The 114,520-nt window shown below is 70.4% G+C and carries 101 protein-coding genes and 7 tRNA genes (2 of these 108 cut by a window edge); 63 read left to right on the top strand and 45 right to left on the bottom strand.

Translation table 11 applies throughout. The features are described from left to right. A protein-coding gene (locus C8K30_RS19805) for a bifunctional 2-polyprenyl-6-hydroxyphenol methylase/3-demethylubiquinol 3-O-methyltransferase UbiG (protein ID WP_108494618.1) crosses the window boundary here: on the bottom strand, positions 1-219 show its beginning. 552 nt of this gene lie to the left of the window's left edge; 219 of the gene's 771 nt are visible here — the first part of the coding sequence; its start codon is at positions 217-219; its stop codon lies off the left edge, out of view. 251 nt (positions 220-470) lie between these two features. On the opposite strand from C8K30_RS19805, the gene C8K30_RS19800 reads away from it, so the two are divergent. Continuing rightward, the gene (locus C8K30_RS19800) at positions 471-701 is read left to right on the top strand and encodes an excisionase family DNA-binding protein (protein WP_108494617.1); all 231 of its coding nucleotides are present in this window, start codon (positions 471-473) and stop codon (positions 699-701) included. Between the two features lie 123 nt (positions 702-824). Here C8K30_RS19800 and C8K30_RS19795 read toward each other — a convergent pair whose 3' ends face one another. Continuing rightward, positions 825-1,457, bottom strand: a complete 633-nt coding sequence (locus C8K30_RS19795; protein WP_108494616.1) for a metallophosphoesterase — start codon at positions 1,455-1,457, stop codon at positions 825-827. Positions 1,458-1,514: 57 nt separating this feature from the next. Here C8K30_RS19795 and C8K30_RS19790 point away from each other — a divergent pair, with 57 nt between their 5' ends. Beyond that, positions 1,515-2,945, top strand: coding sequence for a PLP-dependent aminotransferase family protein (locus C8K30_RS19790; protein ID WP_233257291.1), 1,431 nt, complete (start codon positions 1,515-1,517; stop codon positions 2,943-2,945). Here the strand turns inward: C8K30_RS19790 and C8K30_RS19785 are convergent. From C8K30_RS19785 to C8K30_RS19755, 7 genes are all read right to left on the bottom strand, one after another. Beyond that, entirely contained in the window at positions 2,890-4,200 is a 1,311-nt protein-coding gene (locus C8K30_RS19785) for an APC family permease (protein WP_108494614.1), read from the bottom strand. The two genes, C8K30_RS19790 and C8K30_RS19785, sit on opposite strands and share 56 nt — an antisense overlap. 120 nt (positions 4,201-4,320) lie before the next feature. Beyond that, positions 4,321-6,057, bottom strand: a complete 1,737-nt coding sequence (locus C8K30_RS19780; protein ID WP_158281066.1) for a TrkA family potassium uptake protein — start codon at positions 6,055-6,057, stop codon at positions 4,321-4,323. A gap of 124 nt (positions 6,058-6,181) precedes the next feature. Beyond that, on the bottom strand, positions 6,182-8,314 hold the full coding sequence (locus C8K30_RS19775) for a 3-hydroxyacyl-CoA dehydrogenase NAD-binding domain-containing protein (RefSeq protein WP_108494612.1): 2,133 nt from the start codon (positions 8,312-8,314) through the stop codon (positions 6,182-6,184). 3 nt (positions 8,315-8,317) lie between these two features. Beyond that, a complete protein-coding gene (locus tag C8K30_RS19770) occupies positions 8,318-9,568 on the bottom strand; it encodes a thiolase family protein (RefSeq protein WP_108494611.1) in 1,251 nt (416 codons plus the stop codon). Positions 9,569-9,877: 309 nt separating this feature from the next. Then, positions 9,878-10,930 (bottom strand): peptidoglycan bridge formation glycyltransferase FemA/FemB family protein, encoded by a 1,053-nt coding sequence (locus tag C8K30_RS19765; RefSeq protein ID WP_108494610.1) that lies wholly within the window; start codon positions 10,928-10,930, stop codon positions 9,878-9,880. A 33-nt stretch (positions 10,931-10,963) separates the two neighbouring features. After that, positions 10,964-12,229: a ribonuclease D gene (locus tag C8K30_RS19760; protein WP_199230584.1), complete on the bottom strand. Its 1,266-nt coding sequence runs from the start codon at positions 12,227-12,229 to the stop codon at positions 10,964-10,966. Beyond that, a complete protein-coding gene (locus tag C8K30_RS19755) occupies positions 12,226-12,885 on the bottom strand; it encodes a DUF3000 domain-containing protein (protein ID WP_108494699.1) in 660 nt (219 codons plus the stop codon). Before C8K30_RS19755 ends, C8K30_RS19760 begins: the two co-directional genes overlap by 4 nt. Before the next feature lie 162 nt (positions 12,886-13,047). Here C8K30_RS19755 and gndA point away from each other — a divergent pair, with 162 nt between their 5' ends. The 6 genes from gndA (at position 13,048) to zapE (ending at position 18,771) form a co-directional block, all read left to right on the top strand. Next, positions 13,048-14,484 carry an NADP-dependent phosphogluconate dehydrogenase gene (gene gndA, locus C8K30_RS19750; protein WP_108494608.1) on the top strand — a complete coding sequence of 479 codons (1,437 nt, stop codon included), beginning with the start codon at positions 13,048-13,050 and terminating at the stop codon, positions 14,482-14,484. Beyond that, the gene (locus tag C8K30_RS19745) at positions 14,481-15,785 is read left to right on the top strand and encodes a carboxylate--amine ligase (RefSeq protein ID WP_233257290.1); all 1,305 of its coding nucleotides are present in this window, start codon (positions 14,481-14,483) and stop codon (positions 15,783-15,785) included. Before gndA ends, C8K30_RS19745 begins: the two co-directional genes overlap by 4 nt. Positions 15,786-15,910: 125 nt before the next feature. Further along, positions 15,911-16,345: a DUF805 domain-containing protein gene (locus C8K30_RS19740; protein ID WP_108494607.1), complete on the top strand. Its 435-nt coding sequence runs from the start codon at positions 15,911-15,913 to the stop codon at positions 16,343-16,345. 196 nt (positions 16,346-16,541) lie between these two features. Beyond that, entirely contained in the window at positions 16,542-17,003 is a 462-nt protein-coding gene (locus C8K30_RS19735; protein ID WP_108494606.1) for a DUF805 domain-containing protein, read from the top strand. A gap of 14 nt (positions 17,004-17,017) precedes the next feature. Beyond that, positions 17,018-17,671 (top strand): SDR family oxidoreductase, encoded by a 654-nt coding sequence (locus tag C8K30_RS19730; RefSeq protein WP_108494605.1) that lies wholly within the window; start codon positions 17,018-17,020, stop codon positions 17,669-17,671. A gap of 53 nt (positions 17,672-17,724) precedes the next feature. Further along, positions 17,725-18,771, top strand: coding sequence for a cell division protein ZapE (zapE, locus tag C8K30_RS19725; RefSeq protein ID WP_108494604.1), 1,047 nt, complete (start codon positions 17,725-17,727; stop codon positions 18,769-18,771). Positions 18,772-18,814: 43 nt separating this feature from the next. Here zapE and C8K30_RS19720 read toward each other — a convergent pair whose 3' ends face one another. From C8K30_RS19720 to glgX, 3 genes are all read right to left on the bottom strand, one after another. Then, positions 18,815-19,675 (bottom strand): PPK2 family polyphosphate kinase, encoded by an 861-nt coding sequence (locus tag C8K30_RS19720; RefSeq protein WP_108494603.1) that lies wholly within the window; start codon positions 19,673-19,675, stop codon positions 18,815-18,817. Between the two features lie 59 nt (positions 19,676-19,734). Continuing rightward, complete coding sequence (locus C8K30_RS19715; RefSeq protein WP_132234310.1) at positions 19,735-21,486, bottom strand: hypothetical protein; 1,752 nt, start codon at positions 21,484-21,486, stop codon at positions 19,735-19,737. A gap of 76 nt (positions 21,487-21,562) precedes the next feature. Beyond that, the gene (glgX, locus tag C8K30_RS19710) at positions 21,563-23,713 is read right to left on the bottom strand and encodes a glycogen debranching protein GlgX (RefSeq protein WP_108494601.1); all 2,151 of its coding nucleotides are present in this window, start codon (positions 23,711-23,713) and stop codon (positions 21,563-21,565) included. 45 nt (positions 23,714-23,758) lie between these two features. Here glgX and C8K30_RS19705 point away from each other — a divergent pair, with 45 nt between their 5' ends. Beyond that, positions 23,759-24,124, top strand: a complete 366-nt coding sequence (locus C8K30_RS19705) for a hypothetical protein (protein WP_132234306.1) — start codon at positions 23,759-23,761, stop codon at positions 24,122-24,124. A gap of 45 nt (positions 24,125-24,169) precedes the next feature. Here the strand turns inward: C8K30_RS19705 and C8K30_RS19700 are convergent, their stop codons facing one another. The 5 genes from C8K30_RS19700 to C8K30_RS19680 all read right to left on the bottom strand — a co-directional run bounded on the left by C8K30_RS19700 (position 24,170) and on the right by C8K30_RS19680 (position 29,087). Beyond that, complete coding sequence (locus C8K30_RS19700; RefSeq protein ID WP_369940533.1) at positions 24,170-24,445, bottom strand: hypothetical protein; 276 nt, start codon at positions 24,443-24,445, stop codon at positions 24,170-24,172. A gap of 94 nt (positions 24,446-24,539) precedes the next feature. Further along, positions 24,540-25,715, bottom strand: coding sequence for a cystathionine gamma-synthase (locus C8K30_RS19695; protein ID WP_108494598.1), 1,176 nt, complete (start codon positions 25,713-25,715; stop codon positions 24,540-24,542). Between the two features lie 29 nt (positions 25,716-25,744). Next, positions 25,745-27,112, bottom strand: a complete 1,368-nt coding sequence (locus C8K30_RS19690) for a cystathionine beta-synthase (RefSeq protein WP_108494597.1) — start codon at positions 27,110-27,112, stop codon at positions 25,745-25,747. Between the two features lie 125 nt (positions 27,113-27,237). Continuing rightward, a complete protein-coding gene (locus tag C8K30_RS19685) occupies positions 27,238-27,561 on the bottom strand; it encodes a DUF2277 domain-containing protein (protein ID WP_108494596.1) in 324 nt (107 codons plus the stop codon). Between the two features lie 68 nt (positions 27,562-27,629). Continuing rightward, positions 27,630-29,087: an MFS transporter gene (locus C8K30_RS19680; protein ID WP_108494595.1), complete on the bottom strand. Its 1,458-nt coding sequence runs from the start codon at positions 29,085-29,087 to the stop codon at positions 27,630-27,632. Positions 29,088-29,202: 115 nt separating this feature from the next. Here C8K30_RS19680 and C8K30_RS19675 point away from each other — a divergent pair, with 115 nt between their 5' ends. Next, positions 29,203-29,661 (top strand): MarR family winged helix-turn-helix transcriptional regulator, encoded by a 459-nt coding sequence (locus tag C8K30_RS19675; protein WP_108494594.1) that lies wholly within the window; start codon positions 29,203-29,205, stop codon positions 29,659-29,661. Next, positions 29,658-29,831, top strand: coding sequence for a hypothetical protein (locus C8K30_RS19670; RefSeq protein ID WP_199230583.1), 174 nt, complete (start codon positions 29,658-29,660; stop codon positions 29,829-29,831). Before C8K30_RS19675 ends, C8K30_RS19670 begins: the two co-directional genes overlap by 4 nt. A 3-nt stretch (positions 29,832-29,834) precedes the next feature. Here C8K30_RS19670 and C8K30_RS19665 read toward each other — a convergent pair whose 3' ends face one another. The 3 genes from C8K30_RS19665 to C8K30_RS19655 all read right to left on the bottom strand — a co-directional run bounded on the left by C8K30_RS19665 (position 29,835) and on the right by C8K30_RS19655 (position 31,735). After that, positions 29,835-30,305, bottom strand: a complete 471-nt coding sequence (locus C8K30_RS19665; RefSeq protein WP_108494697.1) for a VOC family protein — start codon at positions 30,303-30,305, stop codon at positions 29,835-29,837. Between the two features lie 80 nt (positions 30,306-30,385). After that, a complete protein-coding gene (locus C8K30_RS19660) occupies positions 30,386-30,817 on the bottom strand; it encodes a helix-turn-helix domain-containing protein (protein WP_108494593.1) in 432 nt (143 codons plus the stop codon). 9 nt (positions 30,818-30,826) lie between these two features. Continuing rightward, positions 30,827-31,735, bottom strand: a complete 909-nt coding sequence (locus tag C8K30_RS19655; protein WP_108494592.1) for a GntR family transcriptional regulator — start codon at positions 31,733-31,735, stop codon at positions 30,827-30,829. Positions 31,736-31,905: 170 nt separating this feature from the next. Between C8K30_RS19655 and C8K30_RS19650 the strand changes: the two genes are divergently transcribed. From C8K30_RS19650 to C8K30_RS19620, 7 genes are all read left to right on the top strand, one after another. Further along, positions 31,906-33,132, top strand: a complete 1,227-nt coding sequence (locus C8K30_RS19650) for an FAD-dependent monooxygenase (protein ID WP_108494591.1) — start codon at positions 31,906-31,908, stop codon at positions 33,130-33,132. Between the two features lie 125 nt (positions 33,133-33,257). Further along, positions 33,258-33,998: a FadR/GntR family transcriptional regulator gene (locus tag C8K30_RS19645; RefSeq protein ID WP_108494590.1), complete on the top strand. Its 741-nt coding sequence runs from the start codon at positions 33,258-33,260 to the stop codon at positions 33,996-33,998. Then, positions 33,995-34,762, top strand: coding sequence for a creatininase family protein (locus C8K30_RS19640; protein WP_199230582.1), 768 nt, complete (start codon positions 33,995-33,997; stop codon positions 34,760-34,762). The genes C8K30_RS19645 and C8K30_RS19640 overlap by 4 nt, the downstream gene beginning before the upstream one ends. 104 nt (positions 34,763-34,866) lie before the next feature. Further along, positions 34,867-35,991 (top strand): poly(3-hydroxybutyrate) depolymerase, encoded by a 1,125-nt coding sequence (locus C8K30_RS19635; protein ID WP_233257289.1) that lies wholly within the window; start codon positions 34,867-34,869, stop codon positions 35,989-35,991. Further along, positions 35,988-37,541 (top strand): AbgT family transporter, encoded by a 1,554-nt coding sequence (locus C8K30_RS19630; protein WP_108494589.1) that lies wholly within the window; start codon positions 35,988-35,990, stop codon positions 37,539-37,541. The genes C8K30_RS19635 and C8K30_RS19630 overlap by 4 nt, the downstream gene beginning before the upstream one ends. A gap of 60 nt (positions 37,542-37,601) precedes the next feature. Further along, the gene (locus C8K30_RS19625; RefSeq protein ID WP_108494588.1) at positions 37,602-38,318 is read left to right on the top strand and encodes a DUF1361 domain-containing protein; all 717 of its coding nucleotides are present in this window, start codon (positions 37,602-37,604) and stop codon (positions 38,316-38,318) included. Positions 38,319-38,385: 67 nt separating this feature from the next. Continuing rightward, the gene (locus C8K30_RS19620) at positions 38,386-38,832 is read left to right on the top strand and encodes a type II toxin-antitoxin system Phd/YefM family antitoxin (protein WP_108494587.1); all 447 of its coding nucleotides are present in this window, start codon (positions 38,386-38,388) and stop codon (positions 38,830-38,832) included. 463 nt (positions 38,833-39,295) lie between these two features. On the opposite strand, the gene C8K30_RS19610 is transcribed toward C8K30_RS19620, so the two are convergent. Beyond that, positions 39,296-40,552 carry a sialidase family protein gene (locus tag C8K30_RS19610; RefSeq protein ID WP_108494585.1) on the bottom strand — a complete coding sequence of 419 codons (1,257 nt, stop codon included), beginning with the start codon at positions 40,550-40,552 and terminating at the stop codon, positions 39,296-39,298. Positions 40,553-40,723: 171 nt separating this feature from the next. Between C8K30_RS19610 and C8K30_RS19605 the strand changes: the two genes are divergently transcribed. The 3 genes from C8K30_RS19605 to C8K30_RS19595 all read left to right on the top strand — a co-directional run bounded on the left by C8K30_RS19605 (position 40,724) and on the right by C8K30_RS19595 (position 43,903). Further along, entirely contained in the window at positions 40,724-41,680 is a 957-nt protein-coding gene (locus tag C8K30_RS19605; RefSeq protein WP_108494584.1) for a GlxA family transcriptional regulator, read from the top strand. A gap of 347 nt (positions 41,681-42,027) precedes the next feature. Then, on the top strand, positions 42,028-43,026 hold the full coding sequence (gap, locus tag C8K30_RS19600; RefSeq protein WP_108494583.1) for a type I glyceraldehyde-3-phosphate dehydrogenase: 999 nt from the start codon (positions 42,028-42,030) through the stop codon (positions 43,024-43,026). Positions 43,027-43,147: 121 nt separating this feature from the next. Next, positions 43,148-43,903, top strand: a complete 756-nt coding sequence (locus C8K30_RS19595) for an alpha/beta fold hydrolase (protein ID WP_158281065.1) — start codon at positions 43,148-43,150, stop codon at positions 43,901-43,903. 49 nt (positions 43,904-43,952) lie between these two features. On the opposite strand, the gene C8K30_RS19590 is transcribed toward C8K30_RS19595, so the two are convergent. Next, a complete protein-coding gene (locus tag C8K30_RS19590) occupies positions 43,953-44,402 on the bottom strand; it encodes a protein-tyrosine phosphatase family protein (protein WP_108494581.1) in 450 nt (149 codons plus the stop codon). 161 nt (positions 44,403-44,563) lie between these two features. Between C8K30_RS19590 and C8K30_RS19585 the strand changes: the two genes are divergently transcribed. Both C8K30_RS19585 and C8K30_RS19580 read left to right on the top strand, forming a co-directional pair. Beyond that, a complete protein-coding gene (locus C8K30_RS19585) occupies positions 44,564-47,923 on the top strand; it encodes a S8 family serine peptidase (RefSeq protein ID WP_158281064.1) in 3,360 nt (1,119 codons plus the stop codon). A gap of 151 nt (positions 47,924-48,074) precedes the next feature. Further along, complete coding sequence (locus tag C8K30_RS19580) at positions 48,075-48,656, top strand: dihydrofolate reductase family protein (RefSeq protein WP_108494579.1); 582 nt, start codon at positions 48,075-48,077, stop codon at positions 48,654-48,656. 25 nt (positions 48,657-48,681) lie between these two features. Here the strand turns inward: C8K30_RS19580 and C8K30_RS19575 are convergent, their stop codons facing one another. From C8K30_RS19575 to C8K30_RS19565, 3 genes are all read right to left on the bottom strand, one after another. Further along, entirely contained in the window at positions 48,682-49,671 is a 990-nt protein-coding gene (locus tag C8K30_RS19575; RefSeq protein WP_108494578.1) for a hypothetical protein, read from the bottom strand. Between the two features lie 121 nt (positions 49,672-49,792). Then, positions 49,793-51,445, bottom strand: a complete 1,653-nt coding sequence (locus tag C8K30_RS19570) for a beta-1,3-glucanase family protein (protein WP_108494577.1) — start codon at positions 51,443-51,445, stop codon at positions 49,793-49,795. Between the two features lie 139 nt (positions 51,446-51,584). Beyond that, the gene (locus tag C8K30_RS19565; protein ID WP_108494576.1) at positions 51,585-52,268 is read right to left on the bottom strand and encodes an alpha/beta fold hydrolase; all 684 of its coding nucleotides are present in this window, start codon (positions 52,266-52,268) and stop codon (positions 51,585-51,587) included. 123 nt (positions 52,269-52,391) lie between these two features. Here C8K30_RS19565 and C8K30_RS19560 point away from each other — a divergent pair, with 123 nt between their 5' ends. Further along, a complete protein-coding gene (locus tag C8K30_RS19560) occupies positions 52,392-53,198 on the top strand; it encodes a helix-turn-helix domain-containing protein (protein ID WP_199230581.1) in 807 nt (268 codons plus the stop codon). A gap of 141 nt (positions 53,199-53,339) precedes the next feature. Here C8K30_RS19560 and C8K30_RS19555 read toward each other — a convergent pair. The 3 genes from C8K30_RS19555 to C8K30_RS19545 all read right to left on the bottom strand — a co-directional run bounded on the left by C8K30_RS19555 (position 53,340) and on the right by C8K30_RS19545 (position 54,957). Then, a tRNA-Val gene (locus tag C8K30_RS19555) sits at positions 53,340-53,411 on the bottom strand. A gap of 93 nt (positions 53,412-53,504) precedes the next feature. After that, positions 53,505-54,353, bottom strand: coding sequence for an aminotransferase class IV (locus C8K30_RS19550; RefSeq protein WP_108494574.1), 849 nt, complete (start codon positions 54,351-54,353; stop codon positions 53,505-53,507). 13 nt (positions 54,354-54,366) lie between these two features. Then, the gene (locus C8K30_RS19545) at positions 54,367-54,957 is read right to left on the bottom strand and encodes a dihydrofolate reductase family protein (protein ID WP_108494573.1); all 591 of its coding nucleotides are present in this window, start codon (positions 54,955-54,957) and stop codon (positions 54,367-54,369) included. A gap of 212 nt (positions 54,958-55,169) precedes the next feature. On the opposite strand from C8K30_RS19545, the gene C8K30_RS19540 reads away from it, so the two are divergent. The 3 genes from C8K30_RS19540 to C8K30_RS19530 are packed head-to-tail and all read left to right on the top strand — an operon-like array spanning position 55,170 to position 58,502. Next, positions 55,170-56,501 (top strand): ABC transporter substrate-binding protein, encoded by a 1,332-nt coding sequence (locus C8K30_RS19540; protein WP_108494572.1) that lies wholly within the window; start codon positions 55,170-55,172, stop codon positions 56,499-56,501. 28 nt (positions 56,502-56,529) lie between these two features. Further along, the gene (locus C8K30_RS19535; protein ID WP_108494571.1) at positions 56,530-57,564 is read left to right on the top strand and encodes a carbohydrate ABC transporter permease; all 1,035 of its coding nucleotides are present in this window, start codon (positions 56,530-56,532) and stop codon (positions 57,562-57,564) included. After that, on the top strand, positions 57,561-58,502 hold the full coding sequence (locus tag C8K30_RS19530) for a carbohydrate ABC transporter permease (RefSeq protein ID WP_108494570.1): 942 nt from the start codon (positions 57,561-57,563) through the stop codon (positions 58,500-58,502). Before C8K30_RS19535 ends, C8K30_RS19530 begins: the two co-directional genes overlap by 4 nt. A gap of 8 nt (positions 58,503-58,510) precedes the next feature. Here the strand turns inward: C8K30_RS19530 and C8K30_RS19525 are convergent, their stop codons facing one another. Next, positions 58,511-59,530, bottom strand: coding sequence for a LacI family DNA-binding transcriptional regulator (locus C8K30_RS19525; protein ID WP_233257288.1), 1,020 nt, complete (start codon positions 59,528-59,530; stop codon positions 58,511-58,513). A gap of 51 nt (positions 59,531-59,581) precedes the next feature. Between C8K30_RS19525 and C8K30_RS19520 the strand changes: the two genes are divergently transcribed. The 4 genes from C8K30_RS19520 (at position 59,582) to C8K30_RS19505 (ending at position 69,266) form a co-directional block, all read left to right on the top strand. Continuing rightward, positions 59,582-60,538 carry a family 43 glycosylhydrolase gene (locus tag C8K30_RS19520; protein ID WP_233257287.1) on the top strand — a complete coding sequence of 319 codons (957 nt, stop codon included), beginning with the start codon at positions 59,582-59,584 and terminating at the stop codon, positions 60,536-60,538. Continuing rightward, entirely contained in the window at positions 60,535-62,712 is a 2,178-nt protein-coding gene (locus tag C8K30_RS19515) for a glycoside hydrolase family 36 protein (protein ID WP_108494568.1), read from the top strand. The genes C8K30_RS19520 and C8K30_RS19515 overlap by 4 nt, the downstream gene beginning before the upstream one ends. Before the next feature lie 9 nt (positions 62,713-62,721). Next, positions 62,722-64,395 (top strand): family 43 glycosylhydrolase, encoded by a 1,674-nt coding sequence (locus C8K30_RS19510; protein ID WP_108494567.1) that lies wholly within the window; start codon positions 62,722-62,724, stop codon positions 64,393-64,395. Positions 64,396-64,697: 302 nt separating this feature from the next. After that, positions 64,698-69,266 carry a discoidin domain-containing protein gene (locus tag C8K30_RS19505; protein ID WP_146197533.1) on the top strand — a complete coding sequence of 1,523 codons (4,569 nt, stop codon included), beginning with the start codon at positions 64,698-64,700 and terminating at the stop codon, positions 69,264-69,266. Positions 69,267-69,363: 97 nt separating this feature from the next. Here the strand turns inward: C8K30_RS19505 and C8K30_RS19500 are convergent, their stop codons facing one another. Continuing rightward, positions 69,364-70,491, bottom strand: a complete 1,128-nt coding sequence (locus tag C8K30_RS19500; protein ID WP_108494565.1) for a chorismate-binding protein — start codon at positions 70,489-70,491, stop codon at positions 69,364-69,366. Positions 70,492-70,684: 193 nt separating this feature from the next. Between C8K30_RS19500 and C8K30_RS19495 the strand changes: the two genes are divergently transcribed. The 4 genes from C8K30_RS19495 to C8K30_RS19480 all read left to right on the top strand — a co-directional run bounded on the left by C8K30_RS19495 (position 70,685) and on the right by C8K30_RS19480 (position 71,809). Next, positions 70,685-70,756, top strand: a tRNA-Gly gene (locus tag C8K30_RS19495). A gap of 49 nt (positions 70,757-70,805) precedes the next feature. Then, positions 70,806-70,876: transfer RNA gene (locus C8K30_RS19490), tRNA-Cys, on the top strand. A gap of 11 nt (positions 70,877-70,887) precedes the next feature. Continuing rightward, positions 70,888-70,962, top strand: a tRNA-Val gene (locus C8K30_RS19485). A gap of 271 nt (positions 70,963-71,233) precedes the next feature. Beyond that, entirely contained in the window at positions 71,234-71,809 is a 576-nt protein-coding gene (locus tag C8K30_RS19480) for a maleylpyruvate isomerase N-terminal domain-containing protein (protein WP_199230580.1), read from the top strand. Between the two features lie 38 nt (positions 71,810-71,847). Here the strand turns inward: C8K30_RS19480 and C8K30_RS19475 are convergent, their stop codons facing one another. Further along, positions 71,848-72,708, bottom strand: a complete 861-nt coding sequence (locus C8K30_RS19475; RefSeq protein ID WP_108494692.1) for an aminoglycoside phosphotransferase family protein — start codon at positions 72,706-72,708, stop codon at positions 71,848-71,850. Positions 72,709-73,322: 614 nt separating this feature from the next. On the opposite strand from C8K30_RS19475, the gene C8K30_RS19470 reads away from it, so the two are divergent. The 3 genes from C8K30_RS19470 to C8K30_RS19460 all read left to right on the top strand — a co-directional run bounded on the left by C8K30_RS19470 (position 73,323) and on the right by C8K30_RS19460 (position 76,546). Further along, positions 73,323-74,129 (top strand): S1 family peptidase, encoded by an 807-nt coding sequence (locus C8K30_RS19470; protein ID WP_233257286.1) that lies wholly within the window; start codon positions 73,323-73,325, stop codon positions 74,127-74,129. Positions 74,130-74,278: 149 nt separating this feature from the next. Next, positions 74,279-74,998, top strand: a complete 720-nt coding sequence (locus tag C8K30_RS19465; RefSeq protein ID WP_108494563.1) for a transcriptional regulator — start codon at positions 74,279-74,281, stop codon at positions 74,996-74,998. Positions 74,999-75,196: 198 nt separating this feature from the next. Next, positions 75,197-76,546: an MFS transporter gene (locus C8K30_RS19460; RefSeq protein ID WP_108494562.1), complete on the top strand. Its 1,350-nt coding sequence runs from the start codon at positions 75,197-75,199 to the stop codon at positions 76,544-76,546. A gap of 2 nt (positions 76,547-76,548) precedes the next feature. Here C8K30_RS19460 and C8K30_RS19455 read toward each other — a convergent pair whose 3' ends face one another. The 3 genes from C8K30_RS19455 to C8K30_RS19445 form a co-directional block, all read right to left on the bottom strand. Further along, the gene (locus C8K30_RS19455) at positions 76,549-77,388 is read right to left on the bottom strand and encodes an MBL fold metallo-hydrolase (RefSeq protein ID WP_108494561.1); all 840 of its coding nucleotides are present in this window, start codon (positions 77,386-77,388) and stop codon (positions 76,549-76,551) included. A gap of 59 nt (positions 77,389-77,447) precedes the next feature. Continuing rightward, complete coding sequence (locus C8K30_RS19450; RefSeq protein WP_108494560.1) at positions 77,448-78,014, bottom strand: dihydrofolate reductase family protein; 567 nt, start codon at positions 78,012-78,014, stop codon at positions 77,448-77,450. 119 nt (positions 78,015-78,133) lie between these two features. Next, positions 78,134-78,532 carry a PPOX class F420-dependent oxidoreductase gene (locus tag C8K30_RS19445; protein ID WP_233257285.1) on the bottom strand — a complete coding sequence of 133 codons (399 nt, stop codon included), beginning with the start codon at positions 78,530-78,532 and terminating at the stop codon, positions 78,134-78,136. Between the two features lie 272 nt (positions 78,533-78,804). Between C8K30_RS19445 and C8K30_RS19440 the strand changes: the two genes are divergently transcribed. From C8K30_RS19440 to C8K30_RS19420, 5 genes are all read left to right on the top strand, one after another. After that, positions 78,805-79,686: a S1 family peptidase gene (locus C8K30_RS19440; protein WP_108494558.1), complete on the top strand. Its 882-nt coding sequence runs from the start codon at positions 78,805-78,807 to the stop codon at positions 79,684-79,686. A gap of 269 nt (positions 79,687-79,955) precedes the next feature. Next, positions 79,956-80,027, top strand: a tRNA-Gly gene (locus tag C8K30_RS19435). A 24-nt stretch (positions 80,028-80,051) separates the two neighbouring features. Then, a tRNA-Cys gene (locus C8K30_RS19430) sits at positions 80,052-80,122 on the top strand. 1 nt (position 80,123) lies between these two features. Then, positions 80,124-80,198, top strand: a tRNA-Val gene (locus tag C8K30_RS19425). A 167-nt stretch (positions 80,199-80,365) separates the two neighbouring features. After that, a complete protein-coding gene (locus C8K30_RS19420; RefSeq protein WP_158281063.1) occupies positions 80,366-81,562 on the top strand; it encodes a site-specific integrase in 1,197 nt (398 codons plus the stop codon). A 74-nt stretch (positions 81,563-81,636) separates the two neighbouring features. On the opposite strand, the gene C8K30_RS19415 is transcribed toward C8K30_RS19420, so the two are convergent. Both C8K30_RS19415 and C8K30_RS19410 read right to left on the bottom strand, forming a co-directional pair. Continuing rightward, positions 81,637-81,945, bottom strand: a complete 309-nt coding sequence (locus C8K30_RS19415) for a hypothetical protein (RefSeq protein WP_108494556.1) — start codon at positions 81,943-81,945, stop codon at positions 81,637-81,639. 44 nt (positions 81,946-81,989) lie between these two features. Then, positions 81,990-82,238, bottom strand: a complete 249-nt coding sequence (locus tag C8K30_RS19410) for a hypothetical protein (protein ID WP_199230578.1) — start codon at positions 82,236-82,238, stop codon at positions 81,990-81,992. A 701-nt stretch (positions 82,239-82,939) separates the two neighbouring features. Here C8K30_RS19410 and C8K30_RS19405 point away from each other — a divergent pair. The 4 genes from C8K30_RS19405 (at position 82,940) to C8K30_RS19390 (ending at position 88,500) form a co-directional block, all read left to right on the top strand. Next, positions 82,940-84,145, top strand: coding sequence for a helix-turn-helix transcriptional regulator (locus C8K30_RS19405; RefSeq protein WP_158281062.1), 1,206 nt, complete (start codon positions 82,940-82,942; stop codon positions 84,143-84,145). Further along, positions 84,142-84,681 carry a flavoprotein gene (locus C8K30_RS19400; RefSeq protein ID WP_108494553.1) on the top strand — a complete coding sequence of 180 codons (540 nt, stop codon included), beginning with the start codon at positions 84,142-84,144 and terminating at the stop codon, positions 84,679-84,681. Before C8K30_RS19405 ends, C8K30_RS19400 begins: the two co-directional genes overlap by 4 nt. A 76-nt stretch (positions 84,682-84,757) precedes the next feature. Continuing rightward, complete coding sequence (locus C8K30_RS19395; protein ID WP_108494552.1) at positions 84,758-85,960, top strand: HAD family hydrolase; 1,203 nt, start codon at positions 84,758-84,760, stop codon at positions 85,958-85,960. A gap of 503 nt (positions 85,961-86,463) precedes the next feature. After that, on the top strand, positions 86,464-88,500 hold the full coding sequence (locus tag C8K30_RS19390) for an SIR2 family protein (protein ID WP_158281061.1): 2,037 nt from the start codon (positions 86,464-86,466) through the stop codon (positions 88,498-88,500). 185 nt (positions 88,501-88,685) lie between these two features. Here C8K30_RS19390 and C8K30_RS19385 read toward each other — a convergent pair whose 3' ends face one another. The 5 genes from C8K30_RS19385 to C8K30_RS19365 form a co-directional block, all read right to left on the bottom strand. Next, complete coding sequence (locus C8K30_RS19385; protein ID WP_146197529.1) at positions 88,686-89,138, bottom strand: hypothetical protein; 453 nt, start codon at positions 89,136-89,138, stop codon at positions 88,686-88,688. A gap of 454 nt (positions 89,139-89,592) precedes the next feature. Next, positions 89,593-90,603 (bottom strand): STAS-like domain-containing protein, encoded by a 1,011-nt coding sequence (locus C8K30_RS19380; protein WP_158281060.1) that lies wholly within the window; start codon positions 90,601-90,603, stop codon positions 89,593-89,595. Between the two features lie 579 nt (positions 90,604-91,182). Continuing rightward, positions 91,183-92,955 (bottom strand): AAA family ATPase, encoded by a 1,773-nt coding sequence (locus tag C8K30_RS19375; protein ID WP_158281059.1) that lies wholly within the window; start codon positions 92,953-92,955, stop codon positions 91,183-91,185. A 955-nt stretch (positions 92,956-93,910) separates the two neighbouring features. Then, positions 93,911-94,609 carry a tyrosine-protein phosphatase gene (locus tag C8K30_RS19370; protein ID WP_108494547.1) on the bottom strand — a complete coding sequence of 233 codons (699 nt, stop codon included), beginning with the start codon at positions 94,607-94,609 and terminating at the stop codon, positions 93,911-93,913. A gap of 9 nt (positions 94,610-94,618) precedes the next feature. Further along, a complete protein-coding gene (locus C8K30_RS19365) occupies positions 94,619-96,394 on the bottom strand; it encodes a sodium:proton antiporter (protein WP_108494546.1) in 1,776 nt (591 codons plus the stop codon). 177 nt (positions 96,395-96,571) lie between these two features. Between C8K30_RS19365 and C8K30_RS19360 the strand changes: the two genes are divergently transcribed. From C8K30_RS19360 to C8K30_RS30400, 12 genes are all read left to right on the top strand, one after another. Then, the gene (locus C8K30_RS19360; RefSeq protein ID WP_108494545.1) at positions 96,572-96,757 is read left to right on the top strand and encodes a hypothetical protein; all 186 of its coding nucleotides are present in this window, start codon (positions 96,572-96,574) and stop codon (positions 96,755-96,757) included. 128 nt (positions 96,758-96,885) lie between these two features. Next, a complete protein-coding gene (thrS, locus tag C8K30_RS19355) occupies positions 96,886-98,925 on the top strand; it encodes a threonine--tRNA ligase (RefSeq protein WP_369940510.1) in 2,040 nt (679 codons plus the stop codon). Further along, the gene (locus C8K30_RS19350) at positions 98,925-99,491 is read left to right on the top strand and encodes an HIT domain-containing protein (RefSeq protein WP_108494544.1); all 567 of its coding nucleotides are present in this window, start codon (positions 98,925-98,927) and stop codon (positions 99,489-99,491) included. Before thrS ends, C8K30_RS19350 begins: the two co-directional genes overlap by 1 nt. Then, positions 99,491-100,147, top strand: a complete 657-nt coding sequence (gene pgsA / locus C8K30_RS19345; RefSeq protein ID WP_199230577.1) for a phosphatidylinositol phosphate synthase — start codon at positions 99,491-99,493, stop codon at positions 100,145-100,147. Before C8K30_RS19350 ends, pgsA begins: the two co-directional genes overlap by 1 nt. Then, entirely contained in the window at positions 100,147-101,100 is a 954-nt protein-coding gene (locus C8K30_RS19340) for a phosphatidylinositol mannoside acyltransferase (protein ID WP_108494543.1), read from the top strand. The genes pgsA and C8K30_RS19340 overlap by 1 nt, the downstream gene beginning before the upstream one ends. Further along, positions 101,097-102,332, top strand: coding sequence for a glycosyltransferase family 4 protein (locus tag C8K30_RS19335; RefSeq protein ID WP_108494542.1), 1,236 nt, complete (start codon positions 101,097-101,099; stop codon positions 102,330-102,332). The genes C8K30_RS19340 and C8K30_RS19335 overlap by 4 nt, the downstream gene beginning before the upstream one ends. After that, the gene (locus C8K30_RS19330) at positions 102,329-102,916 is read left to right on the top strand and encodes a hypothetical protein (RefSeq protein ID WP_108494541.1); all 588 of its coding nucleotides are present in this window, start codon (positions 102,329-102,331) and stop codon (positions 102,914-102,916) included. Before C8K30_RS19335 ends, C8K30_RS19330 begins: the two co-directional genes overlap by 4 nt. A gap of 159 nt (positions 102,917-103,075) precedes the next feature. Next, positions 103,076-103,990: a pyridoxal 5'-phosphate synthase lyase subunit PdxS gene (gene pdxS, locus C8K30_RS19325; protein WP_108494540.1), complete on the top strand. Its 915-nt coding sequence runs from the start codon at positions 103,076-103,078 to the stop codon at positions 103,988-103,990. Between the two features lie 441 nt (positions 103,991-104,431). Continuing rightward, a complete protein-coding gene (locus tag C8K30_RS19320; protein ID WP_108494539.1) occupies positions 104,432-104,680 on the top strand; it encodes a ribbon-helix-helix protein, CopG family in 249 nt (82 codons plus the stop codon). Then, entirely contained in the window at positions 104,677-105,018 is a 342-nt protein-coding gene (locus C8K30_RS19315; RefSeq protein WP_304590811.1) for a type II toxin-antitoxin system PemK/MazF family toxin, read from the top strand. The genes C8K30_RS19320 and C8K30_RS19315 overlap by 4 nt, the downstream gene beginning before the upstream one ends. A 556-nt stretch (positions 105,019-105,574) precedes the next feature. Further along, positions 105,575-106,978 carry a hypothetical protein gene (locus C8K30_RS19310; protein ID WP_108494537.1) on the top strand — a complete coding sequence of 468 codons (1,404 nt, stop codon included), beginning with the start codon at positions 105,575-105,577 and terminating at the stop codon, positions 106,976-106,978. A gap of 3 nt (positions 106,979-106,981) precedes the next feature. Continuing rightward, positions 106,982-107,521, top strand: a complete 540-nt coding sequence (locus C8K30_RS30400) for a hypothetical protein (protein ID WP_132234231.1) — start codon at positions 106,982-106,984, stop codon at positions 107,519-107,521. Between the two features lie 43 nt (positions 107,522-107,564). On the opposite strand, the gene C8K30_RS19305 is transcribed toward C8K30_RS30400, so the two are convergent. Beyond that, positions 107,565-109,064, bottom strand: coding sequence for an SDR family NAD(P)-dependent oxidoreductase (locus tag C8K30_RS19305; protein ID WP_108494689.1), 1,500 nt, complete (start codon positions 109,062-109,064; stop codon positions 107,565-107,567). 238 nt (positions 109,065-109,302) lie between these two features. Here C8K30_RS19305 and C8K30_RS19300 point away from each other — a divergent pair, with 238 nt between their 5' ends. Together C8K30_RS19300 and C8K30_RS19295 are read left to right on the top strand one after the other, a co-directional pair. Continuing rightward, on the top strand, positions 109,303-109,545 hold the full coding sequence (locus C8K30_RS19300) for a type II toxin-antitoxin system VapB family antitoxin (protein ID WP_369940503.1): 243 nt from the start codon (positions 109,303-109,305) through the stop codon (positions 109,543-109,545). Between the two features lie 2 nt (positions 109,546-109,547). Then, entirely contained in the window at positions 109,548-109,964 is a 417-nt protein-coding gene (locus C8K30_RS19295; protein WP_199230576.1) for a PIN domain nuclease, read from the top strand. Between the two features lie 147 nt (positions 109,965-110,111). Here C8K30_RS19295 and C8K30_RS19290 read toward each other — a convergent pair whose 3' ends face one another. Next, a complete protein-coding gene (locus tag C8K30_RS19290; RefSeq protein ID WP_108494535.1) occupies positions 110,112-110,816 on the bottom strand; it encodes a class I SAM-dependent methyltransferase in 705 nt (234 codons plus the stop codon). Between the two features lie 214 nt (positions 110,817-111,030). Between C8K30_RS19290 and C8K30_RS31005 the strand changes: the two genes are divergently transcribed. Then, complete coding sequence (locus tag C8K30_RS31005; RefSeq protein ID WP_199230575.1) at positions 111,031-112,446, top strand: fibronectin type III domain-containing protein; 1,416 nt, start codon at positions 111,031-111,033, stop codon at positions 112,444-112,446. A 4-nt stretch (positions 112,447-112,450) separates the two neighbouring features. On the opposite strand, the gene C8K30_RS19280 is transcribed toward C8K30_RS31005, so the two are convergent. Both C8K30_RS19280 and C8K30_RS19275 read right to left on the bottom strand, forming a co-directional pair. Next, the gene (locus tag C8K30_RS19280; protein ID WP_108494534.1) at positions 112,451-113,149 is read right to left on the bottom strand and encodes a hypothetical protein; all 699 of its coding nucleotides are present in this window, start codon (positions 113,147-113,149) and stop codon (positions 112,451-112,453) included. After that, positions 113,146-114,012: a hypothetical protein gene (locus C8K30_RS19275; RefSeq protein ID WP_108494533.1), complete on the bottom strand. Its 867-nt coding sequence runs from the start codon at positions 114,010-114,012 to the stop codon at positions 113,146-113,148. The genes C8K30_RS19280 and C8K30_RS19275 overlap by 4 nt, the downstream gene beginning before the upstream one ends. A gap of 81 nt (positions 114,013-114,093) precedes the next feature. Here C8K30_RS19275 and hrpB point away from each other — a divergent pair, with 81 nt between their 5' ends. Next, positions 114,094-114,520 carry the 5' portion of an ATP-dependent helicase HrpB gene (gene hrpB, locus C8K30_RS19270; RefSeq protein WP_199230574.1) on the top strand. The gene runs 2,099 nt beyond the window's last position, so only the first 427 of its 2,526 coding nucleotides appear in the window; the start codon lies at positions 114,094-114,096; its stop codon lies beyond the right edge, outside the window.

Raw genomic sequence — 114,520 nt, 5'->3', positions numbered from 1 at the left:
CCCGACGTCCAGTGCCGTCGGATGTCCTGAGGCGGTGATCTCCGGCAGCCGCTGGGTAAGCCATTTCTTGGCATTCTCTTGACGGGCCTCGGCTGTGCCCTTGTATGTTCCCGCGAGCATGTCGTACGCCGCGCGATTGATATCAAGAATGGACTGGAGATCGGGCGAGGTGCTGCCGACGGTCGGAATCAGTGCGGGCACTACGGACGGCGCGGCCATCCATCCCCCTCGCGCGCGATGGATCGTTTCGATCCGCCAGTTGACAGGAAAACCGCCGAATCGCAGTCAGGATCGGCCGAATGGCGCTTATCGTGTCACAACTTCACTGCCACTGCTTTCACTTGTTCGGTGCCCGTGCGAGAGCAATTTCCGCGACCCTCGGTCTCGCGAAGAAAAGAATCAGTGCCAGATGGTGATACTCGCAGCGATTCGACTGGACTCCGGCCGCCCCGGCGCGCAAGACTGGCTGTGTGAACGAAATCACATTGGAAGCAGAAGACATCAGTCCGCACCAGGACCTCACCACGCTCGAAGCCGCGCGGCTGCTGGGAGTCTCGAAGCTGCACGTCATCGACCTTCTCGAGGCCGGAGAGATCGACTACCACATGGTCGGCACGGACCTCATGTTCAGCGCCGCGGAGATCGAGTCCTACAAGTCGGACCGCGAGCACCGCGACGCGGAGGCCCTCGTATCCGCATGACCCCCGCGCGGCGGGAGGCGCTGTGGCGTTTCCGCTGACGCAGTGCGTGCGCATCGCGAACCTGCGACGCCACGCACCCTGACGCCTGAGCGCACGTTCATCACCTGCGAACGTGCGCTCTTGTCATGCCCAGGCCAGTGGCTCCAGATCCTGCGGCCCGTCGGCCATCAGACCGGCGATGGCCTCGGCCGGCACGGGCCGCCCGCCCCACGCGTCGATGCCGACGTTGATCTGCCGGCCGCGCTGCCGCCAGGTGTTGTGGACGTGGCCGTGCACCACCCAGTCGCCTCGGTCCACTGGCCGGTACTCGACGAACCGGTCCTCGCCGTGCGAGTCGCCCGCGTACGGAAAGTGGGACAGCGTGACGCTCCGGCCGCCTACCGCGACCGGCTCGGGCCGGTCGTCGATCTCGGCAAAGCCTGCGTCGAGGTAGCGCTGCCGCTCCTTCGCCCGACGCCGCTCGCGCGCCTCCGGATCGCCCTTGCGAAGAGCGCGGTCGCCCTCCCAGCAGCGGTCATGGTTCCCCGGCACGAGGATCTTGCGCCCAGCGAGCCGTCCGACGCAGGCGAGGGACTCGTCGAGGGAACCGAGGGCGACGTCGCCCAGCACCCACACGGTGTCGTCGTCGGTGACCGTCTCGTTCCAGAGTTCCACGAGGCGGGCGTTCATCGCGGAGACGCCCGAGAACGGGCGGTCGCAGAACCGGATGATGTTCAGGTGTCCGAAGTGCAGGTCGGACGTGTAGTACGTAGTCATCTCGGAACGTATTCAACCGTCCCGGCGTGGCCGAGGGAACCGGAATACGGCGGCGGGATGAGCCATGATCGGCGGGTGGAACTCGCCGTCGATCTCAGCAACCGCACCGGCCGCACCGACGCGATCTACCGCGCCCTGCACGCGGCCCTCACCACGGGCCGGGTGCCGGCCGGGGAGCGGCTCCCCTCGACGCGCGACCTCGCCGGCGATCTCGGCGTCTCACGCGCGAGCGTCGCGACGGCGTACGAACGGCTCGTCGCCGAGGGCTTCCTGGAGACGCGGACCGGCGCGGGGACGTTCGCCACCGCGGCGGCGAGCGACACGCCTCTCGTGCGGCACCGTAGCCCGGGCGCCCTGCGCCCGCGGGCCGGCTGGCGCTGGTCGGTGCGTCCCGCCAGCGGTGACGCGCCGGTCCCGGCGCACGACTTCCGCGTGGGCATCCCCGACGCGAGCCTCTTTCCCTTCGAGACCTGGCGGCGGCTGCTGGCCGCCGAGTCCCGCGCCGGCGGCCCCGCTGCGGGCTCCTACGGCGGCCCCGCGGGCCTGCCCCGGTTCCGCGAGGCAGTGGCCCGCTACGTGGCCGGCTCCCGCGGGGTCCACGCCGGGCCCGACGACGTCATCGCCACCACCGGCGCGCAGCAGGCCCTCGACCTGGTGGCGCGCGTGCTGCTCGAACCGGGGGACACCGTCGCGATGGAGGATCCGGGGTATCCCGAGGCGCGAGAGCTCTTCGCGCTGCACGGGGCCCGAGTGGTGCCGGTGCAGGTCGATGCGGAGGGGCTGGTCGTGGACCAGGTCCCGGCGCGCGCCCGCCTGATCTACACCACCCCGTCGCACCAGTTCCCGCTCGGGATGCCGCTGTCGCTCGCCCGGCGCCGGGCCCTCCTGGCGCACGCCGCGCGGCACGGCGCGGCGGTGATCGAGGACGACTACGACAGCGAGTTCCGCCGTGCCCGCCGCCCGCTGGAGTCCTTGCAGGCCCTCGACCGGGACGGCCGCGTGGTCTACGTCGGGACCTTCTCGAAGTCGCTGCTGCCCGGCCTGCGCGTCGGCTACCTGGTGGCGCCGCCGTCGTTGCGTGACGCGCTGCTCGCCGCGCGCCAGCTCACCGACGGCCACGGAGCCGTGCACGTGCAGGCCGCGCTCGCACGGTTCATCGACGACGGCCTGCTCGCCCGGCACGTCCGGAAGGCATCCGCGCACTACACGGAGCGGTACGAGATCCTGCTGGACGCGCTGGCCGACCTGCCGGTCGAGCCCGTCCCGTCGGCGGCCGGCCTGCACGTGGCGGCCTACCTGCCCGCCGACGCCCCGGTGGGTTCGGCGGCAGTCGTCGCCCGCGCCCGACGCCGGTCGGTCGCCCTGGACTCCCTCGCCGCCTTCGCGGTGGGTCCCCACCGGGACGGGATGGTGCTCGGGATCGGTGGCGCGGTCACGAGCTCGATCCGGCCAGGCATTCGGGTGCTGGGGCGGCTGCTGGCACCGTGACGTCCGCGGTGCCGGCCGCCGCCGCGCGTGCCCGACGTCGCCGCCAGGCCGTCCAGGCGAGCCCACCCAGCGCTGCGACCACCGGGCCGGTCATGTGCGCCCCGGTCATCGCGAGCAGGCCGAGCGCGGCCACGAGCGACACCGCCGCGCACCACCAGGACACGCCCCAGCGGGGCAGGAGGCGCAGCGCCGCGGCCGTGCCCACCACGTAGAGCAGGGAGAACGTGGCGGTGGCCATGAGGAGTATCGCGTCGGTGGACAGGTGCAGGACGGCGAGCGTCGCCGTCGTGCCGAGGGCGACCGTCGTGATGAGGGCCAGGGAGCGGCGAGGCGTGCGGCCCGGCGCGGCCGCCAGCCATCCCGGGAGCGCGCCGTCCCGGGCGAGGGCGGCGCCCATCCGGCTGCCGCCCGCGAAGTAGACGTTGATGGCGCCGACGGTCAGCAGCACGGCCACCACTGTGGTGACCGGCCGGGCGTGCTCACCGAACCCGAGCACGAGCAGGTCCGAGAGGGGCGCCGGTCCCGGCGTCGGGCCGAGCACCGCTACCGTGGCGAACGCGACGCCCAGGTACAGCACGCCGACCACGGTCACGGCGATCGCCGTGGCCCGGGGGATGTCCCAGGCCGGACGGCGGTACTCCGCCGACAGCGAGCCCAGGATCTCCCACCCTGCGAAGGCCCAGACCAGCAGAGCCGCGGCCGAACCCACCGCGCCCCAGCCGTGCGGGGCGAACGGCGTGAGGTTACCGGGCTGCGCGTGCGGGAGCGCCACCACCACGGCGACGGCCAGCAGGAGCGCCACCGCCCCGGCGATGACGAGCTGCGCGGTGCCGGAGACGCGCAGGTCGAACCAGTTCATGACGGCGCACACCGTGATGATGGTGACGGTGGTGATCAGGGCCGTGCCGGTTCCGCCCCCGGTCGCGTCGGCGACGTAGGCGCCCGCGAAGCCCGCCGCGGCGGGGGCGCCCACCCCGATGGTCGCGTAGAACGCCCAGCCCACCATGGTGGACGCCCGCTCGCCGAAGGCGAGGCGCGCGTAGGTGGCGACGCCGCCGCCGTCGGGGTGGCGGGCGCCGAGGGCGGCGAACGTCGTGGCGAGCGGCACGGACAGGAGCACGAGGCCCGCCCATGCCACGAGCGAGGCGGGACCCGCCACGCCCGCCGCGAGGGCCGGGAGCGAGATGACGCCGGTGCCGAGCATGGCGCCGAGGGTGAGCGCTGCGCCCTGGGGGACGCTGAGTCCGTTCTGCATGGCTCTGACACTAGGCGCCGGGTGGACCGGCGAACGGGCCGATCCTGGCCCGTTCGTTCAGGCCAGTCCGCCCACCGCTGGTTGTCGCGCGGCTTCCGCGACCGCGTCGTCGGTAGCGGGTCAGCGCCCGGGGAGCGCCAGCGTGCGCCCCCGCTCGCGCAGGCGGCTCAGCCCGGCTGTGGTCGCGATGACCACGATCGTGTCGTGCGGATGCAGGTCCCGGCCGACCGCCGGCTCGATGGTGACCCCGCCGCCGCCGCTCGCCTGGGTGGCGGTACGGATCGCCAGCAGGCGGCACTCCCCGGGTACCCCGAGCGATTCGGGGTACTGGCCGACGAGCCCGCTGCCCGCGACGACCTCGATCTCGGCGAGGACGAGCACGCGGTTGAGGTAGGGGATGGTCGCCTTGACCTCCTGGCCGATCATCGCGGCGGCGAACCATGGCGCCGCGAGGAACGAGGAGCTGAGCCCGACCGAGTCGGGGATCTCGCGCCGGATGCGGCGCGACAGGTCCCTGTCGTACGCCCGCAGGACCGTGCGCAGCCGCGCCGACGTGTCCTTCGGCCGCGGGATCGAGCGCGCCGCGAAGCCGATGCCGATGGTCGTCGCCCCGCCGCTCGTGACCACCACTATCGCCTGGGCGGTGTCCACGTACGCCGCGCGCAGGGTCACCGCCCGGCGGGCGTCGCCGATCACGACGGGGACGTCCCGTGCGCGCGCCACCGCGATGCCGCGCGCGGACTCGTCGATGTCGACGGCGACCACCGGCACGCCGCGCCGGTCCAGGGACCGGACGATGCGGGTGCCGAGGTCACCGAGCCCGACGACGACCACGTGGTCGGCCATCGGGTGCAGCGGGGAGCCCGTGTCGAGCAGGCGCTGGGTCCGCACCACGCCGTCGACCACCACACCCGTGACCCATGGGATGACGGCGACGCTCACGACGGTCAGGGCCACCTGGGTGACCTTGACCACCGGGTTCGCGTCGTGGTCGGGGTCGCTGCCCGCCAGCGAGGGCAGCACCGCCTCGTACAGCGCCCCGAGGAAGGACGAGCCCGTGGCGAGCTGCATCGTCACCGCACCGACGAGGACGACCACGAGGAGGACCCCGGCGGCGAGCAGCAGGTTCCACCCGGAGGTGATCGCCAGGGTGCGCAGGTACTCGCCGACCCGGCGGCGCCGGTGCGGGTCCACCTCGTCCTCGTCGGGCTCGAGGTCGGCCTTGATCTCGGGCAGGACGTCGTTCTCCTCGGCGTCCGCCAGGAGCACCTTGGGTACGAGGCCGTCCATCTGGTCGTCGCTCGGGAGCACCTTGACGGTGCCGTCCGCAGCGGTCGCGAACAGGACCATGCGCGTCGGCAGGGACGTCGCCTCGTCCGACACGGCGACGAGGCGCCGGTGCTGCACCGGGAGGCGGATGAGGCGCCGCAGCGCGGCGCCGACGATCTCGGGTGCCGCGAACGCAGACGACGACAGCACCGTGCAGCGGTCGCGCTCCAGGTGCCGGCCGAGCGACTCGTCGAAGATCCGGACCACGACGTGCAGGTCCGGCCAGGCCTCGCGGAGCAGGAGCGCGAGGGCGACGTTGCCGCCGTCGTCCTGGTCCACGAGGGCGGCAGCGGCGGCGCGGCCCGCGCCGGCCGCGGTCAGGGCTCTCTCGTCTACCCGGTCCGTCTCGACGAGGTCGACCCTGTCGAGGGCGTCCATCTCGAGGGCGTACCGGGAGGTGCGGTCGGGTACGACCACGGTCACGGTGCCGCCGAAGCGGGTGCTGAGCGCCCGGGTCAGGCGAAAGGCGAGCGGACCGTCACCGACGACGACGTAGTGCGCGTTCGTGCCTGGTCCGACATCTGTCATGGTCGCTGAGCGTAGCGGGACCCTCCGACAACGAGCGCACGACATGTGCGCCCGTCGTCGGAGGGTCCGGGGGTCAGGCTCAGGCGCTACTCGGACCGCCTGCGCCTGCGGTTCCGCTTCGGGCTCAGGCGGGGACGTTCGCCACGCCGTCGGGCAGGAACCGCCTGCCCAGGACCTTCTCGCTGTAGCCAGTGCGGTCCAGGTACGGCGTGATGCCGCCCGTGTGGAAGCCCCAGCCGGCGCCGAGGATCATGGCCAGGTCGATCTGCTGCGGGCCGGGCACGACGCCCTCGTCCAGCATGATGCCGATCTCGGTGGTCAGCGTCGTGAGTACCGAGTCGAGCACGCCGTCGGCGTCGAGCACACCCGGCTCGCCCGGACGGGCGGGGCCGAAGTACTCCTGGATGGCCGGGTTGACCGGCTTGGGCAGGCCCTTGGCCGGGGCGTCCAGCACCACGCGGGTGCCGTCCTCGACGATCTTGGCCAGGCCGGCCGACGCCGGGATGCGATCGCCCAGGTTCTCGCGCAGCGAGGTGAGCACGTGCTGCGCGACGGCGGGGCCCACCAGGTCGGTGAGCTCGAACGTCGGCATCGGGAGGCCGAGGGGCGCGAGCGCCCGGTCCGCCACCTCGACCGGGGTCCCGCCTTCGATCGCGTCCACCACCTGGCCCATCACGAGCAGCAGCAGGCGGTTCACGATGAAGCCGGGGCGGTCGGCCGACATGATCGCCGTCTTGCGGAGCTTCTTCGTGACGGCGAACGCGGTGGCCAGAGCCTCGTCGGAGGTGTGCTCGGCGTTGATCACCTCGACCAGCGGCATCTGGGCCACCGGGTTGAAGAAGTGGATGCCGACCACGCGCTCCGGGTGGGCCAGGTCGGCCGCCATCTCGGTGACGGACAGCGCCGAGGTGTTGGTCGCCAGGATCGTCTCGGGGGAGATGACGCCCTCCAGCTCGGCGAACACCTTCTTCTTGAGCCCCATGACCTCGGTGACGGCCTCGATGACGAAGTCGCACGTGGCGAACTCTTCGATGTCCGTGGTGCCGGACACCGACGCCACGATGCGGGCTGCGGCGTCGGGCGTCAGGCGCCCGCGGGAAGCCAGCTTCTCGGCCGTCTCGCGGACGAAGGCCAGGCCCTTGTCCACGCGGTCCTGGTCCAGGTCGCGCATGACGACGGGTACGCCGAGGCGCTGCGCGAAGAGGAACGCCATCTGGGCGGCCATCAGGCCCGCGCCCACGACGCCGACCCGGGTGATCGGCCTGGCGAGCTTGGGGTCGGGGGCACCGATCGGCTTCTTGCCGCCGCCCACGAGGTTGAAGGCGTAGATGCTGGCGCGCATCTCGTCGGTCATGACCAGGTCGGCCAGCGCCTGGTCCTCCGCGGCGAACGCGTCCGCCTTGGTGGCGTTGCGGGCGGCGGCGATCAGCTCCAGCGCGCGGCCCGGGGCCGGGCGCGAGGCGCCGACCACGGCGTCGAGCTGGGCCTTGGCGGCGCCGACGACGGCGTCCCACACGGGCTGCGGGTCGAGCTCGCGGCGGGGCACCTCGATCTCGCCGGTGACGACCTTGGCGGCCCAGATGATGGACTGCTCCAGGAAGTCTGCGGCGTCGAACTGAGCGTCGACCAGGCCGATCTGCAGCGCCTCGGCCGGCTTGTACGGCTTGTTCGCCGCGGGGCGGGTGAGGATGACCTCGACGGCCTTCTCGACGCCGACCAGGCGCGGCACGAGGTAGGCGCCGCCCCAGCCGGGGATCAGGCCGATGCCGGTCTCGGGCAGGCCGAGCGCCGCGGCGTCGGAGGCCACGGTGCGGTAGTCGCAGTTGAGGGCGACCTCGAGGCCGCCGCCCAGGGCCAGGCCGTTGACGAACGCGAAGGTCGGCACGCCGGTGGCCGCGCGCAGGTCGCCGAGGATCGTGTACGCGGCGTGGCCCATGCGGCCCAGCTCGACGGCCTGGGCGTGGCTGCCCACCGAGGTGATGCCCTTGAGGTCGGCGCCCGCGGCGACGAAGTACGGCTTGCCGGTCACGCCGACGGCGGCGATCTCGCCGGCCTCGGCGCGGGCGCGGACCGCCTCAAGCGCAGCCTTCAGCTCGGCCATCCCGGCCGGCCCGAGCGTGTTCGGCTTGGTGTGGTCCAGGCCGTTGTCGAGCGTGACCAGCGCGAGGACGCCGGCGCCGCCGGGCAGCCGCACGTCACGGACGAGGGAGTGGGTGACGCGCTCGGTCGGAGCGGCGGGGGTGGTGGTCTCAGGCACGGGTCAGTTCTCCTCGTCCGTGTGGCCGGAGTAGTCGGCGTGGTGGGGGTTCTCCCAGATGACGCTGCCGCCCTGGCCCAGGCCCACGCACATGGCGGTGAGCCCGTAGCGGACCTCGGGGTGCTGCTCGAACTGGCGGGCGAGCTGCGTCATCAGGCGCACGCCGGAGCTCGCGAGGGGGTGGCCCATGGCGATCGCGCCGCCGTACTGGTTGACGCGCGGGTCGTCGTCGGCGATGCCGTAGTGGTCCAGGAAGGACAGCACCTGTACGGCGAACGCCTCGTTCAGCTCGAACAGGCCGATGTCGTCGATCGTCAGGCCCGCGGTCTTCAGCGCCTTCTCGGTGGAGGGCACCGGGCCGTAGCCCATGATCTCCGGCGGGACGCCGGCGAAGCCGTAGGAGACCATGCGCATCCTGGCGGGCAGGCCCAGCTCGGCGACGACGTCGCCGGCCGCGAGGATGGCGCCGGTGGCGCCGTCGGTCAGCGGGGACGACGTCGCGGGGGTGACGCGGCCGCCCGGGCGGAACGGCGTCTTGAGGCCCTGGATGGACTCGAAGGTGGTCTCCGGGCGGGGCAGCTCGTCGGTGGTGGCCAGGCCCCAGCCCAGCTCGGCGGAGCGGACGGCGACCGGGACGAGGTCCGGGTCGATGTTGCCGTTGGCCAGCGCCTTGGCGTACTTGGCCTGCGACTCGACGGCGAACCGGTCGGCGCGCTCCTTGGTGAGCTGCGGGAACTTGTCGTGCAGGTTCTCCGCGGTGACGCCCATGTTCAGGGCCTGCGGGTCCACGAGCTTCTCGGCGACGAAGCGAGGGTTGACGTCGGCGGCGAAGCCCATCGGGTGGCGGCCCATGTGCTCGACGCCGCCCGCGATGGCGACGTCGAGGGCGCCCATGGCGATCCCCGCGGCCGTGGTCGTGGCGGCGGTCAGGGCACCGGCGCACATCCGGTCGATGGCGTAGCCCGGCACGGACTGGGGGAGACCGGCGAGCATGCCGACGGTGCGGCCGAGCGTGAGCCCCTGGTCGCCCTGCTGGGTGGTGGCGGCGATGGCCACCTCGTCGATCCGCTCCGGGGGGAGCTCGGGGTGCCGCCGCAGCAGCTCGCGCACCACCTTCACGATCAGGTCGTCGGCACGCGTCTCGGCGTAGAGGCCGTCGGGCTTGGCCTTGCCGAAGGGCGTGCGGGCGCCGTCGACAAAGACGACGTCGCGCACCGCACGGCGGGCACGCGGTGTTTCCGGGGCTGCGGTCATCAGCAGAACTCCTGGTTTTCGGGACGGCGGCGTCCGTTGAGCGGCGCCGCTGGATACCGATACACGCTACCGCGAGTACCGGTAAAAAGCACGCACGAGATGAGACCCAGTTCGTGACGAATGGCACCGAGTCTCGAAGGTTCGCCTGGGCGTACGACGGCGCCCGGCCCCAGGTTCGGTCCGTTGCACTGGTCTTGAAGATGACTTCGGTCGGTTGCCTTGAGATCGGTCCACTGTTGGACCGATCTCAAGGCAACCGACCGAAGTGGGAGGGCCCAGCCCTGCTACTGACCGAAGCCGCGTCCGCGCTCAGTTGCCGCGCAGCTTGCGGACCACCTTCTTGGCGGTGGGCAGAGCGGTGTTCCAGGTGTTGTACCAGCGTGAGAACGCGACGTCGATCGAGCCCACGAGCTCGTCCGTGTGCTTGGCGAAGCTCTTCTTGAAGTCGCTGATGCCGTCGTTGAGCAGGCCGTTCATGTCGTACCGCACGAGGCCCTGCTCCCGGGCTATCTCGATGGTGCGCCAGTAGGTCGGCGCGGTGGCCGTGGCCTTGCGGCCGGCGTCGTTGCCGCCGCCGTACAGCAGGAACGAGGTGCTGGCCGAGTTCACGCACCACGCGAAGCACGCGGGCACGTCGTTGACGTAGGTGGCCACCAGCACCGACCGCTCGCCGAGCATGTTGTGGATGTCCACGTAGTACTTGTCGTGGTGGATGGCGAAGCCGGCCCGCTCGGCGGTCTCCTTGTAGACGTCGAGCACGCGCAGCACCTCCTTCTCCTCCGTGACCCGGCGGATGTCGAGGCCCGCACGGCCGCCCTTGCGGATCTCGTACCGGGTGGACTTGCGCATGTCCGAGAGGAGCTCGTCGGCGGGCCTGGTGAGGTCCAGGATCAACGTGCTCGGGATCATTATCTGGTTCGGCGCGTACCGCCGTCCGGCCAGGTCGAGCTGGGTGCCCGCGGGCCAGTCGGGCTCGATCGTGATGCCGACGCCGCCCACGTTCTCGCGCGCCCACTCCACGACGGTGTTCGTCACGGCGTTGCGCGTGGCGGTGTCGCCGACGCCGAAGACGGCCTGCGCGGTCTCGCCGTCGTGGTGCGCGACGACTGGGCCGCGCGGCACGTACGAGAGAGCCTTGAACTGGGCAGGCAGCGGCCGCACGAGGAGCTGTGCGAGGCCGACGGTGGAGCCGTCCTCGGACACGCGCAGGCGGTGCGCGCGCCAGTTGCCGGCCGCCTTGACCTCGCCCCAGCCCCAGAGCTGGAGCGGGTGGCCGCCCAGGGCGAGGACCTCGCGGTCCCAGGTCGATGGATCGGTGACGACGTCGACGGCGAGCGCGATGGGCTCCGACAGGGCTGGCATGGGGACGACTCTACTGGGGCGGGCGAGGGGCTTTCACACCGGTTCCCGTGCCGCGTCGGCGAACACGCGTTCCAGGCGTTCCGCCAGGAGGCCGAGCTGCCACTCGCGGGCGCCGCGGCCCCGCAGGAACTCGGTGATCCCCCCGGCGTCGGCGGGCGACGGCGGCGTCCAGCACAGGCGGCGCAGCGCGTCGGGCTGCAGCAGGTTCTCGACCGGGATGCTCAGCTCCTCGGACAGCGCGGTCACGAGCTCGCGGGCCGCCGCGAGGCGGCGGGCCGCGACGGCGTCACGGTCACCCCAGGTGCGCGGGGGCGGCGGACCGTCGGAGCGCGGTCCGCGCACCGTCGGCAGCTCGGCGTCGGGCAGGGCGCGTGCCTCGTCGATCGCCTTCTGCCAGTAGGCGGCCCGGCGCTTGGTGCCCTTGCCCGCGAACTCCGGAAGCGCCACGAGCTGGCCGGCGGTCTTCGGCATGGCCCTGGCCGCGGCGACTATCGCGCGGTCGGGCAGGACCCGCCCCGGCGAGATGTCCCGCGCCTGCGCGCTGGAGTCCCGCGCGACCCACATGGCCCGCACGGCGGCGACCTGGCGCGGGTTGCGCAGCACGTGCATGCCGGACGTGCGCCGCCACGGGTCCACCCGTGGAGCGGGCGGGGGCGCTGTGCGCACGGCCTCGAACTCCTGCGCCGCCCACTCGGTCTTCCCGGCGGCCTCGAGCCGTTCGGCGAGCCGGTCGCGCAGCTCGACGAGCACCTCGACGTCGAGCGCGGCGTACCGCAGCCAGTCCTCCGGCAGCGGGCGGGTGGACCAGTCGACGGCGGAGTGCTCCTTGGCCAGCCCCAGCCCCAGCACCTCGGCCACGACGGCGGCGAGCCCCACGCGTTCCATGCCGAGCAGCCGCGCGGCGAGCTCCGTGTCGAAGACGCGCGCGGGGCGCAGCCCGTGCTCGGCGAACCCGGGCAGGTCCTGCGAGGCGGCGTGCAGCACGAACTCGGCGTCGCCGACGGCCTCGCCCAGCGGCGAGAGGTCCGGGACGCCGACCGGGTCGATCAGTGCCGTCCCCGCACCCTCGCGCCGCACCTGGACCAGGTAGGTCGCCTGGCCGTACCGGTACCCGGAGGCGCGCTCGGCGTCGGCGGCGACGGGCCCGGAGCCGGCGGCGAACGCCTCGACGACGCGCGCGAACGCGCCCTCGGTCGCCACGACGCCGGGCAGCCCGTCGGCGGGCTCGGTGAGTGGGGTGACGGGTGCCGGCACGGGCGTCGATGTCTCCGCAGGGACTCCTCGCTCCGTGGTGGTCATGGACCTACCGTATGGCGTTGCCTGGAACGGTCGGTAAACCGCCTGGTGAGCGCCGCGACGCCCTCGGGCAGCGGGGGCACTCCGGCGGCCATGGTGAGCAGCGCCGCCCACGCGCGCAGGTGCGTGCCCAGGTGGGTGTCCACCGGCGTCCACGAGGCGCGGATCTCCAGGTCCACCGCGTCGGGCGTGCCGTCCAGGGCGCCGTAGCTCTGGGACAGCACCCGGGTGACCGTGCCGCCGGCGGCCAGGGTGTCGACACCCTCGGCCAGCCCCGCGGTCTCGAGGCACTCGCTCACCCAGGACCAGGCGACGTCGGCCAGCATCGGGTCGGCGGCCATCTCCGGCTCCAGCGTTGCCCGCACCAGCGTCACCACGCGGAAGGTACCGTGCCAGGCCTCCTGCCCGGCGGGGTCGTGCAGTACGACGAAGCGGCCGGTGGCGAGCGGGTCATCGTCGTGGTCGTGCTCGACGTCGTCGTGCCGGCCCTGCGGCGCGTCGGGGAGGACGTCGCCCGAGAGCGCCACGCTGAACGGTGCCACCCGGCGGGGTGCGGGGATCTCGGTGAGGCGCACCTCGGCACGCAGGGCCGCACCCCGCAGGTCGGCCAAGGCTGCTGCGAAGTCGACGGGTACGCCGGTGGGCGGGCCGCTGGTCACCACTTCACGGTACGTCCGCGTCGCTGCCGCGGGACGGAGGCGCGCGGCTGTCGCCGGATCGTGACCTGCGTCGCGGTGTCGTACCGGGCACTAGGCTGGCCGTGGGTCACGGCGTGCGCTGCGCGCAGGCCGGCCTGTTCCCACTTCAGAAGGAGCAAGAACGTGTCAGGCACAGCACAGATCGGCGTCACCGGGCTGGCGGTGATGGGTCGCAACCTCGCGCGGAACTTCGCACGTCACGGCTACACGGTGGCGGTGCACAACCGTTCGTACGCGCGGACCGAGTCGCTGGTCGCGGAGCACGGCAGCGACGGCGAGTTCGTCCCGAGCGAGTCGATGGCGGACTTCGTCGCCTCGCTCGCGCGGCCGCGCAAGGTGGTCATCATGGTCAAGGCCGGCGGTCCCACGGACGCCGTCATCGACGAGCTGGTGCCCCTCCTGGAGGAGGGCGACATCGTGGTCGACGCCGGCAACGCGCACTTCCCGGACACGATCCGGCGCGAGGCCGCCCTCAAGCAGCACGGCCTGCACTTCGTCGGCACCGGTGTGTCCGGCGGCGAGGAGGGCGCGCTGAACGGCCCGTCCATCATGCCGGGCGGCACGCCCGAGTCGTACGCGTCGCTCGGGCCCATCCTGGAGGACATCTCCGCGAAGGTGGACGGCACCCCGTGCTGCACCTACGTGGGCTCCGACGGCGCCGGCCACTTCGTCAAGATGGTGCACAACGGCATCGAGTACGCCGACATGCAGCTCATCGCGGAGGCGTACGACCTGCTGCGCCAGGGGCTCGGTGCAACCGCCGCGGAGATCGGCCAGATCTTCGCGCAGTGGAACACGGGCGACCTGGAGTCGTTCCTCATCGAGATCACCGCCGACGTCCTGCAGCACGTGGACGCCGAGACCGGCAAGGCCTTCGTCGACATCGTCCTGGACCAGGCCGAGCAGAAGGGCACCGGCCGCTGGACCGTGCAGAACGGCCTGGACCTCGGCGTGCCCATCACGGGTATCGCGGAGGCCACGTTCGCCCGGGCGCTGTCCGGTTCGGTGCCGCAGCGCGCGGCCGGCCGTGCGGCGCTGCCGGCCCACGCCGCGCAGTGGGAGGTCAAGGACCGCGACGCGTTCATCGAGGACGTCCGCCAGGCCCTCTACGCCTCGAAGGTCGTCGCCTACTCGCAGGGCTTCGACCAGATCGCGGCGGCCGCCGCCGAGTTCGGCTGGGACATCGACCGGGGCGCGATGGCCCGGATCTGGCGCGGCGGCTGCATCATCCGCGCCCGGTTCCTGAACCGGATCACCGAGGCCTACGAGCGCGACCAGGACCTGCCCCTGCTCCTCGCGGACCCGTACTTCACCGACGCCGTCGCGAGCGGCCTGCCCGCGTGGCGCCGCATCGTGGCGGGCGCTGCCCAGAACGGCGTGCCCACGCCCGCGTTCTCCTCCTCGCTCGCGTACTACGACGGCGTCCGCGCCGAGCGGCTGCCCGCCGCCCTGGTGCAGGCGCAGCGCGACTTCTTCGGCGCGCACACCTACAAGCGGGTCGACCGTGAGGGCACGTTCCACACCGAGTGGTCCGGCGACCGCACGGAGGCTGAGGCGTGAGGGGATACCCCGCGGACAAGGGGCCGGTGGACGGCGGCGGGGAGCAGCCCGTCCCGGAGATGATGGTGGTGGGGGTCGGCGGCGACGTCGGGATGTACGCCCTGGTGCGTGCGTTCCACGAGCAGTACGGCACCCACGCGGTGGTGCTCTCCAAGGTCGCCACCCGCGCGATGCAGGACTCGGCGATCGCCGAGAACGTGGTGGTGCCCGGCCTGGACGAGGTGGACGTGTTCCTCTCGACCCTCGAGGGCATCGCGCAGCAGCACCGGGACAAGGTGCTCGTGCTGCTCACCAACGCGGACTGGCACGTGCGCACCGTCATCGTGAACCGGGACCGGCTGGAGGCGGCGGGCTACGTGCTGCCCTACCCGTCCCTGCCGGTCCTGGAACAGGTGAGCAGCAAGGAGGGCTTCGCGGAGGTCTGCGACCAGCTCGGCATCCCGACGCCGCGCACGGTGGCGGTGGACGTCGCCAAGCTGGTGGCCGACGGCGGCCGCGCCGCCGTGCCGGCCCTCGAGGTGGACCTCCAGTTCCCCGTTGTCGGCAAGCCGTCCAACAGCGCCGAGTGGTACTACGTGGACTTCCCCGGCAAGGCGAAGATCCACCACATCGACTCCCGCGCCGAGCTGGACGAGCTGCTGGGCAACCTCGCGGACGCCAAGTACCCGGGCACGTTCCTGGTGCAGGAGTTCATCCCGGGCGACGAGACGCAGATGCGGTCCCTGACCGCCTACCGCGACACGACGGGCGAGGTGACGCTCCTGGCCACCGGCCGGGTGCTGCTGGAGGAGCACACGCCGGGCACGCTCGGCATCCCGGCCGCGATCCTGGTCGAGGCGTACGACGACGCCATGGACGCCGCCACCCGGTTCCTCGACACGACCGGCTACGTGGGCTTCGCCAACTTCGACTACAAGCTGGACCCGCGCACGGGCCAGCACGTGTACTTCGAGGTCAACCCGCGCATCGGCCGGAACAACTACTACGTCACGGCAGGCGGGGCCAACGTGGCCCGCGTGCTTGTCGAGGACTGGGTGCTGCACCGCCCGATCCGCCCGGTGCGGGCCGTGCACGAGGTGCTGTACACAGTGGTGCCGTTCGGCCTCCTGACGAAGTACGTCCTGGACCCGGAGCTCAAGAGCCGGCTCAAGGCGCTCAGGGCGAGCGGCAACGTCGTCAACCCCCTCAAGTACGACGCCGACTCCGGTCTCAAGCGCCGGCTCATCGTCGAGGGGATCACGCAGAACTACCGCCGCAAGTACGCGCAGTTCTACCCGGAGCCGACGGCGACCGGGTACTGACGCGGCCCGCTGCCCGCCGGGCCTGACCATGGGTACTTCTGCCCAGGTCACGGCCTTGCGGGCCGCGTGACGCGTCGGGAAACTGTGCGTACCTGCCCGCCACGACCCAAGGAAACATCCAGCACATGTCGTTCTTCGAGTCCGTCCGTACCTGCCTGCGCAAGTACGGCGTCTTCAGCGGGCGCGCCCGGCTGTCCGAGTACTGGTTCTGGCAGCTCGCGGTGGCGTTGGTGACCGCCGTCGTCTTCGGGGCGTTCATCGTCCCGGCGCTCATCACGATGGACCCGGTCACGCAGGAGCCGGGGGTGCTAGGGACGATCGGCTCGGTCCTGTGGGTGGTCGTCCTGTTCGGGACGCTCGTGCCCAGCATCGCGGTGGCGGTCCGGCGCCTGCACGACACGGGCAAGTCCGGCTGGTTCTTCCTGCTGGGCTACGTCCCGTTCGTCGGCAGCATCATCGTCATCGTGCTGGCCGCCCTTCCGGGTGAGATCGGGCCCAACCAGTACGGTCCGGACCCCAAGGCGCAGGAGGCGCCCGCGCAGCCCGAGGTCGCGTACTGACCGACGTACCTGGCACGGGGCGGTCCGCACCTTCGGGTGAAGGATCGCCCCGTTCCTGTTGCCGGGCCGGCGGCTGAAGCGCGCCGATGGGTAGTTCTGCCCGGTTTTGGGTCTTGTGCACTGTGTGATGCATCGGGACAATATGTGCGCACTTGCTGGATATTTCCGGCACAACCGTGAGAGAGGCTTCTTCCCGATGTCGTTCATCGAGTCCATCCGGACCGTGCTGTCCAAGTACGCAGTGTTCAGCGGCCGCGCCCGGCGCTCCGAGTACTGGTGGTACGCCCTGGCCGTGACGATCGTGTCGCTGGTCCTGTACGTGGCAGTAGTCGTGCCGGGCCTCAGCGCGTACTCGGCGTCCATCATGGAGTACCAGACTGCCGCCGACCCGACGGCGCCGATCCCGGCCCTGCCCGGCTCCGTGATCACCGGCTACCTGATCCTGTCGATCGTCAACCTCGCGCTGCTGCTGCCGGGCCTCGGTGTCACGGTCCGCCGCCTGCACGACACCGACCGGTCCGGCTTCTGGATCTTCTTCGCCCTGGTCCCGTTCGTCGGCTCGATCATGCTGATCGTGTGGGAGGCGACCGCCGGCACCCCGGGCCCCAACCGCTTCGGCCCGGACCCCAAGGCAGTGGAGCAGACGGCTGCCGTCTGACCTAGCCTGAGCAGGTGAACAGCACCCGCCCCGTCCTCGTCGTCGGGGCGAGCGGGTACGTCGGCAGCCGGGTCGCACGCGGCCTGGCTGCCGACGGGCGCACGGTGCTGGCGGCCGCCCGCTCCCCGCTGCCCGACGGCGGAGACGGCGTCGTCCCCGTCCGGTACGACACCGTCGCCACCCTGCCCGACGCCGTCCGCGCCGCCTGCGCCCGGGCCGGCGCGCCGCTGCCCGGAGCCGTCGTGGCCTCGATCGGCGGCTGGCACAAGGGCGCACCGCTCCTGGAGGCGGACCCGGACCAGTGGTCCGCGACCCTCGCCTCCCACCTCACCGCGCACCTCGAAGCCGCACGCGCCCTCGTACCGCTGCTCGCGCCGGGCGACCCGTACGTCGTGCTCAACGGGGCCGCGTCCCGCGAAGCCATGGCCGGCTCCGGCGCGATCAGCGTCACGGGGGCCGGGCTCGCGATGCTGGTGCAGGTGCTGCGCCTCGAAGCGGCCCAGCCGAACGCCCGCGCCGTCCGCTTCCACGAGCTCGTCGTCGACCACGCCGTCTCCGGGGACGACCGCAACCAGGACCCGGCCCAGACCAGGACGCCGGCCCAGGTCGTCAGCGCCCTCGGCGAGCTCCTCGACCAGGCCGGCGCACCCGCCGTCGTGCACGTGTGACGTTGCTCTCGTGGCACGCCCGGTGAGCTGACCCGCCGGTAATCTTCTGCTTCGTGACAGTCGCTACCACCACTGACAGCCAGACCGTTCAGACCGCCCTGTGCGCGGTCCGGCCGCAGGTCGCTGTCGACCGGCTCGTCACCGACCTGGTACCCCCGCGCCACTTCGCGCAGGCCCGGTTCGCGACCTACCGCGCCAACCCGGCACACCCCAGCCAGGGCCGAGCGCTCGCCCGCCTGACGGAGATCGCCCAGCAGATCACGGCCCCGAAGCGCGGCCTGTTCGCCCGCCGCCAGGCCGCCCCCGCGGTCTACCTCGACGGCGGCTTCGGCGTCGGCAAGACCCACCTGCTCACCTCGCTCGCCCACGCTGTCGGGGAGGCGCTCGGCCCGGACAAGGCCGCGTACGGCACGTTCGTCGAGTACACGAACCTCGTCGGGGCGCTCGGCTTCCTCCCGACCGTCGAGGCGCTCGCCGCCAAGAAGCTCGTCTGCATCGACGAGTTCGAGCTCGACGACGCGGGCGACACGACGCTGATGTCCCGCCTCATGCGCGAGCTCGCGGACCGGGGCGTGGCGCTCGCTGCGACGTCGAACACGCTGCCCGACGCGCTGGGCGAGGGCCGCTTCGCCGCCCAGGACTTCCAGCGCGAGATCAAGGCCCTGTCCGACCGCTTCGAGACCCTGCGGGTCGACGGCGAGGACTACCGCCATCGCGACGTCGTGACCGACTCCGAGCCGCTGACCGAGGACGAGGTCGTCGCCGCGGCCGCCCGCCCGGGCGCCACGCTGGACGCGTTCGACGACCTGCTGGAACACCTCGCCACCGTGCACCCCAGCCGCTACGGCGCGCTGCTCGACGGCGTCTCCGTCGTCGCCCTGACGGGGGTGCACCCCGTGACGGCGCAGGCCGTGGCGCTGCGCCTGGTGGTCCTCGTGGACCGCCTCTACGACCGGGACGTGCCGGTGCTGCTCGGCGGCTCGGGCGACACCCGCGGCCTGTTCACCGAGGAGATGCTCGCCGGCGGGTACCGCAAGAAGTACTACCGGGCACTGTCCCGCCTGGGCGCCCTGGCCGAGGAAGGGCGCAAGCTCGTCTGAGCCGGAACGGAACCGAAGGCCCAACGCGCAGGGCCGAGGTTCCTCAGGTCGCCGCCAGGCGCGCCTTCTCCGCCGCCACGTCGAAGCTGGCGGGCGGCCAGCCCAGGTCCAGCGACCGCAGGGCGCCGGTCAGCAGCTCGGTGACGGCCAGGCGGGAGTACCACTTCCGGTCCGCCGGGACGACGTACCAAGGCGCCTCCTTTGTGGACGTGCGGTCAAGCATCTCCTGGTAGGCCGCCACGTACTCCGGGAGCTTCAGGCGTACGTCGATGTCGTTCGGGTTGTACTTCCAGTGCTTGTCCGGCCGGTCGAGCCGTTTGGCCAGGCGCTTCTTCTGCTCGTCGGCCGAGACGACGAGTGCCACCTTCACGATCGCGGTGCCCGACGCCGCCACCTCGGCCTCGAACTCGTTGAGCTCGCGGTAGTGCCTGCGCCACGTCTTGACCGGCTCCAGCCGGTTGACGCGGACCACCAGGACCTGCTCGTGGTGCGACCGGTCGAACACGCCGACGTAGCCGGGCACGGGCAGCGCGTTGCGGATCCGCCACAGGTAACCGTGCTCCCGCTCCTCCTCGGTGGGCACGCCGAACCCGCGGTGCATCACGCCCTGCGGGTCCACCATGCCCACGACGTGCTGCACGATCCCGCCCTTGCCCGAGGTGTCCAGGCCCTGCAGCACGAGCAGCACGGACCGGTCGCCGCCGGTGCGGCCGTGCGCGAAGAGGCGCTCCTGCAGGTCGGCCAGCTCGTGCCCGCGGACGGCCATGAGCTCCTCCCCTTCGGCCCGGCTGCCCCGCCAGCCGGGCGTCGCGGCCTGGTCCAGGGCACTCAGGTCCGTGCCACGCACCCAGCGCAGGGCCTCGTCGGCCGGGGTCTTCCACAGCTGCTCCGGCGTCTTTGCCATCGGGTGCCACCTCTCCGCGCGGCCGGCCGGTGCCGGTCCCTGCCCCTCAGGCTCTCAGGTCAGGTCTCCGCGCGCAGCACGGCGGTCATCCTGGGCGGGACCGTGAGGGTGTCGCCGACCAGGCGGGTGGCGCCCGGCTCCCAGGCGGCAGCCAGCTTGAAGGCCGCGGGCAGCGGCGCCCTGATCGCGCCCTCGGCGGGCCGCAGCAGGCTCCCCAGGCGCAGGGCGGCGAGGCCGTGGCCCGTGTTGAGCACGAATGCCAGGCTGCCCCGCAGCACCGCGATGACCGAACGGTCGGCGGTGGACCGGACCTCCAGCGGGAGGTCCAGCTCCTCGGCGATGGCCCGGCGGATCGCGATCAGCTCGTGCGCCCAGCGGGCCAGGCGCTGCTCGTTCTGGTTGCGCGGGACGACCGGGGCGTGCACGGTGTCGAGGACCAGCGGGTTGCCCGCGAGGATGACGGTGGCGAGCACGCTGGCCCGGATGTCGACGTCGTCGACGCCGAGGAGCGCCGTGGCGGGGCTCTCCTCGCCCGCCCACGGGACCGTGAGCTGGGCGGCGGGGAGCCGGGTGATGTCCTCGACCACGCTCGCGCCGGCCCGGACCCGGTTGCGCCGCCCGCCGTTCTGCCGGGAGGCCCGGCGCACCGACGGGTGCACCAGGTCGGCGAGCATCTGCAGCGCCTGGATGTCCTCCGCCTTGCCCGGTCCGGACAGGATGCGGAGCAGGATCGTGGTGAGCCGGTCGCTCCTGCCCGGGCCGTCCACGAGGAGGCTGAACCGGCGCTCGAGCTGTTCGCCCATCCCGACGACGTAGTCCGCCAGCTCGCCGAGGAACGGCGTGGGCGAGCGGTCCACCAGCGCGTCGACGTCGAGCACCAGGCCGTCCACGTGGTACTCGCGCAGCCAGTGCCTGGCATCGTCCACGAGGAAGTCCCGGGGGCCGCGGCTGCCGCTGCCGTCGAGGTTGATGCGGTCGCCCACGTAGTCGGTCCGGACGGTCGGCGAGGACGGGACCTTGCCGGCCCGCGTGCCGATCGTCGGGACCTGGCCGGTACGGAGCTGGATGGGGCCGGTGCGCGGCCGGTCCAGCGGGACCTGCCCGGTCCGGGGGCGCATCGCCTGCAGGGCGTGCTCGCCCGCGTCGCCGCCGCTCCGCTGGGCGCGCGGGCGGCCGCCGCCGCCCGTGAGGTACGGGCCGTAGGCCTCCAGGCCGAGCTCGTCGGCCACGGCCCAGCGGTAGGGGATGTCCAGGACGACGGCGAGGCCAACGGCGTGCGCGGCGTCGACGAAGCGCTGCAGCGCGCGCGGGCCGCCGTACGGCTCGTGCACGGAGTAGAGGCGCACCCCGCGGGCGGGGCCGAGCGCCGGGTCGAACGCGGCGACGGGCGCGAGCTCGACGCCGTGCACCCCGAGCTCGGCGACCGTGGGCAGCAGCTCCGTCGCGGCGTCGAGGGTGCCCTCCGGCGTGAACGTCTCGGTGTCGACGTGCATGAGCACGCTAGTGGTGAGGTCGGGCGGGGACCACGTGCCGTCGGACCAGTCGAAGGCCGGGTCGAAGACCCTGGTCGGCCCGTGGATGCCCTGCGGCAGCCACACGCTGCGCGGGTCGGGCAGCAGCGGCCCGCCGTCCACCGAGTAGCCGTAGTCGGTGCCGTGCCCGAGCACGCTGTCGGCGCCCCAGTACCCGGGCTCGCCCGCACCTACGAGGCGCAGCGGCATGTGCTCGGGCTCCTCGTAGGGGTCGTACGGCACGAGCACCTCGATGATGCGCGCACGCGGCGCCCACACCACCGGCCTCGGCCCAGGCACAGGCATATCAGGCCCTGGTCGGGGCGGTGGTGTTGTCCCTCCGGCTCCACTCCTCGGTCCGGTCACGGCGGACAGCCTAGCCCGGTGTTCCGGATGGGCGAGTCAGCACGACCACGCTGCGACCCGTCACGGTGAGACCGCTACCAGCCGCGAGCACCGTCCCCGGCTCGGCGCTGCCGTCGGTGTCCAGGACCACGGTCCAGGCCGACCCGTAGGCGCTGGGCGGCAGCGTGAAGCCCAGGGCCTCGGAATGGGCGTTGAGCAGCAGCAGGAACGAGTCGTCGACCACCGCCTCGCCCCGTCCGCCGGTCTCCGTGATCGCGTCCCCGTTGAGGAAGACGGTCACCGTCCGGGCGTAGGCCTGCTGCCAGTCCGTGTCGTCCATGCGCGCGCCCGTGAGGTCGAGCCACTCGATGTCCGCCGGCACGCCCGCGGCCTCGTGCGCGACCTTCCCGTCGAAGAACCGGCGGCGGTGCAGGATCGGGTGGTCGCGGCGCAGCCGGACGGCCTGCCGGGCGAAGTCCAGCAGCGCGGCCCGCTCGTCGTCGGGCCCCTTGGGGCCGCCCCAGTCCATCCAGGTGAGCTCGTTGTCCTGGCAGTAGGCGTTGTTGTTGCCCTGCTGGGTGCGGCCGAGCTCGTCGCCGTGCGCGATCATCGGCACGCCCTGGCTCAGCATCAGCGTGACCAGGAGGTTGCGGCGCTGCCGGGCGCGCAGCTCGGTGATCCCCGGGTCCTCGGTGGGCCCCTCGACGCCGCAGTTCCAGGACCGGTTGTGGTTCTCGCCGTCCTTGTTGTCCTCGCGGTTGGCCTCGTTGTGCTTCTTGTCGTACGCCGTGAGGTCGGCGAGCGTGAAGCCGTCGTGCGCCGTGACGAAGTTGATGGAGGCGATGGGCAGCCGGCCGCTGTGCTCGTACAGGTCGCTGGAGCCGGTCAGCCGGGAGGCGAACTCCGGCAGCGTGGCCGGCTCGCCGCGCCAGAAGTCGCGGACGGTGTCGCGGTAGCGACCGTTCCACTCGGTCCACAGCGGCGGGAACCCGCCCACCTGGTAGCCGCCGTCGCCCAGGTCCCACGGTTCGGCGATCAGCTTGACCTGGGAGATCACCGGGTCCTGGTGCACGATGTCGAAGAACGCGCTCAGCCGGTCGACCTCGTGGAACTGGCGGGCCAGCGTGGCCGCCAGGTCGAAGCGGAACCCGTCGACGTGCATCTCCTCCACCCAGTACCGCAGCGAGTCCATGATCAGCTGCAGCACGGCGGGGGAGCGCATGAGCAGCGAGTTGCCGGTGCCGGTGGTGTCGAAGTAGTGGGCCTCGTCGCCGTCGACCAGGCGGTAGTAGGCGGCGTTGTCGACGCCGCGGAAGCCCAGGGTCGGGCCCAGGTGGTTGCCCTCGGCGGTGTGGTTGTAGACGACGTCGAGCAGCACCTCGATGCCCGCCTGGTGCAGCGCCTTGACCATGGCCTTGAACTCCATGACCTGCTGGCCCCTGCTGCCGTAGCCCGCGTACCCGTTGTGCGGGGCGAAGAAGCCGATCGTGTTGTAACCCCAGTAGTTCGTCAGGCCCTTCGCCGCCAGCGACGGGTCGGTGACGAACTGGTGCACCGGCATGAGCTCGATGGCCGTGACGCCCAGCTTCTTCAGGTGCTCGATCACCGCCGGGTGGGCCAGGCCCGCGTAGGTGCCGCGCAGCTCGCCCGGGACGTCCGGGTGGCGCATCGTGAGGCCCTTGACGTGCGCCTCGTAGATCACCGTCTCGTGGTAGGGCGTGTCGGGCGGGCGGTCGTGGCCCCAGTCGAAGAACGGGTTGACCACCACGGAGACCATCGTGTGGCCGAGCGAGTCGGCGGGGTCCGGGGTCGTGCCCGTCGTCGCCTGCTTCGCGTCCGAGAACGGGTAGGAGAACAGGGACGGGTCGCCGTCGAGGTCGCCGTCCACGGCCTTGGCGTACGGGTCCAGCAGGAGCTTGGCCGGGTTGCAGCGATGGCCCGACGCCGGGTCGTACGGCCCGTGCACGCGGTACCCGTACCGCATCCCGGGGCCGACGCCGGGCAGGTAGACGTGCCACACGTGCGCGTCCGTCTCGGTGACTTCGATGCGCGTCTCGGTGTTGTCCTCGGCCAGGAGGCACAGCTCGACCCGCTGCGCCACCGACGAGTAGAGCGCGAAGTTGGTGCCCGTACCGTCGAACGTCGCGCCGAGCGGGTAGGGGCGACCAGGCCAGGTCTGCATCGGACGATCATCACACCCTGGCGGGGTACGTGGGGGGAGATCTGCGTGCTGGGCGTGCCGTCGTCGTGGAGGCTTGGCGGTGATTCGAAATACTGTGCCAAGCGGATGCACGAAGGCCCGATTTGCTGCGAGAATGAGACCATGATCACGGGGGAACCCCAGTCCGCCACCGCTGCCAGTGCAACCGACTCCGCCGACGCTTCCGATTCGGTCCCGACCGATCTGATCGACGAGTCGAATGCGTCCTACGCACACATCGCGCCGCCGGCTGTCCGCCGCGCCGCAACCCGCCGCGGCCTGCTCGGTGGCGGAGACGTCTCCAAGGCGCCACGCAACCTTGCCGGCTGCGAGCTCGACCCGATCTCGGGCTCATCGAGCGGTGTGTCCTGGGACGACCCGGACGAGCTCTGACAGCAGGCGCCGTCGACGTCGGACGGCGGCGTGCCGACCTGCCCCTCAGCGGGGTAGCCGCCCCGGGTCCACGGGGATGAGGCGCGGCATGCCCGCGGGAGCGATGCGGCTCAGCGCCAGGTAGCGGGCCTCGGCCCGGTGCAGGCGGATGTGCTCGTCGAGCGACCACTGCGGCCCGTTCGTCAGGGTCATGCCGCAGGAGCAGTCGATCTCCTCGCGGTCGCCGGCCAGGTGCCGCACCAGCCCCACGGTGACGTGGGAGGCGCGGGCATCCGCCTTGGCGCGGTGCATCGCGGCGCTCACGGGAGCATGTTCGGTCACGGCCCCCACCCTAGACGCCGTTGAGTGCTGGATTCTCGCCCTTCTGGAGCCGCCAGAAGGGCGAAAATCCGGCACTCAGCGCTCGGTGGACGGTTCAGTGAGCGGCGTGGGTGCGGTCCAGGGCCTGGAGGACGTCGTCCAGGAGGTCTGTCACGTCCTCCAGGCCTACCGAGAGGCGGACTATCGACGGCGACACCTCGGCCTCCGTGCCGCGCACCGACGCGTGCGTCATCTCGCTCGGGTAGTTGACCAGCGACTCCACGCCGCCGAGCGACTCGGCGAGCAGGAAGACGCGGGTCGACTCGGCGAACGTGCGCGCCGCGCGCTCCCCGCCCGCGAGGTCGAGCGAGATCATGCCGCCGAACCGGGACATCTGGTGGGCGGCGATCTTGTGTCCCGGGTGGTCGGGCAGCCCGGGGTAGAGCACGCGGGCAACCGCCGGGTGGTGCACCAGGCGCTCCGCGAGCGTCTGGGCCGTCTCGGAGTGGCGCTGCATGCGCACCGAGAGGGTCTTGATGCCGCGCGTGGTCAGGAACGCGTCGAACGGGCTGGACACGGCGCCCGCGGCGAACTGCACGTAGCGCACCTGCTCCGCGAGCTCCTCGGCACCGTTCGCCACGACGACGGCCCCGCCGACGACGTCCGAGTGCCCGCCGAGGTACTTCGTCGTGGAGTGCACGACGACGTCGGCGCCGAGGTCGAGCGGGCGCTGGAGCGCGGGGGAGGCGAACGTGTTGTCGACCACCAGGAGCAGGCCCGCCTCGTGGGCGATCTCGGCCAGCGAGGGGATGTCGCTGATCTTCATCAGCGGGTTCGACGGCGTCTCGACCCACAGCATCTTCGACTCGGGCCGGATCGCGGCGCGCACGGCGTCGAGGTCGGCCGTGTCGACGGTCGTGTGCGCGACGCCGCTCTTGCCGTGGATGGTGCGGACCAGGCGGTGCGTGCCGCCGTAGACGTCGTTCGGGACGAGCACGTGGTCGCCGGGTTCGAGCACCGCCCGCAGGAGCGCGTCCTCCGCGGCGAGGCCGGAGGCGAAGGAGATGCCCTGCGCCCCGCCCTCGATCGCCGCGAGCTGCTCCTCCAGCGCGGTGCGCGTGGGGTTGCCGCCGCGCGAGTACTCGTACCCGCCCCGCAGCCCGCCGATGCCGTCCTGCGCGTAGGTGGAGGTGACGTGGATGGCGGGGATCGCGTCGCCCGTCGTGGGGTCGGGGTGCTGTCCCGCGTGGATCGCCAGCGTGTCGAACCGGCTCGGTCGTGCGTCGTTCATGATCCCTCTCTTCGAAGTCGTGGAGCGGTTCAGACCGCGAGGTAGTCGAGCAGGTCGGAGCGGGAGACCACGCCGAGCGCCTTGCCGCCGTCGGTCACGAGCAGGGCGGTCTCGTCGGCGAGCGCGGCGCGCAGCGTCCCGACGGGCTCGTTGACGCCGACGAGCGGCAGGGGCCTGCCGATGAGCCCGCCGACCTCGTCGGACAGGTTCACCTTGCCCGCGAACACCCCGTCGAGCAGGTCTTCCTCGTGCACGGCGCCCGCGATCTCGCCGAGCACCACCGGCGGCTCCGCGGTGAGCACGAGCAGCTGCGAGACGCCGGAGCGGGTCATCCGGTCGATCGCCTCCCGCACCGTGTCGGTCTTGTGCACGTAGAGCACCGGCGGGGTGCGGTCCGCCTTGGCGGCCAGCACGTCGGCGACCGTGTGGTCCTCGATCGCGGGCGCGAACCCGTAGGACCGCATCCAGGTGTCGTTGAAGATCTTGCCGAGGTAGCCGCGGCCGCCGTCGGGCAGCAGGACCACCACTACGTCGTCGGGCCCGAGGTCGCGCGCGGCCCGCAGGGCTGCGACGACGGCCATGCCGCTCGACCCGCCCACGAGGATGCCCTCCTCCCGGGCGAGCCGCCGGGTCATCGCGAACGACTCGGCGTCGCTCACGGCGATGACCTCGTGCGGGACACTCGGGTCGTAGGCGGTCGGCCAGAAGTCCTCGCCCACGCCCTCGACGAGGTAGGGGCGGCCGGTGCCGCCCGAGTAGACCGATCCCTCGGGGTCGGCGCCGACGATGCGTACCCGGTCGCCCGAGACCTCGCGCAGGTACCGGCCCGTGCCCGTGATCGTGCCGCCCGTGCCGACGCCCGCGACGAAGTGCGTCACCCGGCCGTCGGTGTCCCGCCAGATCTCAGGCCCCGTGGTCTCGTAGTGCGAGCGGGGGCCGTTGGGGTTGGAGTACTGGTCGGGCTTGAAGGCGCCGGGGATCTCGCGCACCAGCCGGTCGCTCACCGAGTAGTACGACTCGGGGCTGTCGGGCGCCACCGCCGTCGGCGTCACCACCACCTCCGCGCCGTAGGCCGTGAGCACGTTGCGCTTGTCCTCGCCCACCTTGTCGGGCAGGACGAAGAGGCACCGGTAGCCGCGCTGCTGGGCCACGAGCGCGAGGCCGACGCCGGTGTTGCCCGACGTGGGCTCGACGATGGTCCCCCCGGGCCGGAGCTTGCCCTCGCGCTCGGCCGCATCGATGATGCGGCCCGCTATGCGGTCCTTGGACGACCCGCCGGGGTTCAGGTACTCGAGCTTCACGAGCACGGTCGCGCTGGTCACGCCCTCGGTCACGCGGTGGAGCCGGACGAGGGGCGTGTTGCCGACAAGGTCAACGACAGAATTGGCGTACTGCACCTGTTCTCTTCCTGTTTCTGGGCGCGCTGCGATGCGCGCGGACAACTGACGGACTTGCGTCGAGAATTGTCAGCGACAGCAACAGGAGGGTGCGAGCACGTCGCAACTGTAGCGGCGCGCCGCGCTCAGTGCGAGTGCGCGATGCCGAGCTCGTGCATGCGCTCATGTTCCTCACGGTCCTTGATGCGCTGCGCGATGCGCGCCTGGACCTCCGCGCGGCGCAGCGGCGGCACGGTCTTCGGCGGCTGACGGCGCTCCGGCAGCGTGTCGAGCAGGCGCGTCACGATCTCCGCGATCTCCTGCGTGGCCTGCTCCACCGGCTCGCGGGTGGCATCGCTGACCTTCGTCACGCCGGTGACCTTGCGCACGAACTGCAGGGCGGCGGCGGTGATCTCATCGGCGGTGGCGGCCGGTTCCAGGCCGCGCAGCGTGGTGATGTTTCGGCACATGCTCCGACGGTACGCCGGGCGTCGCCCTCGGGGGAGGGGCCCGCCCGGCGTCGTCGGAGCGAGGCGGGTCAGTGCCCGCCGCTCACCTCGCGCATCCCCTTGACGGGGATGGTCGCCGCGATCGCGGCGGCCACGACCGCCATGCCGCAGCCGAGCAGGAGCGCGACCCGGAACCCGCTCTCGGTGGGCAGGGTGTGGTCGCCGAAGGTGGTGCTCATCCGGGCCAGCACGACGCCGATGACGGCGGCCGACGTGGACGTGCCGATCGAGCGCATCAGCGCGTTGAAGCCGTTGGCCGCGGCCTTCTCGGTGGCCGGTACGGAGCCGAGGATGAGCGCGGGCAGGGCGCCGTACGCGAAACCCACGCCGGCCGACGCGACGAAGGCCGTGACGGAGAGGCCGACGAGCGTGTCCATGAACAGCGTGGACAGGCCGTACCCGAGCGACATGACGAGGCCGCCGAGGACGAGCGTCGTCTTGGGGCCGCGGGCCCGCGTGATGCTCGCGCCCACGGGCGACATGAGGGTCATGGCGATGCCGGAGGGCGCCATCCAGAGGCCCATCTGCAGCATCGACTGGCCCAGCCCGAACCCGGTCGCCGCGGGTGCCTGCATGAGCTGGGGCAGGATCAGGGACTGGGCGTACATGGCGAACCCGATCAGGATCGAGGCCAGGTTGGTGAGCAGCACCGCGGGGCGTGCGGTGGTGCGCAGGTCGACGAGCGCGTCGGGGGTGCGCAGCTCCCACCAGCCCCAGGCCAGGAGCACCACGACGGAGCCGGCGAACAGGCTCAGCACGAGCGGGCTGCTCCAGCCCCACTCGGCGCCCTTGGAGACGGCGAGCAGCAGGGCCACGAGGCCGGCGGCCAGGCCGAGCACGCCGACGTAGTCGAACGGGGTCCGGACCCGGGCGTGCGGGGCCGGGTCCGGGATCGCCCGCCAGATGACGACGCCGATCACGACGGCGCACACGGTGATGAGCCAGAACAGGATGCGCCAGCTGGCGAACTCGGCGACCGCGGCGGCGAACGGCAGGCCGAGGGCGCCGCCGATGCCGAGCGACGAGCTCATCAGGGAGATGGCCCCGGCGGTGCGCTCCTTGGGCAGCAGGTCGTGCAGCATGCTGATGCCGAGCGGGATGAACCCGGTGGCCAGGCCCTGCAGGCCGCGTCCGGTGACCATGACGGGCACGGTGGTGGCCACGGCGCAGATCGCGGACCCGACGGCGAGCGGCACCAGCGAGACGAGGATCATCCTCTTCTTGCCGTACAGGTCGCCCAGCCGCCCGGACACGGGGGTGCAGATGGCGCCCACCAGCAGGGTGACGGTGATGATCCACGAGGTGTCCGACGCCGGGGCGTCGAAGATGGTGGGCAGCGACGCGACGATCGGGACCACGAGGGTCTGGGTCATCGCGACCACGATGCCGCCGATCGCGAGGATCGCGACTATGCGGTTGGGGCGGATCGCCGGAGCGGTGGCTCCGCCGTCGGCCAAGGGTGTGGGGCGGGACGATGTGGTCGTCACGAGTCTCCTCGGAATGGTTGTTGTGCATCATGCACATTAGGTCGCCAGGCTCAGGATGCCATACGTTGTGCACGATGCATAGACGCCAGTCGGCGCGTGAGACCGGAGGTAGACGATGACGTCCCCGATCAACCGGATCGAGTACGAGGCCATGCTGTTCGGGCGGCACCTGGTGATGCTCCCGGCGGGCCGCTCGCGCCGTAAGGGCGGCCGCCTCGACCAGAGCGCGTACACCCTGCTCAGCCTGCTCGACGCCGGGGGACCGGCCAGCCTCTCCGAGCTCGCGGTCGCCACCGGCCTGGACGTCTCGACGCTCAACCGGCAGACGGCCGCGCTGCGGCGCGCCGGGCTCGCGGAGCGCTTCGAGGACCCCGAGGGCGGCCAGGCGCGCAAGCTCCGGCTGTCCGACGACGGCCGCCGAGTGCTCACCGAGGAGCGCGAGGCGAGCCAGGCGCTGCTCGCCGACCTGCTCGCCGACTGGCCGGAACAGGACCGGACCGACCTCGCGGAGCTCCTCGGCCGCTACAACCGGGTGATCGAGGACCGCTCCGGGCGGCACTGGCCGCGCCCGTGAGGCGGTCGCGGGCGCCGCTGACGACGCCGGAGGCGGCGGCCGACGTCGTCGGGCCGCTGGCCGAGGCCGGGGCGACCTGGTGGGACGAGCGTGGCCTGTACGCGTCGCCGGACCTGCACTCCCTGGCGTCGGTGCTGCGCCGCGTGGAGGCGGGGCCGCCACGGCCCTGAGCCTCAGCCGTCCTGCACCGCGCTGCCCCAGCGTGCGATGTCCGCGTCGGTCACCTCCACCGGACCGGTCGCCGGCTGGGTGATCCGGATGTGGTTGCCGAACGGGTCGCGCAGGGCGCAGTCGATCCCGTACGGCTGCTCGACCGGCTCTTCGGTGAACTCGACGCCCTTGGCGCGCAGGTCGGCGTAGGTACGGCGGCAGTCGTCGGTGGTGAGGACGCACGCGACCCCGAGCGCGCCCTTGGTCAGCAGGTCCCTGACCTGGGCCGCGACGTCCTCGCTCAGCGAAGGCGGGCCCGGCACCTCGAGGAGCAGGTGGCGCTCGGGATCGGCAGGCAGGGAGATGGTCAGCCAGCGCATGAAGCCCATGTCGACGTCGTTGCTGACGGCGAACCCGAGCTTGCCGACGTAGAAGTCGAGGGCTTCGTCCTGGTCGAGGACGGTCACGGCGGTGATGGAGATGTTCTTGAACATGTCGGCCACGCTACGGCGGCCGCGGTGCGGTGCGCTTCTCCGAAACTGCTCGGCTCCGAACTGCTCGGCTCCGCAACCGGTCAGCTCGCGGGCCGCAGCCAGCTCTTCGTGAAGCAGACGGGGGCCGCGACCGGTCGCGCCCGGCGCCGGTACTCGCTCGGCGAGACGCCGACGATGTCACGGAAGGTGCGGCTGAACGTCCCGAGGCTGTTCGACCCGACCATGAGCGCGACGTCGGTCACCGGGTTCGCGGTGTCGCGCAGGAGCGCCATCGCCCGCTCGATCCGGCGGCGCTGCAGGTAGCGGTGCGGTGTCTCCCCGAAGGCGGCCCTGAAGCTGCGGCTGAAGTGTGCCGGTGAGACATGCGCGATGCGGGCCAGCGTCGGCACGTCGAGGGGCCGGGCGTAGTCGCGGTCGATGGCGTCCCGGGCGCGCAGCAGCCGACGGTTGTCCCGCTCACGTGGGGACGTCGTCCGGCCCGTCGTCGGGCGGCTCGCCGTGCTGGAGGTCACGCGGTCAGCCTAGGGCGCGGACGGCGCGTCGCCGAGGAAGACCGCGTACCCGTCCAGCAGGCGGGCCAGGCCGAACTCGAAGAGCGAGTCGAGGGTGAGGTCGATGTCGGTCGACGTCGCCGCGGCGAGGTTCGGGTACCGGCGCGGGTCCGCGACGGCCTGAAGGCCGGGCAGGGTCCGGTCCATCCATTCCTCGTCGGTCAGCCCGTCGTCCCTCCGGGCCAGCTCCGCGGGCTCGATGCCCGCCCCGAGGCCGCGCACGAGCTGGAAGACCGACACCGTCAGGTGCATGCGGGTCTCGAGGTCGAGGGGTCGGCCCGGGGTCCCGCTGAAGGCGGCCAGCAGCGCCTCGGTGTGCACCAGCCCGTGCGGCAGCACCTGCGGGCGCGTCATCGACATGATGTGAGCGGCCCACGGGTGGCGCTGGAACGCGTCCCACATCGTGCGGGCGCACGCCTCGGCGCGGGCGCGCCAGCCGCCGGGCAGCGGGTCGGGGAGGGGGATGGTGGCGAGGACGGTGTCGAGCATGCGGGCGAGCAGCTCCTCGCGGCCCCGGACGTAGCTGTAGAGCGACATCGTGGGGATGCCGAGGTCGGTCGCTATGCGCCGCATCGACAGCCCGCCGAGGCCCTCGGCGTCGGCCACCGCCATGGCGGCGCGGACGACGTCGGCGGCGGTGGGCGCGCACGGGGTGCCCGTGGCCACCGCCCCCGCGGCGACGACCGTGCCGACCCCGCGGCGGACCTCGACGAGCCCGTCGCGGCGCAGCGCGTCGAGGACCCGGCTCGCGGTCGCCATGGCGACACCGTGCTCGGCGACGATGCGGCGCGTGGACGGGACGGGCGCGCCCGCGGCGAGCTCGCCCGACCGGATGCGGGCCCGGATCTCGTCGGCGATCCGCTCGTAGGTGGTGGTCATCCCGGCTCCTGTACTAGTGCACTCGGTGCGGTCGCGCGGTGCGTCCGGCACGCCGTCTTGGTGGCCTACCCGGTGCACTAGCTGCTGCACTACCCGATGTATTGCCCAGCATAGGGCGGCTCGTACGGTGTACGAAAGACCTAGCACACCACTCGAACCAGGGAGCAGCCATGACCCACGTCCTCGTCTCCGGCGCCAGCGTCGCCGGCCCCGCCCTCGCCTTCTGGCTCCGCCGGTACGGCTTCGACGTCACGGTGGTCGAGCGCGCGCCGTCGCCCCGCCCGGGCGGGCAGGGCATTGACGTGCGCGGCGCCGCCCGGACCGTCCTGGACCGGATGGGCATCACCGACCAGGTGCGCGCCGCCCACACCGGCGTCCGCGGCATCGCCTACCTCGACGCCGCCGGCCGGCGCACCGTCGACCTGCCCGCCGAGATGTTCGGCCACTCGGGCGGCGTTATCGCCGACATCGAGATCCTGCGCGGCGACCTCATGCGCATCATCATGGACGCCGCCGACGGTGTGGAGTACGTCTTCGACGACACGATCACCGCGCTCGAACAGCTGCCCGACGGCGTCGCGGTCACCTTCGAACGGTCCGCACCCCGGCGGTTCGACGCCGTGGTCGGGGCGGACGGCGTCTTCTCCACGACGCGACGCCTGGCGTTCGACGGGGCGTGGCAGGCGATCGACTCCGGGTACCACCGCGCGGTGTTCACCGCCGAGAGTGCCCAGGAGTCCGGCCGGGACTCCTGGGGCCTCGACGGCTGGGAGTTCCTGTACTCGATGCCGAAGGGCAACGGCGTCGGCGGGCGCAACGTGCTGCTCTACCCGGCGCACGGCGGCGCGCGCGGCATGGTCCACTTCGCGGGCGACCCGGCCGTCTACGACCGGCGCGACATCGCCGGGCAGAAGCAGATAGTGGCCGACGTCCTGGCCGGCGAGGGCTGGGAGGTGCCGCGCCTCCTGGACGCGATGTGGCGCGCCGACGACTTCTACTTCGACCGGCACGTCAAGATCGAGATGCCGTCGTGGCACCGCGGCCGGGTGGCGCTCCTGGGCGATGCCTGCACCGCGGGCTCGGTCGGCATGGGCACCTCGCTTGCGCTGGTCGGGGCGTACGTGCTGGCGGGCGAGCTCGCCCGGGCCGACGGCGACTCCGCGGCCGCCTTCGCCGCGTACGAGGCGAAGGTGCGCCCCTACGCCGCCCTCAACATGAAGCAGATCCCGGGCGGGGTCAAGGGGTTCCTGCCGTCGTCGGCGTTCGCCATCCGGGCCCGCACGGCGGTGATGGGCGCGCTGCTCAGGACCCCGCTCGCCGGCCTGATGATGGGCGGCCTCGACAAGGCAGTGGACTCGATCGACCTCCCGGACTACGCGCCCCGCGCGCTGCGATAAGCGTTGCTGAGCAAGATTCAGCAGGCTGCCGGCGACCGTTGTCGCGTCGATCGCGGTCGTATTGAGCCTGCTGAATCCAGCTCAGCCTTGACGAGTGGAGTTATCAAGTGATTTAGTCACTTCCCATGACTCAAGGTAGAGCCTCGTTCTCGGAGCGGCTCGCGGACGACATAGTCCAGCTGATCCGCTCCGAGAGCCTCGGACCGGGCGACGCGCTCGAGTCCTCCCGCGACCTGGCCAAGCGCTTCGCCGTCACCACGCCGACCGTCCGGGAGGCACTGCGGCGGCTCGAGGCAACCGGTGTGATCGAGCTGCGGCACGGCTCCGGCACGTACATCGGTCCCGGCCTGGAGCGTTCGGTGCTGGCCAACCCCCACCGGCCGCACATCACGCGCTCCTCGGTGATCGAGCTCGTCGAGGCGCGCCTCGTGATCGAGCCCGGGATCGCGGCGCTCGCCGCGAGCGCCCGCGACGCAGCCGGCCTGCAGCGCCTGGAGGCCGCGACGGCGACGGCGCTGCAGCCGCCGGTGCACGGGTTCCGCCCGGCGCTCAACTTCCACGTCGAGTTGGCGGCGGCGTCGGGCAACGGCCTGCTGCGCGAGACGGTCGAGGCGCTGCTGCACGTGCGGGCCACGGAGCAGACGGAGATCCGGTTCCGGTACGACGACCGCAAGCGGGACCACGCCGAGCACCTGGAGATCCTCGGTGCGGTGCGGGACGGCGACGGCGCGGCCGCCGAGCGGCTGACCCGGGCGCACCTGACGACCATCCGGGAGTCCCTGGAGGCGGCGGACTTCGACGACGCCGCGGGCGCCGACGACGAGGCGGCCGACGCCGCGGGCGCCGTCGGGCAGGAGGCACCGTGACCGCGCCGGACCGGCTCGCGGAGATGACCACCGTGGAGGCGGCCGATGCCGTCGCGCGGGGCACTGTCGTGCTGATCCCGGCCGGTGCGCTCGAGCAGCACGGCCCGGGCATGGCGCTCGGGACCGACCTGGTGCGTGCCGAGGGGGTGGTGGCGCAGGTCGCCTCGAACCTGGCCGGCCGGGTAGTGGTCGGGCCGTCGATCCCGGTGGGGGTGTCGCCGCACCACATGGCGTTCCCCGGCACGGTGACCCTGACGACGGGCACGTTCGCCGCCGTCGTGCGCGAGTACGTGACGAGCCTGCACACCCACGGCTGGACACGGTTCCTGGTCGTCACCGGGCACGGCGGCAACAACGCGACGCTGACCACCGTGGCGCAGGACCTGCTCGTCTCCCATCCCGGCGTCCAGCTCGCCTGGTCGCCGCTGACCTCGCTGGCCGGCGACGCTGTCGCCGCCATGGGGCCGAGCGCGGTACACGGGCACTCCGGCGAGGCCGAGACCGCGCAGATGCTGCACATCGCACCGCACCTGGTGCACACCGACCGCCTCGAGCCGGGCACCACCACCCCGGACCAGCTCGACGGCGTCTCCCGGACGGCGCGCCACCACGCGCAGCCCGCGCTCACGCTCCCGTACGACCGGCTCAGCCCCAACGGCGTGCTCGGCGACCCCCGCCGGGCGACCCCCGAGGACGGGGCCGCGATCGTGAAGGCCGTCGTCGGCCGCATCACGACCTTCCTCGAGGAGTGGCTGGCCGCGTAGCCGCCCCTTTCCACCATCGCTCCGACCCCCGACGCACCTGGCCCGCCAGGTGTCCATTCAGCCATGCCCGCTCACGCGCGGGCCGGCCCGCCGAAAGGACTCGCATGTCAACGACGACAGCATCACCTCCTCACCGCACATCGACCCGGGACGCCCGACGACGGCCCGGCCGCCGCGCGGCGCTCCTCACCGCGCTGGCGCTCGCGGTCTCCGGCCTGGCCGGACCGATCGGCGCCGCGTCGGCGTCCGCCGTACCCGCGCTGCCCGACGCTGCGGCGTCGCCGTCGGGCAGCGCGATCCAGGCCGCCGCCCACGGTTTCGCCCGGTCCGAGGGCTGCGGGACCGACCCGGGCCAGGCGCCCGGCAGCAGCGTCCTGCGCACCCTGACCAGCGACGGGCGCGAGCGGACCGTCCAGCTGCACCTGCCCGACGGGTACCGCAGCGACCGGGCCTGGCCCGTCGTGCTCGTGTTCCACGGCCGCGGCAACACGGGTGCGGGCACCGAGGCGTTCTCGGGGCTGGACGCCCTGCCCGCGATCGTGGCCTACGGCAACGGCGTGATCGGCACCGGCGATGGCGACCGGCAGGCCTGGGAGGGCGCGCCCTACTCCGCACCCGGGGTCGACGACGTCGCGTACACGAACGACCTGCTGGACACCCTCGAGTCGGACCTGTGCGTGGACACCTTGCGCGTGTACGCGACCGGCAAGTCCAACGGCGCGGGCTTCACCGGGATCCTGGCGTGCGAGCTCTCGGACCGGATCGCCGCGATCGCGCCGGTCGCGGCCGCGCTCTACGGCACCGGGCACCCGGACTGCGCGCCGGAGCGCCCGGTGCCGGTGATCGACTTCCACGGCACCGAGGACGCCACCATCCCGTACGGCGGCGACGCCGAGCGGGGCCTCCCGGCGATCCAGGACTGGGTCGGCGGCTGGGTCGAGCGGAACGGGTGCGCCACCGGGCCCGACGTCGAGGAGACGGCCGCCGACGTCACTACCTTCCGCTGGACCGACTGCGCGGCCGGGGCCGAGGTCACGCACGTGGCGGTGCTCGGTGGCGGTCACACCTGGCCGGGGGAGGACAGCTATTCCGGCGGCGGGTACGCCACGCACAGCATCGAGGCCCACGAGGTGATGTGGGACTTCCTGCGCGACGAGCGGCTGCCGGCCCGGTTCCTCTGCGGGGACGCAGGGCACGCCGGGCACGCGGGGAACGGGGTGGCGTCATGACCACCACGTCCAAGGCGGCCACCCCCGGGACCGAGGCGGACCGTCTGCCCAAGGTCCTGCGCGCGCTGGCCGTCGTCGAGCGGCTCGGCAACGCCCTGCCGCACCCGTTCTGGCTGTTCTGGATCCTCGCGGCGATCCTCGGCGTGACCAGTGCCGCCCTGGCCGCCGCGGGCGTCTCCGTGGTCTCACCGGCCGACGGCGAGGAGGTGGTGGTCCAGAACCTGCTCAGCGGGGCAGGGCTCGCCATGGCCGTCTCCACGGCCGTCGACAACTTCGCCACGTTCGGTCCGATGGGCACCATCGTCGCCGTCATCATGGGTGTGGCGATCGCGGAGCGCACCGGCTTCCTGTCGGCGGCGATGAAGGTCTCCGTGTCGCGCGTGCCCGTCTCGTGGGTCGTGTTCGCCGTCGCGTTCGCGGGCACCGTCTCGCACGTCGCGAGCGCCGCCGCCTACATCATCCTGGTGCCGCTGGGTGGGCTCGCGTTCCGGGCGGTGGGCAAGTCGCCGATCCTCGGCGTCGTCGTCGCCTACACGTCGATCGCCTCCGGGTACGACGCGAGCCCGGTGCCGACGCCGAACGACGCGATCTTCGCGGGCATCACCACCGAGGCCGCGCGGATCATCGACCCGAACGCCTACGTGTCGCCGGTGAGCAACTGGTTCTTCAACATCGCCTCGTCGCTGCTGCTGGCGATAGTGATCACTCTGGTCACGAACCTGGTCCTGGCCAAGCGCCCCGACCTCGGGGCAGACCCGGACGCGGAGGTGGACGACGTCGAGGGCCTGGAGCTCTCGCCGCGGGACCGCTCGGCGCTGCGTGCGGCGCTGCTGTCCGGCCTGGTCGCCATCCTGGCGATCGTCGCGGTCGTGCTGCCGGCGTCGTCCCCGCTGCGCGGGGAGAACGGGAGCCTCACCGAGTCGCCGTTCCTGGACGGGATCGCGGCGATCGTGGCCGTGCTGTTCGCGCTGGTCGGCATCGTGTACGGGTGGCGGTCCGGGGCGATCACCAGGGCCGGCGACGTGCCGAGGCTCATGGCCGAGGGTGTGCGCCAGATGGCGCCGGTCCTGGTGCTGTTCTTCGCGATCGCCCAGTTCCTCGCATACTTCGACTGGACCCACATCGGCGACGTCATCGCCGTGAACTCGGCGGAGGCGCTGGAGACCAGCGGCGTGCCGATCTGGGTGGTGTTCCTGGCGATCCTCGCGCTGCTGTCCCTGGTCAACGTGCTCGTGACCAGCGGCTCGGCGATGTGGGCCATCGCGGCGCCGGTCGTCGTGCCGATGCTGATGCTGCTGGACGTGCCCGCGGAGACCACACAGGCGCTGTTCCGCATCGCCGACTCCGGGTCCACCGCCATCACGCCGATGAGCCCGTACTTCATCATGGCGCTCGGCTTCCTCCAGCGGTACCGCAAGGACGCCGGCATCGGCACCCTCGCGTCCTACACGCTGCCGCTCGCCGTCTGCATGACGATCGCCTGGACATGCCTGTTCTTCGCCTGGTGGGCGCTCGGGATCCCGCTCGGCCCGGGCGCGCCGGTGCGCTAGCCCGGCGCCGTGGCCCCGCCGCCGAGCGCGACGGTGGGGCCACGGCGATGATTTGCGGTGATGAACGCCATCCTGCTGCTGCCTGCGGGCATCGTGCTGCTCAACGTCTTCGCGCTGGTGCTGGTGCTCCTGCGCGCGCCTTTGTTCCGGCTGCCGGTGTACTGGCCGATGGTGCTCAACATCGGGCTGTCCATCGCGCCCGCCGTGGTGCTTGGGATCGGGCTGGTCCTGGTCATGGTGATCGTCGCCCTCTTCCCGAACCAGCTGCTCCTGCTCGTGGTGATCGCGCTGGTGGTCGTCGTCTGGCTCCTGCTGCTGCCGAATGCGGCCTACCTGGTGACCGAGCTGAACTTCTCCCACCGGCGACCCACGGGCGACCCGGCACCCCTCTGGTACGACATCGTGATGGTGCTTGCCCTCGCGCTGTCCGGGGTGCTGAACATGCTGATGAACGTGCTGCTGGTGCAGTTCGCGTACGTGCTGCTGGTGCGGCCCAACGACGACGACCCGTACCGGCAGCCCGACTCCTGGCTGCTGGTGGCGCTCACCCTCGTGCTGGTGAGCGTCGGCATCTACCTGGGCCGCTACATCCGGTTCAACACCTGGGACCTGCTGCACCCGTCGTCGTTCGCGCGCAAGCTCGTCGAGCACTTCCGGGTGCCCGCCCACCTGCGGACGCTGGCGGGCTTCGTCGTCGTGCACGCCGTGTTCTTCGCGGTGCTGTACCTGCTCGTGGTCGCGCCAGTCCTGCTGATGGTGGCCGCCGTGAGCCGGTGACCCGGTGTGGACTGCTTCGGTACCACGGTCAGTCGACATCTGATAAACATCAGATTAGTCTGGGTGCATGAAGAAGACGGCGACACTCACGGAGTTCCTTCGGACTCCGAAGGACGTCATTGCGATGGTCGAGAACGGGACCGTACGCATCACTCGCCGCGATGCGGCGGACCTGGTGATGATGCGAGCAGGCGACCTCGAGTTCCTCGAGGAGGGCATCGGGCTGGCGAGCCGCATCATGCGGTCGGCGCTCGCTGCGAAGGGGTCGATGGCGGACGGTCTGAAGGACACGTTTGCATGGGTTGCGCTGTTCTCCGCCGGCGAGCGGGCGCAGTTCGCGGCCGAGATGGACCGCCTCGTGTGGAGCGCTGCTGAACTCGGCGCCTACCAGGCACTCCTGGACGAGTTCCGTCGGTGGGAGGGCACTGCGGAGGCTTACGCGGAGGGGATGCCGCGTGGCACCGGGGACGATCTGACCTGGCTTGATGAGTCGGTGAACGTGGAGCGGCCCTGACAATGGCAAGGAGCAGGGGGAACCTGGAAAGGCCGCTCAAAAGGGCGGAGTTTGCGATCCGATTCGTTACACGGGACGCCGAAAAGGGGTGGCAAGATCTCCTGGCGACAGCGCGGAACGCCGCAGTCGATGCGTGGGACTTTCTCACCAAGACACCGACCGAACAAGGGGCGGTGTGCTATCACCTCGCTGGCGACCTGAGTGTCGTGCGGATCGACGGTCGGGACCATGACCGGTGGCAGTACAAGCCGACCAGCGGCGGACGGATTTGGTATGTCGTAGTTCCGTCGGTCAAGGGGTCCAAGGAGCCTGGGCTTGTGCTGCTGGAGCGGGTCGTAACCGGGCATCCGAACGAGACGATCAAGAACCACCGCTGATACCAGCCGACGGGCGGGTGATGACGAGAAGCTCCCGGTCCGCTGCGGCGGACCGGGAGCTTCCTCGCGCATGAGGCCGCTGCCGCTCAGTCCGGGAGGCCGGCGACCGCGAAGTAGGTGGTGCAGGCACCGCCCTCCGACTCGTAGCCGGTGGACAGCTCCAGGACCTCGTCGCTCTCGGGCAGGGGCAGCAGGGTCGGGCTGTAGTTGGGGCAGTAGTTGTTCCACGGATCGAGGATCCGGACCGGCGCCTCGGCCGTCGCCCACGCCGACTCCGGTACCCCGTCGTTGGTCATGATCGTCGAGCCGCTGCCGGGCAGCACGCTGCCGTCGGCCCCGTAGAGCATCTGCCCGACGCCGAGCAGCCGCCCGTCCGCCGTGCCGTCGTCGTACCAGCTGATGTTCGGGGTGTGCCGGAAGTGGGTGCCGTCGGCGGTGCCCACGGGGTTCCCGATGTTGCCGACCGCCTCCCAGCTGACGCCGTCGGCCGACCGGCGCGTGTAGTGCCGGCAGTCCTGGATCGGGCCGCAGACCTCGTAGCTCATCAGGTACGTGCGGTCCGGCAGCCGGCGGACCACCGGCATCCCGGGGCGCAGGGCCGGGTCCGCCATGGCTATCACGTTCTCCAGCGGGGACCAGGTCAGCCCGTCGGACGACGTCGTCTGCACGATCGTCTGGCTGTGGGCCGGCTGCTGGTTCTCGTCGGAGACGTAGAGCACCAGGCGGCCGTCGGGGGAGACGGCGAACTCGGGCTCCCAGAGACCCTTGGTGCCCACGGCGGTGGCCGCCGTGGACACGTACTCCCAGGTGCGGCCCTGGTCCCTGCTGGCCCACACCGGCAGCGTCATCCGGCGCGTCGCCTCGCCCTGCTGCTGGCCCACCGACGCCGACCAGAGCAGCGTGCCGGCCCCCAGGCCGCCGACCCGGCGCGGCAGCTCGTACAGCGTGGAGCAGCACAGGCCCGTGGCCGCGCCCGGGTCGGAGACCGTGCCGACCCGGTCGAAGCTGCGGCCGTCGTCGGTGCTGGCGAAGATCGCGCCGTGCCCGACGTCGCCGGCGAAGGTGACGACACTCGCGATGATGGTGCCGTTCGCCGCCCCGGAGCGCGCCAGCCGGATGGCGCGCGGGTAGAGGGCGGTCCCGTCCATCAGCCGGGTCCCGTTCTCCGCTCCGCCCGGTGGCAGCTCGGCCCCGCCGAGCGGCGCCTCGGCCATCGCGGGGCCGGTGGCCGTCGCGGGGCCGGTGGCTGTCGCGGGGCCGGTGGCCGTCGCGGGCGCGACGGCGGTGGACAGCGTGAGGGCGGCGAGCGCGAGCACCGTGAACAAGCGTCGTATGACGAACATGTGGATCACCTCTCGGATCGACTCTGATCTCGGACAGCGGTGGGTCGGTCCGCGTGACGGGCGACCGCCGCCACCGTAGTGATCGATCGCGGGTGAGTCAACGTTGCATCAACGGAGGGTCGATGGCGGCCGCCGGCCGGGCCACGACGCCCGCGGCCTAGGATCCGTGGAGTGAACGCGACGCGCCGGAGGAACCACCAGATCGCCGTGCTCGTGCTCGAGGGCGCCAAGCCGCTCGACGTCGGCATCCCGGCGCAGGTGTTCTCCAACCGGCCGAGCATGCCCTACGAGGTGCGGGTCTGTGGCGCCGCGCCCGGGCTGGTGACCGGCGGCGACGGCCTCTCGTACCACGTGGCCGAGGGCCTGGACGCGCTCGAACGCGCCGACACCGTCTTCGTCCCCGGTTATCGGACGCCGGCGGCCGCCGACCCGCCGGCCGTCGTCGTCGACGCGCTCAAGACCGCGCACGCGCGGGGAGCGCGGCTCGCGGCCATCTCGACCGGGGCGTTCGCGCTCGCGGCGACTGGCCTGCTCGACGGCAAGCGCGCGACCACCCACTGGCACTACACGAAGGCGCTCCGGGAGCAGCATCCGCTCGTGCAGGTGGACGAGAACGTGCTGTTCGTGGACGAGGGCGGCGTGCTCACCTCGGCGGGAGCGGCGTCCGGCATCGACCTGTGCCTGCACCTGGTGCGGCGCGACCACGGCGTCGGCCTGTCCAACCACGTGGCCCGGCGGCTGGTCGCCGCGCCGTACCGCAGCGGGGGACAGGCGCAGTACGTTCCCCGCAGCGTGCCCGAACCGCTCGGCGACCTGTTCGCGAGCACCCGCGAGTGGGCCCTGGAGCATCTCGCCGAACGGCTGACCCTCGAAGCGCTCGCGCGCAACGCGCGGGTCTCTGCGCGGACCTTCTCGCGGCACTTCGTCGAGGACACCGGCTACACGCCGATGCAGTGGGTGCTCCGAGCGCGCGTGGACCTGGCGCGTGAGCTGCTGGAACGCAGCGACCTGAGCGTGGAGCAGATAGCGCACCGGGTGGGACTCGGCACCGCCGCCAACCTGCGCCTGCACTTCCACCGGATCCTCGGGACGTCGCCTATGGAGTACCGGCACACGTTCTCGGCCTGAGCCTGAGGTGGAGCGCAAGGCGCGGGGCCGTGGTCCGAACCGCAGCTTGCGTGTATTGGTGGCCGGCCCCCGGTTGTCGAACCGCAACTTACGTGTCCATACCGGCCTCGAGCCGAAGGATGCGGGTCCATCTGGGCTCGGCAGACGTGCAGCCTTCGGTTCGAGGCCGGGATGGACACGTAAGTTGCGGCTCGGCGCTGGCTGCACCGGGATGGTTTCAGAGGGGTGGCGAGATCCTTGCGGGTGGTGGCGAAACCTCTGGCAGGATCCTTGCGCACCATGGCTTTCGAGCCGCTGTCGGCCCGCTGCTCGGTCGCCGAGCATGGGAGCGACGAAAGGAAACCTCGATGACTCGCATCGCCATCAACGGCTTCGGCCGCATCGGCCGTAACTCCCTCCGCGCCCTGCTCGAGCGGGACAGCGACCTCGAAGTGGTCGCGGTCAACGACCTCACCGCCCCGGACGCGCTCGCCCACCTGCTCAAGTACGACAGCGCGCTCGGCCGCCTCGGCCGCTCCGTCGAGGTCGACGGGGACGAGCTCGTCGTCGACGGCCGCCGGATCAAGGTGCTCGCCGAGCGCGAGCCCGGCAAGCTGCCGTGGGCGGAGCTCGGCGTCGACATCGCGCTGGAGTCCACGGGCCGCTTCACCTCGGCCGACGCCGCCCGCGCGCACGTCGACGCCGGTGCCGGGCGGGTGCTGGTCAGCGCACCGTCGGCCGGCGCCGACGTCACGCTCGCCTACGGCGTGAACACCGACGCCTACGACCCGGCCGAGCACGTGATCGTGTCGAACGCCTCGTGCACCACGAACGCGCTGGCTCCGCTGGCGTCCGTCCTGGACGACCTGGCCGGCATCGAGCACGGCTTCATGACCACGGTGCACGCGTACACCCAGGAGCAGAACCTGCAGGACGGTCCGCATCGCGACTGGCGCCGGGCCCGGGCCGCCGCCGTCAACATCGCGCCCACCACCACGGGCGCGGCCAAGGCGATCGGCCTGGTGCTGCCGAACCTCAACGGCAAGCTGTCGGGCGACTCGATCCGCGTGCCGGTCCCGGTGGGCTCGCTCGTCGAGCTGAACACCGCGGTCTCGCGCGAGGTCACCCGCGACGACGTCCTCGCGGCCTACCGCGCCGCGGCCGACGGCCCGCTCCGCGGCATCCTCGACTACTCCGACGAGCCGCTGGTCTCCAGCGACATCACCGGCCAGCCGGCGTCGGCCATCTTCGATGCCGCCCTGGTCCGCGTCGACGGCAAGCATGTCAAGGTCGTCGCCTGGTACGACAACGAGTGGGGCTTCTCCAACCGCGTCATCGACACGCTGGAGCTGCTTGCGAGGGCGTGATGCCTGCAGCACCGGGCCGTTTCGCCGTGGCCGTGCAGGACGAGCGAAACGCCCCGGTGCTGGTTGTGGCTTGCTGCTTTATGGCGTTGCCCGATCGATGCCGTCGCGGAAGGATCACCGCATGATGAACGGCCTGCCGTACCTCACTGCCGGTACGGGATCGCCCCTGGTGGTCCTGCTCTTCACTCCGCAAGCGGCCAACCCGACGGGCCTGGCCCGCTGGTCCACGATGCGGATGCTGCGACCGTTCACCGAGCACTTCACCGTGTACGTCGTCAACCGGCCACCCGGGCTGCCGCCGACCACGACGATGGCCGACCTCGCCGCTGTCTACGCGGCGGCGATCAAGACCACCTTCGAGGGCCCGGTGAACGTGCTGGCCATCTCCACCGGGGGGTCCATCGCCCTCCAGCTTGCCGCCGACCATCCCGACCTGGTCGGCCGCCTCGTCCTGGGCGGCACGGCCTGCGCTCTCGGCCCGGTCGGAAAACGAGCCCAGCGCGCCTACATCGAACGCGCACGCCAGGGCAGGCGGCCGAGCCCCGCGCTGGCCGACGTCGTCACGGAGTCGGCCATCGGCCGGAGACTGCTGCGCGGCCTGCTCTGGCTGTCGGACGGTGGCCACGAGGACCACACGGATGCCGTCACGGTGCTTCATGCCGAGGACGGCTTCGACCTGCGCGGACGGCTGCACGACATCAAGGCGCCCACGCTGCTGATCCAGGGCGACAACGACCTGGTGTACCCGGTGGAGCTGGCCAGGCAGACGGTCGAGGGCATTCCTGATGCCCGGCTTGTCGTCTACCCGGGCCGGAGTCACAGCGGCACGTTCAACGACAAGCGTTTCGCCGTCGACGCACTCGGCTTCCTGAAGTAGTCGTGCCTCGCCCGTTCACGATGCTGACGTGTCACTGCCGGGGCGGCGATCACCCGGTGGGCCCGCCGGTCGTCGTGGCCAGGACGTCCTCGACCCATCGCCGCTGGCGCCGGGTCTCCACCGCGCGAGGGTGGTAGTTCCTGCGGACCCAGGCGACGGCGTCGTCGGGCGCCACTCCGCTCATGACTGCGAGTACAGCCATCGCGGTGCCCGTCCGGCCGACCCCGCCGCCGCACGCGATCTCGACCCGCTCGGACTCCGCGCGTGCGTGGGTCTCCCGGAGCGCGGCCACTGCCTGGTCCGTCGAGTCAGGCAGGCGGAAGTCGCGCCATCGGACCCACTGGTACTCCCAGTCGGGTACCCGCGGGTCCCGGCCGAGCAGGTAGACCGCGAAGTCCGGAGCGGGGGCGTCCCGGCGCGGACGGCGCAGCCCGGTGCCGCGCACGCGCCGCCCGTCGGGGAGCTCGACGACCCCGTCGATCATGCTCCATCGGCTCATCTCCCCAGCGTAGCGAGCCGCGCGATCGGAGTAATTCCGCAGGTCAAGCAACCTCGCGCGGGGTCTCGCGCGTCTGGTTGGAGTGGCGCCGCACCGGTGGCGCGCTCGACCCGGACGGGAGCAACCCGATGCGTAAGAGAGCAAGTGCAGCAGCGGTCGCGATGGCGATCGCACTGGGCGGGGGGACGTGGGCGACCGCGGCCGTACCGCTCGATACACCGGCACCGCAGCACGAGCAGGAGGATTCGACCGCCACGGCGCCGGGTCGTCCCGCGACCGTCACGCTGCTGACGGGCGACGTCGTCACCGTGCAGCCCGCGGCCGACGGCCCGGCCACGGCGACGGTGCAGCCCGGCCCGGGCCGGGAGCACATGGCCTTCTTCCAGCAGCGTGAGGGGGACCATCTCTACGTCATCCCGCGCGACGTCGCGCAGCTGGTGCCCAGCCGCCTGGACCGCGCGCTGTTCGACGTGACCGGCCTGGTCGAGGCCGGGTACGACGACGCGTCGCGCGACTCGCTGCCCGTGATCGTCCAGACCGCCGCGGCCGCCGCCGCCGGCTCCCCGGACGACGGCAAGCGGGCTGCGGCGCCGACCGAGCAGAACTGGGCGGCGTCGGGCACCACGCCCGACCGGAACCTGGAGTCGGTGGGCGCGGTGGCCGACGTCCTGCCCAAGGGCCGGGCGGCGAAGCTGCTCGACGCCCTCGTGCCGGCGGAGGCGCCGGCCGAGACGGACGCCCCGACCAAGCGCGCCGCCGACCCCGACAGCGTCGGGTACGTCTGGCTGGACCAGCCGGTCCGGGCCTCAGATGCCGACTCGATGCCCCAGATCGGAGCGCCCGCGGCATGGGAGTCCGGGTTTACGGGCGAGGGCGTCACGGTCGCCGTGCTGGATTCGGGCATCGACGCGACGCACCCCGACCTCGACGAGGTAGTGGTGGGCGAGCGGGACTTCACCGGCAAGGGCAACGTGATCGACGGCGACGGCCACGGCACGCACGTCGCCTCGATCCTGGCCGGGTCGGGCGAGGCGTCCGACGGCGTGAACCAGGGCGTGGCCCCCGACGCCGACCTGCTGGTCGGCAAGGTGCTCGACGACGACGGCTACGGCGAGCTGTCCGGTGTCATCGAGGGCATGGAGTGGGCGGCCGCGGAGGGCGCCGACGTCGTGAACCTGTCGCTGGGCAGCCTGTACTTCGACGTCCCGTCCCCGGACGCCGTCGCGGTGGACGAGCTGACCGAGCACTACGGGACGCTGTTCGTCGTGGCCGCGGGCAACAGCGGCGAGCTCGGGTACGGCACCGTGGGCTCGCCCGGTATCGCGGCGAAGGCACTCACGGTGGGCGCCGTCGACGACGCCGACGACGTCACGTTCTACTCCAGCCGCGGCGGTGTCGAACCGGGACTGCTCAAGCCGGACGTCGTCGCGCCGGGCGACGGGATCGTGGCCGCGCGCGCCGCGGGCACGACGGCGGGCGACGTCGTCGACGACCTGCACGTGGCGCTGAGCGGCACCTCCATGGCCACCCCGCACGTGGCCGGCGCTGCCGCGGTGCTCAAGCAGGCCCGGCCCGACCTCGACGCGACGGCCCTCAAGGCCGCGCTGATGGGATCGGCCGAGCCGACCGGCGCGGACGTCTGGTCCGAGGGCGCAGGGCGGATCACCATCCCTGGCGCCATCGCGCAGCAGGTCACCGCTACGCCGTCGGTATCGTTCGGAACCTTCACGTGGCCGCACGACGGCGGATCGGTCACCCGCACCCTGACGTACACGAACGCGGGGTCCGACGACGTCACGCTCGCCCTGGCGAGCGACGTCACCGACTCGGAGGGCACCTCGGTGGCCTCCGCGATCACCCTGTCGGCGGACTCGGTCGTCGTGCCGGCGGGCGGTACCGCATCGGTCGACGTGACCGTGGACGACGGCCCGGGCGCGATCGGCGCCATCGGCGGGAACGTCGTCGCGACGGCGGCGGACGGCGACACCGTGCGCACGCCCGTCGGCTGGGCGAAGGAGCGCGAGTACGTGAACCTGACGGTGCGCGCCGTCGACCGGGACGGGGAACCCGTCACCGCGGACACCTGGGGCGCCGCGATCAAGCTGGACACCGAGAACGGCGGGGTCTTCGGCACGAACCTCTTCTTCAATGACGGCGTCGCCACGGCGCGTGTCATCCCCGGCATGTACAGCCCCGTGGCGTTCATCGAGACTCTCGGCGAGGACGGCGTCGCCACCGACGCCCTGTTGCTGTCCAGTGGCGAGGTCGACGCCACCGCCTCCGCTGAGGTGCTCCTGGACGGGACGACGGCGCAGGAGATCACCACCTCGACGCACCGTCCGGCGGAGCTGGCGTCCCTGGGCCTCTCGGTGGAGACCGAGGACTCGGCGGAGCTCGCCTCCGCGGGGGTGAACGTGATGTACGGGCCGGAGACGGACCTCGGTCTGACCCCGGTGCCGGCCGCGACCCACGGCGACTACGACACGATCGTCCAGGCGACGCTGCTGGCGCCGACCACGGGGGACGAGGTGGCGCCCTACCGCTACGACCTCGCCCACCACAGCGAGGGCGTCGAGGTGCCCGCGCTGCGGGGCGACCGTCGTACGACGGTCGCGGTCGAGACCTCCTACGGCGCGTCGGTCGGCGACACCCACCTCGCGCGGCGCCTGTACTGGGAGCCGGGCACCATCATCGCCGGCGGTGCCATCGAACCGGTCCCCGTCGGCACGCGGCGCACCGAGTACGTGACGGCGTTGCCGGGCAGGTGGTATCTCGGGTCCGAGATCCAGGAGGACGGCGTGGGCGTGGTGCTCACCGAGGCCGAGAGGCACGTCTGGAGCGAGCCGGGCCGCGCCGAGCAGGGGCTGGCTGCGGGCGCGCTGGCCCCGGGCATCTCGACGATCACGCCGGTCATGCAGTCGGGCGGCGCCCTCTGGCTCACCCCGACGAGCCGGATCGACGACGACGGGGGCGTGCTGTGGGGTTCGGACGTCGGCGAGCGGCTGCGCGTCTGGCAGGACGGCGAGCTGATCGAGGACGTACCGGAGCCCTTCTCGTTCCCCACTGTTCCGGAGGGCGGCGCGGACTACCGGATGCTCTACGAGAGCACGCCCGGCGAACCCGCCTACCGGCTCGCCACCAGCGTCACCAGTGAGTGGACGTTCCACACGCGGTCCGACGTCGGCGACGACGCCGTCCCGCCGCTGCTCGACACCACGTGGGACGTTCGCGGGCTCGACCCGTCGGGCTCCGCACCGGGGACGACCCGCGTGCGGGTCGAGACGGGCTACCAGGAGGGCGCGTACGACACCTCGACGGTCGAGGGCCTCCGCCTGTGGTGGTCGGCCGACGACGGCGCCACCTGGCACAAGGCAAAGGTCGCGAGGGCCGGTGACGGCGTGTACGACGCGACGGTCAAGGCGCCTGCCGGCGCCGAGCACGTCTCGCTGAGGGTCGAGGCGTGGGACGCGGCCGGCGCGTCGGTGAGCAAGACGGTCCTCCGGGCGTACGCCGTCGACTGATCGACCCGATGGTGGGCCCGTGGCCGGATCGGCTGCGGGCCCACCATCGTCCGGCCGGACGTGCGGAGTCTCTCGGCGTGATGAGCCGCGCACCGATGAGTACTGGGCTCTCCCGGAGTCGGACAGGCATGGAAACCGGAGGGAGAGGGTTATGAGCAGGGTCTTCACGCACATGACGATGTCGCTGGACGGGTTCATCGCCGACCCGGACGACGGCATCGAGGATCTTTTCGACTGGTATGCCGCCGGGGACGTGGCAGTGCCGAGTGCCAACAAGGACATCTCGCTCAATGTCGACGAGGCCAGCGCGGGCGTGCTGCGCGACCTGACGACGAACGTCGGCGCGCTCATCTCGGGTCGGCGCCTGTTCGACATCACGGACGGGTGGGGCGACAACCACCCGGTGGGCGCTCCCGTCGTCGTGGTCACCCATCAACCGCCCACGGACGCGGAGCGGTGGCCGCGGACGACGTTCGTCGGCGACGTCAGCACGGCGGTCGCGCGGGCCAGGGAGATCGCGGACGGCACGGACGTCACCATCGCGAGCGCGAACGTTGCCCAGCAGGCGCTGAAGCTCGGGCTGGTGGACGAGGTGTGCGTCAGCCTCGTGCCGGTGCTGCTCGGCGAGGGGATCCCGTACTTCGCGAACCTGGGCGCCCACCAGCTCCTGGAGGACCCGGAAGTGGTCCAGGGACGCCGCGCCCTGCACCTCAGGTACCCCGTCCGGCGCTGAGCCGACGGAGGGTGCGGGGCGGGGGTCACCCGTACATGGGTGTCATCAGGTCGAGGCGCTCGGCGTGGCCGGGCCGGCCGAGGTCCCGGTACGCGCGCGCCCACAACGGCTTGAGGTCGGCGAAGCAGCTGGTCTCCGCGTTGACGAAGACGTCCTTGAGCCCGAGCAGCGCAGACGCCGGGTACCCGGTATCGAGCAGGTGTTCAGCGGTGGCCAGCGCCGGTTCGAGCGACGACTCCCACGAGCTGAAGTAGACCACCGGCTCACGATCGTTGTACGCGTCCGCGGGGGCGAGCACGCCGACGCCGTCCGCGCCCGGCTCGTGCCGCCACCCCTCCGGCACGTCGAGGACGATGTCGAACTCGGAGTCCTGCTGGACGGCCGTACCGCTCCACCGTGACCCCGGAGAGGTCAGCTCCGGGTCAGGGTGCACGCCGAGCTCGGCGGCCAGCCGGTCGACAAGCCCCCGGTCCTTGGCACGCGAGTCGATGCGCCACTGGTTTTGGGCTAGCCACACGTCTCGGTCACGCCACGCCGGGGGCTCCGGGTCCGGGTCCTCGCGCCACCGTCGTAGGGCCCGCGACAGCATGAACTCCAGGCCGGCGCGGGTATCCGGTCCGATCTGTGTCACGCCGTGGTCGTGACCGCTGGCCAGGACGACCGGATGATCCAGCCGCCCGAGCTCGGGCGCGGGGACCAGCCAGCCGACGGAGCCGCCGTCGCCGAGGGAGCCGAACGGCACGAACTCCGGCGTGGCGAAGTGCGGTACCCGCAGCCGCCGATCCTGGTCGTCGACCTCCGGGTAGGCGTCCCAGCCGGCGAGCGGGCGGGGCGTCGCCTCCAGGTCGAACATGAAGTCGTAGTGGCTCTCCAGCAGCGTGTGGTCGAAGCTTTCGTTCTCCCGGTAGAAGTCGTACGCGGCCTGCCAGGCGACGTCGATCAGCGTGCGGAGCGCTGGCGGGGTGGGGAACGGGAAGAGGTCGTCAACCCATGGCGGCGGTGTCGATTCGGTCACGGCATCGGAGACTACTGACCGACACCGACAGCGACCGAGGCGCTCGTCGTGCTCGGACCAGACAAACGACCCCCGACCAGCGGAGATGCCGGTCGGGAGTCGCTCGCGGTCCTGCGTGGGATCAGAAGGTCCAGCGCTGCTCCGCGCCGCCCGAGCAGGTGCGGATCTCGAGCCGCTGGCCGTCGTGCAGGGGTGCGCCCCCGACCGCCGTCAGGCACTTGCCCGACTGCGGGTTCACGAGGGCCTGGTTGCCCGACTGGTACGTCCAGTTCTGTGCGCCCGTGCCGTTGCACTCCCAGAGCTGCACGACCCCGCCGTCGGCGGTGCTGCCGCCCGACACGTCCATGCACCTGCCGAGCGCGCTGAGCGTCGACCCGGACCGGGTCCAGGTCTGGGCGCCGTTGCCGCTGCAGTTCACGATCTGGAGCGGGTTGCCGTTGACCGAGTCGGCCCAGGGGATGTCGACGCACATGCCGTTTGACGCGTAGACCGCGCCCGTGCCGGCCGGGAGCGGGGATCCGCCGTCGCCCCCGCCGCCATCGCCCCCGGCGATGGGTGTCGCGGCGCCCTGGAACGGGTCGAGCTGGATGTAGGCGGCGGACGGGTTGCCGTCGTGCACCAGCGACTCCTGCGCGACGACGTCGTCGAATGCGAAGGCGTAGGCCTTGCCGTTCGCCATCTGCTCGTGGATGTACTTGGCGTAGTAGTTGGTCACCGAGTCCTGGTAGAACCCGGAGGTGCTCGTGCCCGGCTGGGTGGTGGTGGTCAGCAGGGTCGAGCGGTTGAAGCCGGCGCACAGCGTGCGGGCGATGGCGCCGATGTCGTTGTTCGGCGCCGCCAGGTCGTTGTAGCACCCGAAGATCGAGTCGCTCGACGGCTTGCGGAACTCGGTGACGTAGGCGCCGGACGCGTTGGTGAACCGCATGACGCCGTTCTGCACGCGGCCCGTGAACCGTGCGGCCGGGTCGTAGGAGTACGGCGCGACGGTGAGGTTCTCGTTCGTGTACTTGGCCCACACCCGGTCGACGTAGCCGGACAGCACGTTCGCGTCCAGCTGCCCGGTCCCGATCGCGTGCCCGGGGGACAGGACCCGCAGCAGCGAGCCGTCGGGTGCGCGCTGGGCCAGGTTGCTCCAGCCGGGCGTCCCGGCCAGGGCGTTGACGACGTTGGTGTAGCCGTCGGGCTTGAGCATCCCGGTGCTGATCACCGAGCCGTCCGCCTTCCGCAGCCCCGTCTGGTAGGGGGCGGAGAGGAAGTCGACCTGGGTGCTGTTGATCCACAGGCCCGCGTCGTTGAGCGTGAACTCGGTCCAGCTGAACAGCTTGTTGCGGTTCGGGTCGCTCGGGTTCTGCACTGCCGGCTGGACGAGCCGGCCGTCGTTGACGACCTTGAACGAGAGCTTGGTGCCGTAGGAGAAGTACACCCGGCCCGACATCTTGGGCAGCTGGATGGTCTTCGACTGGCCGTCCGTCGGGCCGGCGATCGAGGCGTCGGGTGCGTCCACCGGGGTCCCGCCCACGGTGGGCCAGGCGTGGAACGTCCCGGCCGCGTCGGACCAGCCCAGCTGGCCCGTGCCCGGATCACCGAGGACGTAGATGAAGACCTGGTCACCGCGGCCGGAGTCGTTGGTGATGGTCAGGGGGATGGTGGCGGGGACCGCGGTCGCGGTCGAGGGTTGCGCGACGACGAGCGCGGTCGCGGTGATGGCGAGTACGCCGAACGCTGCGATGACGTTCAGCAGCCTGCGGAGCCTGGGCCTTCGGGTACGTGACATGGGGAGATCTCCTCGTGAGCCGTGGAGTACGTCGCTGTACTTACTGGACTGTCAGCAGAACCGAGCAGATCGGATATTAGTGAGGAACCCTGCCAATGTCACTAGTCGGGCGCGAACTGTGAGCCGGTGGGGGATCCGGTCAGTCGAGGCCGGCGCTCGCTCCGAGCAGTAGTGCAGCGACCGCTTCCGGGGCCTCGTGCATGGCGTCGTGGCCGGTCGGGAGGTCGTGGACCCGCCACTCAGGATCGGCTTGGAGCCGGGTGCGGAGCTCGGCGAACGGCGTCCGGTCTTCCCATCCCGAGCAGTAGACGAACTCCCGTCGGGGCACCTGGGCGAACACGCCTGTGAGCCGGATCGTCTGCAGGAACGAGGCGAGGGGATGGGAGCGACGGCGGGGATCGCCGCCGTCCGGCGGTCGGACGGCGTAGCCGGTGGCCGCAGCGCCGGCGGCGAACACTCCCCGAAAGTGCTCGTTCGTCGACGACCAGCACGACTCGCCATCGCGCGGTACGTAGGCGTCGAGATGCACCAGACGCGAGATCCGTCCATCAGCACGGTCGGCGGCGGCGGCGATCACCATCCCGGCGTAGCTGTGGCCGACCAGCGTCGCGCTGGTGATGCGAGCGCGATCGAGCAGCCGCAATACGTCGTCGGCGTGCGTGTCGAGGTTGGCGGTCGCAACCGTCGCGGCGTCGTCGTCCGCCCGCAGACCGGTCAGGGTCAGGGCGTGAACGGTGTGACCGGCACGCTCCAGCAACGGGACCACCGCTTCGAACGACCAGGAGCCCTTCCAGGCGCCGGGCACAAGGATGAATGTCGTCATGGTCTTTCTCCATCTCCGAGATGAACTCCGTATAGAGGCAGTCTCGCCAGATGGAGGCATGGCTTGCTACCGATAGAATGCCAACTGATGCCTGTTCGCCGCCAACCTCGCCGAGCCGCCGGTGTGACGTCGCATGTGTGGCCGTCCGGCGGGCGCCACCTCTGGCCGTCCGGCGGGACGAGTGCGGTCCAGTCGCACGCACAGGGGCACCTGGTGTACGCGGCCGGCGGCGTCCTGACCGTTCATACCGATGGCGGCACGTCGATCGTCCCCGCCAACCGGGTCGCCTGGACCCCCGCCGAGTTCACGCACTACCACCGCGCCCACGGCGACACCGATATGCGGATCGTCTTTCTCGCGCCGTCCCTCGCCCGGCTCGTGCCGGACCACCCGGCCGTGTTCCTGGCCTCCGACCTCGCCCGTGAGGTCCTGCTCGCGCTGACCGGCCCTCGTAACTACGACGACGCCGCGCCTGGCTACAGCCGCTCCGCGCGTTCTCGTCTCCTTCGCGTCCTCGTCGATGAGCTCCGCGAAGCAGACGAACAGCCGCTTCAGCTTCCAGAGCCACGGGACGACCGGCTGCAAGCCATTGCCCGGATGCTGCACGAGGACCCGGCGGACAACGTCACGCTGGCCGAGCTCGGGAAGACGATCGGCGCCAGCAGCCGCACCCTCAGCCGGCTGTTCCACGACGAGCTCGGCATGACCTTCTACGAGTGGCGCACGCAGCTACGCATCTACCGCGCGCTCGTGCTCCTCGCCGAGGGCCACGACACCACCAAGACCGCTTACGCCTGCGGATGGGCCAACCCCAGCAGCTTCATCGCGGCGTTCACGAACATCATCGGGACGACCCCGGGCCGCTACCGAACCAGTCGCCGGACCACCAGCTCCCAGAACCAGCGCCTCGGCGCTCAACGGCGAGGTTGACCACAGCGGTTCCTGCCAGACGGACCCGAATCCTGGTAGGAGCTGCTGTGGTCAGCTCCGGGGGTGACCCGGGTCGATGGCTGAACGTGTGAAAGGCCCCCCGCTCAGCGTTTCCGCTGGTCGGAGGACCCTTCTGCACGGTGGGCGATACTGGGATCGAACCAGTGACCTCTTCGGTGTGAACGAAGCGCGCTACCCCTGCGCCAATCGCCCGTGCTGCCTGCCCCGTAGGACGTGCGTGGACGATATTAGCCTGGTTCGAGCGCGGATGCGAAATCCGAATCGCCGGGTCGGGCAGGAGCCGGGTCAGGGATCCAGCCGCTCGCGCATGAACCGCTCGAACACGTCGCGCGCGGCACTGGACAGCTCGCCGATCTCCAGGTCGACGCCGTCGAGCCACACCGTCGGCTGCACGTTCCGCACCGACCCGGTCAGCAGCATCCGGGCCTCACCCGAGGCCACCCGGTCGAGCACCGAGAACGGCAGCTCGCCGTCCTTGGCCTCGCGCACGGGCAGCCCCTCCTCGGCACCCCACTCGAGCAGCAGCTCGCGCGTGATCCCGGCGAGGCAGCCGGAGCTGAGCGGCGGAGTGACGAGCTCCCCGTCGATCTCGAGGAACACGTTCGAGCCGGTGCCCTCGCACAGGTCGCCCTGCGTGTTCGCGAACACGGACTCGTCGGCGCCCTTCCTGATCGCGTCCGCGAGGGACACCACGTTCTCGGCGTAGGACGTCGTCTTCAGCCCGGCGACCGCGCTGTTCTCGTTGCGTGTCCAGGGGGAGCGGGCGGCGCGCCCGGTGGGCACGATGACGGCTTCGGTGGCCGCGACGATCACCGTCTGCGGCCCGTCCGAGCGCCCGGAGGCGAGCGGCCCGACGCCGTCGGTCACCGTGATCCGCAGACGCCCGGCGTCGGGCGTGGCGGCGAGGACGGCGTCCACGCCGTCGCGCACCTTCCGCAGGTCCGGGGCCGCCATGCCCATGCCGGACGCCGAACGCTCGAGCCGCGCGAGGTGGCGCGTCAGGGCGAACGCATGCCCGTTCAGGACGGCGCACGTCTCGAAGACGCCGTCGCCGACAGTGATGCCGTGGTCCACCGCGCTGAGCGCGGCCTCGCCGGGCGCGACCATGCGCCCCTCTGTCCAGATGACCGTCATGGCGCCCAGTCTGTCACCGGCGCAGGGTCACGTGCGTGACCTCCGGCGTGTGCCGCACGGAGGTGGAGGCGAACTCGATGGGCGGCACGCCGTCGAACACGCGGGTGCCCGAGCCGAGCGTGAACGGCACGACGTGCAGCCGCAGCTCGTCGACGTGCCCGGCGGCGAGGTACTCGTTGAGCGTCGTGGCCCCGCCGGCGATGGAGATGTCGCCGTCCCCGGCGGCCTCCCGCGCCTGCTTCAGGGCGCTCTCGATGCCGTCCGTGACGAAGTGGAACGTGGTGCCGCCCTCCATCGGGATCGGGTCTCGCGCGTGGTGGGTGAGCACGAAGACGGGCCCGTGGTACGGCGGGTTGTCGCCCCACCAGCCCTTCCAGTCCAGGTCCCACGGCCCGCGGCCGGGGGAGAACATGTTGCGCCCCATGATGTACGCGCCGGCGCCGACGATGGCGTCCACCTCGGCCTTGTGCGCGTCCCCGTACTCGAACATCCAGGTGTGCAGGCGTTCGCCCGCCAGCGGCCCGAACGGGTGCTCGAGCGTCTGGTCGTGCCCGGCGGAGTAGCCGTCGAGCGAGACTGCCATGTCTGCTTTCACGATTCCCATGCCTGCTCCGACGGTGGCGGCCCCGAGAACTCATCGGTAGGCGGCCCACTCACGGGATAACGTTGTCCCGTGCTCCCCGAATGCGCCGAGTCATTCCGCCCGCTCAGTGAGACGGTCGCTTGACACCGAGGCAGGGATGGCTAACCTGAGAACGTTTTCCCGCGCCGACAACGGCGCGGCTCAGAGTTGAGTACATCTCAAAGAGGAGAGTCATGATCAGATCACGCGCCCACTGGGCGACCGCCGGGCTCGCCGTCACGGCACTGGCCGGCCTGAGCGCCTGCTCGGCCGGTGCCGCCCCAGGTGGCTCGACCGACGCCGAGGCCACCGGCCCGGTGACCATCGAGGTCTGGGGCTGGAACGCCGAGACCGGCGAGCAGGTCGCCGAGGCTTTCAACGAGGCACAGGACGACGTCACGGTGAAGTACGTGCTGCAGGCCAGCAACACCGCCACGCAGACGAACTTCCAGAACGCCATGGAGGCCGGCTCGGGAGTGCCGTGCCTGGTGCAGGGGTTCGCGCCGCTGACGACGATGGTCGTCAACGGCTGGGCCCAGGACATCACCGAGCAGGTGGAGCCCTCGGCGGACCTGTACAACGCCGGCGCCCTCGCCGCCGCCCAGGTCGACGGCAAGTACTACGGCCTGCCGAGCGGGTCCGACGGCCAGTTCTACATCGTGAATCAGAAGACCTTCGACAAGTACGACGTCGAGGTCCCCACGACCTGGGACGAGTTCGTCGACGTTGGCCGCGAGCTCAAGAAGCACGACGTCGACGTGACCAACCTGGCCGGCGAGGACCCGAGCGGCCTGATGAACCTGGCCCAGCAGGCGGGCGCCGAGTGGTTCGCGATCGACGGCGACCAGTGGGTCGTCAACTTCACCGACGAGGGCACGCTCGCGGCGGCCGACGTGTTCCAGCAGCTCATCGACGAGGACCTGGTCTCGAACCAGACCTACATGGACAAGCCGGCCCTGTACAAGTACTTCGACTCGGGCAAGATGGCGTCCACGACCACGCAGTGGTGGTCGCTCACCGGGTACCAGACCGGCTTCCCCGACTCGTCGGGCGACTGGGCGGCTTACCCGATCCCGCAGTTCTCGGACGCGGCGGAGCCCGTGACCCCGGGACGCACGCTCCCCTCGTTCGTGCCGGAGGGTTGCGAGAACCCTGAGGCGGCGGTGGCCTTCTCCGACTGGCTCACCACGCCCGAGGCCATCGAGGCCGGGCGCAACGAGGAGACCGGCGCGGTCGGGTTCCCCGTCCAGATCCCGGACCCGTCCGCCTACGTCGAAGAGGTGGTCCCCAAGGACTTCTTCGTCGACGACAAGGCCGCGGGCGAGGAGATCGTCGCCGCCCAGGAGCGCGTGATCGGCAAGTTCGAGCTCGGCCCGGACTACGACGCCTGGTTCCCGGAGCTGCAGGACCAGTGGGGCAAGGCCGTCGCCGGCGAGATCACCCTCGAGGAAGCTCTGACGGCGGTGCAGGAGTTTGTCGCCGCGGACCTGGAGAGCAAGGGCATCTCCTACACAGTCGCCGAGTGAACCGCTGATCCACGAGGGGAGGACGCCGATGTCCGTCAACACACACGACAACCATGCCGGTCTGCGCGAGCCGGTCCCTGGCTCGCCGCACGACCGCCGTCCCGGAGGCGGCGCCTCCCCTCGCGGTCATACTCCACGCGGTCATACCCCTCGCGGGCGCATCCCGCGCTGGAACTGGCGCACCGCCCAGAGCGTCAAGGGTGCCTCGTTCACGTTCCCGTTCCTGGCCGGCTTCGCACTGTTCGTGCTCGTGCCGGTCGGGATGGCACTGCGCGAGAGCGTCTACACCACGAAGTCCACGGGCGGCCTGGGCTTCGGCGGCCAGACCGTCTCGTTCGCCGGGCTGGACAACTTCGCGGCAGGCCTCGTCGACGGCCCCTTCTGGGCCGGGATGCTCAGGGTGTTCCTGTACGCGCTGGTCGTGGTCCCGCTGACCCAGGTGCTGAGCCTGGCCCTCGCGCTCCTGCTCGACGCCGCACGCCGCCGCACCGCCGCGCGGTTCCGGATCGCGCTGCTGCTGCCCTACATGGTGCCCGGCATCGTGGCGACGATGGTCTGGATCTACCAGTACAGCCCGACGGTCGGGCCGCTGACCCCGTTCTTCGAGATGTTCGGGCTCGACGTGAACTTCTTCTCGAGCTCGATGGTCTGGGTGTCGATGGGCAACCTCGCGGTCTGGGGTGCGGTCGGTTTCACGATGCTGATCCTTTACGGGGCGCTCCAGTCCGTGCCCCACGAGGTCTTCGAGGCGGCGCGGCTCGACGGCGCGTCCGAGCTGCGGATCGCGTGGTCCATCAAGGTCCCGTTCGTGCGCGGTTCGCTGGTGCTGACCTCGCTGCTGTCGATCATCGGCACGCTGCAGCTGTTCGACCAGCCCCTGCTGTTCCGGGCGGTCACCCCTGAGACCATCACGCGGGACTTCACCCCGGCGATGATGATCTACGACCAGGCGTTCAAGGTGGGCAACCTGAACTACGCCACCGCCCTGTCGGTCATCCTCGCCCTCGTCGTCGGCGTCGCGTCCGCGATCATCTACCGCTTCACGAACAGGGAAGAGTCATGAGCGACACGACACTCGTGCCCGACGCCGCGGTCGAGGAGGCCGCGCGCAAGCCGGTACGCCGCCGCCGTCGACGGATCGACGACGGGTCCTCCGTGGCGGAAGCCCGCGGCTCCTCCCGCTGGGTGGTCCTGGGCGTGCTCGTCGCGCTGACGCTGTACGCCGTCGGGCCGCTGTGGTGGCTGGTGGTGGCCGCGACCAAGAACCAGCGGGAGCTGTACACCACCAGCGGGCTCTGGTTCGGCGAGCTCAACCTGTGGGAGAACCTGAGCACCCTGTTCACCTACCAGGACGGGATCTTCAGCCGCTGGCTGTGGAACACCGTCGTGTACTCCGGGGTCGGCTCGCTCGGCCTGACCCTGGTGTCCCTCGCCGCCGGCTACGGCCTCGCCAAGTACCGCTACCGCGGGAAGGGCCTGACGATGGGCCTGATCATCGCCTCGTTCCTGATCCCGGGCTCGCTGATGATCGTGCCGTCCTTCATCCTCTTCGTGCGCCTCGGCCTGTACGACACGATCTGGGCGATGATCCTGCCCGGCATGTTCGGGTCGTTCTCCGTCTACCTGGCGAAGGTCTACGCCGAGGGAGCGGTGCCGTCGGAGCTCATGGAGGCCGCCCGCATCGACGGCGCGGGGGAGTACCGGATCTTCTTCTCGATGGGCCTGCGGCTGCTGTCCACGGCGGGCGCGACGATCTTCCTGCTGCACTTCGTGGCGTCGTGGAACACGTTCATGTGGCCGCTGGTCTTCCTCAAGGGCGTCGAGAAGTGGCCGGTGATGCTCGGCATGTACTCCTGGCTGCAGCGCGGCACCGACAGCACGGTGGACCTCACCAGCCTGGTCCTGACGGGCTCGCTCGTCTCGACCATCCCGATGGTGATCCTCATGATCGCGATGCAGCGCTACTGGCGCTCGGGCGTGACGCTCGGGAGCCTCAAGTAGTGGCCGGATCAGCCCTTCGGCGGTGCGGTCGACTCCCGCACGACCAGCTGCGGCGCCTTGACCGACGACGCCGCGTCCGCCTCGCCGCCGATCACCTGGGACAGGAGCTCGAAGGCGCGGGCGCCGAGGTCCTCGAAGTCCTGGTCCACGGTGGTCAGGGACGGGCGCCACAGTGCGACGAGCGGCTGGTCGTCGAAGCCGACCACGGAGATGTCCGCGGGGACGTCGATGCCGCGGTCGGACAGGGCGCGCATGAGGCCGAGAGCTATCTCGTCGTTGGCACAGAAGACCGCGGTGACGTCGCTCATGCCGGCGATCCGCTCGCCCCAGCGGTAGCCGGCGCTCGCGTCCCAGTCCGCCCGCATGACCTGCGGGACCGGGGCGCCGGCCGCGGCGAGGGCCGCGCGCCAGCCGTCGGTACGGCCCGAGTGCTTGCCCTCGGTGGGGCCGGCGATGTGGTGGACCGTCCGGTGGCCGAGGTTGAGCAGGTACTCCGTCGCCTGGCGGCCCGCCGCGCGCTCGTCGATCAGGGCCGCCGGGACCTGGCCGGTGCGCCGCGAGCCGCCGCCGGCGACGACGACGGGCAGCCCTTCGGGCAGCGCCTTGACGGCGTTGATGCCCGCGCGGTCGAACTCGAGGACGATCACGCCCGCCGTCGGCTGCGCGAGCGTGAGGTCGATGGCGGCCCGGACGTGCTCGTCGTCGCCGGACTCGACGACAGTGATCGTCACCGACATGCCCGCGCGGCGGGCGGCGGTCTCGACGCCCTGGAGCGTGCGCGCGTAGCCGTAGTTGGCGGTGGCCCCGGCCAGCACCGACACGAGGGTGCGCCGGCCGGAGCGCATCGAGCGGGCGGCGCCGTTGGGGCGGTACCCGAGCGTCTGCACCGCCTCGTTCACGCGCTGCGCCAGCTCCGGCGCCACGTACTTCGAGCCGTTGAGGACCCGGGAGACGGTGGGCACGGAAACCTCCGCCGCCCTGGCGACATCGGCGAGGACGGGGGCTCGGTACGGCTTCGGACTGGCCATGAGGACGAGCATACGGCAGTTGATAACGTTTTCCCCGATTTAGGAGGCAGTGTGTCCACCCATCCGCGGGCCCCGCGTGGCGTCATCGCGCCAGGACGGCTCTTCGTCGACGACCAGGGCGCCGTCGCCCAGCTCCACGGCGTCGGCATCCAGAAGTTCGGCGACCGGTTCTACGCCTGGGGCGAGGACAAGACCGCCGCTGGGCTCTTCGGGGGAGTGGCCTGCTACTCGTCACCCGACCTGGCGACCTGGACCGCGCACGGGCATGCCCTCCCGGTCTCGCCGGACGTCCCCGACCTCGCCCCCGGGCGGGTGGTCGAGCGGCCCAAGGTGCTGCGCAACCCGGCCGGGACGTACGTGATGTTCCTGCACATCGAGTCAGCGGACTACGCCTACGCCCGCGTGGGCTGGGCCGTGGCCGACCGGCCCGAGGGCCCGTACACGTACCTGCGCAGCGAGCGCCCCCTGGGCAACATCAGCCGGGACATCGGCGTCTTCGCGGACGACGACGGCACCGGGTACCTGCTGTCGGAGGACCGCGAGCACGGCCTGCACGTCTACCGGCTGTCCGCCGACTACCTGGCGGTCGAGGAGATCGTCTCGACCACGCTCACGCCGCCCAGCGATCATCCGGCGGGCCCGCACGGGTACGAGTCGCCGGCGCTGGTGAAGGTGGACGGCCTCTACTACCTGTTCGGGTCGGACCTGACGGGCTGGTCCACGAACGACAACAAGGTGGCGACCGCTGCGTCGCTCGCCGGGCCGTGGAGCGACTGGGCGGACATCGCGCCGCCGGGGTCGGCCACGTACGACTCGCAGATCTCGACGATCGTGACCGTGCAGGGCACGCAGACCACGAGCCACGTCTACGTCGGCGACCGGTGGGACAGGGACGACCTGTTCCATTCCGTGCCGGTCTGGCTCCCGGTGCGGATCGCCGACGGCGCGGCGCAGCTGGAGTGGCGGGACACCTGGACGGTCGACGGCGTCACCGGGGTGACCGCATGAGCGTCACCCTCCCGGGCCTGGCGGACGACTCCGAGAGCAGCGTCGAGTGGGGCAACGACGTCCTGCGGCTCCTGATCGCCCACGGCCCGCGCACGCCCCCGCGCCTCGTGGCGCTGTGGCACACCGCCGAGGACGGGCCGGACCAGCTCGGCCTGCGCCGGTCCGCGCTGCCCGTCCTCGAGGTCGCGCTCGCCGGCGACGGCCGGGTCGGCACCTCGGGCAAGCGGCACGTCGACGGCGCGGCCGCGCAGCGGATGCGGCTCGTCGACCTGGAGGAGGAGCAGGCCGGCCCGGTCCGCCGTCTGCGGCTGCGCCTGGCCGACGGCGACTCGGGGCTGCGCGCGGTGGTCCACCTCGAGCTGGCGGACGGGACCCCCGTGCTGCGGTCCTGGGCAGAGCTGACCACCGACCGCGCGGTAACGGTGGACTACGCCACGACCGGGGTCGTGTCCGGCCTGGGCCACGGCGCGCGGTGGGAGGACGAGCTCGCCGTATGGGAGGCGGCGAACCCCTGGAGCGGCGAGTTCCGCTGGCGGCGCTCGACCCTGGCGGAGCGGGGCCTCTACGACGTGGGCATGACCCGGTTCAACCAGGTCGGGTCGAAGAACCGCGTGAGCCTCACCTCGACCGGTGCGTGGTCGACGTCGGAGCACCTCCCGCTCGGCATCGTCGAGGACTCGCGGACCGGCCGCATGCTGGCCTGGCAGATCGAGTCGAGCTCCGCGTGGCACGCGGAGCTGGGGGACCGGTACGGGGACGTCTACCTCGCCGTCCTCGGCCCGACGTCGCACGAGCACCAGTGGGCCGCGACGCTTGCGCCGGGCGACACCTTCGCCACGGTCCCGGTCTCGCTCGCGGTGGTGCCGGGCTCGGACGACACCAGCACGGCCCTCGGTTCGGTCGGGGCGGCGCTGACCACCCACCGCCGTCGTACCCGGCGCCCGCACCCGGACCACACCGGGCTCCCCGTGGTCTACAACGACTTCCTCAACGCGCTCATGTCCGACCCGACCACCGAACGCGAGCTGCCGCTGATCGAGGCGGCCGCGGACCTCGGCGCCGAGTACTACGTGATCGACGCCGGCTGGTACGACGACGAGTCCGGCGGCTGGTGGGACTCCGTCGGCGCCTGGGAGCCGTCCACCAACCGGTTCCCCGACGGCGGGCTCGACGCCGTCATCGGCCGCATCCGCGAGCTCGGCATGAAGCCGGGGCTCTGGCTCGAGCCCGAGGTCGTCGGGGTCCGCAGCCCGGTCGCGAACGAGCTGCCCGCCGAAGCCTTCTTCCAGCGCGACGGCCGGCGGGTCGCCGAATGGGGCCGCTACCAGCTCGACCTGCGCCACCCGGCGGCCCGCGCCCACCTCGACGAGGTGGTGGACCGCCTCGTCGGCCAGTTCGGGCTCGAGTACCTCAAGCTCGACTACAACGTCGACATCGGCCCCGGGACCGACGGCGGCTCGGGTGAGCCGTTCGGAGCCGGGCTCCTCGGGCACGGCCGCGCATTCCTCGCCTGGGTGACGGACGTGATGGGCCGGCACCCCGGCCTCGTGGTCGAGGGCTGCGCCGCGGGCGGGTCGCGCACGGACGCGGCGAGCGGGTCCGTGTTCCCGGTCCAGTCGCTCACGGACCAGCAGGACTTCCGGCTCGTCCCACCGGTGGCCGCGGCGGCGCCGCTCGCCATCACCCCGGAGCAGGCGGGCGTCTGGGCCTCGGTCGAGGGGTCGATGAGCCAGGAGGAGCTGGCGTTCTCCCTCGTCACAGCCATGCTGGCGCGCATCCACCTCGCGGGCCGGATCGACACGCTCGACACCGGGCAGCGTGCGGTCGTCCGGGAGGCGCTCGCGGTGTACCGGGCCCTGCGGCCCGCGATCGCCCGATCGGTGCCGGTCTGGCCGCTCGGCCTGCCCGGCTGGCGCGATCCCTGGGTCGTCCTGGGCGCGCGCGACGGCTCCGACCTCTACCTCGCGGTAAGCCGTCGCGGCATCGAGCCCGGCGGCGCCGACGTCGTCCGGCTGCCGCTGCCGGGGCTGCGCGCCGTCGGCGAGGCCGAGGTGCTCTACCCGGCCTGGCACGACGACTCGATCGCCCTGGCCGACGACGGCCGCTCGCTCGAGATCAAGCTCCCCGCCCCGATGACGGCGCGCCTCCTGCGCGTCTCCGTCGCCCCACGCTGAGGAGGACCTGTGCGTGTTGTGAACCCCGTCGTGCGCGGATTCGCGCCCGACCCCTCGGTGATCCGGGTGGGGGAGTGGTACTACCTCGCCACCAGCTCGTTCGAGTGGTTCCCCACGATCCCGCTGTTCCGGTCCCGGAACCTCGCCGACTGGGAGCAGGCCGGCGCGGTCGACAGCGCCGTCCCCGGCCGGTCGCTGCTCGGGGTGCCCGACTCGGCCGGGATCTGGGCGCCGGCGCTGAGCCACTCGGACGGGCTGTTCTGGGTCGTGTACTCGATAGTCCGCTCGCTCGGTCGCCGGTACTTCGACCTGGAGACGTACGTGGCCACGGCGCCGGACGTCTCGGGGCCCTGGTCGGAGCCGGCCCGGGTGCCGGGCCACGGCTTCGACCCGTCGCTGCTGCACCACGAGGGGCGGCACTACCTGCTCAACCTGCAGAACGACTCGCGGGTCGGCGGACGGCGGTTCGACGGCATAGTGCTCACCGAGCTCGAGGTGCCGCCGGCGGGCGGGCCCGAGGGCGGCTCCCGGGACGGCGGCCTGCCGGACGTCGGCCGGGTGCGCGCCGTCGGCCCCACCCACCTGCTGCTCCAGCGCGACGAGCTCGTCGAGGGACCCAAGATCACGGTCAAGGACGGCTGGTTCTACCTCCTGCTCGCCCAGGGCGGCACGGGGGTGGAGCACGGGGTGCTGGTCGCCCGCTCCCGCTCGCTGACGGGGCCCTACGAGGTGGACGACGTCCCGCTGCTCACGTCGCGGGACGACCCGGCGGTCCCGCTGCAGAAGGCCGGCCACGGCGAGCTGGTCCAGGCGCCGTCGGGCGAGTGGTACCTGACCCACCTGGCGTCCCGGCCGGTGCCCACGCCCGACGGGCCCCGCAACCCCCTGGGCCGGGAGACCGCGGTCCAGGAGATCGTCTGGGTGGACGGCTGGCCGCGGCTCGCGCAGGGCGGCTGGCACCCCCAGACCTTCGTGACGGTGCCCGACGTCGCGGCTCCGCCGCCGGCCGTCCTGGGGGACTGCCCGGCCGGGCTCGACGTGGCGCCGGCGTGGCCCTGGTCGACCCTGCGCGAGCCGGCGGGAGACTGGATCGACACGACCGCTCGGCCGGGCTGGGTCCGCCTGCGCGGGCGGATGGGTCCGGAGTCGCTGTGGCAGCAGTCGCTACTGGCGCAGCGGCTCACCGAGCACCGGGCCGAGATCGAGGTGACCGTCGAGGCGCGCCCGACGACGCACACCGAGTCCGCGGGCCTCGTGCTCTGGTACGACACCGCCTCGTACTACCGGCTCCACGTCACCTGGGCCGAGCCCGCCGGGCAGCCCCAGGCGGGCCAGCAGTGGCGCGGGTCGGGGCGTCGTGTGCTCGTCCTGGAGCACGGGCATCCCGACGGCGCCCGGGTGCTGGCGACCGCGGACCTCGCCGACGGGCCGGTCCGCCTGCGGGCACAGATCGACGGCGCCACGGCCCGGCTGTCGTCAGTGAGCGGCGAGGGGCAGTGGGCCCAGGTCGGGCCGGACGTGGACTTCAGCGAGCTGTCCGACGACTTCGGTGGGCGCCTGCGGTTCACCGGCGCCTTCGTGGGGATCAGCGCCGTAGACCTCGTCGACGGCGCCTTCACCGCCGACTTCTCCGGCTGGGCCCTGCGGGTCTCCCCAGGCCAGGAGTGGCCCGCGATCGGCTAGCCCACGCTCGGTGCCGAACCGCAACTTGCTCACGCTCCGGTGCGCCGAACCGAAATGACACGCCCGTGCCGATCAGCTATTCGGCGTGTCGTTTCGGTTCGGCGCCGGGGTTCGGTGTGGAGACTCATCGTTAACCTGCTGTTCGGCACCGATGGGACCCGGGAGCGCGAGACCCCTTGTGCTGTCCGGTACGTCGGGATAACGTATTCCCGGGATAACGATATCCCGCTCACGATGAAGTGACGAACCCGCGGTCAGAGGCCGCGTACGGCCGCGACGCCGCGGCCGTGGAGGGGAACGCGATGAGGCAAGGTATGTCCGGGCTGCGCACCAGAGCCGCCGCACTGATCAGCACGGCGGCCGTAGTCGTCGCGGGGCTGGTCCCCGCGCCCGCGATCGCCACGGCCACCGCCGCCGAGGCAGCGGCCTGCGAGGTCCAGCTGACCAGCACGGTCAGCGACGCGGGGTTCACCCACCCCGGCGTCGGCCTCACCGCACCGGTCCTGGAGAACGCCCGCGACCAGATCGCGGCCGGCGCCCAGCCGTGGACCGGCTACCTCGAAGGGATGCAGCGGTCGAGCGCGGCCGCGACCACCGTCACGTCGTCGAACCGCTCGGCCACCGACCCGACCAAGCCCGCCTCGGACGCGTTCAACAGCCAGGGCTTCAACTCCCGGTTCATCGCCGACGGGCTCAAGGCGTACACGCAGGCGATCCTGTACGTGCTGACGGGCCAGGAGGTCTACCGCAAGAACGCGCTGGACATCATCCGCATCTGGGAGCAGATGGACCCCGCGAAGTACCAGTACTTCACGGACTCGCACATCCACACGGGCATCCCGCTGAACCGGATGGTCACGGCGGCGGAGATCCTGCGCTACAGCTCGTGCGCGGACGAGCAGCACCCCTGGACGGACGCCGACACCCAGGCGTTCACCGCCAACCTGGTCATGCCGTCCATCGAGACCTTCCAGAGCTCCCCGGACCACTTCATGAACCAGCACAACTACCCGCTGCTGGGCTCGATGGCCGGCGCCATCTTCATGGACGACCGCGCGCTGTACAACGAGAAGGTCGAGTGGTTCACCGTGAACTCGACGGCGAAGGACCAGGGCTTCAACGGCTCGATCTCGCGGCTGTTCCGCTGGGTCGACCGCAACGACGCCACCGGCGAGCAGATCGACGACCCGCACGTCCAGCACGTGGAGATGGGCCGCGACCAGGCGCACGGCGGCGGCGACCTCACCAACGCGGTAATGCTCTCGCGCATGCTGCTGGCGCAGGGCACCACGGTGGACCCGGTGGCGGGCACCGTCTCGGACGCCCCGGACGCCGTCGGCCCGTACGAGTACCTGAACGACCGGATCCTCGCGGCGGCCGACTACTTCTGGCGGTTCATGCAGGGCTACGACACGGACTGGACCCCGGTCGCATACGCGATCTCGCCGGACGGCACGATCCGGGACACGTACAACCACATCTCGAACGCCTACCGCGGCCGGTACAACACGGCGAGCTTCTGGGAGCCGTACTACTACTACACGTACGCCCGCGGCGAGGACGTCGCGCAGATCGCGCCCTACTACGCCGAGGCCTACGCCAAGCGCCCGGGACCGCTCTGGTACTACGGCGGCACCCTCAACAATCCCTGGGACAACGTGGACGGCGGCGGCGACTTCTGGCTGTACGTCCCGGCCGAGGCGGCCGGCGAGAGCGTGCCCGCGCTCCCGGCCAGCGGCACCACCCTCGAGGTCGAGGACCGCTACACGCACCTGGCCGGCCAGGCCGAGACGGCGCGCGACGGCGAAACCGGGTACGTCCGGCTGGCCGCGACCTCCCAGGGGTCGAAGATCGCCTACCTGAGCGGGTCGACGTCGCGCACGCTGGCCGGGTTCCGCATCCGCACCACCGGTGAGGCGCGCATGCACCTGACCTCCGGGCTGGACGAGACGGTCGTCCTGCCGGACACCGGTGGCCAGTGGCGCTACGTCACCGTGCCGCGGTCCCTGGCCGACATCCTCTTCATCGAGGTCAAGGGCTCGGGCGCGACGGTGGACATCGACCACGTCGACACCGCGGCGGCCGACCACCTGACACCTCCGGTGTTCGACGGCGGCACGGGGAGGCGACTTGTCGTCGGCTACGCCGGCTCCGACCTGAGTGTGCCAGTCACCGCCACGGACACGGGCGGCGCCGGCACCGTCACCTACTCCGCGACGGGCCTGCCCGACGGCGCCGCGATCGACGCGGCCACCGGCACCCTGACCTGGCACCCCGCCGCCGCGGGCACCGCCGACGTGGTGGTCGTCGCCTCCGACGGCACGACCGTCGCGGCACTGCCGGTGCGCATCGAGGTGGCGGCCGATCGCGCCGGCGCCCTCGACCTGGCGACGGCGGGTCACGACGCGGACGAGACGTACGAGTCCGCCTCGCTGGCCGAGTACACCGCGGCCGTCGACGACGCCACCGCGCTCGCGGACGGCCCGGAAGCGGAGTACCTCGCCGCCCTGCAGGACGTCGTCGCCCGGACCGCCGCCCTGCGCCTCGTCTCGCCACGGGTGGCGGACGGGAGCCTGGACTACCCGGCGCGCGTGGTGACCTCGACCGCGGGGACGAACGCCGCCAAGCTGGTCGACGGCGACAACCAGACCGGCACCTCGTATGGCCAGGCCGTGAACCTGTCGCACACCTTCGACTTCGGGCCGGACTACCGGGTCTCGGCGACGAAGTTCGGGTTCCAGAGCAACATCTTCGCCGACCGGCTCGCGACCTCCGCGGTCTTCGGGTCCGACGACGGGCAGACCTGGACCCGGCTGACTCCAGGGGGCGCCGCCTACACGCAGGACTACAACACCCTGGACGTGGCACCCGACCTCCAGGAAGAGCGGTTCCGCTATCTCAAGGTGCAGCTCATGGACCCCCAGCCCGACGTGCTGTACGGGATCGTGCGGAACCTGTTCGAGCTGAGCGAGTTCCACGTCTTCGGCGACCGGCACGAGGCCGGCAACCAGGTCGAGTCGGTCTCGCTGAGCGCCGACTCCGCGGTGGCAGGCAAGATCGCCGTCGGCGACACCGCGACCGCGACGGTCGTGACCAGGCAGCCGATGCGCGCCGTCGACGTCACGATCCAGGGCGTGCGGGTCGCGGCCAGCAGCGAGGACGGCGTGACCTGGTCCGCGTCGGCCGAGCTGGCCGGCGTCGACACCGGATCCGTCACCGTGGCCGTCGACTGCACCGGCGCCGCAGGCCCCGCCGGCCCGACCCACTACGGGACCACGGACGGCTCGAAGCTGTTCGTGGCCGGCGACCGCGACCGGCAGGTGGACGTCGCGGCGCTGGCGACGGTGACCGCGTCCGACAAGCAGTGGCCCGGCACCGGACTGGGCGCCGACGAGGTGGGCTACCTCCTCTTCGACGGCGACCCCGCCACCTACGGCGACCTCAACACCTCGACGGGTTCGTACTACGTGATCGACCTGGGGGAGGGCGCGAGCGTCCGGCCGGAGGAGCTCCTCATGCTCCCGCGGTCCAGCCAGTTCGCCCGGCTCAACGGCACCTACGTCCAGGGATCGCAGGACGGGCAGGCATGGACCAACCTCACCAGCCGGGTGACCGGCGCCGCTCCGGGCACGTGGGTCGACGTCGTGCCTGAGGGTGCCGCGAGCGAGACGCACTACCGCTACCTGCGGATCATCAACGACACCGCGTGGAGCGGCAACGCCGCCGAGGTCGAGCTCTACGGCGACCTGGAGTACACGGACGCGTACATCGACGGCAAGGTGGTCTCCACCGAGGGGTCCACCCGGGCGAGCTCCTACCTGTACCTGGAGCGCGTCGCCGAGATCCGCGCCGCCATGACCGCCCCCGACGCCGACCGCATCGCGCTGCTCGGCGACCTGGTCGCCGCGGCCGACCTGCTCGTGCCACAAGCCACCCTCTACCCGAGGATCGAGGTCGGGCGCTCGCAGGTCGTCGCGTCCTCGGTCTCCTGGGACGGAAAGCTCGACGCCGCGGGCAACGGGTGGCAGGCGTTCGACGGCGACCCGGCCACCTCGCCGGACACCACGACCAGCGCCGGCTGGGTGCGGGCCGACCTCGGCCTGGGCGGGGCCACGACGCTCGGCGGCGTCCGGCTCCTCCCGCGGTCCGGCGGGACCAACTACACCCGCGTCAACGGTGCCCTCGTCCAGGGCTCGAACGACGGGTCGGCGTGGGACACCCTGGCGACCGTCTCGGGGGTGACGTCCGTGGCCTGGCACACCGTAGCCGTCACCTCGGACACGGCCTACCGGTACCTGCGGTTCTACACGCCGAGCGGCAACGCCAACGTCGCAGAGCTCCAGCTCTTCGAGCGCACCGTGGACCGCACCCTCCTGGAGCTGCTGGCCGAGCGGGGTGCGCAGACGGACTCCGACCTGTGGACCGAGACGTCCTTTGCGCCGCTGGCCGACGCCCTGGAGGAGGGCGCCGCCGTCCTCGACGACGCGGCCGCCACCCAGCAGGACGTCGACGCCGCCGCGGACGCCATCGACGTCGCGCTCACCGGCCTCGTCCCCCTGGACCGCTGGAGCGCGACGGCGACCTACGACACCGGCGACCGGGTGCGCTACGACGGGCGGGTCTTCGTCGCGCTGTGGTGGACGCGGGGCGACGTCCCCGGCGAGTCGGCGCGGGGCGCATGGGCCGAGCTCGGGCCCCGGGTAGCGTGCGACGCCGGCCCGGTCCGCGCCTGGACCCCCACCTGGGTCTACGCGGACGGGGACACCGTGGCCCACGACGGGCACCGCTGGGAGGCCAAGTGGTGGAGCCGCGACCAGGAGCCGGGTGACGACGGCCGGCGGAGCCCATGGCGGGACCTCGGGGGCTGCTGAGGCGCGCACGACCACACGCTGGAGCCGGCCTGCCCGGCCGGCTCCAGGGGCGGGTACGACAAGCTCGGGTTCGGGACGCTGGTGTACTGGTCAGCGGTCACCGGGGCTCCGACGCCAGCGAGACCAGCCGCTCCGCCTTGAGCTCGGTCTCGTGCCACTCCGCCGTCGGGTCGGAGCCCCAGGTGATGCCGGCGCCCGTGCCGAACCGCAGCACGCCGCCGGTCCCGTCGTCGGCCCACCAGAACGTGCGGATGCCGACGGCGAGGGAGGCCTCGCCGTCGGCCACCCAGCCGACGGCCCCGCAGTACGGGCCGCGCGGTACGGGCTCCAGCTCGCGGATGATCCGCAGCGCGCTCGACTTCGGGGCGCCCGAGACCGAACCCGGCGGGAACGTGCCGGCCAGCAGCCGGCGCCACAGCTCGCCGGAGCGGACGACGTCGTCGGACAGGGCGCCGCGCACGCGCGAGACCAGGTGCACCAGGCCGGGGTGCTCCTCGACCGCCAGCAGCGACGTGACCTCTACGGTGCCCGGGCGGCAGACGGTCTGCAGGTCGTTGCGCACCAGGTCGGTGATCATCACGTTCTCGGCGCGGTCCTTCTCGGTGAGCCCGTCGGGCGTGCGGGCGGTGCCCTTGATCGGGCCCGACTCCACCACCGGCCCGGCCGCGCCCGGCCCCACGGACAGGTACAGCTCGGGGGACGCGCTCACCACCCATACGGGGTCCAGCCCCGTCGTGGCGGGGACGTGGACGGCCGCCGCATGCGGCGCGGGATTGCCCGCGGCGAGCTTTGCTGCGAGCGCCCGGGCATCGGGCTCGGCGGGGGCACCAGGCCCGACGGCGCCGGCGGGACCGGCGAGAGGTGCCGACAGCACGCGGCAGATGTTGGCCTGGTAGACGTCGCCGTCGCGCACGTGGGCGCGTACCCGCTCTACCGCGGCCTCGTACGCGGCCTGGTCCATGGAGGAGGTCCATGCGTCGCTCGAGGGTCCGTGCCAGGTGGTGGCGGGCGATGCTCCGGCGTCGTGCACCTGGGCGAAGCGCCAGGCGCGTGCCTGGCCCCGTGGGCCGGTTCCGGGGCCCGTCCCGGAGCCGGCTTCGAAGTCGGCGACGACGAACCACGTGCCCGTGGCGAGCCGCTCGGGCTCGGCCAGGACGTCGATGCACTCGACCGCGTCGGTCGCGACGCGTCCGGCGAAGCTTGCCCAGCCGGTGTCTCCGGTCACGTCGGGCGGACCGACGGGAGCACCGGGGCGGGACGGAACCGGTGGGATCGTGCGGTTTGCGGGCTGATGTACCGGGCTGGGTGACACGGGACAACCGTACGGCGGCGCGTGCGATTGGACGGTTAGCCCCCCGTTCGATTAATGTTCAGAACGCGCCGGAACACCGGGGGAGAACCCCAGGATGCCCGGCTTTGCGGATGTAGCTCAGTGGTAGAGCATCACCTTGCCAAGGTGAGGGTCGCGGGTTCAAGTCCCGTCATCCGCTCGGAACGTCGCTCTCGTGATTCTTTTCGGCTAAGAGAGCACCCGAGCACGGTGGGTTGGCCGAGTGGCGAGGCAGCGGCCTGCAAAGCCGTATACACGGGTTCGAATCCCGTACCCACCTCGCAGCACGAAGGGCGATTGGCGCAGCGGTAGCGCGCTTCCCTGACACGGAAGAGGTCACTGGTTCGATCCCAGTATCGCCCACCAGCAAGGCATGACCCTCTGACCAGCGGAAACGCAGGGTCGGGGGGTCTTTTGTGCTCCGTGGCTGCCCCCCACCACCGGGTGGGCCGGCCACCACGCCCGCCGAACCGCAAGTTGATCTCCTCCAGGGCGCTGATCCGCAAGCTGCACGTCCAGGAGGGTGCTCATTGACGCGTTCCCATCGACTCGCCACCCGAGAGTCCATCTTCAGGTTGCGGTTCGGCGCCGGAACTTGGGTTTCGCGGACGAGGGCGAACCTGGAAGGCTCCTTCCCATGCGCTCGATGGACAGCCGAGACGTCGAACAGGCCGTGGCCGAGATGGTGCGGGTACTCACGCCGTACGAGTCGCGAGACTGGCAGGGTCCGGCTGGGTCGCTGGACTGGAGCTGCTGGACGACAGCGGCCCATGTCGCCCATGACCTTCTCGCCTATGCGGGACAGGTGGCGGCGAAGCCGGGGAGTGCCTACCTGCCGTTCGATCTCGTCATCCACGCCGACGCGCCGCCGCGTGACGTGCTCCAGGTGGTCATCGCCTCCGGAAGGCTACTGAGCAGTGCGCTGGCCGCTGCCGGACCCGACGCTCGCGCATGGCACTGGGGGGCGACCGACCCAGGAGGCTTTGCAGCGCTGGGAGTCAACGAGATCCTCGTGCACACGTATGACATCACGCAGGGTCTCGGGATCAGCTGGCTTCCCCCTGAGTCGCTCTGTGCTGCGGTGCTGGCCCGACTGTTCCCCGACGCTCCGGAAGGTGACCCGGTCCAAGTGCTCCTGTGGTCCACTGGGCGAGCGGAGCTCGAAGACCGACCTCATGTCACGTCATGGATCCCGAAGGCTGCTATCGATTGATGCAACACTGCATCTCTTGCGTGTGTGGCGCTGGATTTCTACAGACCGTCCAGTCGCCTGGTCACCGTGTCGAGCGTCGGCCAAGGAGGCCCCGCGCGCAGCAAGCGCAGGAACTCCGCTCCGAATCGCCTCCCGTTCGGGAACTGGTCGCCAAGCTCCCAGCGCCACGCGGCGACCATCGCGATCACGAGCCCCCGGCACTCGTCCAGCAACCCTTCGTCAACGCCTGGGTAGTGCTTGCTGACCGCCTCGGGAGCGTGGGCCAGATCGAACTCGACGGGTCCACTGCAGCACGTCTCGAGGTCGATGAACAACGGGCCGTTCTTCGTGCTGAGCAGATTGCCTGGATGCGGCTCACCGTGGAGCAGCTGCTCCACGGCGCCGCGGTCCTCGATCGCTCGTCGCAGGCTCGCCAGCCGGTCGCCGAGGAGCACGCGGTCCGTGTCGGCGAGCTTCGGCGAGCGATCCGGGTCGGCGACAACTGCTTGCGCCTCCGTGATCCGGTCCGTGAACCTCGGGCTCGGCACATCGACCTCTCGCATGCCGGCGTGCAGCCGCTCCAGCGCCCTGGCGAAGTCGGCCGGTGAGGTGTGCGGTGTCGCAGGCTCGTAGTAGGTCCACAGCGTGATTGCGAAGCCATCGCGCGTGTACACACGCGGGTCCACCCGAGGCTCCAGCAGACCTACCGGGGATCCGACCTCGGTGAGCCGCTGAGAAAGCTCGACCTCGAACTCTGCGACCTCTTCTCCCACAGGGGCGACCCGGGCAAGGACGTTGCAGGGCGTCACCCGCAGCGCCAGCTTGTTCGAGTTGTGCAGGACGATCGCGTCGTCGGCCGGCAGGTCGAGCGATGCGGCGACCGACGTCGCGGCCGCGATCGCACGCGTGACGTCGGTCATCTCCACCCTCGAATCCTGGTAGGAGAGCGAGGGCGATGCCAACTATTTCTGGGGCAGGCCCGTCGGCATCGGAGCCGATCCTGCCTGGTGCGGTGAGCGCTGCTGTCGCGCACGCGTGCGGACCGGGTTAAATTTGGCGGGAAGTGATACCAAGTATCTTGGTGATTGCGCGCAGCCGACCGTGAAGTGCTTGATGCTCATCACCAGGATGACGCGGTCTGCGCCGTCCGCCGGCACTTGCCGGTCGGAGTTGGCGTACCGCATGCCCAGATCACGTAGAGCTCGCCGGTGAGATCGGGGATCACCTCGGCCGGCTTCCCGCGGACCTCGAGTTACTTCAATCTCGCTGTTGAGGATCGTGAGGCTCATCGTCGGGTCGTGCTGCAGATCGCGGCACCTGGCGCAACGCGTGATGGGTCGCACCCACACCCCTGAACATGGCCCGTCGTGGACAGCGCGACACGTGGCCAGGGCGGCATCCGCCCCGGTGGGCAGAACTCGCCGCTACCTGGCCTCTAGCCTGAGAGGTCGCTATGAAGCTACGTCACACCGCATCTTGCCGCACCGCTGCGAGGGTGGTTTGCCTGACCGTTCTTGCCGCGCTGATCGGTCTCATGGCGCCGGTCACGGCCGGACCCGCTGACGCGACGGAGTCCGACGAGCCGACCGACGCCGAGCTGGCCGAGGTGGCCGACGCCGTCGAGGAGACCGACGTCGAGGGCGTCGCCTGGTACACCGACGAGGCCAACAACGAGGTGGTCGTGACCGCCGACTCCACGGTCTCCGTCGGCGAGCAGTACATGGTCCGCAGGGCCGCCGGCGTCGAGCAGGACGCACTGACGATCAAACGGGTGAGCGGAGTCTTCGGACCCCTACGAGCCGTGTACCCAGGTGCTGCCATCTACGGGCGAGGTGTGCGCTGCACCATGGGCTTCAACGTCCGCAAAGGCTCGAACTACTACCTCCTCACCGCTGGGCACTGCGGCAAGCTGGTGCCCTACTGGCATGCGAGATCGTCGACCGGCAAGCTGATCGGGCGGACCGTCGTCGCCGCGTACCCGACCAGGGACTACGCGCTCGTGAAGTACGACCGCCGGTGGTTGAGCCGGCCTGGCGGCTACAGCTGGGCGAAGCCCCGCGTCGGGCAGGCGGTCACCCGGGACGGGTCCACGACCGGTTCGCACTCCGGCCGGATCACAGCGGTCAGCGTCACTGTCCGGTACGTGGGCGGGTACACGGTGCGGGGGTTGATCCAGACCGACATCTGCGGTGAGTCCGGCGACTCCGGCGGCCCGCTCTACCGAGGCTCCAAGGCCTTCGGGATCACGTCCGGCGGAGTCGGCGACTGCCCCGGAAGGGGCATCACCTTCTACCAGCCTGTCGGGATCGTGCTCAAGGCCCACGGGCTTCGCATCTACTGACAGGCCCCACCTCCGAGCTGCGAGGGCGGTGCCGCGGATGATTACCGCGGCGCCGCCCTCGTCGCGCCGCCCGCGCCGCGCTGCCCGGACGACACGAGCTGGGCGTCGACGACTGACGAGTGCGTGCGCCGCGTAGGATCGCCAGCGAGATGACTGTGCGCAGGGATGACGGTGAGAGTGTGGCCGACGGGGTCGGCGCCGTGGTGACGAGCGGCCGCTTCGAGAGCATCGAGGCCGCCCACCTGGTGCTGGAGCCCGTCATGCGCGCCGTCGCGTCCGCGGTCGGCGACCACTGCGAGGTTGTGCTGCACGACCTCAGCCAGCGCGACCTGAACCACACGATCTACGCGATCATCAACGGGCACGTCACCGGACGGAAGGTCGGCGGGCCGTCCACGAATCTCGGCCTCGAGGCAGTGCGCGACGAGGACGCGGAGCACAACGAGTTCGGCTATGCGGGTCGCACGGCGGACGGGCGTGAGCTGCACTGCTCATCGGTCTACTACCGCGACGCGTCGGGGCGGATCATCGCCGCGCTGTGCATCAACATCGACCTGACGCAGCTACAGACGGCGCAGAACATCCTCGGCGCGCTGCTGCCGTCGGCGGTGCCGGAGAAGCGCGACCGCGAGCTCCACACGCACGACATCGCGAGCCTGCTCGACACCATGATCGCCGACGCCGTCTCGGCGGTGGGCCGTCCGGTGGCGGTGATGGACAAGTCCGACCGGATCGCCGTGCTGCGCACCCTCGATGGTCTTGGCGCCTTTCACGTCAAGCGCTCGGTCGAGACGGTGGCGAAGCGCCTGGGGATCTCGAAGGTCACCGCCTACGCCTACCTGGACCAGCTGCGGTCGGACCGGGGCTGACCCAGCTCGCACCACGACCCGCCCTGCGCCGTCCTTCGTCGACGCGCCGGAACACCAGGTTTTACCTGAACGAAACGTCTGGGCCGTAGACGTTGTGTTCAGGAGGTGGCCAGACTACTCAGGGTCCGGAGCGGGGACGGCAGCGTGGCCGGACCCGGTCAGATGCCGGACCGCTGATCTGACTACCCGGAGGTCCTCGTGGCTGAGACGGCTACAGCGCCGCTGAGCGGCACGCAGAAGCGCACTATCGCCGGTGGTGCGATCGGCACGCTCATGGAGTACTACGACTACTACCTGTACGGCCTGGCGTCGGCCGCGATCTTCCCGGCGGTGTTCTTCACCGGCGAGGACCCGATCGTCGCGCAGCTGTCGTCGTTCGCGACTTTCGCGGTCGGCTTCTTCCTCCGGCCGGTCGGCGGCCTGGTGTTCGGGCACATCGGCGACCGCGTCGGTCGTAAGACGACGCTGATGATCACGGTCGTCGGCATGGGCATCGCCACCGCAGGCATCGGCCTGATCCCGCCGGAGGCGTCGATCGGCATCGCCGCCCCGCTGCTGCTGATCTTCTTCCGCATGTGCCAGGGCTTCTTCGTCGGCGGTGAGATGGGCGGCGCGGCGACGATGGTCGTCGAGCACGCCCCGGTCGGCAAGCGCGGTATGTACGGCGCGTTCCTCATCAGCGGCGCGGGCATCGCGAACGTCGCGTCCGCCGGTCTGATGGCCGGCCTGGGCCTCGGCCCGGAGTCCTGGTTCATGACCGGGGGCTGGCGCATCCCGTTCGTGCTCGGCCTCGTCCTCGCCATCATCGCGATCGTGCTGCGCAGCAAGCTCGAGGAGTCGGAGGAGTTCAAGGAGACCAAGCAGGCTCAGGCGGACGCCGGTGTGAAGAGCAACCCGATCAAGGAAGTGTTCCGGCACCCGAAGAACGCGATCATGGGCATCCTCATCGGCCTTCCGCAGAGCATCGCCGGGTACGTCGTCCTCACGTTCGGCATCGCCTACATGGTCAACCAGAACGACATCCCCGCCTGGCAGGGTTTCGCCGGGACCATGATCGTCGGCATCCTGCAGGTCTTCGTGGCCCCCGCGTACGGCGCGCTGTCCGACCGGATCGGCCGCCGGAAGGTGTACATCGCGGGCTGCATCGGCTTCGCGGTGCTGGTCTGGCCGACGTTCCTGCTGTTCGACACGAGCAACCTGGTCCTGATCTGGGCCGGCATGATCCTCGGCTTCGTGATCCCCGGCGTGGCGATGCAGGCGACGCTGCAGACCATGCTCGCCGAGATGTTCGACCCGGAGGCCCGCACCACGGGTGTGAACATCGGGTACCAGATCTCCAACACCCTCGGCGGCGGCCTCGCGCCCTTCATCTGCACCGCGCTGGTCGCGGTGGTCGGCGGACAGATCTGGCCCGTGGTCGTGTACTGCGCGGTGATCTGCGTGATCGGTGCGATCGCGACCGCCACCGCGAACATCAGTACCGACGGGTCGCGCCTGCACGAGCTGAAGCTCGCGCCGGTCGCGACGGGAGGCGACCTCCGGCTGTAGTGCTAGCCCGGCGTCCCGTCGCGCTCTCTCCTTCGGGCGAGGCTCTGGGCCTGCCCGTCGTGAATGTCGCTGACCCACTCCCAGCCGGGCTTGGCCGACGGGCCGATCCGCGGGTCGTCGGGCGCGCGTCCGTCACGCAGAGCGTGCACGTACGCGCGGTCCAGCTCGATCCGTGCGCGTACCCGGTCGGCTCCGTCAGCGGCGGAGCCGTGACCGGGTACGAGCACGTCGACGTCGTCCGCCACGCTCTCGAGCAGCCGTAGCCCGACGAGGTACTCCTCGACCGGGTCGTTGGTGCCGCCGAAGTCGTCGAGCATCGGGACGAAGACGTCGGACAGCATGTCGCCGGCGGCGAGAACGCAGCTTTCCTCGACGAACAGCGCCGCATGGCCCGGGGAGTGCGCCGGATGCTCGATGATCCGGACGTCCGGGCCGTCCCAGGGAATCCGCGTGGTTCCGGCGGGTAGGCCGGTGATGAGGCCGAACAGGTCCAGCGGTACCTCGTCGGCGATCTCGGGCGGCAACATCTCCGCGACGCGGGCCTTCCAGCCCGCGTTCGACCGCAGGTCTCGCATGATGGCCGCGCAGCGGGCCGTGCCGTAACGAGGCGCCTCGCCGAGCTCGGCGTGCCAGAGCACGTGATCCCAGTCAGGATGCGTCGAGAAGCCTGCCACGACGGGCCGGCCCAGCTCGCGAAGGTCGTTCGCGAGGCAGGCCATCTCGGAGCCTTGTATCCCGGCGTCGATGAGCAGCACACCGGCCCGGCCTTGCACGACAACAGTGTTGTTCTGGAGCAGCGGGCTCTGGTGGATCAGCACACCCTCCGCGACCTGCGTCAGCATGGGGTTCCTTCCGCTCGTGGTTCGTAGCCGCGCACCGGGGTTCTTCGCCGTTCCGGCGCTCAGCCGACGGCTCCGGGCGGCCCGTCGAGCACCGTGGGGAGGTACTCGAGCAGCTGGAGGCGGCCGTCGAACGTGCGGCTCTCGACCAGGTCGAGGGCGACGTCCGGATACTCGTCGAAGATGCGTTCCCTCCCGGTGGCGCCTGTGATGACCGGGAAGACGACCACCCGGAACCGGTCCACCAGGCCGGCGCGCAGCAGCGACCGGCAGAGGCTGAGGCTGCCGATGGTGCGCAGGGGGCGCGGGGAGCTCTGCTTGAGGTCCCGGACGAACTCGACGGCGTCGCCGTCGACCAGCTCGGTGTTGGCCCACGAGAGCGGGGCCCTCAGGGTGGAGGAGAACACCACCTTGGGCATGGCGGCCATGGGGTCATCGGATGTGTCCGCGGCGAACCCGGACATGACGCGGTACGTCGTCGCGCCCATGAGCGTGGTGTGCTGGTTCTCGCCGTCCTCGCCGAGGAAGGCCAGGTACTCGGGCCCTTCCAAGCCCCAGAAGCCGGGCCAGCCGTCCGCCGCCGCGTAGCCGTCGAGCGAGATGATGAAGTCCACCATCAGGTTTGCCATCGGTCTCTCCTCGGGTTCGGGGTTCTGCCGTGCCAATGGGGACCGGACGCGATGCGGAAACTCATCGGCCGGGCGGGGCCGTCGTCGTGTGGCCCGCCCGGGCCGAGAGCCGGTGGAGGCTACTGCGTCGTGTAGTGCTCGATGCTCATCACCAGGATCACGCGATCGGCGCTGTCCTTCGGTGCCTGCTGGTCGGGGTTGCCGTACCGCTTGCCCAGGTGGACGTAGAACTCGCCGGTCGGGTCCGGGACCACCTCGATCAGCTTCCCGCGGACCTCGATGTAGTTGAAGGCGTTGTCGCCGTTGAGGATCGCGAGGCTCATCGACGGGTTGTGCTGCAGGTTGCGGTACTTGGCGCGGTACGTGGTGTGCGTGAAGCGCAGCGTCTCGCCGTCGAAGTCGAACCACATCGGGTTCACCTGGACCGTGTCGTCCGGGCGGATCGTGCCGAGGAACGCGTAGTTCGGCTCCTCGAGGAGGTGGATGAGGTGGGCGGGGATGATGTCGGTCGCACTCATACCGCAGAACATAACCCGGCTGGCTCGATGATGAATATGGGATGAAAGTAGGCATATCGAAGGTGCTTTCACCCGTTGGTGTGCGAACGGTGCTGGGTGAAACGACTTGAACCGCGCCGACTTCGTTTCCAGACGGTTACTTCTGATTCGAGGTCTTGTGGGGTGAATTGGGGAAGGGCAATACTCTCCGCCAGCGAGACGGCAGGCGACGGCGACCCGTCCTTGCCGAGCAGGGCCTGCCGCCAGCAGGCCCCTCACTCCTGGAGGATGCAATGAGGTTCATTCGCACCACGCTCCGCCCCATCTCCGCCAAGCGGACCCGTCTGATCGCACTCGTGGCGGGACTCGGGCTCGCGACGTCCGTACTGGCCGGGCCGACGGCGTCGGCCGCCCCCGACAAGCCGACCGTCGCCGAGCTCGCCGCGGTGCACGCCGCCGTCGGCAAGTCGGACGTCGAAGGCGTCGCCTGGTACACGGACTCCGCCACCGGCAAGGTGGTCGTCACCGCGGACTCCACCGTCACCGCGGCCGAGCTGAACAAGGTCCGCAAGGCGGCCGGCGCCGACGCGGACGACCTCACCATCAAGCGCGCCGCTGGCGTCTTCAAGCCGCTGCTGGGGTCCGGCGATGCCATCTACGGCTCGGGGTACCGCTGCTCGCTCGGCTTTAACGTCCAAAGCGGTGGCACGTACTACTTCATCACTGCTGGGCACTGCGGCGACGTCGCCCCCACCTGGTACACCAACTCGGCGCAGTCCACCCTGATCGGCCCCACTGTGGGCTCCAGCTTCCCGGGCAACGACTACGCGCTCGTCCGGTACGACAACACCTCGCTGAGCCACCCCGGCGGCTACACCGCCGGCAACGCCTACGTGGGCCAGAGCGTGACCCGGGACGGCTCGACCACCGGCGTGCACTCCGGCACCGTCACGGCGCTCAACGTCACTGTCCGCTACCAGGGCAGCGGCACCGTGCGCGGCATGATCCAGACCAACGTCTGCGCCGAGCCGGGCGACTCCGGCGGCGCGCTCTACAGCGGGTCGATCGCCCTCGGCATCACCTCCGGCGGCAGCGGCAACTGCTCCTCCGGCGGCACCACGTTCTTCCAGCCCGTCACCGAGGCGCTCAGCGCGTACGGCGTGTCCATCTACTGACGGGGCACCGTCTCCGTCCGCTGGCGGAGACCCGCCTCTGACCTGCGCGGGCGGTGTCGCCAGACGTTTCCGGCGGCACCGCCCGCGCTCTGCTCGGGGCCCATTCGGGGCCCACTCGGGGGGTGCTCGGGGCTTGCGGGGGTTCTGCGCAGGGCCGCGGGGCGCGTCGCAGGTGGCACGGCCATTTCGATTGGACCGGCACGCCGTTTGTGAACTACTCTTCCGGAGCGTCACCACGGGGGCCCGAAGGGGTTCACGATGGTTGCAACGCGGATGTAGCTCAGTGGTAGAGCATCACCTTGCCAAGGTGAGGGTCGCGGGTTCAAGTCCCGTCATCCGCTCGAACCCGCTTTGGTGGGGAGCACGGTGGGTTGGCCGAGAGGCGAGGCAGCGGCCTGCAAAGCCGTACACACGGGTTCGAATCCCGTACCCACCTCGGGCGATTGGCGCAGCGGTAGCGCGCTTCCCTGACACGGAAGAGGTCACTGGTTCGATCCCAGTATCGCCCACCAGCAAGACAAGGCCCTCTGGCCAGCGGAAACGCAGGCCAGAGGGCCTCTTGCATGTCTGGTGCTGGTGGACTGGTGTGGACATGAGGAGCCCGTTTGGGACTCCTGCGGTCCCACAGCGGTCCCACAGGCCGGTGTTCGCAGAACACCTGACTGTGGGAGGTAGTGCCATGACAGAGAAGCGCGGTTTCGGGATGGTCGAGCGTCGCAAGAACGCTCGGACCGGCAAGACGACGGGGTTCCGTGCCCGGTACGTCGGGCCGGACACAGTGAAGCACTCGCTGACGTTCAGCGCGAAGGTCGACGCCGAGGCGTGGTTGTCCCGGGAAGAGGGTCTGATCGCTCGCGGTGAGTGGACGCCCCCGGGATGGCGAACCGCTGCCGTGTCGATCACGGTGGACAAGTACGCGGAGCAGAACCTCGCCCTGCGGCACCTGTCGCCGCGCAGCCGGGAGGAGTACGACCGCTACCGGGAACGCTTCATCACGGACAAGCCAATCGGTGCGGCCGGGCTGCGGTCGGTGACCTCGATGGAGGTCATGGCGTGGCTGACCGACGTTCGCGGCTCCACGGGCCCGACGATGGCAGCCCGCGTGTATGGGTTCCTGTCGTTGATCTTCAATGCCGCTGTGCGGGATGGTCTGCTGGACCGCAGCCCGTGCACTGTGCGCGGTGCGTCGAACGCGCCGCGCGTATCGGCGAAGGCTGTGGCGTCGCCGGCGGAGGTCGCTGCCCTGCTGGAGCACCTGCCTCAGCGGTACCGGGCGATGGTGCTGGTCGCGGCCTGGAGTGGGCTGCGGTCCGGCGAACTGCGGAACCTGCGGCGTCGGGACGTGGACGTGGCCCACGGGACGGTGAGCGTGCACAGCCAGGTCCAGAATCTTCGCGGGCGGGGCAAGGTGGTGCGCGACGTGAAGACCGCCGCTGCGCGCCGTGTGGTGGCTCTGCCGCCTGCGGTGGCCTCCGCCCTCCAGGAACAGCTCGACGACGGCGCGCAGCCCGGCCCCGACGGGCTCGTGTTCCCCTCGACGGTGGGGACGCCGATCTCGCAGTCGACGTTCTGGGAGGCGTGGAACAAGGCGCGCAAGGCGATCGGCCGGCCGGATCTGCGGTTGCACGACCTGCGCACGACGGCGGCCACGCTCGCTGCTGGTACCGGTGCGACCATCGCTGAACTCATGGCCCGGTTGGGCCACACGACGCCGAACGCCGCGATGCGGTACCAGACGGTGGTCCAGGGCGCCGACGCGCGCATCGCCGGGGCGTTGGACGGGCTCGTGGTGCTGCCCGCGCCGGGCGGCACCAGCTCCGGGTCTGACGGCGAGAAGCGTGCGGTCCCACGCCCGGCACGCGGAAGTGCGGCATGAACTGCAACAACGTCTGACGGAGCTGGGCGGCGGTCCCACAGTGGACCGCCGCCCGATCCCGCTGTGCCGCACAGTCAGTAGAGCGCGACTTCCCAACTCTCAAGCTCAGGCTCGCCCGGCGGCAGGCTCCCAGTGCAGTACTGGTAGAGCCATACCGCTGCTCGCCGCTCGGCGTACTTCTCGTTCACCGGCTCGCCTTCGTCGTCGAGTTCTAGGACGTTGGCGAAGATCGCGAACAGGGTCTCCATCTGGCTCGGGGAGTCGCGCAGGTCGTCCCAATAGTCGATCCCATCGAGGAGCGGATGCCCAACCGACCCGCGAGCAACCCAACCGGCGAAACGCCGCAGCGCGCCTGATGCCCCGTGGGTCAGCTTCGCGCTCACAACGGCGACTCTAGACGCTCCAATATATCGGTCGACGCGACACGCTAGTTCCGCCCTGCGGCACGGCCCCTGGCGTTGGGGACCGGCACGGCAAAGGACTCATGCATCTCGTCGAGGTCGACACGGATCAAGCGCCCGATCCGATAACCGGTCACGGTGCCGTCCGCGATCCGCCGCCGGATCGTCTTGACGGACACGCAGAACGTCTCCGCCGCCACCGAGAGCGGCACGAGACGACGGCCACCGCCCAGGCGGCCAGCGGCTTGGATGTTGCACCGAGGTGACGTGTCCATAGCGGTTCACCTGGCTGGCGCCGGAGCGTTTGTGCAGGTCGTATGGTCGTGCCAATTTGGCCGAACCATAATCGTCCCGTTTGTCCTCTCGGCCGTGCTCACCAGTGGGAAGGTTGTCGTCTGCGAGGACGCGCAGGTCACGTGGTGGTGGCAATTTGCCACCACCACGCGTGTCCGGGTCGTGCCGCATGCACGAGTGCTTGTCGGCTCCATGCGCACCACTCTGCATCGGGCATGTACTCCGCGACGTACCACTCGATGTCCCCCAACGGGCCGTTTCGAGTCCCGATGAGGTGGGGGACATAGGGTTGAGCAGGGAAATCGCATGTCCCCCAACTCGCGCATACTCAAGCCCCCGGACGGCACGCCTCCTATGCCACTCCGTCCATCGCCGTCACCAACCTGACGGGACGGTCGCGTGCCGGCGTCCGTGGCTCGGCCGGGGCTGCGGGGGCATGCGTTCATATGTCGATGATGACGATCGAGCGCACGCTTTGCGCACACCACCGGGCCGCACACCGGTGGTGTGCGGGGGCGTCTCCGCAGGTCAAGATCCGCACACCAACTCGCGAGTGGACCCGGTGCTGATTTCCGTTCTGGCGGGGCCGCGCACCCTGGTGTGCGGCCCCGCCAGAACGGAAGCCCTCGCACGTCCAGGCGACTCTTGTCCGTGGTCGTGGGTGGGTGCTGGCAGATAGCGTGTGGGCGTGGCACAGCGCGATGTGGAACCGATTGGTGCTCGGGTCAGGTATTGGCGCCAGCGCCGGATGTTGTCGCGCCCGCAGCTGGCATCGCTGACTGATCGGTCGGTGAGCTGGCTGGAGAAGGTGGAGGCCGGCGAGCGGCCCTTGCACAACCTGGACGTGATCGAGCGTCTCGCGACCGCGCTGAGCATCGAACCGAGGCTGCTGATCGACGGGGGCGCGTCCCGCTCGGCAGAGCTGCGGGTCGATGTGGCCGAGATCGCGGGAGTTCACGACGCGCTGGCCTGGTACTCGGTGACCGAGCCCGACCGGCATCGGTCTCTCGACGAGGTCACGCCGCTGTTGAACCGCCTTGGAGCCGCGTGGCTGGAATCGGAGTTCGTCACGGTGGGGCGCTACCTACCCGGCCTGCTCGTGGCGGTCCAGCAACTACCCACTGACGGACCTGACTCCGTGGCCGTCGCTCGTGCTCAGGTGCGGGCATATCGACTCGCCTGCTCGATGCTGCTCAAGTACCGCCGGAACGAGCTGGCGTGGCTGGCAGCGGACCGCGCGATGGCAGTCGGGGAACGATCGGACGACGACGTCGCACTCGCCCGTGCGACCCGATCCGTAGCGCGGGCGTTGTCGCACTGCGGACAGAGCCGGCGTTCGATCGCTACCGCTGTTGCCATGGCCGATCGGCTGGCCCCGCTGACCTCCGTCGAGGACGAGGCGTTGCCTCTACGAGGCATGCTTATGCTCGCGGCACAGATCACCGCGGCGAACCTGGGCGACGCCGACACAGCACGGGAACTGCACGTGGCCGCCGCCAGCCTGGCGCGGGGCGTGAGCGAGAACGAACGGCACGAGACTCAGTTCGGACCGACGAACGTCGCCTTCCACCGGGTCGCCGCGCTGGTCCGGTTGCGGGAACCAGCTGACGCTCTCGCCGTCGGGCGCACAGTCTCGCCGCATGCGGTGACCGCCATGCCCACAGAACGACGAGCGGCCTACTTCCTGGACCTCGCTGAGGCACTGCTGTCCACCGGTCGCCCGTCGGCCGCCCTGGGTCGTCTGCTGGAGGCCGACTCCGCGGCACCTCAGGAAGTGCGAGGCCGCCCGGAGCCCGCCGATCTCGTGCGCCGACTCTTGTCCACCCGCGAGTGCGGACGTGACGAGCGTCTGCGCGCTCTGGCGGACGAGGCGGGGATCGCCGCATGACCGGCGTGCTGTTCGTGGTGGTGACCGCCGCCGGTCCCACATCGCGTGTCGCCACGGCACTGCTGCCCGCCGCGATGGATCGAGGTTGGGATGTGTACTGCCTGGCGACGCAGCAAGCGGTCGCGGTGTACCCGGAGGCGATCCGCGCGATCGAGGAGACGCTTGGACGTCCGGTGCGGATCGACTTCCACACCACGGTCGGGTACTCGCTGCCTGACCCTGACGCCGTCATCGTCGCTCCGGCGACCTACAACACGATCAACAAGTGGGCCGCAGGCATCGCGGACACGTACGTGCTTACGCGCCTGGCCGAGCAGACCGGCCGGGCCATCCCCATCGCCGTCGCGCCCTACGTCAACACCAACTTCGCCGCTAACCCCGTCTACCGGCGCAGCCTCGATGCTCTCCAGGAGGCTGGCATCGACGTGGTCAACGGGCCGCTCGAACCTCATGCCCCGGGGGGCGGGGACGCTCCGCTGGATGTCTTCCCCTGGGAGCCTCTGCTGGATTCCGTCGCGGCGAAGCGGGGATCGTGATCAGTGACATCCTGTGACACCACACGTGGTGTGTGGTGCCGTTGGCGTCCGCTGGTGACCCGGCGAGTCTGTGTCCATGCCGCCATTCGCCAAGCAGGACATTGAAGCTCGGGCCGCGAGTCGTGACGTGTCGCTACGGTCCGACACGTCGGACCGATCAGCCCAGGCGATAACCGACCACGCACGAACGCTGGTCGCGCTCGACATCGACGGCACGCTGGTGGACAGCGGCGGTCGGATCCCATCCGGGACGGTCGAGGCTCTGGATCTGGCCCGCGCTGCCGGGCACAAGATCGTGCTGGCCTCGGGCAGATCTCTGGCGGGGCTGCTGCCGATCGCGACGCGGCTGGGCCTCACGACCGAGTGGGCCGTGTGTTCGAACGGTGCCGTGACGGTTCGCCTGGACCCGGCTGCACCTTCGGGATACGACGTCGTCGAGGCCCGGACCTTCGATCCCGCATCGGTGATCCGTCGCGCCCTGGATGTGGCTCCAGGCGTGCGGGCGGCGGTCGAAGATGTCGGGCGGGGGTGGCGTACCAGCGGCGGGTTCGAGCCGAGCGAGCTGAACGGGCAGCAGAAGATCGTGCCGATGGACAGCCTGATGGTCCAGCCGTCGACCCGTATCGCGTTCACTGCACCCGGGATCCGTCGGTACACAGACACGCTTCGCGCTACCGGTGCCACGGTCACACCGCAGGGGGCGAACTGGCTCGACGTCACCGCACCGGGCGTGAACAAGGCCGTCGCTCTCGAAGCAGTGCGTGTTCACCTGAAGGTGCTCGCTGAGCGGACGGTGGCGGTCGGCGACGGCGTGAACGATCTGGACATGCTGGCCTGGGCGGAACGGTCGGTGGCGATGGGACAGGCCCCTGCGATTGTGCGCAGCACCGCGGATCAGACCACCGGCACGATCGAACAGGCCGGGGCCATACCTGTTCTGACTTCCCTGGTCCCGGTTGTGGGCGATGAACTGTCGCCGCTGGCCGCGCAGCTTGCGACCGCTGAGCGGACCGCGCCCGGTCCGGTGGTCCTCCGGGTCTGGCACGGGACCGGCCCGTACCTCGCCCGGTGTGAAGCCGGGACGGTCCAGGACGGTCAGTGGGTTGGGCACGGGCCGATCGCGTCCGGAGTCGGGACCACCATGCGCGCGATCGAAACCGCCGCGCTGGAGGCCGAACTGCCGTATCCCCGTGGGATCGAGGGCCGACGCCGTGCGCAGTGGCGCAGCGTCACCGGCGGGGGCCCCGCCGGTTTCGAACTGCCCCTGAGCGGCCTGTAGCTGCTCGCCAACGATCTTGCGGCTGGGCAGCCCCAGACCCCGCATACCCGCCCAGCCGCAAGCCCGCTCCGGCGGGTAGAAACCAAGGGGCCACCATCCCTCCCGAGGGATGGTGGCCCCTTGGGCTGGTTGGGGGGACCCAGCCTCGCGTCGCCCCGGCACCGGCAGGACCGAGCCAGCCAGCACCCGTGCGCCGACGCACCACCGCGCGACGCACAGCACGTGACTGACGACGCGGCGACGCGACTGACACGGTTGCGTGGTGCAGTCGAGCGGATGGGCAGCGGGTCCCGCGGACCGCTCTGGTAAGGGCGACACACCTAATGCACAAGCTGTGAGTGGACGGCGATTCAAGTCTGAGTGACCGTCCGGCCCTGACCGGAGGGTGGGGGACACGGGGACACGATGACGCCCAACGCGAACGGTGGATGCTGAGGTGCGGCATGCAAGTTCACCCGACCTTTATCGGACGGTCGGGAGAGCGACATGCTATCGATGGGCCCATGATGAACGGAGCATCCGCAGTGCAGACAGAGCCGGTCGAGAACCAGTTGCAGCGACCCTTGGGCAGTTCGTTCGACCCAGTGCTGACGCTGGCAAGCATTTTGGACGCAACGCCCGGCTCCCATGCTGTGCTTCTCGGTGCGGGCGTCTCGATTTCGGCCAAGGTGCCGTCTGCGTGGGGCGTGCAGGAAGAACTCATTCGTAGAGTGGCGCGGGCTGAAGGGGTCATGGATGAGATCTCCGAGCCTCACGAGTGGTACCAGAATCAACACGGCGTCGAGGCAACCTATGAATCCCTCCTGGAGACGCTCGCGCCGACACAGCACGCTCGACAGGCGTTGCTGCGGGAGTTTTTCGAGCCAGAGACGTTGAACGCGGACCACGAGGCACCGCAGCCGAGCGGGGCCCACAAGGCGCTAGCCCGCCTTGCAAAGTCGAACCAGTTGCGAGTGTTCCTGACGCTGAACTTCGATCACTTGATGGAGAAGGCACTCCGTGACGAAGGGATTGAGCCCGTCGTCGCTCGCTCCGTCGAGGACCTGTCCGGCCTGGCGCCACTGCACACCCTGCGGGCCGTTGTCGTCCACCTGCACGGTGACTACTTGACCCCGACCGCGATGCGAAACACGACCACTGAGCTTGCTGTTTACGACGACGGACTGCGGGCGTTCCTCAAGAACGTTCTCAACGACTACGCCCTGTTGGCCGTCGGCTGGTCGGCCGAGTACGACGTTGCCCTGCGAGCCGTTCTTGACGCTGATCTCCTGGAGCGCTATCCGTCGTACTGGTTCGACCTCGCTGAGCTCAAGCAGAAGGCAACCGACCTGGCGAACCGGCGACGGTTTGTACAGGTGAGGGGCCCCGCGGACGAGACAGTCGGTCGACTCGCAGACGCGGTCGACGCGATCGCAGACCGACAAGCTCGCCATCCCCTGAGCGTGACCGAGGCAGTGGCCGCCACGAAGCGCGATCTCGGCAAACGACAGGTTGCCATCAGTACGCACGACCGACTCCGAACTGAGCTGACGCGCCTGCAGGAGAACCCGGACCTTTCCCGGCCGATCAACGAGTTGGAGTCCGTACCTCTCGGCCAAATCGTCGACCGACTCACCGAAGCGGCACTTGTCCCCGCCGCTCTTGTGGCTTCGGCCGCATACTGGGGCGACGATTCGACCGATCATTGGTGGTTCGACGACCTGCGCCGCCTTTCCCTCGACCGGAGCGATGGTGGCAGCGACCAGCTGTTGAAGCTCCCTCGATTGTGCGGAACGCTCTTGTTCCAGGCCGCACTCGTTGCCTCGGTGGCTGCAAGGCGCTTCGAACTCTCCCTGCAGTTGCTTCGCGCAAGCTCAGAACGCGAGACACCTGACGGCGCGACGTTGGGACACCAACTCCTGGCGGCTCGCGGCTTCGCCGGGAGGAACACCCCGTCAGCAGAGGCGCTTGAGGTGCTGAAACCTATATTTGTCGAGCACCTCGCATTCGGAGCCCGCGCCTACGAGGAAGCCTGGGAGCTGGCAGATATCCTCGCGATGGTCAACGACCTATTGACTATTCCCGAGATAGCCAGCCTGCGCAGCAGTCTAGAATCCAAGCGGCGAGATCTCGCGAACGCGCGCGGTGACATGATGCACGCCAATGAGGGGCCAGCACGCACACACGCAGCTCAGAACGTCCGTGAAGTGGAGGAGGATGAAGGGCTCGCACTCAGTGCGATTGCTGACCGTGTCAACCCGGTCGGCGTCCATGTGCGGTCCCGCCAGCCGATCGACAAGCCCGTAGCGGCACCGACTGTAGAACGACTGCTCTCCGACGTGCGCCGCGCGCCCAATCAACATCCTCTGGTAGTTGCGGGCATCGGCAACGCCGACAATCTGGGCGCAGCGCTGGAGGCCGTGTCTCTAGCTGTTGGGCGGTTGGGATGCCAACGCGCAGAGCAATCGATGTTGGCACAACACGGGCGAGGTAATACCATCCCGATTTCCAGATTGCCCCGATACATTTGGGTCGACACGGCTGAGAAGCCCAAGTTCTGACCGATTGAGCGTATCGTGACGCACCGAGTCGCATAGTGGAGCGCTCGCGGCGCTCGATCAAGCCCGCGGACAGTTCTGTCTGCTGGTTGAGGCCCTGGAACTGGGGCCGTCGATCTTTTCCTGGGTATAGAAGTCCTGATCCCGAGTGTCCGAGCGGGGTATGCCTGGCCCGGACTCCAAGAGCCCTAAATGTAGGGCTTCCACTGGTCGAGCACGCTCTCGAAGCCGTTGTAGGCCGCGAACAGTGTGCCGAGCGTCTGGATGCACTCGTCGGAATCCGCAGGGACCGAGTCCTCCCCGCACACTCCAGTGAGATCCACGCTGCTGATCTCGTCGAGCGCGCTCAGCGTCTCGTCGTAGGTGCTCCGCATGTCGTTCGGCGGTGCCAGCTCACGTAGGTCCCGTGCCGCATTGCCGGTGGAAAGGACGATTGTCTGCTCTCGCAGATAGCACGAGAAGGCATTTGCCTGAACCGCTGCGTCATCCGACGGAACGACCCAGAGCATCCTGCACTCGCCCGCGCCGTCGATCGTCTCGCGCCAGTCGGTCTCGTTGCCGGCGATGATCGATGCCAACTGCTCCGGCGTTGCCGTCTCGGGCTGTGCAGGAGAGGTAGCTGTTTTCGCCGAACTGGTCACAACTGGGCTGGCTGGCTCCCCACCGCCGGAGCACCCGCTAAGTGCCATAACGATGAGGGTAGTTCTGGCGATGAGCGTTCGTATGCGCACCTGAACCTCCTGTGTTCACGGATGTATCCGCGCAGCCCATCCGCCTCGGACCGCTCGGCCGTTCGGCGCATGTTTGATGCTATTTGCTGCATGGGTGCCCCTCCGCAGAGACGGCGGGTGAAGATGTAGATTCACCCATTGCGTGCGTGATCGGCACAGGGACGGCCCCAGAAATCTTGACAGCACGGACGACGTGCTGCAGGGCTGGGGCTGGTGGGGGTGCCTCAGCCCAAGTGCAGCAGTCCCATCCCGACGGCGAGCTTGCGGGGCCGATGCCCTGCGGGATTCCACCATCCCGACGCTGGCGCGCCCGGAGCTTCGGTGAGCGACACGGTGCGTGCGATGGAGCGGGTGCCGCGGCCTGTTACGGAGATTGGCCCAACCGCAGTGCAATAGCCCGATCGATAAGACCTCGGTTCGTGATCGAGGCGCTGTCAACATAGATGCGACGGCGGAACTCCAACTCACCCATGGACTCTGCGAGCTTGGCTAGCACTTCATCCGCGAAGCTGGAAGAAATGACTCCGACGCCTTTGAAATCGAGGACGATATAGCGCGCGCCCGCCCGGAGATAGTTCTCAAGACGTGTGCGGATCTCGGCTCCCAGTTTGCGAGATCCGAGAGCGCGCTCGATGTCCACCACGGGAACTCTATATGCGCCTTCTGGATCCTCGATGGATTCAAGAAATTCATTAATCGGCGCGTACGATCCGCCGAGCGCCTCGTCGATTCGTACCCTCTTGGCACATTCAAGCCGCCAGTCAACGAGCGTCGCCTGGTGATTCTCGGCTTCGGGCACGGGAGTTGAGGGGGTGTGTGAGTGCTCAACAGCGCCTTTCTGCAACTGCCACGTGCCCCGTCCGGAACGAACGGATAGGGACCCACCGTTGAGCTCGACTGCCCGCCGGAGACCGAAGAGTCCGTTGCCCTGGTTGAGCCGCACCTTGCTCGTCACACCCTGCTCGAGTGCCTTTGCAATCGCAAGTCCAGCGTCCTTCAATTCTGGCCGGGGGATTGACGCGGAGGTTACCAGGGATTTCTGGATTCCGATTCCAGTGTCGGCAACGCCGATGACGCACAGGCGCTGAGTCCGGTGGAGTTGCATCATCACGAATCCGGATTCGGCCTGGCTGTGTTGAAATACGTTGTCCATTACCTCATAGAGGCACCAATTCAACGTGTCGATGACACCTTCTTCGCAAGGAACGTTATCGGCCAAGAATTCAATCAAATCGTTCGCGAGTTGTTGAGCCTCGACTTCAGATCGATAGACCCACACCGAGTTGGTTCGGGTATGTCCCAGGCTGCGATCGAATCCCTGGACCGTAAGTGGTGACTGAATGTGATGCAATTTCGATTGCTCACCGACGTCCACGACTACTGATCCTGGCCGGACGCTGTTCAAGTATGCGATCGTTGCAGCCAGTGGGACGGTGCCGTTCGGGTAAATGCGTTCCGTTGTGCTCAAGTCGACCACGACGTGGGCGCCGTCCCGAAGCGTTCGCCAGGTACGAATCAGGGTGTTGGTTGCGGTAGTCGAGTTGAGATAGTCAATCTTAATGTGGGCGTGAGTGTTCGTAGGATCTGTCACATTCAACCTAAGGGATCGACCGTCCGGGGACAGCATAGCCTTGTCCGGAAGTTACCTGACAAAGGTGGTTCTGCCTACGCGCTCGGTGGCAGCGGGACGCGAGTTCACCCAGGTGCGAGCCAAGTTCACCCGCGGTAGCTCTGTGGACCACCCATGTTGTATGACGCTTCAGCGAGTGGATCCGAGCGTGCATCGAGCGGATGACGCTCGTACCGGCTCCTGCGAACTGGGCCCCATTGTCTTGCTACCGGAGCAGTCCGAAGAGAGTCGCCACCATCAGCACGAGCAGGAACGGGTGGTGGCAGGCTCCGCCGGGCAACCGTGGATCTTCGAGAAGTTCCTACACGTGGCCACAAACCTTGCTCATTGCGCTGGCGCGATCGAGTGGCCGTTCGCCGTGCGGATGAAGTCACGCAGGGCCGTGACCTGCTTACGAAGGTCGCGGACGTCGAGGTGCCGCGGTTCCAAGAGCTCGGCCACCGCCTGCGCGATCGCGATCTTGTCGAATTGTGCACCCTTCTCGCGCTTGGGAAACGGGTTCGTCCACTTGTCACCGGATTCGAAGGCGGTCGTCGGATGGATCTGGCCGACCGCCTTCGTGAGTACATCGGCAGGGATGTAGTTCTCGACCGTGTACCCGTCGGTGACCCAGGCGAGACCGGGCGCGGGTTCGCCCTCACTGAACTCCAAGCAGATTCGTTGCTTCGTTGCGTTGATGCGCTTCCTCGGCCCGGTCCTGTCCGAGTCGATTAGGACCGCGCCGACCTGGTTCAGGCGCCGAAGGCTGATGAAGTCGTTCAGGGCCCCCTCGCTAACGCTGAGATGCGAGAGGAGGCGGCCGCCGTAGAACATCACGCTGTAGTCGATACCCTCGGCGAGAACCGGGTCGACCAACTCGAGCCATCGGCGGACGTACGTGCGGTCGGACGGGCCCTCCACCCAGATCACGCAGTTCGCTTGCTGCAGGTCGGATGGACGATATCCGAGGTCGTTGCAGATCTGAACCAGTTCGTGCTGCCGCCTGGCGACCTGAGCTTGCGTTCCCTCCACCGTCAGCCGGACGTTGTAGGCCGTGGCGCGAGAGTCATCCAGGAAGTGCGAGGAGTGCGTCGCGATGACGTACTGGTTGTCCGTCTCGTCGGTGAGGTATCGCAGCAACTTCTTCTGCAGCAATGGATGGAGGTTGGTCTCCGGCTCCTCGACGCAGACCAACGTCTTCGAAACCACGGTCGCTGCCGCGGCAAGCACGACGACTTGCTCGACGCCGCTCCCGAGGTTGCTGAGCGGGAGAACGCGCTGAGCCGTCGCCACCTGGATCGTCGAGAGGTCGTGCGGGACGTTAAGGCGCACGTCGGTGTCACCAAGAACGGTCTGTACGAATCGGTTGATCGCCTGCCAGCTCGACTGTGACTGCTCCCAGTCGCCGTGTGTCGGGTTCTGAAGTTTGGCGAGCGCCCCAATGATTCCCTGGCCTGAGCTCCAGTCGGGGTCTCCTTCTTTGGCCTCGACTCGCCGAGACCCAGCGATGGTGACGACCGTGGGAACAAGTGGGATCGGGATCGACTCCAGGAGCCGAGTCATCACATCACGTTCTTCCACGGTCCCACCGCCGAGGACGTCGAGAACATTCCTGAACGTCGCCGAGTAGTCGGGCCATAGCGCCATTGCCGTCCCCACGGAGTCCGCCGAGGGCGAGGGTGTGGCACCGTCACCAGTCGCGTATCGCGACCAGTAGACCAGGCCGTCGTCAGACAGCATCCTCATCACGGCGTTCTGGTACGCAGGAAGGCTTTGTTGGCGATGTGCCTCACGCGCCAGCACCTGTGGAGAGTCTGTGCCGGCGGGACTGAGGGTGGTCGGGAAGCCGATCTCGAAAGTCGCGGCACCCTCAAACCCCCGAGGACGATCTAGGTCGGAAAGTGTCGGGGCCTGCATCTGCATGCGCTGGCGTTCTCGGCGACCGCCGAGCGTGGGGAGCACATCCTGGAGGAACCTCAGGACGTTCGACTTGCCGCTGTTGTTCACGCCCGCCAGAACCGTGACCTTTGTCGGGAACAGGAATTTCTGGCTCTTCGCGAAAGACCGGTAGCCGCCAAACGCGATCCCCGGCAGAAGCGGCTCGTACTGTGGCCCCACGTCGTTCCCTTCGTTGTCGGAACCTCGTCCAGCAGAAGCATTGCACCCGCCTCTGACATCGTCGGCAAACCGAGACCGAGTGGGGTTGCATATTCGTGCCGCACAATCGAGGACCACAGAAGGGAACGCCCGAGCCTTCTGCGCCGCGGGAGCGTCAAGGCGGGCAGGGCGGCGCGATCTGCTCGACGCGCGATGGAGTCGTTCCACGTCGACATGCAGTCGTAGAACCCACCGCCGCCATAGACAGCCATGCACCTGAAGGAAGATGCTGTGTTCCGCGTTTCGCCAACCTGGGGCCTGAACCGTAAGATCGTTGCCGGACGTCGTTGCACCCGCTTCGACGTCCCCGGCCTGTGACAGCATGATCTGCACGGCCCGCCGACCTGCGAAGACCCCAGTCCCACTGCGGTCCCACGTTTGGCTCAGAGACACTGTCGTTGCAGGTGAGAGCCGGTACTGGAACAGTTCGATCCCAGTATCGCCCACCGAAAAGGCCCCGGACCACGGTCCGGGGCCTTCGCCGTTCCCGACGGCGGACCCTGGCGCCCCGGTGCCAGAGGCCGGGTTAGCGGCAGAAATGTGTGTCCGGATCCGGGCCGCGCCGTCGCAAGCCGGTCGTCGATCGCGCCGCCGAACCGCAAGCCGCACGTCCGTCCGGCGCCTGATTGCCGATCACCCTTCGGCTCGACCCAGGGATCGAACTCCAAGTTGCGATTCGGCGCGGGAGCTTGGCTGGATCGACCTGTGCCTTGCGGTTCGACGCCGGTATGCGGCCCGATCGACTCGTGGCTTGCGGTTCGGCGCGGGAGCTTGGCTGGGTCGACCTGTGCCTTGCGGTTCGACGCCGGTACGCGGCCCGATCGACTCGCGGCTTGCGGTTCGGCGCCGGGGCTCGGCTGGATCGACCCGTAGCGTGCGGTTCGGCGCCGCACCGACGCGGCGCCCGACGGCGGACCTAGCCGACCAGCCGCCCGCGCAGCGCCCGCACGTGTCCCGGGGTGAGCCCACCACGGGCGAGGTACGCCTCGACCGAACCGTGCTGCGTGCGCAGGTGCTCCAGCGCCCCGAGGATGACGTGCCGCGTGGGCGGGATCTCGCGCCCGCTGGGGATCTCGCGCTCGGCCGCCAGCCCGGCGTACCGGGGAGCGAGCCTCTCGTTGGTGAGCTCGTAGTCGTCGGCGACGGCGTCGACGTCCGCCCCGACGAGCACGAGCGCGAGCGCCACCACCAGGCCGGTGCGGTCCTTCCCTGCGGCGCAGTGCACCAGCACGGGGCCCTCGGGCGCGTCCGCGACGGCCGCGACGGCGCGTGCGAACAGCTCGGGCCGCCGGTCGAGCAGCCCCGTGTACAGGTGGACCCAGGGCCCCTCTTCGGGGTCGCCGGGTCCCTGCACCGGCAGATGCAGGTGCGCGGGGAGGCCCGCCAGCCGGCTCGGGTACGGACCTGTCTCGTCCGGGCGGCGCAGGTCGATGATCCGCGACAGGCCGTAGGCCGTTGCGGCGGCGACGCCGTCGTCGGTCAGGAAGTTCGGGGAGTCGGAGCGGACCAGGACCCGCTCGCGGACGGTGCCGCCGCCCGTGAGCGGGAGTCCGCCCAGGTCACGCGTGTTGAGGCAGCCCGGCCAGTCGAGGTGGAGCGGTGCGTAATCCGTCACGCCGGGAGGCTATCGCTCCGGGTCGTCGTCGCGTACCGGGATCTTGCCCTTGCGCATCTCGACGGCGATCTGCTCGGCGTCCAGCAGGTCCAGGGCGTTGCCGAGCTGGGCGGAGTCGTAGGTGCCGGCGGAGCGGGCGGCGAGCAGCTCCTCGCGCTGGGCCGCGATCGTCGCCAGCCGCAGCTCCCGGTACTGGATGAAGCGTTCCTTGGTGAGGATCGCGTCTTCGTCCTGCGACTCGTGCTCCCGGAGCGTGTCCTTGCGCACCCGGGCGACCACCCCGCCGTCGTACGGCGTGCCGTCCGGGCGGCGGGGATCGTCGAGGAAGGCGCGCGCCGCCTGCTCGGTCTCGCGCCGCAGGGCGGGCAGGTCGCCGTTCGTGTCCTGCCCGACCAGCCCGAGCCGCCGCGTCACCCACGGCAGGGTGCTGCCCTGGACGAGGAGCGTGCCGAACGCGACGCCGAAGGCCACCAGGATCAGGAACGACCGGTCCGGGGTGTCCGCGGGCAGGGTCTGCGCGGCGGCGAGCGTCACCACGCCGCGCATGCCCGCCCATACCAGCAGGGTGCCCTCGCGCCAGCCGAGCGGCTTGGCGAGGTCGTAGTCGATGTCGGCGGTCCGGCGCCGCAGCGTGCCCTGGATCCGTTCCAGGCGGGCGGCGGTCGAGCGCCACCCCTTGCCCTCGGAGGGCTTGCCGTCGTCTGGCTCGGCGGCCGGGGGCGGGGCCGCGGCGACCCGCTGGTCGAGGCGGTCCTGGATGCCCGTGAGGGTCTCCCGCATGGCCTCGCCGCGCCGCGCCCGGCGGGCCTGGATGGCGACCAGCGGCGTCACGAACGCGGTCCGCACCGCGAGCACCGCGGCGCTCGCTATCGCGGCGAGGACGGCGGCCTGCCAGACCGAGCCGCTGCCCTGCTCCGCGTCCTCGATCAGGTCGAAGAGCTGGATCCCCATCGCGAGGAAGACCGCGCCCTCGAGCAGCAGCTCGACGGTGTGCCAGTTGGACCGTTCGGCTATCCGGTCCTGGGGCCGCAGGTGCCGCGCCGACCCGTTGCCGGTCACGAGGCCCGCCGCGACCACCGCGACCAGCCCCGACGCGCCCAGCTCCTCGGCCGGCAGGTACGCGGCGAACGGGACGACGAACGACATGGCGGTGCTCAGGGCGGAGTGCTGCACCCGCCTGCGCACCCGCAGGCCCAGCCAGCCGACGGGCACGCCGATCGCGACGGCCACACCCGCCGCGAACGCGAAGTCGCCCACGACCTCCCACAGGCTGACCGTCGCCGCCGTCGCCGCGATCGCCGACCGCAGCAGCACGAGGGCGGAGGCGTCGTTGAGCAGGGACTCGCCCTCGAGCATCGTGACGGTGCGCGGGGACGCCCCGAGCCGCTTCACGATGGAGGTCGCGACGGCGTCGGTCGGGCTGACGATCGCGCCCAGGGCGATGGCCGTGGCCAGGTCGATCCCGGGGACCAGCACCCGGAAGAGCAGCCCGACCAGCACGGAGCTGATCACCACGAGCGTCACGGAGAGGCCGCCGATGGCCGTGAAGTCGCGCCGGAAGTCCATCGACGGCAGGCCGACGGCGGCGGAGTACAGCAGCGGCGGCAGCACCCCGCCGAGGATCAGCTCGGGCGGCACCTCGATCGCCGGCACCCACGGCAGCAGGCTCACCCCGGCACCGAGCACCACCAGGACCAGGGGGGAGGCGACGCCGGCGCGGGGCGCGAGCGCGGTGACGGCGATGATCAGGGCTGCCGCGGCGACGGCGATGGTCAGGTACTCCACGGGCTGACGGTACGAGACGCCGGCGGCGTCCGCCGGATTCGGTGACCTGGATCACCCGGTTTGGTCCGGTTCTGCCGTGCGGCCGCTGCGGGGTGCGCGTAGGTTCTCGCCTGGTGGCGGAACCCCGTCGCCGAGCAGGGGGCGCACCTCGTGTGCCTGAGTCGAGAGGAGTCGAACATGGGGCTTTTTGACAAGGCCAAGGAGTTCGTGACCGACCCGGACAACATCGCGAAGGCGAAGGAGCAGCTCACCGACGAGAACGTCGACGCTGCCACCGACAAGCTCAAGGAGCTCGCGCCCGACCAGGCGGACGGCGCGATCGACGCACTGGGTGACAAGGCCAAGGACTTCGGCCAGAGCTGAGCCGACGATCCTCCTGCGGTGCGACCGCGGGTACAGGACCGGCAGTGAATCGGTACGATCGAGGGGCACCGTCCGCGCGGACGGGGCCCCTCGATCCATTTTGACTTCCGCCCCCAAGGAGCACTCCTGTGTCCGACGTCGCATCGCCGCCCAGCCCCCTCAACCTCGCCGGTGGCGAGTCCCTGGCGCAGAACTCCACGGAGGCGACGACGACCACGGCCACGACCACCGGCGTCGAGCTGTACGGCGAGCGCCGCGACGTCGTCGTCGTGCGGGTGGACGGCGAGCTGTGGGACCTCGACCGGGAGATCCCGGCCGGGCACAAGGTCGAGCCCGTGACCGTCGGCGAGCCGGACGGCCTGGCCGTGCTGCGGCACAGCGCCGCGCACGTGCTGGCGCAGGCGGTGCAGCAGGTCAACCCGGACGCGAAGCTGGGCATCGGCCCGCCCGTGACGGACGGCTTCTACTACGACTTCGACGTCGAGACGCCGTTCACGCCCGAGGACCTCAAGTCCCTCGACAAGGTCATGGCCCGCATCATCAAGGAGGGCCAGACGTTCCGCCGTCGGGTCGTCACCGAGGACGAGGCGCGCGCCGAGCTGGCGAACGAGCCCTACAAGCTCGAGCTGATCGGCCTCAAGGGCGGTTCCAGCGACGACGGCGCTGACGAGAACGGCGAGAACGTCGAGGTGGGCGGCGCCGAGCTGACCATCTACGACAACGTCCGGGGCGCGGGCCGCGAGAGCGAGACCGTGGTCTGGAGCGACCTGTGCCGCGGGCCGCACCTGCCCAGCACCCGCCTGATCGGCAACGGCGTGCAGCTGATGCGCAGCGCCGCCGCGTACTGGCGCGGCAGCGAGAAGAACCCGATGCTGCAGCGCGTCTACGGCACGGCGTGGCCCTCCAAGGACGAGCTCAAGGCGCACCTGGAGCGGCTGGCCGAGGCCGAGCGCCGCGACCACCGCCGCATCGGCTCCGAGATGGACCTGTTCAGCTTCCACGACGAGGTCGGCTCCGGCCTGCCGCTGTTCCACCCCAAGGGTGGCGTGATCAAGCGGGTCATGGAGGACTACGTCCGCCAGCGGCACATCGAGGAGGGCTTCTCCTACGTCGGTACGCCGCACATCACCAAGGACGGCCTGTTCCACACCTCGGGCCACCTGCCGTACTACGCGGACACCATGTTCCCGGAGATGGACCTGGAGGGGTCCAAGTACCGGCTCAAGGCAATGAACTGCCCGATGCACAACCTGATCTTCGCCTCGCGCGGGCGCTCCTACCGCGAGCTGCCGCTGCGCCTGTTCGAGTTCGGGTCGGTGTACCGGTACGAGAAGTCCGGCGTCGTGCAGGGCCTCACGAGGGTGCGCGGCCTGACCCAGGACGACTCGCACTCCTACGTGACGCCCGAGCAGGCGCCGGCGGAGGTCAAGCACCTGCTGGACTTCATGCTCAGCGTGCTGCGCGACTTCGGCCTGGACGACTTCTACCTGGAGCTGTCCACGCGCGACGACTCCAAGCCCGACAAGTTCGTCGGCTCCGAGGACGACTGGTCCGCCGCCACGAAGATCCTCGAGGAGGTCGGGCGCGAGACCGGCCTGGAGCTGGTGGCCGACCCGGGCGGCGCGGCGTTCTACGGCCCGAAGATCTCCGTGCAGGCCAAGGACGCCATCGGCCGGACCTGGCAGATGGGCACGGTGCAGTACGACTTCAACCAGCCCAAGGGCTTCGGCCTGGAGTACACGGCCGCCGACGGCACCCGGCAGCAGCCGGTGATGATCCACTCCGCCAAGTTCGGCTCCATCGAGCGGTTCATGGGCGTGCTCATCGAGCACTACGCGGGTCAGTTCCCGGCGTGGCTCGCGCCCGTCCAGGTCCTCGCGGTGCCCGTCGCCGACGCGTTCGACGACTACCTCAAGGACGTCGTCGCCCAGCTGCGCGCCCGCGGCATCCGCGCCGAGATCGACCTCTCGGACGACCGGTTCGGCAAGAAGATCCGCAACGCGTCCAAGGAGAAGGTCCCGTTCGTGCTCATCGCGGGCGGGGAGGACGTCGAGGCGGGCGCCGTGTCGTTCCGGTTCCGCGACGGCACGCAGGAGAACGGCGTGCCGGTCGCGGACGCCGTCGAGCGGATCGTGGCGGCAGTGGCCGAGCGGGCGCAGCAGGCCTGATGGAGCACACCGTCCAGGACGCCGCGGACTTCGGCCCGCCCGAGGACGGCCTGCAGCGGCTCTGGACGCCGCACCGCATGGTCTACATCGGCGGGCAGGACAAGCCCGTCGACGGGACCACCCAGCAGTGCCCGTTCTGCCGCATCCCGCAGGGCGACGACGAGCAGGGCCTCGTCGTCGCCCGCGGCGAGCGGTGCTACGTGGTGCTGAACCTGTACCCGTACAACTCGGGGCACATGATGGTGCTCCCGTACCGCCACGTGTCGGACTACACGGACCTCGACGGCGCCGAAACGGTCGAGCTCGCGGAGATGACTCAGCAGGCCATGCGCGTGTCGCGCGCCGTCAACGCCCCGGCAGGCTTCAATCTAGGTATCAACCAGGGCGAGGTTGCAGGCGCGGGCATCGCGGCGCACCTGCACCAGCACGTCGTGCCGCGCTGGCTGGGCGACGCCAACTTCCTGCCCGTCGTGGGCCAGACCAAGGCGTTGCCAGAGCTGCTGGCGGACACCCGCCGTCGGCTCGCCGAGGCGTGGGAGACCGCGGGAGGCGGAGAGGAGAACTGATGCTACGGGGCCTGCGCTCCTTCATGACCAGGCTGTTCACGCCCCTGGCCAGGCTGCTGCTCGCGTTGCGGGTCTCGCCCGACGCCGTGACCATCGCCGGCACGGTAGTGGTCACCACGCTCGCCCTGACGCTGGTGCCCATGGGGCACACGCTCGTGGGCGGGCTCCTGATCGGCTTCTTCGTCCTCTTCGACTCGCTCGACGGGGTGATGGCGCGCATGGCCGGGCGCTCCGGCCCGTGGGGCGCGTTCCTCGACTCCACGATGGACCGTGTGGCCGACGGCGCGGTGTTCGCCGGGATCACCCTCTGGTTCGTGCTGCACCCCGACGAGCACCACGGCCTGTGGGGCATCGCCGTCGCGCTCGCCTGCCTGGTGCTGGGCAGCGTGGTCCCCTACGCGCGGGCCCGGGCCGAGAGCGTCGGGGCGACCGCGCAGGTCGGCATCGCCGAACGGGCCGACCGGCTCCTGGTCGCGCTCGTCCCGTTCACGTTCATGCAGGTCGGACTGCCGGTCGTGGTGCTGGAGGTGGTGCTCACGCTGCTGGCCCTGGCGAGCCTGGTGACCGTGTTCCAGCGCATGGCCACCGTGCGGGCCCAGCTCCTGCGGCGGGGATTCGACCAGCCCGAGGCCCCGCCGGCGGGTCAGGAGGCCTGATGAACGTTGCTGCCGCGTACACGTTCGCGTGGCGGCACGCCACGAAGATCCCGGAGCCCGTGCTCCGGGGCCTGTTCACCGCGGTGGCCGACATCACCTGGCTGCGGCGCACCAAGGGCGTGCGCCGCATGGAGGACAACTACGCGCGGGTCCGGCCGGACCTGGACGCCGCGGCGGTCCGGCGGCTGTCCCGGGCCGGCATGCGCAGCTACATGCGCTACTTCCGCGAGGCGTTCACCCTCCAGGGCCTCACCCCGGAGCGGCTGCGGGCGCGCGTGCGCGTGGAGGGTTACGACCAGCACGTACGGCCCGCGGTCGACGGCGGCGGCGCGGCCTCGCTCGCCCTGGGCCACCTCGGCAACTGGGACCTGGCCGGCGCGTACGGCTCCCAGTACCTCGCGAGCGTGCTCACCGTGGCCGAACGGCTCAAGCCCGAGGAACTGTTCGAGGAGTTCCTGCGGTTCCGCGGCTCGCTCGGCATCGACGTCCTCGCCCTGGGCAACGGCGACACGCTCGGCGCCCTGGTCCGCGGGGCCAAGGAGGGCCACAAGCTCATCCCGCTGCTCAGCGACCGCGACCTCACCTCGACCGGCGTCGAGGTCGACCTCGCGGGGCACCGCGCCCGGGTCGCGGCCGGACCCGCGCTGCTCGGCCTGGACGCCGGCATCCCCGTGCACGGCGTGGGGATCACCTACGAGCGGCTGCACGGCGCCCGCCGTCGGGCGGCCGGGACGCCGTGGGGGATCGTCATCCGGTTCTGCCCGCCCCTGCCCGTGCCCGACGCCGGGCTGCCGCGCGACGAGCAGGTGCGCCTCCTCACGCAGGGCTGGGTGGACCAGCTGGCGCGGACGATCGTCGAGCACACCCACGACTGGCACATGCTGCAGCGCGTGTTCGTCGCGGACCTGGGCCCCGCCCGGCAGAACGGGGCCCGCGGGCGGCGGGACGGGTGAGGAGCACCCGGCCCCGGCGGCGCGGCCACCGCACGCTGCGTGTCGGCCTCGTCTGCCCCTACTCGTTCGATGCACCCGGGGGCGTCCAGTTCCACGTGCGCGACCTCGCCCAGGCGCTGCAGGCCGCCGGGCACGAGGTCTCGGTGCTCGCCCCCTCCAGCGACGACACTGAGCTGCCCGACGTCGTCACCGCCGCCGGCCGGGCAGTGCCCGTGCCCTACAACGGGTCGGTTGCGCGGCTCACCTTCGGGCCGCTGACCGCCACCCGGGTGCGCCGCTGGCTGGAGGGCGGCATCGACGGCCACCCCTACGACATCGTCCACCTGCACGAACCGATGGTGCCGTCCCTGTCGATGCTCGCGCTGTGGCAGGCCACCGAGCCCGTCGTCGCCACCTTCCACACCTCGCAGGTGCGCTCGCGGGCGCTGCAGGTGGCCTACCCGCTGGTGCGGCAGTCGCTGGAGAAGATCGCGGCGCGCATCGCCGTGTCCGAGGACGCGCGCCGCACCCTGGTGGACCACCTCGGCGGCGACGCAGTGGTGATCCCGAACGGGGTATACACGCAGGTGTTCGCGAGCAGCGCCCGGCGGCCCGAGTGGACCGGGACACCCGAGGCGCCGACGGTCGCGTTCCTCGGCCGGCTCGACGAGCCGCGCAAGGGCCTGAACGTCCTGGTGCAGGCGATCCCCGCGATCCTGGAGCGCATGCCCGGCACGCGGTTCCTGGTGGCCGGGCGCGGGAACGGCATCGTCGCCGAGACCCGGGGGGCGCTGGGGGAGCTGGCCTCGTCCGTCGAGTTCCTGGGCGGTGTGTCCGACGCCGACAAGGCGGCCCTGCTGGCGTCCGCCGACCTGTACGTCGCACCGCAGACCGGCGGGGAGAGCTTCGGCATCGTGCTCGTGGAGGCGATGAGCGCCGGGTCCGTCGTGGTGGCCAGCGACCTGGGCGCCTTCCAGCGGGTCCTGGACGACGGTGCCGCCGGTGCCCTGTTCCGCAACGGCGACCCCGCGGACCTCGCCGCCACCGTGCTGAGCCTGCTCGCCGACCCGGCACGCAGGGATGCCTACCGCACCCACGCCGCCGAGTGGGTCCAGCGGTTCGACTGGTCGAGCGTGACCGAGCAGGTGCTCGCCGTGTACGAGATGACGCTCGACGCCGGCGACGCGATCGCCGACGACGTCGTGGGGCGCATCATGGGGCTGTTCCCGCGCCGGGTACGAGGTGACGGATGACCTGGTCCGAGATGGCCCTCGTGGCGCTGGCGGCAGTGGCGATCGGCCTCGTGTTCGCCTGGCAGGGCGCGTCCCGCCTGGACCGGCTGCACCGCAAGGTCGCCGCTTCGCGGATCGCGCTCGACGCGCAGCTCCTGCGGCGCGCCTCGGCGGCGGTGGAGCTGGCGACGTCGGGCGCGCTGGATCCCGCGAGCGCTGTGCTGGTCGCCGACGCCGCGTACACGGCGTCGGACGCCGGGGCCGTCACGTCGCCCGCCGCCGCGCTGAAGATGGACGGGCTGGGCGCGGACCGCGAGCGGGCCGAGTCCGGGCTCACGGCTACGCTGCGGGAGACGCTGGGCGCGCCGGAGACCGTGCGGGACCTGCGGGCCGGACCGTCGGCCGAGGTGATGACGGGCCTGGCGGCCGCCTGGTACCGGGTGACACTGGCCCGCCGCTTCCACAACGAGGCCGTGGCGCAGACCCGGCGGGTGCGCCGGCTCTGGTACGTGCGGCTGTTCTACCTGGCCGGTCGCGCCCCGATGCCGCGCACGGTGGAGTTCGACGACGCCCTGCCGCACGGCCTGGAGCCCAACGGTGGGTGACCGCTGTGCGTGGGTGACCGCTGTGCGGGTGGCGGGCGGCGGGCGGGGCCTGGCAGGGCGGGCCGGGCGGGTCTGGGTGGGCGATAAGATTAGGTAGGGCGCCGACCGCGCCCGGAACGACCCCGTCGATCCCACCGGCGAGAACTATGCGAGGTAACCGTGACTGAATCCGTGACCGGCGAGAACACCGTGGGTACGGTCGGCACCGCGCGCGTGAAGCGCGGCATGGCCGAGATGCTCAAGGGCGGCGTCATCATGGACGTCGTCACGCCCGACCAGGCGAAGATCGCCGAGGACGCGGGTGCGGTGGCCGTCATGGCCCTGGAGCGGGTGCCCGCGGACATCCGTGCGCAGGGCGGCGTGTCGCGCATGAGCGACCCCGACATGATCGACGGCATCATCGAGGCCGTCTCGATCCCCGTGATGGCGAAGGCGCGCATCGGGCACTTCGTCGAGGCGCAGGTGCTGCAGTCGCTCGGCGTCGACTACATCGACGAGTCCGAGGTGCTGACCCCCGCGGACTACGCCAACCACATCGAGAAGTGGAACTTCACCGTGCCGTTCGTGTGCGGTGCGACGAACCTGGGCGAGGCGCTGCGCCGCATCACCGAGGGCGCCGCGATGATCCGCTCGAAGGGCGAGGCCGGCACCGGCGACGTCTCGAACGCGACCACGCACATGCGCCAGATCCGCCAGCAGATCCGCCGCCTCACGTCCCTGCCGGAGGACGAGCTGTTCGTCGCCGCCAAGGAGCTGCAGGCGCCGTACGAGCTGGTCAAGGAGATCGCGACCACCGGCAAGCTGCCCGTCGTGCTGTTCACCGCGGGCGGCATCGCCACCCCGGCGGACGCCGCGATGATGATGCAGCTCGGCGCCGAGGGCGTCTTCGTCGGCTCGGGCATCTTCAAGTCCGGCAACCCGGCCGCTCGCGCCGAGGCCATCGTCAAGGCCACCACGTTCTTCGACGACGCCGACGTGGTCGCCAAGGTCTCGCGCGGTCTGGGCGAGGCGATGGTGGGCATCAACGTCGAGGAGGAGCCGGCACCGGTGCGGCTGGCCGAGCGCGGCTGGTGAGCTAGGCCGTCGAAAGGCCCTGCGGACATCGAGTCCGCGGGGCCTTTCTGCTTCCTAGGCCAAGGTGGGTCACCTAGGGCCGTGGCTGGCTCGGGTTCAGTAGGCTCGGGCAGAGCCATAACTCGTCCGATAACGGCCGTCTGGCGCCTTCTGAACCAAGGTCAGTGGTCGACCCTGCGGCGGCCGTCCGAATCGTGCAAAATCGGCGTCCCATGGTGCAGAACAGCGACTTGGGCTCTGCAGAACAGCGACTTGGTTTCTGCAGAACAGCGGGTTTGGATTGCAGAGAAGCGGGGCTGCTCGGGCGCGGTGCCTCTCCGTATCACTCGCAGATGCAGAGTTTGCCGCCGATCTCCAGGGCGACTTCCGAACGGTACGTCGTGCCGGCTAGCTCGATGCTGCCCCCTGGTGGTGCGGTAGAAAAAGTTATACCGTTGATTCATGAAGACAGCGATCAGCCTCCCGGACCACACGGCGGAGCGCTTCGACCACATTGCTCAGAAGCACGGGATGACGCGGTCGGAGTTCTATCGGCGTGCCGCTGAGCACTACGCCGACGAGCTGACCGGTGCAGACCTGACCGCGCAGATCGACGACGCGATCGACGCCATCGGGCAGCCCGGTGACGACGCCGTCGAGTTTCGCCGTGCTGCGAACGCGCGCCTGGTCGAGGCCTCGGACGAGTGGTGATCCGGCGCGCAGAGGTGTGCTGGGTCGATTTCGGAGAACCCCGGGGCAGCGCTCCAGCCAAGCGGCGACCTGCCGTCGTCGTGCAATCCGATCAGTACAACAAGTCCCGCATTGCTACCGTCGTCGTCCTGCCGATCACCTCCAACACCGCCCTTGCGCGGCATCCTGGCAACGTGTTCCTGCCGGCCTTGGCGTCCGGGCTGCCGAAGGACTCGGTCGTCAACGTGTCCCAGCCGATGACCGTGGATCGTACTGACATCGAGCCCACTGGCGTCATGCTTCCCGAGAACCTGATGGACGCCGTCGACACCGGCCTTCGACGAGTCGTGGACTTGTGACGGTCGACCTGCTGGCCGGGCGATGGAGTCTGCCCTTCTGCGCACCCTGATGTGTGCGCCTGATGAGATGTGCCTGGCAGAACGACCATAGGGTGTGCGGCAGAACGACCATTGGGCGTGCGGCAGAACGACCATTGGGCGTGCGGCAGAAGGACCATTGGGCGTGCGGCAGAACGACCACGACTCATGCGGCAAAACGACCATTCAGCAGGTTTGGCAGAGCCATAACCCGTCCGATAACGGTCTCCGGACGCCTGCTGAATCAAGGTCAGGGTCGGCCCGACGACTGCGGGGGTACCTGGTTCTATCAGCGCTCAAGCATGACCGATCTTGCCGGTCCTGCCGTATCGTGCGGTTGTCCGAACAGGGGGAACGGCGTAAGGCCCTTTTCTGGGGTTGCGTCGTATGGGGGAGGTCGCACGTGCTTGCTCGCAATGCTCGCGCCTGGTCGGTTCGGGGGGTCGTGATGGTGGCGATCACGGCGGTCGCCGTGGCCACGAGTGGTTGCACACCGGTAGCGGATGCTCCGATACCGACGGACGGCGGGGACACACCCGTGGTGGACGCCAGCTCTGAGCTGGAGAAGCTGCCCGACGTCGAACAGTTCTTGGAGCAGGCGGTTGCTCAAGTACGCCAGAAGTATCCGGATCATGTTCCGGAGGACTTCACAGCGGCCTCGATTATCGGCGAACTGGACGCGATCGATACGCACGTGCACGCCGACGGTGTGCTCGACTACGCCGCCGCGAAGAGCGACCCTGCGATCACCACAGACACGCTTGACCCTTATGCGCGAACCTACCGGGCTTTGGGTGGAGAGCTGACCGGTACCGGTTCTGCGGATGCTGACGCGACAGGCGGGAATGACACTGGCTCGGCGGCCGAGGGCTCGGGCAGCGATGACACGTTACCGGCGTCGGTTGAAAGCGCTTCAGTTGTCCGATTCCAGACTGCTGACGAGGGGCAGGACGAGAAGAAGGACGATCCCCGGGTCGGATACCAGGGACCGCGGCAGTTTGTTTCTGTCACGCCCGAGTGGGTCGATGACTACAAGGCCATCGGGGACGAGATCCTTCAAGGCAAGGTTCTCTATTTCGAGTCGGAATACAGTCTGGCGCGCATGCGTTTTTCGGCAGAACTCGATAGTTACCTGAGTGAACGCGTGAGCGAGAATCAAACGGTCGTCATTTGGGGCGGGATCATGGACGGCCCTCTTGGTGCATGCATTGTCAGTACTGAGGTCTACCTCGAGCATGTATTGGAGCAGGACGCGGAGGAGTCGGAGGTCTGCCTGACGCGGACGGTCAGCGGATCCACCGTTCCGGAACCGCTACTCCCGCTCGATTCGAGCATGCCGGAATCGGCCGTGGCCATCGAAGCAGATGTCCAGCAGCTGATCATTCAGGAACTCTGGCCGATCATGAAAGACTTCATCGGCCTGACCGACCTGGAGAAGTGCTTCACCGAGGCGGACATTCTCGCGTGCATGATGACGCTGATCAACCTGCTTCCCGTCGGAAAGGCCATCAAAGCCGTCAAGGCGATCCCGGCGGTCGTCAGAGCCGTCGAGAAGATCGTCACGTTCATCGCGACGAATGGAAAGAAGCTGCCGGTCGCAGTGCCGCTGGGGTGTTTCGCATCCTTCGCCGGAACGACCCCTGTACTGATGGCTGACGGCACGCACAAGCCCATCCGGGACGTCCGACCCGGTGACTACGTCCACGCGACGGACCCGGTGTCCGGCGTGAACGGTCCGCGACGGGTGATCGGCACGTTCGTCCATTCAGACACTCTCGTGGACCTTGTTCGTCAGAGGACTGACGAGTTGGCAGCCATCGCGCGAAGGTCAGACCCTGAGGACCAGCGCGGCGAGGTGGAGGCTACGATCGACGGCGTGACATACCTCCTTGCCGTGAAGCAAGGAGGTATCCGGACGTTCTTCCCTGTGGGGGGTGAGTAGATCGTGAGTGACATCGCTATTCAGACATTCCTATATGACCGCCACGGGTCACCGAAATTCGAGTCGGTCCAGGATCTGGACACCTTCACCCAGAAAGGGAATGGGTATGTGGAAGGTTTCATCAGCATGACCATTGACGGGACCGAAATGTTCGGTCCCGATTATTGGGACGATGTGGGAATGCTGTGGCCGGGGCTGACCATCATGCTCGACGACTGTCGCGAAAATCGTGTGGGCAAGACAAGTCTCTCGGAGCGGGCGATCCCAATACGTCTGGAATGCATTCGGGGCTGGCCGGGGTTTCTGCTGCTGACGGTTGGACGGCCCGAAGGCGATCATTACGGGGTAAAGGCTCGCCGCACATCGGTTGCGGCAGCCGATTTGTACCCTGCCGTCGCACGTGCCTACCTCGATGCGTTTGACAATTTCAGGCGAATCGATGTTCCTGGGAACATCGGGACGGTAAGTGAAATGAAAGACAACCGCTTACGGTCCTGGATCGAGGCACCCCGAGACTCGTGGCTTCGGATCTTCCCCGGATGACCTCGACGCGGTCCCAAGGCGGACTCTCCGCGATCACCCAGCTCTACCAGGGCGACGGCTCGTAGTCCTTGAGGAAGCAGCCGTACAGGTCGGTCCCGGCCTCGCCCTGGACGATCGGGTCGTAGACGCGGGCGGCGCCGTCCACCAGGTCGAGGGGCGCGTGCCAGCCCTCGGCGGCGATCCGCAGCTTCTCCTGGTGCGGGCGCTCGTCCGTGATCCACCCGGTGTCCACCGCGGTCATCAGGACGCGGTCCTTCTCGAACATCTCCCCGGCCGAGGTCCGGGTCAACATGTTGAGGGCGGCCTTGGCCATGTTGGTGTGCGGGTGCCCCGCGCCCTTGTACCGGCGGGAGAACTGCCCCTCCATCGCCGAGACGTTGACGACGTACCCGCGTCGCGACGTGGCCGTCGCGGCCCGCATCGCGGGCCGCAGCCGGGAGATGAGCAGGAACGGCGCGATCGCGTTGCAGAGCTGGACCTCCAGGAGCTCCAGCGGGTCGACCTCGTCCACGACCTGGGTCCACGAGTTGGTCGTCTGCAGGTCGGGGAGCAGCCCGCCGGCATCGACGGCCGTGCCGGCCAGGTGGGCGTCCAGGGAGGCCGAGCCCGCCCGGAGTGCCAGCGCCGTCAGGGACGCAGCGGTGTGCATCGCGACGGCGTCGTCCTGCGACTGCCCCTCACGGTGGGCGACCGACAAGGCGGTCAGCGCCCCCGCGATCGCGGCAGGGTGCGCCTCGGAGACATGATCGAAGGTGACCATCTCCGGCGGTTCCAGCCCGTAGGGCAGCGGGGCGTCCGGCGCCGACTCGCCCTCGACGAGCTGCGAGTAGGCCCCCGGGGACCGGCGGACCGTTTGGCAGGCGTTGTTGACCAGGATGTCGAGCGGGCCCGCCGCGGCGACGTCGTCGGCCAGGGCGATCACCTGGGTGGGATCGCGCAGGTCGATCCCGACGATCTTGAGCCGGTGCAGCCAGTCGGGGGCGTCGGGCATCGCCGAGAAGCGGCGCACCGCGTCCTTCGGGAAGCGGGTGGTGATGGTGAGGTGAGCGCCGTCGCGCAGCAGGCGCAACGCGATGTACATGCCGATCTTCGCGCGGCCCCCGGTGAGCAGGGCGCGGCGGCCGGTCAGGTCCGTGCGCTGGTCGCGCCGCACGTGGCTCTTCGCGGCGCAGTCCGGGCACAGCCCGTGGTAGAACGAGTCGACCAGCGTGTAGTCCGACTTGCAGATGTAGCAGGCGCGGGCGGTGCGCAGCTCCCCGGCGAACGCCCCCGGCGCGGTCGAGACCAGCGGGATGCCGGCGGTCTCGTCGTCGATCCGCGCCGCCGAACCGGTCGCCGTCCGCTCGATGACGCTCCGGTCGTGCGCCTGGATCTCCTCGCGGACCGCGGCCTTACGGGACTTCTTGAGCAGCTTCCACATGTAGCCGGTCGCCCGTTTTACGGTCTGGACGTCAGGATGGTTGGGGTCGAGGTCCTTGAGACTGCCCAGCACCCGAAGGGTGGTGGCAAGCTCGTCCGGGTCGATCCCCGCGTTCGATGGCACGCCGTAGGGTAACCGGCGCGCGGAGCTGGCGCCCGGATCGGTCCACTGGAAGCGCCATCGCTGCTTGCCCGACGGCGTCTTGTGCTTCCGGGTAGAGCCCTCGCCGTTGCGTCGTCGATCGATCTCCATGCCACCACAGCGCGCACGGGATCCTGCGGTGGCCCTTCGCCCGGCCGAGTGGCGCCGCAGGGCCGATCCTGATATCAATACTCGCGAACTTTGATATCAACGGGGTAAGGTGTGTGTGTTGGAGGTGGTCACCACGACTCGTACCGTGATCGACATGGACGACGAGAAGCTCGCCGCAGCGGCTGAGATTTTCGGGACGACGACGAAGGTTGCGACCGTGAACGCGGCCCTGGAGGACGCGATCAAACGGCGCAAGCGCGAGCAGTTCTTCGACTGGCTCAGCGACGGCGGTCTCCCAGACCTGACCGGGCCGATCCAGCGGGCTGACGGCAACGCCCAGGGCGCCGCCTAATCGTGGCGACGCGCTACCTGATCGACAAGTCCGCGTTCGCCCGCTACTCGAAGCCCGCAGCCCGGGATGTGCTCCAACCGCTGCACCAGGCCGGTCGCCTGGCGATCTGCGGCGCTGTCGAGCTGGAGGTCATGCACTCTGCCCGGTCGAAAGGCGACGCGGAACGGATCCGCGACGGGCTGCGAGGCTTTGACTGGCTGCCCACTCCGGACGAAGTCTGGGATCGTGCCGCCGAGGTGCAGGCACAGCTGGTCGGCGCAGGGAACTGGCGGGCCTTGTCGGTGGCGGATCTCGTGATCGCAGCGGTCGCCGAGCGGCACCAGGCCTCAGTCCTGCACTACGACGGTGACTTCGACATGATCGCCGCCGTCACCGGACAGCCCACCCAATGGGTGGTCCCGCCGGGCTCTGCGGACTAGGAGCCTCGTCGAGTATGCCGCGCAGGCAGGTATCGGCCCTAGTTGCGGATTCTGTCTGCGACCCGACGTTCTGGTCGCACGGGCCTGACCTGCCCTGACAAAGGACGAGCGGATCCGCAGCCCTGGGTTGGCGGAGCCGCTCACTGCTCAGGCCGCTTCGAGGACGAAGAAGAGGAAGGCGAAGAAGGCGCTCCGCTCGCCAGCGGCGATGCGGGGCGGGAGGAGGTCGCGTGGTGTGTCCGGGGCGGGCGGGGGTTCACTCACGACGGCGATGCGGAAGCCCGCAGCGGTGAAGGCGTCGGTCATCGCGTGCAGAGGCCTGTTCCAGAACGTCAGGGTCGCCTTCGTACCGGCGAAGTCGAACTCTTCCGAGTACTGCCTCAGCGCGAAGTTGTCCTCTGTCGGGTAATTGAACGCATGGGCGAAGGGATGGTTGACGGACAGGATGAGTCGCCCACCCGGCTTGAGGATCCGCCGGATCTCTGCGAGCGGCGCGGACCAGTCCTCGAGGTAGTGCAGCACGAGTGAGGCGATGACGTCGTCGAACGCGGCGTCCGCGAACGGCAGAGGCTGTCCGAGGTCGGCGACGCGCAGCGGCACGTCGTCGCCGAGCCGTCGTCGTGCCAGCTCGATCATCGCGCGGCTGTCGTCGAACCCGGTCATCACCGCACCTCCGGCCTGCAGGTCCGCGGTGATCGTTCCGGACCCGCACCCCGCATCGAGTATCCGTCGCCCCGTGACGTCGCCGGCCAGGCCGACCAGAGCGGGCCGGTTGTAGTAGGCGTTGAGCAGGCTGTCGACGTTCTCGGCGTCGTAGCTGTCAGCGAAGCCGTCGTAGTGATCCGCGTTCATCGGGTCCCCTCCGTGGGTTCTCGTCCGCATGGCGGTGAACCTATCTGGGCCCGGTCCGGTGAGAGTCTTTGTCCTCCCGGTCCGAACGCGATCTCCAGGCTTCCTGCCCAGCGTCGGCAGTCCAAGCCGAGACGTGCACGGTCCGTTCACGACGGCCGGTCACCCTCCGGGCTGTGCCGATGGCGAGTAGCAGGCGTCCCCGGGACGCTCGGTCATGGCTGTCCGGGTGGTGAGCGGTTCTGCGGTGGTGGTCGGTTTCGGCGCACTACCTGCCGTCTCCCTGACGTGGGCCGCGGCCACGGACGACGTGGGCGTGACGGGTTACGAGGTGCTGCGGGACGGCGCGGTCGTGGCCCGCTCGAGCACGACGTCGTACACCGACGCGGGTCTGGACCCCGAGACCGCGTACGGGTACACGGTGCGGGCGTACGACGCCGCGCGCAACGTCTCGCCACCGTCCGGCCGGGTCGCGGCGACCACCGACGACGGCCCGGTCGAGGCGGCTCGGCAATTCATCCTGGTCGTTGTGTCCGTAGTGTCCGTAACATCACCCGCAGGCTGGCTGGCTGTGGGTGGGACGGCGGCTCAGGGCAGGCGTCCGATCCCACCGGAGCGTGAGGGAGTTCCCATGGGGTTGTTCGGTCGCGGCAAGGCGAAGGACCCGTACGGGCGCGCGGCACTGATCGCCCAGAACGAGGCGATGGTCGCAGAGGCAGGAACCGCCGCGGAGCGGGAGGCGGCAGCCGGACGATGGGCTGACGCTCTCACCTTCAGCGACATCTCGCTGCAAGCCGTCCTTGCGCTGGCGCGGTTCGAGCCCGGAGACCCCAGGCACGTCCACGGGGAGGCCGCCACGTTGTACTTCCACGCGTCGGCCCTCGGCCGCAACGGGCGCGTCGACGAGGCGATCGCCGCGGCCGACCGTGCGGCAGAGCTGTACCGACGGCTGCGGCCTCAGAACCCCGAGAAGTACGACCAGCTGGCCGCCGACGCCGACGGGCGGGCCGAGCGGTGGCGCGCAGTGCTCGCCGGGGGTGCGGTGGATGCGCCTGCGACGGAAGCGCCCGCCGCGGCCGCGCCCGAGGAAGACGTCGCCGACACCTACGACTCCGCCGTCGAGATCCTCGGCGACGTCGCCCTCAGCCTCATAACCGAGCGACCGTTGAGCCCCAAGGAGGCACGCGGGCTGTCGGCGATCGGCATCACCCCGGTGGGTGCGGGTTCCACGCGCGCGAGGCTGGCACGGTTCCACAACACGATCGCGGACCGCTTGAGCGTGGAGGACCCCGACGACGACGGGCGCGTCCAGGGGCTCCGGGTGGACTGGACCGTCCAGGGGCTCCGGGTGCAGGCGCACGACCTCTTCGTCGAGGCCTCCGAGGCGCAGGAGATGGAGATGCGGACCGGCATCGGCGACTACGGGCTGGAATGGGCGCGGACCCTGCTCTTCCTGGCGAAGGGTGAGCGCGAGTCGGCGGACGACGACGACAACACGTACTTGCTCGAGGAGTACTGCGGGTGGCTCGCCGGGGTGCTGGGACAGCTCAGGCCGTACACGATCGTCGACGGTCCGACGGCGGAGCTCGTGCAAGAGGCGGACGCGTTCCTCCAGGAGGTCGGCGACTGGTGAACGGTCAGCTCAGCGGAACGATCGCCGTCCGGCCCTCCCAGGTGCCGTGCTCCGCGAGCGGGCGGAACCGGAACGTCGCGAACTCGTGGTGGAAGTCACGGCGCCGGCGTTCGACCATGGCGTCCGCGTGCCGCCGGTCCGCGGGGACGCCGGAGCGGCCGTGCACCATCCCTTCCATCTCGCGCACTGTGCGCCACACGGAGAACGTGGAGATCGTGTGCGGCGGCCGGAATGCGGCCAGGGCGAGCGTGGTGCCGGGGTGGTCGCGCACCTGACGTTCGACGGGTTTGCCCCAGCGCAGGAACCGGGGCACCTCGAGCAGGCGCATCCGCGCGACGGTCACCGCGACCACCGGTTCGTCCTGGTCCCAGTCGCCCGTCCGGGCGGGCAGTCCGGGCAGGGCCGCCAGCCGGGACCAGCGGCGCAGGTACTCCAGGCGGACGTGCCAGCCGGTCGCCAGGTGGCGGCCGAGGGCGTCGTCGGACAGGAAACGGTCCACCGCATCCTCGTCGCGCCACTGCGCGAAGACCGCTATCCGGCGCAGCTGCAGCCGGTCCGGGGAGACGGTGGGCGCCCCCAGGCGCATGAGCGCCAGGCACTCGGCGTGGTCCAGTCCGGGCGTGGTGGTGCCCGACGGCGCTCGCAGCAGCGCGCGCGCCGTCACGGCGGCCGGCAGCTCGGCGAGGTGAAAGGTGTGGATCATCGGGCGCGCTCCATCTTGTAGTGCAGACGCATCATCCAGGTGCGCCACATCCGCAGCTCGTGGTCGGTGCGGAGCACCCCGTACGGGTCGGTGTACAGGCGGAAGGTCTCGTGGAGCGGGATGCGCACCGCGAAGTCCCGTCCGCCGTCGTGGACGACGACGTACGCGCCGTCCTGCCCGAACCGTCCCGGGGGCGACTCCAGGACGAGACCGCCCCCTTCGCTGACGGCCGGGCGCAGGAACACCTGGACGTTGCCGGACTCGAGCGGGAACGCGACGTGGATGCTCGGCTGCGCGCTGCCGGGGAGGCGGCGCGCCGAGTAGCAGCCGCTGAACACGTACCGGCCCGACGGCCGGAGCGTCCGCAGCCACGCGGCGCCCACCTGCGCGCCGTTCCGATCGCGGATCACGCGGACCCGGCTGTCCATCCCGTGCGCGACGTCGAGCGGGCGCATCGGGAGAGACAGCTGCTCCACCCGGCGGCTGAACAACCGCGCGATCAGCTCACCGGCGGGCCAGAACAGCGGGGACCATCCGGTCCACACCTCCATGTGCCAGGCGGCGGTGTGCTCGTAGAAGTCGCGGATCCGCGGGTCCAGCCGGGAGGCGTCGAACCCGGGACCGTCGAGGAGCGTCATCGTCGGGAGCAGGCCGGGTGCCGGGCCGGCTGACGGGTCCGTGGTCGCCGCGTCGTCGTCGACCGTGCCACCGTGGTGCGCGGCCTCGGCGGCGAGCCAGCCGTCCCCGACCGTGGAGGAGCGACTCACCGGGGCGCGCAACCAGGAGTGGTGCGTGGCGAGGTCGATGGGCCTGCCGAACAGTCGCCAGAACTTCCTGGACCCGAGGTCCAGCAGATGGTTCACGAGAACGCATTCTTGCAGGGAGATCCGCTGTCGAGCTCGCCGGTGGGCGAGTGTTCCGCGGTCGTCGGTTACCGTCGGGGCGTGCTGCTGCCTGATCTGTCGATGCCGGGGGCGGACCTGCCTGTCCGGGCGGTCCTGCCCGCCACCGTCGACGCCGTGCGGTCGCGCGGGACCGCGGTGCTGGTCGCGCCGCCAGGGTCGGGAAAGACGTCGCTGCTGCCGCTCGCGCTCGCAGACGCGCTCGACGGCACGATCATCGTCGCCGAGCCGCGCAGGATGGCGACCCGTGCGGCCGCGAGCCGGCTGGCGATGCTGGTCGGCGAACCGCTCGGGCAGCGGATCGGCTACGCGATGCGCGGTGAACGCAGCGGCGGCAAGGGACTCCGGGTCGAGGTGGTGACGACGGGGCTCCTCGTGCGGCGTCTGCAGCAGGACCCGGAGCTGCCGGGGGTCGCCGCGATAGTGATCGACGAGTGCCACGAGCGGCACCTCGACGCCGATCTGCTGC

The organism is Promicromonospora sp. AC04, assembly GCF_003058225.1.
Taxonomy (GTDB): Bacteria; Actinomycetota; Actinomycetes; order Actinomycetales; family Cellulomonadaceae; genus Promicromonospora.
Note: the sequence above shows the minus strand (reverse complement) of the source record. Positions and strands in the feature narration are given on the sequence as shown.

Bases quoted from the DNA above. Each gene is read 5' to 3' on its own strand.
- C8K30_RS19795 (WP_108494616.1), bottom strand. From the start codon at position 1,457: ATGACTACGTACTACACGTCCGACCTGCACTTCGGACACCTGAACATC.
- C8K30_RS19790 (WP_233257291.1), top strand. From the start codon at position 1,515: ATGAGCCATGATCGGCGGGTGGAACTCGCCGTCGATCTCAGCAACCGC.
- C8K30_RS19785 (WP_108494614.1), bottom strand. From the start codon at position 4,200: ATGCAGAACGGACTCAGCGTCCCCCAGGGCGCAGCGCTCACCCTCGGC.
- C8K30_RS19780 (WP_158281066.1), bottom strand. From the start codon at position 6,057: ATGACAGATGTCGGACCAGGCACGAACGCGCACTACGTCGTCGTCGGT.
- C8K30_RS19770 (WP_108494611.1), bottom strand. From the start codon at position 9,568: ATGACCGCAGCCCCGGAAACACCGCGTGCCCGCCGTGCGGTGCGCGAC.
- C8K30_RS19765 (WP_108494610.1), bottom strand. From the start codon at position 10,930: ATGCCAGCCCTGTCGGAGCCCATCGCGCTCGCCGTCGACGTCGTCACC.
- C8K30_RS19760 (WP_199230584.1), bottom strand. From the start codon at position 12,229: ATGACCACCACGGAGCGAGGAGTCCCTGCGGAGACATCGACGCCCGTG.
- C8K30_RS19740 (WP_108494607.1), top strand. From the start codon at position 15,911: ATGTCGTTCTTCGAGTCCGTCCGTACCTGCCTGCGCAAGTACGGCGTC.
- C8K30_RS19735 (WP_108494606.1), top strand. From the start codon at position 16,542: ATGTCGTTCATCGAGTCCATCCGGACCGTGCTGTCCAAGTACGCAGTG.
- C8K30_RS19720 (WP_108494603.1), bottom strand. From the start codon at position 19,675: ATGGCAAAGACGCCGGAGCAGCTGTGGAAGACCCCGGCCGACGAGGCC.
- glgX (WP_108494601.1), bottom strand. From the start codon at position 23,713: ATGCAGACCTGGCCTGGTCGCCCCTACCCGCTCGGCGCGACGTTCGAC.
- C8K30_RS19695 (WP_108494598.1), bottom strand. From the start codon at position 25,715: ATGAACGACGCACGACCGAGCCGGTTCGACACGCTGGCGATCCACGCG.
- C8K30_RS19685 (WP_108494596.1), bottom strand. From the start codon at position 27,561: ATGTGCCGAAACATCACCACGCTGCGCGGCCTGGAACCGGCCGCCACC.
- C8K30_RS19675 (WP_108494594.1), top strand. From the start codon at position 29,203: ATGACGTCCCCGATCAACCGGATCGAGTACGAGGCCATGCTGTTCGGG.
- C8K30_RS19665 (WP_108494697.1), bottom strand. From the start codon at position 30,305: ATGTTCAAGAACATCTCCATCACCGCCGTGACCGTCCTCGACCAGGAC.
- C8K30_RS19655 (WP_108494592.1), bottom strand. From the start codon at position 31,735: ATGACCACCACCTACGAGCGGATCGCCGACGAGATCCGGGCCCGCATC.
- C8K30_RS19650 (WP_108494591.1), top strand. From the start codon at position 31,906: ATGACCCACGTCCTCGTCTCCGGCGCCAGCGTCGCCGGCCCCGCCCTC.
- C8K30_RS19645 (WP_108494590.1), top strand. From the start codon at position 33,258: ATGACTCAAGGTAGAGCCTCGTTCTCGGAGCGGCTCGCGGACGACATA.
- C8K30_RS19635 (WP_233257289.1), top strand. From the start codon at position 34,867: ATGTCAACGACGACAGCATCACCTCCTCACCGCACATCGACCCGGGAC.
- C8K30_RS19630 (WP_108494589.1), top strand. From the start codon at position 35,988: ATGACCACCACGTCCAAGGCGGCCACCCCCGGGACCGAGGCGGACCGT.
- C8K30_RS19625 (WP_108494588.1), top strand. From the start codon at position 37,602: ATGAACGCCATCCTGCTGCTGCCTGCGGGCATCGTGCTGCTCAACGTC.
- C8K30_RS19620 (WP_108494587.1), top strand. From the start codon at position 38,386: ATGAAGAAGACGGCGACACTCACGGAGTTCCTTCGGACTCCGAAGGAC.
- C8K30_RS19610 (WP_108494585.1), bottom strand. From the start codon at position 40,552: ATGTTCGTCATACGACGCTTGTTCACGGTGCTCGCGCTCGCCGCCCTC.
- gap (WP_108494583.1), top strand. From the start codon at position 42,028: ATGACTCGCATCGCCATCAACGGCTTCGGCCGCATCGGCCGTAACTCC.
- C8K30_RS19595 (WP_158281065.1), top strand. From the start codon at position 43,148: ATGATGAACGGCCTGCCGTACCTCACTGCCGGTACGGGATCGCCCCTG.
- C8K30_RS19590 (WP_108494581.1), bottom strand. From the start codon at position 44,402: ATGAGCCGATGGAGCATGATCGACGGGGTCGTCGAGCTCCCCGACGGG.
- C8K30_RS19585 (WP_158281064.1), top strand. From the start codon at position 44,564: ATGGCGATCGCACTGGGCGGGGGGACGTGGGCGACCGCGGCCGTACCG.
- C8K30_RS19580 (WP_108494579.1), top strand. From the start codon at position 48,075: ATGAGCAGGGTCTTCACGCACATGACGATGTCGCTGGACGGGTTCATC.
- C8K30_RS19570 (WP_108494577.1), bottom strand. From the start codon at position 51,445: ATGTCACGTACCCGAAGGCCCAGGCTCCGCAGGCTGCTGAACGTCATC.
- C8K30_RS19565 (WP_108494576.1), bottom strand. From the start codon at position 52,268: ATGACGACATTCATCCTTGTGCCCGGCGCCTGGAAGGGCTCCTGGTCG.
- C8K30_RS19550 (WP_108494574.1), bottom strand. From the start codon at position 54,353: ATGACGGTCATCTGGACAGAGGGGCGCATGGTCGCGCCCGGCGAGGCC.
- C8K30_RS19545 (WP_108494573.1), bottom strand. From the start codon at position 54,957: ATGGGAATCGTGAAAGCAGACATGGCAGTCTCGCTCGACGGCTACTCC.
- C8K30_RS19540 (WP_108494572.1), top strand. From the start codon at position 55,170: ATGATCAGATCACGCGCCCACTGGGCGACCGCCGGGCTCGCCGTCACG.
- C8K30_RS19535 (WP_108494571.1), top strand. From the start codon at position 56,530: ATGTCCGTCAACACACACGACAACCATGCCGGTCTGCGCGAGCCGGTC.
- C8K30_RS19530 (WP_108494570.1), top strand. From the start codon at position 57,561: ATGAGCGACACGACACTCGTGCCCGACGCCGCGGTCGAGGAGGCCGCG.
- C8K30_RS19525 (WP_233257288.1), bottom strand. From the start codon at position 59,530: ATGGCCAGTCCGAAGCCGTACCGAGCCCCCGTCCTCGCCGATGTCGCC.
- C8K30_RS19515 (WP_108494568.1), top strand. From the start codon at position 60,535: ATGAGCGTCACCCTCCCGGGCCTGGCGGACGACTCCGAGAGCAGCGTC.
- C8K30_RS19505 (WP_146197533.1), top strand. From the start codon at position 64,698: ATGAGGCAAGGTATGTCCGGGCTGCGCACCAGAGCCGCCGCACTGATC.
- C8K30_RS19480 (WP_199230580.1), top strand. From the start codon at position 71,234: ATGCGCTCGATGGACAGCCGAGACGTCGAACAGGCCGTGGCCGAGATG.
- C8K30_RS19475 (WP_108494692.1), bottom strand. From the start codon at position 72,708: ATGACCGACGTCACGCGTGCGATCGCGGCCGCGACGTCGGTCGCCGCA.
- C8K30_RS19470 (WP_233257286.1), top strand. From the start codon at position 73,323: ATGGCGCCGGTCACGGCCGGACCCGCTGACGCGACGGAGTCCGACGAG.
- C8K30_RS19465 (WP_108494563.1), top strand. From the start codon at position 74,279: ATGACTGTGCGCAGGGATGACGGTGAGAGTGTGGCCGACGGGGTCGGC.
- C8K30_RS19455 (WP_108494561.1), bottom strand. From the start codon at position 77,388: ATGCTGACGCAGGTCGCGGAGGGTGTGCTGATCCACCAGAGCCCGCTG.
- C8K30_RS19450 (WP_108494560.1), bottom strand. From the start codon at position 78,014: ATGGCAAACCTGATGGTGGACTTCATCATCTCGCTCGACGGCTACGCG.
- C8K30_RS19445 (WP_233257285.1), bottom strand. From the start codon at position 78,532: ATGAGTGCGACCGACATCATCCCCGCCCACCTCATCCACCTCCTCGAG.
- C8K30_RS19440 (WP_108494558.1), top strand. From the start codon at position 78,805: ATGAGGTTCATTCGCACCACGCTCCGCCCCATCTCCGCCAAGCGGACC.
- C8K30_RS19420 (WP_158281063.1), top strand. From the start codon at position 80,366: ATGACAGAGAAGCGCGGTTTCGGGATGGTCGAGCGTCGCAAGAACGCT.
- C8K30_RS19410 (WP_199230578.1), bottom strand. From the start codon at position 82,238: ATGGACACGTCACCTCGGTGCAACATCCAAGCCGCTGGCCGCCTGGGC.
- C8K30_RS19400 (WP_108494553.1), top strand. From the start codon at position 84,142: ATGACCGGCGTGCTGTTCGTGGTGGTGACCGCCGCCGGTCCCACATCG.
- C8K30_RS19395 (WP_108494552.1), top strand. From the start codon at position 84,758: ATGCCGCCATTCGCCAAGCAGGACATTGAAGCTCGGGCCGCGAGTCGT.
- C8K30_RS19390 (WP_158281061.1), top strand. From the start codon at position 86,464: ATGATGAACGGAGCATCCGCAGTGCAGACAGAGCCGGTCGAGAACCAG.
- C8K30_RS19360 (WP_108494545.1), top strand. From the start codon at position 96,572: ATGGGGCTTTTTGACAAGGCCAAGGAGTTCGTGACCGACCCGGACAAC.
- C8K30_RS19350 (WP_108494544.1), top strand. From the start codon at position 98,925: ATGGAGCACACCGTCCAGGACGCCGCGGACTTCGGCCCGCCCGAGGAC.
- pgsA (WP_199230577.1), top strand. From the start codon at position 99,491: ATGCTACGGGGCCTGCGCTCCTTCATGACCAGGCTGTTCACGCCCCTG.
- C8K30_RS19340 (WP_108494543.1), top strand. From the start codon at position 100,147: ATGAACGTTGCTGCCGCGTACACGTTCGCGTGGCGGCACGCCACGAAG.
- C8K30_RS19330 (WP_108494541.1), top strand. From the start codon at position 102,329: ATGACCTGGTCCGAGATGGCCCTCGTGGCGCTGGCGGCAGTGGCGATC.
- C8K30_RS19320 (WP_108494539.1), top strand. From the start codon at position 104,432: ATGAAGACAGCGATCAGCCTCCCGGACCACACGGCGGAGCGCTTCGAC.
- C8K30_RS19290 (WP_108494535.1), bottom strand. From the start codon at position 110,816: ATGAACGCGGATCACTACGACGGCTTCGCTGACAGCTACGACGCCGAG.
- C8K30_RS31005 (WP_199230575.1), top strand. From the start codon at position 111,031: ATGGCTGTCCGGGTGGTGAGCGGTTCTGCGGTGGTGGTCGGTTTCGGC.
- C8K30_RS19280 (WP_108494534.1), bottom strand. From the start codon at position 113,149: ATGATCCACACCTTTCACCTCGCCGAGCTGCCGGCCGCCGTGACGGCG.